Origin of the sequence: Mesorhizobium sp. M1217 (genome assembly GCF_040318275.1) — a bacterium.
Taxonomy (GTDB): domain Bacteria; phylum Pseudomonadota; class Alphaproteobacteria; order Rhizobiales; family Rhizobiaceae; genus Mesorhizobium.
The window spans coordinates 1-111,707 of sequence record NZ_JAMYMA010000013.1 but is presented as its reverse complement, the minus strand read 5'-3'; the positions used below and the strand labels follow the sequence as shown (position 1 = coordinate 111,707).

Sequence of the window (111,707 nt, the reverse complement as noted above, 5' to 3'; positions counted from 1 at the left end):
TTCATCGAGCACGCAGATCGGCGCCGGGTTGGTCAGGAACACGGCGAAGATCAGCGACATCGCCGTCAATGCCTGCTCACCGCCGGACAGCAGCGTCATCGTCTGCGGTTTCTTGCCGGGCGGGCGCGCCAGGATCTCGAGCCCGGCTTCGAGCGGATCGTCGGACTCGATCAGTTGCAGCTCGGCGGTGCCGCCGCCGAACAAATGCGAAAACAGCCGCTGAAAATGGCCGTTGACCACCTCGAAGGCGGCGAGCAGCCGCTCGCGGCCTTCGCGGTTCAGGCTGTGGATCGCCTGCCGCAGCTTGCGGATCGCCTCGATGATGTCGTCGCGCTCGGAGACGATGGTCTCCAGCCGGTCCGATAGTTCCTTCTGCTCTTCCTCGGCGCGCAAATTGACGGCGCCCAACCGTTCGCGCTCAACCTTCAGCCGGTCGAGCTGACGCTCGATCTCGGCCATTTCGGGCATCGGGCTGTCGGGTTCGAGGCCAGTGTGGCGGATCACCAGATGCGGCGGCGTGTTCAGCGTTTCCTGGATGCGCGCCTCGACTTCCAGCCGACGCTCGTCGGCGGCGGTCAGCCGCTCTTCGGCGCGAACACGCGTTTCGCGCGCTTCGGCGAGCGACTGAATGGCAGCGGTCGCAGCCTTGTCCAGCTCGGACTGCCGGTTCTCCGCTTCCTGCAAGCGGTCACCTGCAGCTTTTCGCAGGCTTTCGGCCTCGGCGAGTTGCGACAGCAGGGCGCGCCGTTTGGCGTCGATCTCGTCGGGTGCGTCGGCCAGTTGCTCGCGCTCGGCCTCAGCCTCTGCCTTGCGTTCGCCGAGTGCCGCGATCTGCGTCGAGGCGTTTTCGGCGCGCTCCACCCAATTGCGCCGTTCCGCGCCGATCGCGTCGAGCCGGCGCGTACGTGCCTCGGCTTCTCGCCTCAGGCCCTCGTGAACGGCACGCGCATCGGCAAGGGCGGCGCGGTCGCGGGCGACGTTGGCCGCCGACTGCTCGAGCTGCAGTTGCAGATCGCCGAGATCGGGAGCGTCTTGCAGCAGCATTTCCGCCTCGACGAATGCTGCCGCCGTCTCCTCATGGCTGTCGACGATACGCGCGCGCGCCTCGTCAAGTGCTGCACGCCGGCTCGACAGTTCGCCGCCGGCTTTTTCGGCCTCAGCCAGCGTATTGCGGGCAGCATCCAGCCCATGCTGGGCGTCGCGCCCGGCCTGTCGGGCATTGCGTTCGGCCTCGCTCGCCTGGGCAAGCGCCTGTTCGGCCTGCGCAAGCGCCTGTTCGGCTTCGCGCAGGATGCGCGTGGCATGAACCGCTTCGGCATCGAGTTCGGCCAGCCGGTTTTTCTGCGCCAGCCGCTGCGCGGCGGCGGTCGGCGCATCGGCGCTGGCGGTGAAGCCATCCCAACGCCAGAGCGCGCCTTCGCGGCTGACCAATCGTTGACCGGGAGCAAGCAGCGTCTGCAACTTTCTTCCGTCGGCGGCATCGACAATGCCGATCTGGGCCAGCCGGCGGGCCAGTTGCGCCGGCGCGCGCACCACGCTAGCGAGGCTCTTTATGCGTTCCGGCAAAGCGACATCGCCGGGCTGGATTTCGCTCTGGCCCCAATGCACAGGCGCGCTACGATCAAGCGGCACGTCAAGATCTTCGCCAAGCGCGGCACCCAGCGCCGTCTCGTAGCCACGCTCGACGCTGATCTGCTCCAGCACCGAGGGAAACAAATCGCCGCTCGCGGCGTTCAGGATCTTGGCGAGCGTGCGGGCCTCGGTTTCGATCCGCGCCAGTTCGGCCTTTGCGTCCTGAACCGGTGGGCGGGCGGCACTTTCGCTTGCGCGTGCCTCGGCGACCGCCTGTTCCGTGGCAATCGCGGCTCGTTCGGCCCCTTCGAGCAGCGCCTGCGCCTGTTCGACCAGCAGCCGCTTCTCGGCGGGGTCGGGCAGGCCGGCGACCCTGGAGACGATCTCCGACAGTTCGCGGTCGACATCGGCAAGCTGGCGGGCAAAGCGGTCGCGGCGCTCAGCGGTATCGCGCAGCGTCCGTTCAATCTGGTTGCGCGAGGCGGCCGCCTCCGCCCGTTCGGCGGTCAGCGAGGCCAGCTTGGCCTCGCTCGAAGCAAGCGTCGATGCCGCCTGCTCGAAAGCCGCGCGGGTGCTGGCCTCGCGCTCGGCGGCGCCGGCGTTTTCGACATTGAGCGCGGCTTCTTCGGCGGCGAGGCGTTCGAGGATATCCGCATTGTCGCGGACCATGCGCTCCTCGCGGGCAAGGTCGCCATCGAGCTGTTGCAGTCGGCGGTCGAGCTCAGCCTGGCGGGCGCGGATGCGGCCTGCCTCTTCCTCGATCTGTGCCTTGGCGATCGACAGACGCTGGAAGGCGGCGGCGGCGGCGGCTTCCGCATCGCGCAGGTCCGGCAGCCGGTGGGCGTTGATACCTTGTTCCCTTGCGGCAGCCATCTGGGCGGCAGCACGGTCGCCGACCAGCGCGGTGGCAATCGCCAGCGCCGAACGCGCTTCGCCTTCCTGCGTCTTGGCCAGCGTCCAACGCAGATGCAGCAGCGTCGCTTCGGCCTTGCGGATGTCGGCCGACAGGTTCTTGAAGCGCGAGGCCTGGCGGGCCTGGCGTTTCAGGCTTTCGATCTGGCTTTCCAGCTCGCCGACGACGTCATCCAGCCGTTCGAGGTTCTGTTCGGCCGCCTTCAGCCGCAGCTCGGCTTCGTGGCGCCGTGTGTGCAGGCCGGAAATGCCGGCCGCCTCTTCCAGCAGTGCGCGGCGCGCCTGCGGCTTTGCCTGGATCAGCTCGCCGATGCGGCCCTGGCCAACCATCGAGGGCGAGCGGGCGCCGGTCGACTGGTCGGCGAACAGCAGCTGGACATCCTTGGCACGGGCTTCCTTGCCATTGATGCGGTAGAGCGAGCCGGCCTCGCGCTCGATGCGGCGCGAGACCTGCAACTCATCGGCGTCGTTGAAGGCAGACGGCGCAGTCCGGTCGCTATTGTCGAGGAACAGCGTGACTTCGGCGGTGTTGCGGGCCGGACGCGTTCCCGAGCCGGAAAAGATGACGTCGTCCATGCCGGACGCACGCATGTTCTTGTAAGAGCTTTCGCCCATAACCCAGCGTAGCGCCTCGACCAGGTTCGACTTGCCGCAGCCGTTCGGCCCGACGATGCCGGTCAGGCCGCGTTCGATGACGAACTCGCCGGGTTCGACGAAGGATTTGAAGCCGAGGAGGCGAAGGCGCGAGAACTTCATTCGCGCCGACCCATAGCCAAGTTTCGCAAAACTGTTCCGCGGTTTTGCAAGGAGAACCAGCGGCAAGACAAAGAAGTGCGCACGCCGAAGCGCAGCCGCTTCGGCGCTGCCGAAACGTCAGAGCAGAGGGTCGATGATGGCCGACATTTCCGCAATCGACATCGCCCCTTTGTAGGTCTTTCCGTTGATGAAAAAGGTCGGTGTGGAATCGACCTTGAATTCGTCGGCGCCGCGCTTCTGGACGGATCTCACATCGTCCAGAAGCTTCTGGTCCGTCAAGCAGGCCTCGAAGGACTCCTGTGTAAAACCGGCAAGCTTGGCGATTTGCAGCAGTGCGTCCTTGGTATTGTTCACACCAACCCAGTTCGCCTGCTGCCTGAACAGCACGTCGACCATCGGGAAATAGTTGTCCTTGGAGCAGCGCGCCAGCATGAAACCGGCCTCGGCGCTGGGGTCGAACGGAAATTCGCGCAGGATGTAACGGGCCTTGCCGGTGTCGATATATTTCGTCTTCAGCTCCGGAAAAGTGGTCTCGGCGAAATGCGCGCAATGCGGGCAGGTCATCGATGCATATTCAACGATGGTGACCTTTGCGTCGTCCTTGCCGAGCTGCATGTCGGGCAGCGCGCCGGGCTTCAACAAGGCTGCCATATCCACCGTGCCCTGAGCTTCAGGCGCTTTGGCGGCGGCTGGAGCGGCCGGCTTCGCAGGTTCCGCCGGAGCCGCAGGCTTCACATCCTGCGCCTCGGCTTTCTCGCCGGAATCGCTGCAGGCGGCAAGCAGCGCCACCGCTGGTATGGCGGCGAGCGACGACAAGAGATTTCTGCGGGACAAGGAACGGATCATACGAATCACCTGGCAATAGTTGGATTTTGCAATGCAAAGGCTACAAAAAGCGAGAGTTGGCGCGAATTAAGGCATTGCCACCCCTATTCCAATCGGCAAATTCGAGCATGCCATCACGATAGCGCGAGATTACGGCTTCCTTTGGCCTAGAATGGTGGCGCCAAGCCGCTCCAGCGAGGCGCGCAGCCCGTCGTCCTCGATCAAACCGACAGTGCCCGACAGCTTCGCCTTCTCGGCCACGGTCAGCGGCCGCAAAATGGGTTTCGGCTTTTCCTTGCCAGTCATTACCGGTTTCTGCACGATCCTGATCCGGCCGATCGCATTGAAGCCGAGAAACGCATTGACCCGGTTGATGATCTCGCCGGTCTCGTGCTGCAGATGCAGTGCCGCCACACCCTCGCAGGCAATCACCAGCACCGCCGGCTCGAACGGATCGTCCTCGTGCATGCGGCGTGGCCACTGGATCTTTTCCGGGCGCGAGCGGCCGGCAAGCCGCGGCCCGGCAATCTCTTCCCACGACTGAACCAGCCCGATCGACATGCCGGCCCGCTTGCGCAGCACCGGGTCGAGGATCTCGGTTGCGAGATCGCTCACCGGAACGGGATTGCCGAAGGGCCTTTTCCCTGCCATGTGCGTTCTCCAGTCACCAGCTTCAGCACCAGTGGATTAGGGCCGACCCTCGATCAATGGCACTGCACGACCAGACCCGCAAGGCCGTATCCGGAGACAATGGCGAGATCGCGTTCCGGCTGCTTGGCTGGTACGACGCGCATCACCGCGACCTGCCCTGGCGCGTTCCGCCGCGCCCGCTGGCAGGCGGCGCGCAGCCCGATCCCTATCTGGTCTGGCTTTCCGAGGTGATGCTGCAGCAAACCACGGTCGAGGCGGTAAAATCCTATTTCCGGGCGTTCGTGCAGAAGTGGCCAACTGTCGAGGCACTGGCGGCGGCACCGATCGAAGACGTCATGAAGGCCTGGGCCGGGCTCGGCTATTATTCTCGCGCCCGCAACCTCAAGGCTTGCGCCGATCTCGTCGCGCGGCTAGGCGGCCGCTTTCCGGACAGTGAGACCGGCTTGAAGGAACTGCCCGGTATCGGCGCCTATACGGCAGCGGCGATCGCGGCGATCGCCTTCGACCGACCAGCCGCGGTCGTCGACGGCAATGTCGAACGGGTCGTCTCACGGCTGTTTTCGATCGCCACGCCGCTGGGCGAAGCCAAGAGCGAGATACGCAGCCATGTCGAGCACATGGTTCCCGGGACAAGGCCCGGCGACTTCGCGCAGGCGATGATGGACTTGGGCGCGACGATCTGCACACCGCGCCGGCCCCGCTGCGTGCTTTGCCCCGTCAGGCAGGATTGCAGCGCCACAATCTCGGGCGATCCCGAGCGCTTTCCGGTCCGCCTGCCCAAGGCCGAGAAACCCTTGCGCCGCGGCGCCGCTTTCGTCGCCGTCAGGGGCGACGGCGCCGTGCTTTTGCGCAAGCGCGTCGAAAAAGGCCTGCTGGGCGGCATGACCGAAGTGCCGACGACCGGCTGGACCGCGCGCATCGACGGCGCCACAACGGAAGCGGCAGCCCCGTTCCCCGGCGACTGGCGGCAGGCCGGACGCATCGGCCATGTCTTTACCCATTTTGCGCTCGAACTCGACGTGTTCAAGGCGGAGACCGACAGCGCCGCCCCGCCCGGGCATTTCTGGTCGCTGGCCCATGAAATTTCCGGGGAAGCGCTGCCGAGCGTCATGAAAAAGGTAATCGAAGCGGCGATACCGGGCGCGACGAAGAAGCAGCGGCCGCATTGAAAGAGAGAAGAATGTCCGAAATCCGCCACATCGTTTTCGACATCGGCAAAGTGCTGATCCACTATGATCCGAACCTGCCCTTCAGCCGCTTGATCCCCGATCCAGACGAACGGAAATGGTTCTTCGACAATGTCTGCACGCATGATTGGAACATCGAGCAGGATCGCGGCCGGACCTGGGAAGAGGCAGAGACGCTCCTGATCGCCCAGTACCCGGATCACGAACAGAATATCCGCAATTTCCGCCGCCATTGGCACGAAATGGCACCGCATGCCTATAATGACAGCGTAGCCATCATGGAGCGCCTGATCGACACTGGCCATGACGTGACGCTGCTGACCAACTGGGCTGACGATACGTTCCGCGAAGCGCGCGACCGCTTTCCGTTCCTGGAGCGCCCGCGCGGCATCACCGTGTCAGCCGAGATCGGGCTAATCAAGCCGGATCGCGCCATCTATGATCACCACGTCACCGCGTTCGGCCTCGAACCGTCAGCCACGCTATTCATCGACGACAGCCAGAAAAATGTCGACGGCGCCAAGGCGGCCGGCTGGCAGTCGGTGCTGTTCACCGATGCAAAGACGCTCAGGGCGGACCTTGCGCGTCTTGGGATCAAGGTGTGATTTGAATCGCTTCCAGGGACTGGCTGAGCCTTCGCATTAACTGATCTGTCGCAACTCAGAAACCGTCAGGCCCCTGCCCGTTCCATGCCTAGCCGCGCAATGCGGCGAAGCTCGTCAATCGGGGTCAGGCCTCCGCTGCGCTCATAATGCCAGAAGGTCCATCCGTTGCAGGCGTCCAGCCCCTGTACCTCAGCGCCGATCTTGTGGATCGACCCGGCACTGTCGCCGATCGCCAGCGTGCCGTCGGCACGCACCTTGGCCGCCCAACGCTTCTTGGCGTCGTAGAGCGTAGCGCCGGGTGCCACCAGGCCATTGTCGAGCAGCGTGACGAAGGCAACGCGCGGCTCGGCGCGCTTGCCGGTCAGCACTGTCAAATTGGCGCCGTCCAGCGGCCGGACCGCATCGATGCGTTCCATGGCGGCATCGATATAGGCTTGCTCACGCTCGATGCCGACGAAGTGGCGGCCAAGCCGTTTGGCCACCGCACCGGTGGTTCCTGAACCGAAGAAGGGATCGAGCACGATGTCGCCGGGCCTGGTCGATGCCGTCATGACGCGGGCAAGCAACGCTTCCGGCTTCTGCGTCGGATGCAATTTGTCGCCATTGTCGTTCTTCAGGCGCTCGCCGCCGGTGCAGATCGGAAACAGCCAGTCGGAGCGCATCTGAATGTCGTCGTTCGATGCCTTCAGCGCCTCGTAGTTGAAGGTGTAACCTTTGCCCTTCTGGTCGCGCGATGCCCAGATCATCGTCTCATGCGCGTTCTGGAAGCGACGGCCACGGAAATTGGGCATTGGATTGGTCTTGCGCCAGACGACGTCATTGAGGATCCAGAAGCCCAGGTCCTGCATCTTGGCGCCGACCCTGAAAATATTGTGGTAGGAGCCGATGACCCAGATCGTGCCGTTGGGCTTCAACACGCGGCGCGCCGCCAGCAGCCAGGCGCGGGTGAAGGCGTCGTAGGCCTCAAAACTGTCGAACTGGTCCCAATGGTCGTCGACGGCATCGACCTTGGATTGGTCGGGCCGGTGCAGATCGCCATCGAGCTGCAGATTGTAAGGCGGATCGGCAAAGATCACGTCGATCGATTTTTCCGGCAGCCGTTCCAGCGCGGCGACGCAGTCGCCCTTCAGGATCGTATCCAGCCACTCGGATTGCTGGGGAGCATCGGAAAGCTCGTCGAGAAGACGCACGGCAGACATTATGACACCCAAGGCACGCGTTACTGTTTACTGTCCGTTATGGTTACCGATCAGCGTAAATATTCAGTGAAGCATACTGCCGAATTTGCGAAGCCCGGCCTGTTGGTGTATGCCGCGCCGCCTGAGCCGTTTGGACCAAAGGCCTCTTGGCATTCCCTTCATCCCGCTTTCCGGATCACCATGCCCCAGCCAGACCTTGTCATCTTCGATTGCGACGGCGTGCTCGTCGATTCCGAAATCATCGCCGCACGCATCGATGCCGAGCTTTTGACCTCGGCCGGCTATGAGATATCGGCGGAGGAGATTTCCGAGGTCTATGCCGGGCTGACTTTCAAGGACATCATGATGCGGGTCGAGGAAAAGTCCCGGATCCCGTTCCAGGCCTCCCTGATCGACAAGGAGGAACAGCTGGTCGATCGCCGGCTGCGCAGCGACGTGCGTGCCATCGACGGGGCGCACGAGGCTGTCGCCGCGGTAATGGTGCCGCGCTGCGTCTGTTCGAATTCGCGTTCGGAGCGGATCGAATTCATGCTGGAGAAGGTGCAGCTTTTGCCGTTCTTTGCCGGCCGTATCTTTTCGTCGCTGGAAACGCCGACCGGGAAAACCAAGCCGGCGCCGGACGTGTTCCGGTTCGCCGCGGAAAAGCTCAAGGCCGATCCTGCGAACACCTTCGTCATCGAGGATTCCGTGCATGGCGTCACCGGCGCCAAGACGGCGGGAATGCGCGTCATCGGCTTCACCGGCGCGGCGCACAGCTATCCCGGCCACGCCGATGCGCTGACCGAAGCCGGTGCCGAAACGGTCATCCGCCGCTGGGCGGAACTGAAAAGCGTGATCGCCGCGCTGTCGGAATGGTCGGCGGACGCCTGAGAGGCCGCCTCCAACCGCCGTGGCGCGAATGCACCGGCTCAGTTGGTCGCGGCGGCTTTCTTCTTCTTCGGCTTGTCCGACGCCCCTTTCGGAGCGCCCTCGTCATACCCGGCAAATGCCTGGTAGTCCCGCGCCGTCGGCTCCGGAACGACGACGTTGGAATCGGTGAAGACGAACTGCGTGGCACTCGAGGGATCGGTAACCTGGACCTGATAGGAGTGAAGCTGCGAATAGAGAACTTCGGTGCCGTGCATCACCGCGATACGGATCGGCATGGTGATGGTACCGGGGGCGAACATCGGACCAGGCACGACCTTGCCGGCAACGGCTATCTTCATCGACAAGGAGCCGTTGGCGCGGCTGCAGTCGCGGGTCACATCGGTGATCGAAGCCTGATAGATGATCTTGGCGGAATCGTCCGGCTGATCGACGCCTGCCGCGTCCGCTGCCGGCTGGGCGGCTTGGGCATCCTCGGCGGCAACATCGGTTTTTTTCTTCGGCTTCGGACCGCTCTTGGCGTAGATATTGAAGAAGGCGGTGCCGTCACGCAACGTCACTTTCGGGCAATAGGCCTGCAGCTGGCTGGAAAGCACCTTGGGGTCGGGTGGCGGTGGTGGCGTCGTATCCTTCTTGCCGAAGCCGAGAATGCTATTGTCGCTCGATTGGCAGCCTGCGGCAGCAAGCATAAAGCCGGTGAGCGCCAGACCCGCGACAAAACGACCGTTGAATGAATGAAACGCCATGAACTGCACTTCCCTCTCGCAAAGCCGGTGACGTATATCAACCGCGCGGCAAAAATGCGACTGAGCCAGCGCAGAAATCCACCACCTTACGGCGGGCGAAGATTCCCGCAGCAATGGAAACGTGACGATGCAATATGTGAGTACCCGCGGGGAAGCGCCCGCGCTTGGATTCTCCGACGCGGTGCTGGCCGGGCTGGCCCGCGACGGCGGGCTCTATCTGCCGAGCGCCTGGCCGCATTTTTCCGCAGCAGAGGTCCGCGCCATGCGCGGCCTTGCCTATCCCGATCTTGCAATCCGCGTGCTGTCGCCGTTCCTCGGTGGCGAGATCGCGGCGCCGGTGTTCGAACGGCTGGTGCGCGAAGCCTATGCGACCTTCCGCCATGAGGCCGTCTGCCCGCTGGTGCAGAGCGGGCCGAACAGCTTCGTGCTCGAGTTGTTCCACGGCCCGACGCTCGCGTTCAAGGACGTGGCGATGCAGCTTCTTGCGCGGCTGATGGACCATGTGCTGGCCGAGCGCGACCAGCGCGCCACCATTGTCGGCGCCACTTCCGGCGACACCGGAGGGGCCGCCATCGATGCCTTTGCCGGGCGCAACCGCACCGACATCTTCGTGCTTTTCCCGCACGGCCGCGTCTCGCCGGTGCAGCAGCGGCAGATGACGACGTCGACCGCCGCAAACGTCCAAGCATTGGCGATCGAAGGCAATTTCGACGACTGCCAAGGCCTGGTGAAGGACATGTTCAACGACCACGGTTTTCGCGACCGGGTGTCGCTATCCGGCGTCAATTCGATCAATTGGGCCCGCATCATGGCCCAGATCGTCTATTATTTCTCCTCCGCGCTGTCGCTTGGCGCGCCCGACAGGCCGGTTTCCTTCACGGTGCCGACCGGCAATTTCGGCGACATTTTCGCCGGCTACGCCGCCAAGAAGATGGGATTGCCGATCGAGCGGCTGATCATCGCCACGAACGACAACGATATTCTGGCGCGCACGCTGGCGACCGGCGAATACCGCATGAAAGGGGTCTTTTCGACCACGTCGCCCTCGATGGACATCCAGGTGTCTTCGAACTTCGAACGCTTGCTGTTCGAGGCGTCCGGCCGCGATGCCTCGACCGTGCGGCGCTACATGGACGGGCTCAAGCAGTCCGGCGCCTTCACCATCGAGGCCGGCGAAATCGCCAAGATCCGCTCCGAATTCGACGCCGGCCGCGCCACCATGGGCGAGGTCGCCGCCACAATCCGCACCACACTTGCGGCGAGTGGCTATCTGCTCGACCCGCATACCGCCGCAGCCGTGCATGTGGCCACTGGCAAAGCCGCCGGTGAGGTGCCAATGGTGGTGCTGGGCACTGCGCACCCGGCAAAGTTTCCGGCGGCCGTCGAAGCCGCCAGCGGCGTGTCGCCTGCCCTCCCCGCATGGCTGGGCGGGTTGATGAGCGCCGAGGAAAAATACACGGTACTTCCATCCGACCTGAAAATGGTGGAAGATTATGTCGGCCGCCACACGCGGGCGGCGCGTTAGGGAGTAATTGCCATATGGGTGTTGAGGTAAGCCGTCTGTCGAACGGCCTGACAGTCGCCACCGAAACCCTTCCAAGCCTCGAATCTGTTGCCCTTGGTGCCTGGGTCAAGTCGGGCGCACGCAACGAGCGTGACGAAGAGCACGGAATGGCGCATTTGCTCGAGCACATGGCTTTCAAGGGCACCAGGCGGCGAAGCGCCTTCGAGATCGCCTCGGAGATCGAGGACGTCGGCGGCGAGATCAATGCCGCGACCAGCGTCGAGACGACCTCCTATTATGCAAGGGTTCTGAGCGACGATGTGCCGCTGGCGGTCGATATCCTTTCCGACATCCTGCAGGACTCCGAATTCGATCCGCAGGAGCTGGAGCGCGAACAGCATGTGATTCTGCAGGAGATCGGCGCCGCGCACGATACGCCCGACGATGTCGTTTTCGATCACTTTACCGAGACCGCCTTCCGCCACCAGACCATCGGCCGCTCGATTCTCGGCACGCCGGAAACCGTCAAATCCTTCACTTCGAAGCAACTGCACGACTTCATCGAACGGCAATACGGCGCCGAGAACATGGTGATGGTGGCAGCCGGCGACATCAAGCACGACGATTTCGTGCGCGAGGTCGAAAAGCGTCTCGGCGGCTTCCGCGGCAAGGCCGACGGCACCATCCCGCAATATGCGCAATATGTCGGCGGCGATTTTCGCGAAGACCGCGACCTGATGGACGCCCAGATCGTGCTGGGTTTCGAGGGCCGTGCCTATCACGTCCGCGATTTCTATGCCTCTCAGGTCCTGTCGATGATCCTCGGCGGCGGCATGTCGTCGCGGCTTTTCCAGGAAGTCCGCGAAAAACGCGGCCTGTGCTATTCGGTCTATGCCTTCCATTGGGGTTTTTCCGACACCGGCGTCTTCGGGGTCCATGCGGCAACCGGACAAAGCGATATCGCCGAGCTGGTGCCTGTGATCATCGACGAGCTGCAAAAGGCCGGCGAAAACATCCTGCAGGAGGAGCTCGACCGGGCGCGTGCCCAATACCGCGCCGGGCTGATCATGTCGGCCGAGAGCCCGGCCAGCCGCGCCTCGCAGATCGCCAGGCAGTTGCTTCTGTTCGGCAGGCCGATCGCCAAGGAAGAGCTGATGGAGCGGCTGTCGGCGCTGACGGTCAAGCGGCTGACGGATCTGTCGTCGCGGCTTTTTTCGACGAAGCCGACGCTTACAGCCGTCGGGCCGGTGGGTACGCTCGCGCCCTATGAAGCGATCCTCGATTCGCTTTCGGGCTCGCAGACCACTGCCCGTAAGCTTGCCGTCTAAGCTTATTCGAGCGTCGTGTTCGCGCTCCCTTTCTTTCGCCGCGACCTGCCGGCACTGAAGGGCGACCTTGTCACGCTGCGTGTGCCGCTGACCAACGACTATCGCGAGTGGTCGGTGCTGCGCGGCGAAAGCCGCGCCTTCCTTGAGCCGTGGGAGCCGCGATGGACCCCTGACGAGCTCGACCGCACCGCATGGCGGCATCGTATCGGCCGCTACCGCGAGGACTATGCGCAGGGGACGGCGATCGCCTTCTTCATCTTCGAGAAAAGCAGCGGCAAGCTTGCCGGCGGTATCACCCTCGGCAATATCCGCCACGGGGTCGCCCAAAGCGGCCATATCGGCTACTGGATCGGCGAGCGCTTCAGCGGACGCGGGCTGATGACCGATGCCGTCAAGGTGGTGACGCGTTTCGCCTTCGAAACGCTGCGGTTGCACCGGATCGAAGCTGCCTGTATCCCCGATAACGCCCGGTCGATCCGCGTGCTTGAAAAAGCCGGATTCCGGCGCGAAGGACTGCTACGATCCTATCTCAGGATCAACGGCATCTGGCAGGACCATTACCTATACGCCCGAATCGCGGACGATCCGCCGGGCGTTGGAACAAAGGGCTGATTTTGACGAATTTTCTGCGGAACGGGTCGCTGCTTGCCCTTATGCTGGCGGCAATCGTCACGCTCTGCGCGGCATCCTCGGCGTTTGCGGTCGAACCGATCAAGATTGCCCGCGACGACGTGGCGCTCGACCTTTCGGGTGCCGTTGAAATCTACCGCAACCAGGGCGAGAATTTCCAAGTCTCAACGGCACCCGGCCCGGACGGCATCGTGCGGCGAATCGAGGTCGAGGCCAATGACGCGCGCTCGACCGGCGACTGGGCGGTGTTCGCGCTCGCCAATACCACCGATCAGCAGCTCGACAGGCTGATTGTCGCACCGCATTTCCGGCTGGTGAATTCCGGCCTGTTCTGGCCGGATCTCGGCTCGACCCGTATCGCCGCGATCACGCCCAGCGAAGGCTTTGCGCTCGACCGCCAGACCAGCCCCGACGCCGACGTGTTCCGGGTGACGCTGAACCCCGGAACGGTGATTACCTTCATCGCCGAGCTCGCCTCGCCCAAGCTGCCGCAGGTCTATCTGTGGGACCCCGAATCCTACAAGGACTCGGTCAATTCCTACACGCTGTTTCGTGGCATCGTCATCGGCATCGCCGGCCTGCTGGCGCTGTTCCTGACCATTCTTTTCGTCGTCAAGGGGACCTCGATGTTCCCGGCGACGGCGGCCCTAGCCTGGGCGGTGCTTGCCTATATCTGCGTCGATTTCGGCTTTCTCAACAAGATCATAGAAATATCCCCGGGCAATGAGCAGATGTGGCGCGCCGGAACGGAGGTGGCGCTTGCGGCGACCTTCGTGGTGTTCCTGTTTGCCTATCTCAACCTCAACCGATGGCACGGCCATTTCAGCTACGGCGCACTGGTCTGGATCCTCGGGCTGGTGCTGATCGCCGGCGTTGCCATCGTCGATCCGGCGGTTGCCGCCGGCATTGCCAGGCTGTCCTTCGCAGCCACCGCGCTGACCGGGCTCGGCCTGATCATCTTCCTCGGTATACGCGGTTACGACCGCGCCATCATGCTGGTGCCCAGTTGGGTGATGGTTCTGCTGTGGCTATGCGGATCGTGGATGGCAATCACCGGCATGCTGGACAACGATATCGCCCAGCCGGCGCTGGGCGGTGGGCTGATCCTCATCATCCTGCTGATCGGCTTCACCGTGATGCAGCACGCTTTTGCCGGCGGCGCCCTGCATCAGGGCCTGTTCTCCGACCTCGAGCGGCAGGCGTTGGCGGTTGCCGGATCGGGCGATACCGTGTGGGACTGGGACGTGCTGCGCGACCGTGTCGTCACTCGTCCCGACGTCAGCATTCAGCTCGGCCTTGCGCCCAACAGCCTCGGCGGCCCTGCCCGCAACTGGCTGCCGGTGCTGCATGCCGACGACCGCGACACGTTTCGTACGACACTCGACGTGGTGCTCGAGCACCGGCGCGGCCGGGTGTCGCAAAACTTCCGCCTGCGCGGCGCCGACGGGCACTATCACTGGTTTTCGCTGCGCGCCCGGCCGGTGATCGGCTCGGACGGCGAGGTCATCCGCTGCGTCGGCACCATGGTCGACGTGACGGAGCAGAAAAAGTCCGAGGAACGGCTGCTGCATGACGCCGTACATGACAATCTGACCGGCCTGCCCAACCGCGAGCTGTTCATGAACCGGCTGGAGGCGATCATCTCGATCGCCCGCACCGAAGAGAAGGTGCGCCCGACCGTCTTCGTCATCGACATCGACCGCTTCAAGCAGGTCAATGACGGGCTCGGCATCTCGGCCGGCGACACCATCCTTTTGACCATCGCGCGGCGGCTGCACCGGCTGCTCAAGCCGAAGGATTCGCTGTCGCGATTTGCCGGCGACCAGTTCGCGCTGATGCTTTTGTCGGAGCAGGATCCGGCTCGCATCGCGGCCATTGCCGATGCCATCAAGCACGCCATCAACAACCCGATCACCTTCGCCAAGCGCGAGATCGTGCTGACCGCCTCGATCGGGCTGATCACCTGGACCTCCACGCAGACCTCGGCTGAGGACATGGTCAAGGACGCCGAGCTTGCCATGCATCAAGCCAAGCGCTTCGGCGGCGACAGGATCGAGCCGTTCCGGCCAGCCTTCCGCACCGTCGGCACCGACCGGCTGCAGTTCGAGTCCGATCTGCGCCGGGCTATCGAACGACGCGAATTCACGCTTGCCTACCAGCCAATCGTGCGGCTGGAGGACGGCAGCGTTGCCGGCTTCGAAGCGCTGCTGCGCTGGGACCATCCGCGTCGCGGCATGATTCCGCCGGCGGATTTCATCCCGGTCGCCGAAAACTGCGGCCTGATCGTGCAGCTTGGCCTGTTTGCCATGCAACAGGCTGCCGAAGACCTAGCAGGATGGCAAAAGCAGATCGGCGATGCGCCGCTGTCGGTCTCGGTCAATCTGTCCAGCCGTCAGCTCATCCGCCGCGACCTGGTCAGCGACGTCCGCTCGGTGATCGCGCGGGCCAATCTGAAACCGCGCTGCTTCCGGCTCGAACTCACCGAATCGCTGGTGATGGACAATCCCGAGCAGACCGCCCATGTGCTGACCAAGCTGAAGCAGCTTGGCATCGGCCTGTCGCTGGACGATTTCGGCACCGGCTATTCATCGCTGGCCTATCTGACGCGCTTTCCGTTCGACACCATCAAGATCGACAAGAGCTTCGTCGACGACGCGACGCCGAAACGCGCGGTGCTGCTCAAATCCATGGTCAACATGGCGCATGAACTCGGCCTGTCGGTTGTCGCCGAAGGCATTTCGGACGAGAGCGATGCGCTGGAGTTGCGGCAGATGGGCTGCGAATACGTGCAGAGTTTCATGTTCGGAGCGCCGATGCCGGGCGACCAGGTGCTGAAGACGCTGAAGGAACAGTATCCGCTCACTCAGGCGTGACAAATTTCGGGACGTAATGAGGTTCAGGCGTGACCGGCAGCCAGGCTGAGATGCGCGAGATCGATGCCGATCGAGGCAAGGATCCGGTCGTATTTGCGGTCGATGTCGGCGTCGAACAGAAGCTCGGCACTAGCCGGGCAAGTCAGCCAGCCATTCTCGACGATCTCGTTTTCAAGCTGACCCGCACCCCAGCCGGCATAGCCGAGCGCCATCAGAGCCCGCCGGGGTCCGCGGCCGGAGGAGATGGCGCGCAATATGTCGACGGTCGCAGTCAGGCAGACGTCGTCGGACACGGCGAGCGAGGATTCCACCCGGTAGTCGCCCGAATGCAGGACGAAGCCGCGGCTGCGATCCACCGGTCCGCCATTGCGCACGACGAAGTCGCGCGCCGGCGGCGGCAGGCGAATTGCCTCCAGTTCGTTCATGATCCCGAGTTGCACGAGCAGGTCCGGAAACAGCATCTGCTGCGTCTGGTTGATGATCAACCCCATCGCGCCTTCGTCGCTGTGCGCGCAAATGTAGATGACGGAGCGCGTGAAGCGGTCGTCCTTCATGCCGGGCATGGCAATCAGGAACTGGTCGTCGAGAAAGCCGGGTCCTGCGGCCGTCTTTTTATGACGCAACAAATCCATGACCACAGCGTAACGCGTTTCCAGGGCGCCGAAAAGATGGGCGGCGCCCGATTTGATCAGGCTCATAAGTCAAAGGTCACGCAAATATGATGCCGGCGGCGTCATGAAATCATTGTGCGGCCATCAACAGACGATCAAATCATTGCCATGCAAAGCTTGAAAATCCTGCTGCTTGGCGTGGCCATTGGGTCGGCGACCTGCCTCCCCGCCTCAGCCTCCTCGTCGGCCTGGTACAATAGCGAAGGCGGCCGGGTGCGGCTGGTGACGAGCGGCAAAGCCGACGAGGCCGGGCGTCTCCAAGGTGTCCTCGACATTGCGCTGAAGCCAGGCTGGAAGACCTATTGGCGCGATCCGGGCGATGCGGGCGTGCCGCCACAGATCGACATCTCGGCCAGCACCAACATTGCCGACGCGACGCTTTCGTTTCCGCCGCCGCAGCGCCACGATGACGGCTATGGCAAATGGGCCGGCTACGACCACCCGGTTTCATTGCCGGTGACGTTCACGCTTGCTGCACCCGGCCAGCCGGCCGTCATCGATGCGGACATCTTCCTCGGCATTTGCGAAACCATCTGCATCCCGGTGCAGACAAGGCTGACCATCGATCCCGGCGCCGATCCCGACAACGCCGAGGATGCGGCACTGGTCAAGGCAGGCCTTGCAACTCTGCCCGCCACGGCAACGCCCGATTTCGGAATAAACGTACTGCCGGGCGATCACGAAACCCTGATTGTCGAAGCGAGCTTTCCGGGCACTCCCGAGGCCGCCGACTTCTTCGTTGCCGGCGAACGCGACTACATGTTCGGTGCCCCGACCCGCAGCGAAAAGGATGGCAAGCTGATCTTTACGGTGCCGATCCTCGACAGGCCGTCGACAACGCCAACCGATGGCGGCCTTCACTACACACTGACAAGTGCCGCTGGCGCGGTCGAAGGCCTGCTGCCTTTTCCGTGATGCCAACGTCTGGACGGTTGCCGGGCGCGCCTTAGTTCGCTATCGCAAGGACACTCCCTTTCCATTCTCAAGCGAGGACCATCATGACGATCTCCGTTGGCGACAAACTGCCGGGTGCGACCTTCAAGACAATGACCGCCGACGGTGCAAAGCCGATCACGACGGGCGAGATATTCTCAGGAAAGACGGTCGTGCTGTTTGGCGTTCCAGGCGCTTTCACGCCGACCTGCAGCAATAATCACCTGCCGGGCTACCTGGATAATTACGACGCCATCCTGGCGCGCGGCGTCGACACTATCGCCGTCGTCTCGGTCAACGATGTTCACGTCATGGGAGCCTGGGCTCGCTTCAGCGGCGGTGAAGGCAAAATACTTTATCTTGCCGATGGCAATGGCGATTTCGCCAAATCGGTCGGCCTCGACGCCGACCTCTCCAGCGGCGGCATGGGGCTGCGCTCGAGGCGTTTTTCGATGATCGTCGATGACGGCAAGGTCACCGCACTCAATGTCGAGACAAAGCCCGGCGTCGACGAGTCCGGTGCGGCTCACATTCTCGGACAGCTTTCCGTCTTGGCGACAGCCTAGGCCAGGGATGACAAAGGGCGCCTTCGAGCGCTACGCGTTCAAAGGATGCCGCCTTTTCATCGGCGCATGATCCTTCCGAAAGCCGACCCGGTCTTCAGGGCCATGCGTCGGCGCTTCGGGACTGCTTGCTTTTTGGGACCTCGGTTATGTCTGACATCTTTTGGCGCGCTGTCGCGATCGGTATCGGCGCAACCGCGCTTATGGATATCTGGGCGATTTTCCTGAACAAGGCGTTTGCTCAGCCGCGGCCGAACTGGGGGCTGGTCGGCCGCTGGGTCTGGCATCTCAGGGAAGGCAAGGTCTTCCATGACGACATTGGCGAGGCCTCGCCCTATGCGCATGAATCTGCACTTGGCTGGGCCTTTCATTATGCTGTCGGCATCGTCTACGGCATCATACTGGTCGTGCTGGCCGGAACGGGCTGGCTCACCGCGCCGACCTTCCTGCCGGCCTTTATCCTCGGCATCGTCACCGTCGGCGCCGGTTGGTTTCTGCTGGCGCCCGGCATGGGTGCCGGCTGGGCCGCTTCGAAGCGCCCCAATCCAATGCAGGTCCGCGCCCTCAATCTGGTGTCGCACACGGTGTTCGCGCTCGGACTGTTCGGCACCGCCCTGCTCATCCGATAGCCAAGTCAGCCGTCGCGGCGCTGCGCCGGCCTGTCGATCGGCTGCCATCCATGGATAACGCGACGCGCACCGGTATCGTATGCGAAGTAGTTCCCGCCGCCCGCTGGCTGATCCGCCTCGCGGCTGATTTCCCGACCGCTCAAAGAGAGCAGCAGGAGCGTTCCGACACCTCCGTGACCTATGAATGCGACGTCGACAGCGGCGTCGGTGCCTAGCACAGTGTCTACCTCGCTTAGAATACGACGCTGGGCATCGATAGCTCGCTCCCATCCACGAATGCTGCTGTTTGGATTGGCGAAGAATTGGTCGGCGACCGCTTCGAACTCGGAAGGCGGCAGGAAACCGGTTGCCGATCGGTCATTCTCATGCATCCCTTCCCTCACCTCGATCGCAAGGCGGAGATGCCTTCCGAGTATCTCGGCGGTTTCTATCGCCTTGCGTTCACCAGATGACACGATCCGCCGAATCGACCCAACCCACGGCTGATCGAGCATTGCCGATGTTCTCGCTCGCCCGAGGTCGGATAGTCCCCATTCCGCCACTGGAACGTTGGCATCGACCTGAACCTGGGGATGCGTGATGTAGTATGCGATCGGCATGATAGAGCTCTTCCTGCCAGAGAGCGGACCCGCAGCCGGAATTCAATAGCTTTGGGTCGAGCGCCGCGCCTTTGTGGTCGTCGGCTGCTTTGACTGCGAACCTGGTACTGGTGCCACAGTCTTGACGAGCCCTTTCTTGAATGGCGCCATGCCGAGCCGCGCCAATTCGTCGGCGCGCTCGTTCTCGGGATGGCCGGCATGGCCCTTGACCCAATGCCAGGTGACCTGATGGCGGTTACGCGCTGCATCGAGCTGCTGCCACAGCTCGGCATTCTTCACCGGCTGCCTGGCGGCCGTCTTCCAGCCGTTGCGCTTCCATCCGTCGATCCAGCTGAAAATACCGTCCTTGACATAGTTGCTGTCGGTATAAAGATCGACGGCGCAGGGCTCCTTGAGCGCATTAAGCGCCGAGATGGCCGCCAACAGTTCCATACGGTTGTTGGTGGTGGCAGCCTCGCCGCCCGACAGTTCTTTCGTCACACCGTTGAAGCGCAAGATCGCGCCCCAGCCGCCAGGCCCGGGATTGCCCGAACAGGCACCATCGGTGAAGATTTCAACGCGCTTGGTCATGTTAGTCCATATTCGGAAGGAGAGTTGATCGCCCGATGGAAGCGCATCCGGCGGATATATTCGGTCGGGTCGCGTTTCATCACAAGCCCGCCGTCCGGGACCGTCAGCCAGTCGTAGAGCCGGGTCAGCATGAAGCGCAGCGCCGAACCGCGCGCCAGCATCGGCAGCGCCGCTTTCTCGTCGCTGCTCAGCGGCCGCACGCTTTGGTAGCCGGCAAGCAACGCCGTGCCCTTGGTCAGATTGAAGGAAAAATCCTTCTCGAAGCACCAGGCGTTGAGGCACGTGGCAACATCATAAGCGTAGAGGTCGTTGCAGGCGAAATAGAAGTCGATCAGCCCGGACAGTTTCTCGCCGAGGAAGAATACATTGTCCGGGAAAAGATCGGCATGGATGATGCCCTGCGGCAGACCGTTCGGCCAGTTCCGCTCGAAATCGGCGAAATCGGCATCGACCTCGGCCGCCAATCCCGGCTCGACCTCATCGGCGCGGGCGTGGGCGGCGTTCCACAGCTTGCGCCAGCCATCGATGGCAAGGGCGTTGGGGCGGGTCATCGGGAAATCCGCGCCGGCGAGATGCAGTGCCGCCAGAGCCTTGCCGACCTCGCCGCAATGCCCAGCTGTCGGCCGCCGCAGCGATAGACCCTCAAGGAAGGTGATGATGACCGCCGGCCGGCCGGCAAGCGTTCCGATCACACCGCCATCCTGCGCGGTGACCGGGAGCGGGCACGAAATGCCCTTTCTGGCGAGGTGGGCCATGAGGCCCAGAAAGAACGGCAGGTCAGCCTTGTCGACGCGCTTCTCGTAAAGCGTCAGTATGTAGGAGCCGCTGCTGGTGTGCAGCAGAAAATTCGAATTTTCGGTGCCTTCGGCGATGCCCTTGTAGGACAAGAGATCGCCGACCGGATAGTTCCTGAGGAACGCGCCGAGCTCGCCCTCATTGACGTCGGTGTAGACCGCCATCGTTGCTACGCAGCCCCGTTGACGAAGGCCATGTCGGCTGCCGTCAGTTCGACATCGCGCAACACCCGCATCACCGGAAAATCCTCCGTCTCCGTCGCCGTCACGGCCAACTCGATGGTTACGTCGAAGCGCTGCCGGAAGGCATCGACAATCTCGTCGACGATGATCTCCGGCGCCGAGGCGCCCGCCGACAGGCCGAGTGTCGAGATGCCGGCAATGTCATTCCACGGAATTTCGGAGGCGCGCTGCACGAGAAGCGACATCGAGGCGCCGGCGCGTTCGGCCACTTCGACAAGCCGCCGTGAGTTGGAGGAGTTAGGCGCACCGACGACCAGGAAGAGATCGGCGCCGGCCGCTGTTTCCTTGACCGCCTCCTGGCGATTGGTGGTGGCATAGCAGATCGATTCCGCCGCCGGCGCGTGCAACTCGGGAAAACGTTGCTGCAGGGCGCGGATGATGCCGGCGGTGTCCTCGACCGACAGCGTCGTCTGGGTGACGAAACCGAGCGCTCGCGGGTCTGCGGGCACGAAGCTTGCGGCGTCGGCTTCGGTCTCGATCAGAGTGACCGCGCCATCCGGCAACTGGCCCATTGTGCCGATCACCTCAGGATGCCCGGCATGGCCGATCAAAAGCACGTGGCGGCCAAGCCGCTGATGGCGCATTGCCTGCTTGTGGACTTTCGAGACCAGCGGGCACGTCGCGTCGAGATAGAACAGGTTGCGGGACCGGGCGTCGGCCGGCACCGATTTCGGCACGCCATGCGCCGAAAAGACGACCGGGCTCTGGCGATGCTCGGGCGGGATCTCGGAGAGCTCCTCGATGAACACCGCGCCGAGGCTTTGCAGCCCTTCGACGACGTAGCGGTTGTGCACGATCTCGTGGCGGACATAAACCGGCGCGCCATATTTCTTGAGCGCCAGCACGACGATCTGGATGGCACGGTCAACGCCCGCACAGAAACCGCGCGGCTGGCAGAGCCGGATGGTCAGCGGTGGCTTTGTCTGAAGCATGATTGCATCTTACGCTGATTGTAGGCCGGTTGATCGGACTATGACTTCTGAGCTCAAGGCGCGAAATGAGGTGTGCGGCCCTGCCCTGTCAAGGGTAGTGGCGGCGATCATTGGTCTTTCGCCGGGCGGCGGAGCCAGGAGATCAGGACACCGGCAAGGGCGACGGCAAGGCCGTACCAGGTTATCGCATATTGCAGATGGCTGTTCGGCAGGTCGATGACGGTGACGCCGCCGACCGGCAGCCCGCCGGGGTTGGCGGCGGCGTTCGCATCGATGAAGATCGGCACCAGCGCCGCACCTGCCGGCAGGCCGGCGCTCGAGGCCATCGCGTCACGATCTTTCCAGTAGAAGATGTTCTTCTGCGGATCATTGTCGGGAAGCATCATCGAGGGCTTGGCCGGCAGCGGGTTGCGGGCGAGCCCCGTCACCGTCACTTTGCCCGTCACCTGCCCCTGCGGCCGCTTGGCGGGGTCCTTGAAATCGTAGGGCACGAAGCCGCGGTTGATCAGCACGAAACGGCCATCCTCGAGCTGCAGCGGCGTGAACACATCGAAGCCGGACTGGCCTTCCCAGGTGGCGAGGAAATGCCGTTCGCCTTGATGCAGGAAAGTGCCGGTCACTATCACCGGCGTGTAGTCCACGTCGCCGGTGGCAGCAAACCGCTTTTCGACCTCGGCCAATGGCACAGGCGCCGAATGCGTGCGCTGGTCGATCGTCTGGAGAAGGCCCTCTTTCCAGTGCAGGCGCTGAACCTGCCAGGTGCCGAGTGCCAGCAGGATCAAAAACACGACGATACCCAGGCCGAGCGCCAATGCGCGTTTCGGCCTCGACCGGCCGGCCACCAAACCTGATGCCTCGCTCATTCGCCGCGGTCCAGCCGGCCCTCGGCCGCCTTGTTGCGGTATTGCAGCGTCAGCAGCACGCCCTTGATCAGCCTGAGCGCCGCCAGGCAAAGCACCAGCGTCAGCGGAATCCACAGCAACAGATGCAGCCAGAGCGGCGGATTGAGCGTCACCTCCATCCACAGCGCCAGGCCGACGACGATGAAGCCGATGATCAGAATAACGAACACCGCCGGCCCGTCGCCGGCATCGGCGAAGGAATAATCGAGGCCGCAATTGGTACAGCGATCGCCGACGGTGAGGAACCCGGAGAACAGCTTGCCCTCGCCACAGCGGGGGCAGCGGCCATGCAGGCCGGCCGAGATCGGATCGATTGGTGGCCAGATCGCCTTGTCGTCGCTCATGGGGTCATCCTAGGAGCATTTGCCGCAAAAGATAAGGCGGCCACGTCGCCGCAGCCGCCTTGTCTATTTCCTCGGCCCCATTTTCCTCGGGCCCATTTCCTCGGGCCAATGTCAGTGCGGTTCGATCATTGCGCCGTTCGATGCCCAGACATAGATCGAGGCAAACAGGAATAGCCACACCACGTCGACGAAATGCCAGTACCAGGCGGCGGCCTCGAAGCCGAAATGCTGCTTGGGCGTGAAGTCGCCCTTCATGGCGCGGATCAGGCAGACCAGCAGGAAGATAGTGCCGATGATGACGTGGAAACCATGGAAGCCGGTCGCCATGAAGAAGGTGGCGCCGTAGATCGAATCCCTGAAGCCGAACGGCGCATGCATGTACTCGTAGGCCTGCACCATGGTGAACAGCATGCCGAGGCCGACGGTCAGCACCAAGCCATTGATCAGCCCTTTGCGGTCGCCGTGGATGAGCGAGTGGTGCGCCCAGGTCACCGTGGTGCCCGACAGGAGCAAGATGACGGTGTTGTAAAGCGGCAGATGGAAAGGGTCGAGAACTTCGAGGCCCTTGGGCGGCCAGACGCCGCCGGTGAAGGCGGTACGGGCATACTGATGGACCTCGCCGGGGAACAGGCTGGCGTCGAAGAAGGCCCAGAACCAGGCGACGAAGAACATCACCTCGGAGGCGATGAACATGATCATGCCGTAGCGCAGATGCAGCGACACGACACGAGTGTGGTGTCCCTCATGCGCTTCCTTGATCGTATCAGACCACCAGGCGAACATCGTGTAGATGACGATCAGCAGGCCGATGAAGAACAACCATGGATTGGCGATGTTGAAACCGAAGATGGGGAAATCGCCGCCCTTGAGATATTGCATGTAACAGACGCCGCCGATCGCGGTCACCAGCGCCCCGACGGAGCCCAGGAAAGGCCATGGGCTCGGGTCGACGAGGTGGTAGTCATGTTGTGGTTTTGCGTGTGCGTCTGCCATATCAACCCCCGAGGCTTGCTTCGGTATCTGAACTCTTGTTGCGGCGGCCGTCGGCCGGCACCGATGATGCGACCGGCTTGGTCTTGTCGACCGGGAACATCGTATAGGACAGGGTAATCGTCCTCAAATCCTTCAGTTCCGGCGCGTTGACGATGTCGGGATCGACATAGAACACGACCGGCATGTCCAACGTCTCGCCCGGCTTCAGCGTCGTGTCGGTGAAGCAGAAACACTCGACCTTGTTGAAGTAAGGTCCGGCCAGTTCAGGCTGTACATTGAAGGTGGCGCGTCCGGTGATGGGCCGGCTGAATTTGTTGGTCGCGCTGAAATGCGCCTCGGCTGTTTCGCCGATCTTGATGGTGATCGAGCGGGCGACCGGCTGGAATTGCCAGGGAATGCCGACGGTGTTGGCATCGAAGCGGATGGTGATGTCACGGTCGAGCACCCGATCGGCATATTGCTGGGTCGCCCGTTTAACGGTGCCGCCGTAGCCTGTCGCCTGGCAGAACATCGCGTAGAGCGGCACTGCGGCATAGGCCATGCCGATCATGCCGCCGAAGAACGCGATGCAGACGCCGGCGACGACGCGGTTCGTATTCTTCTTCGTAGGATCGGTGACTGTTTGCCTGGTCATGTTCAGCTCACATCGAACCGGTGACGCTGTGACCAAATTTCACGATGGTCGCGACGTAGAATATGACGACCAGCGCCGCCAGCGCGAAGCCGATTGCGGCCGAGCGATTGCGGCGGGCCTTCTGCTGACGGTCGGTCAGCGTGACCAGTTCAAGCTTCTTTTCGGCCATGCTCATGCTCCACCGATGGTCAGCGCGCGCGCGACGACGCAATCGCCAAGGTAGGCGGCGAAGATGGCGAAGAGATAGAGCAGCGAATAGCCGAACAGGGCCTTGGCCGGCTTCATCGCCCGGTCGTCATCGGCCATTTGCAGCACCTTCCACGCATACCAGACGAAGCCGGCGCCGAGCAGCAATGCAACGACGCCATAGGCTGGCGTGGTGAAGCCGAGAACCCATGGCAGCACGCCAACCGGTGCGAGGACCAGCGCATAGGCAAAGATCTGGCGTCTGGTCGAAGCCTGGCCGGCGACATTCGGCATCATCGGAATGCCTGCCTTGGCATAGTCCTCCGACTTGAAGAGCGCGAGCGCCCAGAAATGCGGCGGCGTCCACAGGAAGATGATCAGGAACAGCACCAAGCTTTCGAGGCTGACCGATCCGGTTACCGCCGCCCAGCCGATGACCGGCGGAATGGCACCGGCAGCACCGCCGATGACAATGTTCTGTGGCGTCCAGCGCTTCAGCCACATCGTGTAGATGACGGCATAGAAAAAGATGGTGAAGGCCAGAAGCGATGCGGCCAACCAGTTGACCAGCACGCCGAGCGTCATCACCGACAGAACCGACAGCACCAGCCCGAAGCTCAATGCCTCGCCAGGCCGTATGCGGCCGGCCGGCACGGGACGGCCGGCGGTGCGCGTCATCACCGCATCGATGTCTGCGTCATACCACATGTTGAGCGCACCGGACGCGCCGGCACCAATGGCAATAGCCAGGATCGCGATCACCGCCAGCAGCGGATTGATGGTCACCGGGGCGGCGACCATGCCGACAAACGCTGTGAACACCACCAGCGACATGACGCGCGGCTTCAGCAGGGCGAAGAAATCGCCCGCCGTCGCTTCCGACATGCGGAAGCCCGGCTCGTCAATCAGTCTGTCTTCGGCAAGGGCCATGCGTACTTAGAGTCCATCATTCCGTTGGCCAAAACCGCCGGACGGCCGGCGGTTCCGTATTAAAGGAGGCAACCGCCTACTTGATCTTCGGCAGCTGTTCCCATTGGTGGAACGGCGGCGGCGAAGGCAGCTGCCATTCCAGCGTGGTCGCACCCTCACCCCAAGGATTGGCGCCGGCGACCCGCTTCTTCTGGAACGCCTCGAAGACGCCGAACAGGAAGATGACGACGCCGACAGCCGAGATGTACGAGCCGTAGGACGACACCATATTCCAGCCGGCGAAGGCATCGGGATAGTCGATATAGCGACGCGGCATTCCGGAGAGACCGAGGAAATGCTGCGGGAAAAAGACCAGGTTGACGCCGACGAAAGTGACCCAGAAGTGGGTGTTGGCGATCACCGGCGAATACATGTAGCCGGTCATCTTCGGGAACCAGTAGTACCAGCCGGCGAAGATGGCGAAGACCGCGCCCAGTGACAGCACGTAGTGGAAGTGCGCAACCACGAAATAGGTGTCGTGCAGCGGGCGGTCGAGGCCGGCATTGGCCAATTGCACGCCGGTGACGCCACCAACTGTGAACAGGAAGATGAAGCCGATCGCCCACAGCATCGGGGTCTTAAGCGAAATCGACCCGCCCCACATAGTGGCGATCCACGAGAAGATCTTCACGCCCGTCGGCACCGCGATGACCATGGTGGCGAAGACGAAATAGCGCTGGGTGTCGAGCGACAGGCCCGTCGTGTACATGTGGTGGGCCCAGACGATGAAGCCCACCGCGCCGATGGCAACCATCGCATAGGCCATGCCGAGATAGCCGAACACCGGCTTCCTTGAAAAGGTCGAGATGATATGGCTGATGATGCCGAAGCCCGGCAGGATCAGGATATAGACTTCTGGATGGCCGAAGAACCAGAACAGGTGCTGGAACAGGATCGGGTCGCCGCCGCCGTCCGGGGCGAAGAAGGTGGTGCCGAAATTGCGGTCGGTCAAAAGCATGGTGATGCCGCCGGCCAGCACCGGCAACGACAGCAGCAGCAGGAAGGCGGTGATCAACACCGACCACGCGAACAGCGGCATCTTGTGCATGGTCATGCCGGGCGCGCGCATGTTGAAGATGGTGGTGATGAAGTTGATGGCGCCAAGAATCGAGGAGGCGCCGGCGATGTGGATTGAAAGGATCGCCAGGTCCATGGCCGGTCCAGGCTGGCCCGATGTCGAGAGCGGCGGATAAAGCGTCCAGCCGCCACCGACGCCATAGGCGCCCGGCGCACTCGGGACGAAGGCCGAGATAATCAGCAGGATGAAAGCCGGCGGCAGCAGCCAGAACGAGACGTTGTTCATGCGCGGGAACGCCATGTCCGGCGCGCCGATCATGATCGGCACCATCCAGTTGGCAAAGCCGCCGATCAGCGCCGGCATCACCATGAAGAAGATCATGATCAGCGCATGCGCGGTGGTGAAGGCATTGTACATGCTCTTGCCGCCGTCGATGGCGGCGTCACCGTTCATGCCGTAGACCATCTGTGCCAGGCCAGTGAATATCTGGATGCCCGGCTCCTGCAATTCCATGCGCATGACGACCGATAAGGCGCCACCGATGCAGCCCGCCATGATCGCGAAGATCAGATAAAGCGTACCGATGTCCTTGTGGTTGGTCGAATACACCCACCGGACCCAGCCATGATACGGCTTGTGGTCGTGGTCGTCGTGAGCTGCAGCGTCTGCCATGGTCGGCTCCGTTCCCTGAATCTTTTCTGGTCGCGGCATCAGTTGCCGGCGGCCGCTACCTTGTTCGTGCCATCGACCTCGGCCATCAGCGCCTTGTTGGCGCCGGGAAGATCGGTCTTGGCTGCCGCCAGCCAGGTCTTGTATTGCGCATCGGAGACGACGCGAATGGCGATCGGCATGAAGGCGTGGTCCTTGCCGCAGAGTTCCGAGCACTGGCCGTAATAGAGGCCTTCCTTGTCGGCCTTGAACCACACCTCGTTGATGCGGCCCGGCACCGCGTCGGTCTTGATGCCGAAGGACGGCATGGCAAAGGCGTGAATCACGTCGGTCGCCGTCACCAGCACGCGGGTCATGGTGTTGACAGGCACCACCATCTCATTGTCGACGGCGAGCAGGCGCGGATAGGCGGCGCGATCTTCCTTGCCGGCAGCAGCCCTGTCGGCATCCTGAAGGATCGCGGAATTGAAGGAAAGCGTGTTGTCGACCTGGTATTCGTAATCCCAGTTCCACTGATTGCCCGTCGCCTTGACGGTCAGCTTGGCTTCTTCCGGCGGCGTGTATTGCGCGGTCAGCAGCTGGAACGAAGGAATGGCGAGACAGAGCAGGATGACGACGGGACCGACAGTCCAGATGACCTCGATCAGCGTGTTGTGGCTGGTGCGCGACGGGGTCGGGTTGACGCTCGCCCGGAATTTCAAAATGCAGTAGGCGATCAGAAAAAGCACCAAGGCGGTGATCACAATGATGAACGCGAACGAATAGTTTCCGAACCACTCGATCTGCCTCATAATATCGGTCGCCGGAGGCTGAAAACTGGTTTCCCAGGGTTGAGGCTGGGCTGCATGAGCGGATGCAGCGGCAAACAACGTGGCGGCGGCACTAGCTACGATTTTGGCGGTTGCCAGGAATTTTCTCATCGCCCTCGTCATCTCCCAGTTCCTCGCGATCGGACCGCAAGAATGCCGAATAATGCCGGGACGGGAATCCCGGACAATTCAAGGCTGGTTCAAACCATACTCTATTTGCCTCCGCAAGAAAGGAGCGGCGGAACCCGTGCGGCATTTTTGCGCGCAAGCGCGGCTGTAGCTTCGTGCGGTGACCGCTCGTCGCGAATCACCGGAGCGGCATCCCGGCAGAATGAGCCGCGCGGCGCGCGAAACCGTCGCAATTAGGGCGAAATTGGCACGGAAAAGCGCATTGTCGCCTATGTCGGGGCAGACCGCGGGGGTCTCGTCCTTTACTTGGGTTTAGTGCGGCTTAAAGTGCCGTGATTCGCAATGGAGCCGTCATGAACGCGTGGCTTTCGAGAACCTTGGCGGAGGTCATCCTTGTTGCCGCCGCAATAGCCTTGTCAGGCGGCGGCCTGGCCAATGCCGCGCAGCCAAGCGGCACGGTGAAGTCGACGCATGGGGCGTGGTCGATCATCTGCGATACGCCGGCCGGTGCTACGTCCGAACAATGCGTGATGATGCAGAACGTCGTCGCCGAGGACCGCCCGGAAATGGGTCTTTCCGTTGTCGTGCTGCGTACAGCCGACAACAAGGCCGAAATCCTTCGTGTGCTGGCGCCGCTCGGCGTGCTGTTGCCCAACGGCCTCGGCCTCAATGTCGACGGCAAGGATATCGGCCGCGCCTATTTCGTGCGCTGTTTCCAGGACGGCTGCTATGCCGAGGTCATCCTGGAAAAGCCGCTGCTCGACACGCTGAAGACCGGTACGTCGGCGACCTTTATCGTCTTCCAGACGCCCGAAGAAGGCATCGGCATTCCCGTCGACCTCAAGGGTTTTGCCGACGGCTTCGCCGCCCTGCCTTGAACGCGGTCTTGTAGCACGATCCAGTGATTGTTGACCGGCCGCGGTCACGGCAAATCTCATTTCAGATTGTCTGTGCAGGCCTTCGCGCCTACATCGTGGGAAACAATCCTCCTGCGAATGGACCTGCCATGAACAGCCTGATCGGCCAATTCGACATTTCCGACGATCGCATCAAGCAGATCGTCGCCGAGACCATCAACGGCGCCGACGACGGCGAACTGTTTCTCGAATACAGCGAAAGCGAAGCGCTGATGTTCGACAATGGCAAGCTGAAGACCGCGAATTTCAACACCGACCAGGGTTTCGGCCTGCGCGCCGTCGCTGGCGAGGCCAGCGGCTACGCCCATTCCAGTGATCTCTCCGAAGCCTCGCTGCGGCGCGCCGCCGATGCCGTTTCGACGGTGAAGAGCGGCTATTCCGGCACGCTTGCCGCAGCGCCCGTCCGCACCAACCGCCATCTCTACGGCGACGGAAACCCGATCCCCTCGCCTTCCTTCGAGACCAAGGCCAAGTTGCTTCAGGAAATCGATGCATGGCTGCGGGCCGAAGATCCGCGCGTCAGGCAGGTGACGGCGTCGCTCGCCGCCTCCTGGCAGCATGTCGAGATCGTGCGCGCCGATGGCCAGATGGTCCGCGACATCCGCCCGCTGGTCAGGATCAACGTATCGGTGGTGGTCGGCGACGGCGACCGCCAGGAGAGCGGCTCCTACGGCATGGGAGGCCGCAAGGATTTTGGCGAATTCCTGGTCGAGGACAGCTGGCGGCACGCGGCCAAGGAGGCACTGCGGCAGGCGCTCGTCAATCTCGAAGCGGTTCCAGCACCTGCCGGCACTTTCGACATCGTGCTGTCGAGCGGCTGGCCCGGCGTCATGTTGCACGAGGCCGTCGGCCACGGGCTGGAAGGCGATTTCAACCGCAAAAAGACGTCGGCCTTTGCCGGCCTGCTTGGCCAGCAGGTGGCGGCGAAAGGCGTCACCGTCGTTGACGACGGCACCATGCCCGAGCGGCGAGGTTCGCTGACCGTCGACGACGAAGGCACGCCTTCGGCCCATAACGTGCTGATCGATGATGGCAAGCTGGTCGGCTACATGCAGGACCGCCAGAATGCACGGCTGATGGGCATGAAGGCCACCGGCAACGGGCGGCGCCAAGGTTACGCGCATGAGCCGATGCCGCGCATGACCAACACCTACATGACGGCAGGCGACATGGAGCCGGAGGAAATCATAGCCTCGGTCAAGAACGGCATCTATGCCGCGTCGTTCGGTGGCGGCCAGGTCGACATCACTTCGGGCAAGTTCGTGTTCGGCTGCACCGAGGCCTACATGATCGAGAACGGCAAGGTGACGCAACCGATCAAGGGCGCCATGCTGATCGGCAATGGGCCGGATGCCATGCATCGGGTTTCGATGGTCGGCAACGACATGAAGCTCGACACCGGCATCGGCATGTGCGGCAAGGCCGGACAGGGCGTGCCGGTCGGCGTCGGCCAGCCGCATCTCAGGATGAACCAGATGACGGTCGGCGGCACCAGGGTTTGATGCGGCTGCCGCCTTCCGGTAACATCGCCTTCCAAATGATGTTTCCGGATGCCGGTGTCTTCGACCATGTCCAAAGCCAAAATCGTCATCCTGACAGGCGCCGGCATTTCGGCGGAATCGGGCGTCGCCACGTTCCGGGATCCCGACGGGGTCTGGGCGAAATACGACCTGCAGGACGTGGCCACGCCGCAAGGTTTTGCGCGCGACCCCGTAAAGGTGCAGGATTTCTACAATATGCGCCGGCGGCAGATGGGCAGCGTCGAGCCGAATGCGGCGCACGCCGCGCTGGCCAAGCTCGAGCAGAAATTCCCAGGCGACGTCCTCGTCGTCACGCAGAATATCGACGACCTGCATGAGCGCGCCGGTTCGCGCAAACTGATCCATATGCATGGAGAACTGGGCCATGCCCTTTGCCTGAGCTGCGGGCAAAGCAGCACCTGGGCCGACGACATCGCTGCCCATTCGGCCTGTCCAGCGTGTGGCGCAAAAGGTCAATTGAGGCCTGACGTGGTCTGGTTCGGCGAAATGCCTTACCGCATGGAGGAGGTCGGCGAGGCGCTGACGCGCTGCGACCTATTCGTGGCCATCGGCACCAGCGGGAGTGTCTACCCGGCAGCAGGTTTCGTGGAGGAGGCACGCGCGGCCGGAGCCGTAACAGCCGAACTCAATCTGAAATGCGCCGGCTGGGCCTCCCGTTTCGACGAGCAGATGGAAGGGCCGGCGACACAAGTGGTGCCCGCCTTCGTCGAGCGCGTCCTTTCAGGCGCAGGCTAGCACCGTCTGGCTATGCAGCCTTGAATTCAGCGCGCGATCAGCATCTTTGTTATGTCGGGAGAGGAAACTGTGATCGCTGCCGGAGAAAAGCTAGAAGTCACCAGTCGACCGACGATCAAGTCGCACTGCCTGTTCCAGTCTTGCCTTTAACACGGCCATAGGACGTATTTGGATCCCTGCCCCACATAGGCAAGCCGAAGACGTTGGAAGAGATGGAGGCGGGTGTGCCCGCCGCAGCTCGAACTGCCCTAAAGCCATGATGCCGCTGTTTTCGGCAGGCGATGGTCGGGATCGATGATTTCAAGATCCGGAGCATCGTTTTCGTTCCAGCGCCACAGCGCGACGCATGTGCCGCCAGGCGACATGAAGGACGGGTAGATCACGCCGTGCAGCCCGTCGCCAAGCAAGCGGTCTCTCAGTTGGTGCGTCTCGGGCACAAAGCCTCCATCCACGATGTCACGCCATTCGCACCGGTGAATGTCGGCCGTTACACCGAGCTTCGACAGCGTATCAGCCTCTGTCAGGTCGGCCAGCCGGGCGCCTGACAGTTTCAATTGTGCAATCAGCGCCGGGTGCTGGACAAAACCCTGATTGTACTCGGCCCAAGCCGTGGACAGTTCCCGGGCGGCGTAGATCGCCGGCGTGCCAATCGGATTCCAGCGGCCGCCGAAGCGGGCCGCGCCCTCACCGGAAAGCGGCAGATGGGCCCAGCGCGGCACAAAAGCGCGCCATAGAGTCAGCCTGGGTTCAGGCATAGATGCCGGAGCGGACTGCCTCCAGATAGGCAAGCACCTTGTCAGTCTTGCCTTCGCGAACGAGATCGTAGGCGGTCTTTCCCGCCCAGCCGGGGATCGGCTGATGTTTGAACCAGATCGCGGCACGCTGTTCATCACCGGCCATCTCGCCGGCCATCGCCAGGATGCGGACGATGGGACTCAATGCGGCGTCGACCTTGCGCGCACCGGACTTGGCGGCAAGCGTGTTGCGCGCGAGACCGGTCAGGCCGGCCAGTTCAGTCATATTGACCCCTAGCAGTGCGGCTACCCGCCTCGGCGAGAGAAACGGCGCCCGCTCCTCGCCGAAGCGCGATGCCGAATTTTCAAAGGCTGCGGTGCTCATGGCAATTTCCTAGCCCAGTTTGAACGACGTACACTCAAAATGTGCTTTTTTGGTGCGCATTTCAAGCCCTAGCTGCTAGCGCCTTCGTCTCGGCTTCTCCAACAGCGCGACGGCCTCGACATGCGGCGACCACAGGAACTGGTCGATCGGGATTACGCTCTTCAAGGCGTAACCGCCATCGAGGAGGATGCGAAGATCCCGCGCCAGCGTCACCGGATTGCAGGACACCGCGGCGACGAGCGGCACGTCGGAGCGCGCGATCTGCTTCGACTGGTCCTCGGCGCCGGCGCGGGGCGGGTCGAAGACTACGCCGTCAAAGGCATTCAACTCCTTGAATGTGAGCGGCCGCCGGAACAGGTCGCGACGTTCGCCGGTCACCCGCTTCAGGCCGCTGGCGAAACGGAAGGCCCGGTCAAGCGCCGAGAGTGCTGCCGCATCGCCTTCCACCGCATGAACCTCCGATCTTGAGGCCAGACGCAGTGCGAAGCTTCCGCAGCCGGCGAAGAGATCGGCGACCTTTTTGGCGCGCGCGAGATGCTGGCCGACAATGTCGGCCATCGCTTCTTCGGCGGCCTCGGTCGCCTGCAGGAAAGCGCCCGGCGGCACTGCGACAGCGACGCCACCAAACAGGACGACCGGTTTCTTTGGTTCGATAATGATCTCGCCGTCGACCGACAGCCTGGCTAGCCTCTCGGCAATGACAAAGTTCGAGGCGACGCGGCGCTGGTTCTCGCCGAGCTTACCGGAATCGTGAACCGCGACATCGAGGCCGGAACCGGTCACCGTCACCGCCATGTGGAACGATTTGGTCGTGGTGCAGATCAGTCCGGCAAGCATCCTCAAACGGTCGAGCGCAGCGACGATCTGCGGCAGCGAGATCGGGCATTCCTCGATGGAGATGATTTCGGACGACAGCGCGCGAACGAAGCCGAACTGCATTCCCGCCTCGCTCCGCCGGGCAGTGAAGACGACGCGGCGGCGCGTGTGCGGCGCGCACGGCACCAGCGGGCCGACATCGCAGGCGATGCCCTTGCTCTTCAGCGCATGCACGACCCTTTCGCGCTTCCATTGGTGATAGGCTTCAGTCTCGAGATGCTGGACGGCGCAGCCGCCGCATTCGCCGAAATGGCGGCACGGCGGATCGACTCGCAGCGGCGAGGCCTCAAGCACCGACATCAAGGTAGCGCGATCTTTCTCCCGCCCGGCGGTGACGACCTCTCCCGGCAGCGTAAACGGAATGAAAACCTCGCCGGTCTCGGTCTCGGCGATGCCGTCGCCCTGCGAGCCCAATTTTGCGATTGTGAAACGCGTGGTCATCGCTTCTCAATCCCGGCCCGCCCGATCTTGGCAGGCTTGGTCGCGACGGCCTTGATGCCGCCGAGCAGGAACTCGCGGTTGCCGTCGCCGCCCTCTATCGGCGACAGATGAAGTCCCAACGAGCGCCAGCCGGGAATGGCATCGAGCCAGTCCTGCATCAGGCCGGCAATGCGCGCCGCATCATAGGGGTCCTTCAGCAGGCCGCCCTTGCCGATCGCCTCGCGGCCGGCCTCGAATTGCGGCTTGACCAGAAACACGGCTTTTGCGCCGTTCCTGGCCAAGGCAAGCGCCGGCGGCAGCGCCAGTTTCAGCGATATGAAGCTGACATCCGAGACGATGAAATCCGGCACACGGCCGCCGAGATCGGCGGCCGACAGTTCGCGCGCATTCAGGCCTTCAATCACCGTCACGCGCGGATCGCCGGCAATGTCGGAGTGGATCTGGCCGTGCCCGACATCGATCGCCGTGACATGCGCCGCGCCGCGTTCGAGAAGTACCTGCGTGAAGCCGCCGGTCGAGGCGCCGACATCGAGCGCTTCGCTACCGGTGGGGTTGAGGCCGAAATGGTCGAGACCAGCCTTCAGCTTCAGTGCGGCGCGCGAGACGTAACCTTGCGCCGGATCGTCAACGACGATGTTGCACTCAGGCAGAACGGCCTGGCCCGGCTTGTGGGCGACGATGCCGTCGACCGTCACGGTGCCGCGCGCCACCGCATCGCGAGCACGCGAGCGGCTGGCAAACAGGCCGCGCTGGACGAGTAATTCGTCGAGCCGCTGGCGAATGCTGGCTGGCGGAAGGGAAGTCATCGGCCTTCATGGCGAATGCCAACGATGATGGCAAGGATATTGGCGATGAGACAAGGCATAGTTGGAAAAGCGGGTGAACTCATCAGCCGCTCCGCTGTTTGTCGAACCTCGCACGACACCCGACGCAATGCTAAGAAGAGATGCCGTTTAGCCGTCGAAACGTGGAGGAGGAACATGCTGACGGGAACCTGCCACTGCGGCGCAGCCCACTGGACCCTGGAGGGCGATCCCGGTTCGATCACTGCCTGCAACTGTACGCTTTGCCGTCGTTACGGCACGCTCTGGGCGTATGACTATGTCGACGAACGCATCCGCCTTGCGGGGCCCGTGAGTGCCTATACGCGCGTTGGAAGGGCTCACCCTTCGCTTGAGATTCTCTTCTGTCCAACGTGCGCTTGCGTCCTGGCCTGGCGCGGATTGCGTGCCGATACCGCCGGTCGCCACCGCATCGCCGTCAATATGAGGCTTGCGCCGCCGGAGGCTGTCGCCGACCTCCCGATCGATCATTTCGACGGTCTCGACACATTCGAGGATTTGCCGAGGGATGGTCGCTGTGTGCGGGATATGTGGTTCTAGTTTCTAGAATATGGTCCGCGAAACCCGCCGTTCAACGGCCGGCGTCAGACCGTCGCTGCTGTCGCCGGACACCTGCGGGCGCGGCCGGTCAACGGAAATGGACGCCTTCGGCAAGGTATCTGGCACGACGACGAATTGCGGCGCCTCCTTGTAGGAGAAGCCGCCACGGATTTGGCCGATCTTGCCGGCGACGATGCCCATCACCGCCTCTTCGAGTTTGCGGTCGTAGCGCGTTTCGGCCACGGCCGACGCGGCGAAGATGGCCGTTAGCGCGATGCCGCCCAAAAGCGATCTCATTGGTCTTCTTTCCCCTGCCGGTCGCTTTCTAGCAGGGCGGCGTTGAAAAACGGCCAAAGGACACGGTAAGCAAATCGCCAAATGGCAGCGTAAACAGTATCTTACGACTGTTCGCCGGTAATTTGATTCAAGCAGTTGAGATTTTGATTCAGACTGGCATTTGCAGCCAAGCAGAATCTTTTGGCGTTGCAGAAACGCGGAAACAACTAGGCGCGCTGGGCCTGCGCGGTATGCCCCAACGCCACGAACACTGTGCGCACGATGCCGGCGCTGTCCAGCCCGGCATCGGCATACATCTTTTCCGGCTTGGCATGGTCGACGAAAGTGTCGGGCAGCACCAGCGGGCGCACCTTCAGGCCGCTCTCCAGCAGCCCTTCGTGGGCCAGGAACTGCAGCACATGGCTGGCGAAGCCGCCGACCGCGCCCTCTTCCACCGTCACCAGTATCTCGTGCGAACGGGCCAGCCGCCGGATCAGATCCTCGTCGAGCGGCTTGGCAAAACGGGCATCGGCGACCGTGGTCGAAAGCCCCGCCGCGCCAAGCTCCTCGGCCGCGGCCAGGCAATCCTGCAGCCTGGTGCCGAAGGAAAGCAGCGCAACCTTGGTGCCTTCCCTGACGATCCGGCCCTTGCCGATCTCCAATACCGAGCCGCGCTGCGGCATCTCGACGCCAACGCCGTTGCCGCGCGGATAGCGGAAGGCGATCGGGCCGTCATCGTAGCTTGCAGCGGTGCGTACCATGTGGCGCAGCTCGGCCTCATCGGCCGCCGCCATGACGACGAAACCGGGCAGCGTCGCCAGGAAGGTGGTGTCGAAAGCGCCGCAATGGGTGGCACCATCGGCGCCGACGAAGCCGGCGCGGTCGATCGGAAAGCGCACCGGCAATTTCTGGATCGCCACGTCGTGGACGACCTGGTCGTAGGCGCGCTGCAGGAAGGTCGAGTAGATCGCCGCAAAAGGCTTGAAGCCTTCCGTGGCAAGGCCGGCGGCGAAGGTCACCGCATGCTGCTCGGCAATGCCGACGTCGAAGGTCCTCGCCGGAAACGCTTCGCCGAAGAGGTCAAGCCCGGTGCCGTTCGGCATGGCGGCGGTGATGGCGACGATGCGGTCGTCCTCTCGGGCCTCCTGGATCAGACTGTCGGCAAACACCTTGGTGTAGCTCGGCGCGTTGGCGGGCGCCTTGGCCTGGGCGCCGGTAATGACGTCGAATTTGTTGACGCCGTGATATTTGTCGGCGGCCGCCTCGGCCGGGGCGTAGCCCTTGCCCTTCTGGGTCACGACGTGGATCAGCACCGGGCCGTCGGCATTGTCGCGGACGTTCTTCAGCACCGGGATCAGGTGCTCGAGGTTGTGGCCGTCGATTGGGCCGATGTGGTAGAAACCCATTTCCTCGAACAGCGTGCCGCCGGTGACGTAGCCGCGCGCGTGCTCGACCGCCCGCTTGATGGCGCGATCGGCGCGCTCGCCGAGATAGGACGTCAGCTTCTTGCCGAAATCGCGCAACCCCAGATAGGTCTTGCCAGACGCCAGACGGGCCAGATAGGCGCTCATTGCGCCGGTCGGTGGAGCGATCGACATATCGTTGTCGTTCAAGATGACGATTAGCCGGGCATCGAGTGCGCCGGCATTGTTCATCGCCTCATAAGCCATGCCGGCCGACATGGCGCCGTCGCCGATGACGGCAATGACATTGTTGCGGCCATCGGACAGATCGCGCGCCATCGCCATGCCGAGGCCGGCTGAAATCGAGGTCGAGGAGTGGGCTGCGCCGAACGGATCGTATTCGCTCTCGACGCGACGGGTGAAACCGGACAGCCCCCCCTCCTGCCGCAGCGTGCGGATGCGGTCGCGGCGGCCGGTCAGGATCTTGTGCGGATAGGCCTGGTGGCCGACGTCCCAGATCAGCCGATCGTCCGGCGTGTTGAAGACGTAGTGCAGCGCGACGGTCAACTCGACCACGCCAAGGCCGGCGCCGAGATGCCCGCCGGTGTGGGAGACGACGTCGATCAGTTCGGCGCGAAGCTCGGAAGCCAGCTGCGGCAGGTCGCCTTCGGCAAGCGTGCGCAAATCGGCTGGGACGCGGACCTTGTCGAGAAGCGGCGTATCGGGCTTTGCGTTCACTGTTTGCGAGCCTGGTCAGATTTTCTGTTCATCGTGAAATATGCCGCTGGCCGGCGAATGTAAATGTGGCGGTAACGCGCATCAGCTTTCGGGCAGCGGGATGAACTCTTGCTCGTCTCCGGGAATGATATCGAAGCGGCCCGTCTTCCATTCTTCTTTCGCCTGTTCGATGCGTTCCTTTGAGGACGATACGAAATTCCACCAGATATAACGTTTCGAACCGAGCGAAGCGCCGCCAAACAGCATGAAATGGGCGCCGCTCTCCGATAAAACAACGATCTCATCGCCGGGCCGGAAAACCAGCAGCCGCTCGGCCGGGAAGCGGTCACCGGATATCGAAACCTCGCCTTCCAGCGTATAGATGGCGCGCTCCTCGGCATCGGCCGGGATCTTCACGCTGGCACCCGGCGCCAGCCTGAGATCGGCGTACAGTGTGTCCGAAGCGGTCGCGACCGGGGAGCGCATTCCGGAAAACGCACCGATGACGATATGGCCGCTGACCCCCTCGGCATCGATTTCGGGCAGGCGCAGCGCCGCGGTGTTTTCGAAGATCGGCGCGACCTCCTCCTTGCCGTCCGGCAGCGCCAACCATGTCTGCAGGCCGGAAACCGACATCGGCGCGCCGCGCAGTTCTTCTGGCGTGCGCTCCGAATGGACGATGCCGCGGCCGGCGGTCATCAGATTCACGTCGCCGGGCTGGATCACCATCTCGGTGCCGAGCGAATCACGGTGCCTGATCTTGCCGTCGAACAGGTAAGTCACCGTCGACAGTCCGATATGCGGATGCGGACGGACGTCGAGCGCCTGGCCGGCCCGAAGAACTGCCGGACCCATACGATCGAAGAAGATGAAAGGTCCGACCAGCCGGCGCCTGGCCGTCGGCAAGGCGCGGCGAACCTGAAATCCGCCAATATCCTTGGCGTTCGGAATGACCATCAGCTCGATCTGATCGCTGGCGAAGGCATCGCCCATCTGCGGATCGTTTCCGGGAAAGAAGCTCACGCGGTCCCCTCAGGCGAAGCGAAGTGCAGATTTGGCCTTCGCCTTGGCCGCCACCTCTTCGCGATTGCGCGGATGCTGCGTCGTCTCGAGGCTGTCGAGCAATTCGCGCGCCGAGGCGGCAATGGCCTCGACGGCATGGTCGAACGCATGCTGGTTCTGTTTTGACGGTCGCGTCGTTCCGCTCAGCTTGCGGACAAACTGAAGTGCGGCATCGCGGACCTCGTCATTGGTTGCCGGCGGATCGAAATTGAACAGGGTTTTGATGTTTCTGCACATCGTTCGCAATCTCCTCTCGTCCTGGAGCCGTTTCAAACGGGATGAGTTTTATCCTCAATCATGGTGATGTCCAAAGCCGGCAAGCACAATCGTCGTTCGAGGCCGCCTCAATCCGCGTCCAACGGCTCTGTCCCCACCGGCTTGCCGTCACGCGACAGCCTGATTTTCTCGACCTTGTCCTCGGCCGCCTTCAACAGCCGGTCGCAATGCGCCTTCAGCGCCTCGCCGCGCTCGTAGATGCGGATCGACTGGTCGAGCGGCACGTCGCCGCGCTCCAGATCGTCGACGATCCTCTCTAGCGCGTCGAGCGCCTGCTCGAAGCTCATCGCCTTGACGTCCTCGTTGATCTCACCAGCCATCGTCTATCCCTTCATCAGTCGCCCGACATGGGCGGCGACTGAAAATGCCAATCCCTGCAGATCGTAGCCGCCCTCGAGCAGGCTGACGACCCGATTGCCGCTAAGGCGCCCGGCGCGTTCGAGCAACTGACCGGTCGCCCAGTCGAAATCATCCTCGGTCAGGTTGATCTCGGCCAGCGGATCGCGGTGGTGGGCGTCGAAACCGGCGGAGATGATGATAAGATCGGGCGCAAAATTGTCGAGCGCCGGCAGGATGCGCGACAGAAAGGCGTCGCGGAAAACATCGCTGCCGCTCTGCGGCGCCAGCGGCGCGTTGACGATGTTGCCGGCGCCGGTTTCGCTCACGGCCCCGGTGCCGGGGTAAAGCGGCATCTGGTGCGTCGAGCAATAGAGCACCGACGGATCGTCCCAGAAGATGTCCTGCGTGCCGTTGCCATGATGCACATCCCAGTCGACGACGGCAACGCGGTCGGCGCCATGGTTCTTCTGCGCGTAGCGTGCGGCGATCGCCGCGGTGTTGAACAGGCAAAAACCCATGGAGGTGGTCTTTTCGGCATGATGGCCAGGCGGCCGTGCGGCGACGAAGACATTGTCGGCACGGCCGGTGAAGACGTCGTCAACAGCAGCGTTGGCAGCCCCGATCGCAGTCACGGCCGCCTGCCAGCTCTTTGGGCTGGCGGTGGTATCGGCGTCGATACGGGCGATGCCGGTGTCCGGTATCGCTGTGCGGACACGTTCGACGAATTCGGGCGGATGCGCGTAAAGGATGGTTGCCTCGTCGCCTTCCGGCGCCTGGACGCGATCGAGCGCCGCGAAGGCCTCGTCGTCAAGCACACGCTCTATGGCGCGCAAACGGTCCGGCCGCTCCGGGTGACCGGGCGGGGTTATGTGTTCGAGGAAAATCGGATGGGTGTAAAGTCTCGTGACCATGCCCCGATATAGGCGCGCCTCGACGCTTTGGCCATGTTTTAGCGTCTCGCTGGTGTGATGTTCAACAGGGTTTAAGCGGGCGGGGCCGGCTGGTTCCAGCGCGAGCCGCCAGATTGCTGGAAAGAACAACCTCAGGCCGGTGACTGGTCAATCTCGGGGTGCATCGACGATAGTCGATCAGGCTGGTGCAGCCTGCCGGTGAGATTGAGCAGCCCTTCCAGAAGAACCTTGAACGCCTTCACTGCCTTCTTCGACGTCGCTTCGGGATCGTTCGAATTTGCGATCCACTGCGCCGCATGCAACGAGGCGCCGCTGACCAGCCTTGCCGCGGCTTCGGGATCGACGGCAAGAATGGTCCCCTCGTCGCTCAGTCTTTGCAGGCTCTCCGTCATCGAGCGGATGCATGTGCTCTGGCTTGGCCATTGCGATGGATCGCCGAGCACCGCCGGGCCGTCGCGAAGCACAATACGCTGGATCTCCGGCTCCAGCGCCATCTCAATATAGGCGGTGCATTCGTCGACAAAGCCCTGCCAGAGATTGTCCGGCTTGGCCGAAACGACCTTCAGCCGGGCCGACATTTCGGCGTCGATCTCGGCGATGACCGCCTGGAGAAGGCCCTTCTTGTCGCCGAAGTGATGATAGAGCGCACCGCGCGTCAGCCCGGCCGATGCCGTGAAATCATCCATCGAGGCTTCGGCATAGCCGAGCGTCCCGAAGGCCTGGCGTGCCGCGGCAATCAGCTTGGCGCGGGTCTCGGCAATCATCTCCTTGCGTGGTCTGTGCATGCTCTGGCCCTATTAACATACGCTTCGTACGCCAATTGACATACGCGGCGTATGATCTATTTAAACTCATACGTTACGTATGTAATCGTCGAACCGTTCGTTGTCGAGGAGCCAGACCATGCAAAATCCCTATACCCAGATCTTTCGCGCGCCTGGCGCCATAGGCTTCGCCGCAGCCGGGTTCGTTGCCCGGCTGCCGATGGCCATGGCTCCGATCGGGATCGTTGCGATGCTGTCACAGACTGATGGCGAATACTGGCTGGCCGGCGCTGTCTCCGCGACATATGCGCTTGCCAACGCTTTCGTCGCGCCACAGGTATCGCGACTGGTGGATCGCCTCGGCCAGACGCGGATTGTGGTGCCGACCACCGTGATTTCCACGCTCGCTTTCGCGATCCTGATTGCGGCGGCCAATCAGCATTGGCCGATATGGACGCTGTTCGTGTCGTCGCTGCTGGCTGCTGTCATGCCCAGCATCCCGGCAATGGTGCGCGCGCGCTGGACTGAGATCTTCCGCAACCGTCCCGAGCTGAACACCGCGTTCGCCTTTGAATCGGCGGCGGACGAACTGGTCTACATCGCCGGGGCATCGCTGTCGGTGGGGCTGAGCGTCGCGCTTTTCCCGGAAGCGGGAGTGCTCGCGAGCACATTGTTCCTCGCCCTCGGTTCGACGGCTTTCATCCTGCAGCGTTCGACCGAACCGCGAGCCAGACCGGTGGAACATGGTTCGGGCGGTTCGGCAATCCGCCTGCGGCCTGTCCAGATCCTCACCTTGGCCCTGATCTTCATTGGCGCGACCTTTGCAACCACTGAGGTGAGCACGGTGGCGATCACCAAGGAGCTTGGCCAGCCGGGCGCCGCCAGCTTCGTTATCGGCGTCTACGCGCTCGGATCGTTCGTCGTCGGCATCATTATCGGCGCCCTGAACCTGAAAGTGCCGCTGCAAATTCAACTTGCCATCGCAATCGCCATCATTGCGCTTACCACGCTGCCGCTGCTCGTCGCCGACACCGTGCCGCTGCTGGCACTGGCCGTCTTCGTCAGCGGCGTGGCGATCTCGCCGACCTTCATCACGGCATTCGGTCTGATCGAGCGGCGCGTGCCCGAGGCGGTGCTGACCGAAGGCGTGACCTGGGTGATGACCGGCATTGGCATCGGCATGGCGCTCGGCTCATTCGCCGCCGGCTGGGTGGTGGACGCTTTCGGCGCGCAGAACGGATTCTGGGTATCGGTGGCGTCGGGCACAATCGCATTGGTCATCGTGCTTGCCGGCCAGCGCAGCCTTGCCGCGCCAGATTGCGACATTGCAGCCTGCGACGCTGCTGCGGTCGCTGCGGAATAGCTTCCGGTGCGTCCGGCCCGAGGCGGGGGCCGGACGCATACCAGCATCGTGAGAACGGTCTAAAGAATCTCGGTCTTGGCGATGTGGATGCCAAAACCTTCGAGGCCGACATAATGGCGCTCGCGCGAGGCGATCAGATTGATCGAGGAAATGCCGAGATCCTTGAGGATTTGCGCGCCGAGGCCGATCTCGCGCCATTCGTTCTCGCGCCGGCGCGCCTCTTCATGGTCCTCGCGGTCGCCGGCAGCCGGCCGCTTGCGCTCCTGATGGGCGACGCCGACCGACCCTTCGCGCAGATAGACGATGACGCCGCGCTTGCGCTCACCCATCGCCTTCATGATGGCGTCCAGCCTGTGGCTGGTGCCGAAGACGTCACTCACCACGTCCTCGGAATGAAGGCGCACCGGCACCTCGACGCCGTCGCGGATATCGCCGAAGACGACCGCCACGTGATGCATGGAATCCCAGGGCAGCGTATAGGTAAAGACCTGCGCCTTGCCGCCGGGCGTCTCGATGTCGGAACAGGCGACGCGTTCGACCAGCGTTTCCTTGCGTTGCCGGTAGGCGATGAGGTCGGCAACCGAGATCTGCTTCAACCCGTGCTTTTCGGCGAAGGCCTGCACCTGCGGGCCGCGCATCACGGTGCCGTCATCGTTGACCAGCTCGGAAATGACGCCGACCGGCGGCAGGCCGGCGAGCTTGCAAAGGTCGACAGCGGCTTCGGTATGGCCCGAACGCATCAGTACGCCGCCCTCGCGCGCGATCAGCGGAAAGATGTGGCCGGGGCGCACGAAATCGGACGCGCCGACATTGCCATTGGCGAGATTGCGCACCGTCAGCGTGCGGTCGTCCGCCGAAATGCCAGTCGTGGTGCCGTGCTTGAAGTCGACGCTGACGGTAAAGGCAGTGGTGTGGGCAGAATCATTGTCGGCCACCATCGGCGACAGGTTGAGCCGCTTGGCTTCCTCGCGCGGCATCGGCGTGCAGACGATGCCTGACGTGTTGCGGACGATGAACGCCATCTTTTCCGGCGTGCAATGGACGGCGGCGACGATCAGGTCGCCCTCGTTCTCGCGCCCGTCATCGTCCATGACGACGACGATCTCGCCGCGCTCGAAGGCGCGCAGGGCTTCAACGATCTTCTTCTGGTCGTAAGGCATAAGCGCTCGTTTCACTCGCAGGGGAGTAGGGCAGTACGGCAGTAGGGAAAAGGAAAAAATTGGCTGCTTGGCGTGCACCAACATACTCCCCTACTCCCCTACTCCCCTCCCTGTCTGTCCCCGATGCCGCAGATAATGATCGGCAATGGCGCAGGCAACCATCGCCTCGCCGATCGGCACGGCGCGGATGCCGACGCATGGATCGTGCCGGCCCTTGGTCATGATCTCGACGTCGTTGCCGTCCTTGTCGATCGACTTTCGCGGCGTCAGGATCGACGAGGTCGGCTTGACGGCGAAACGCGCGACGATCGCCTGGCCGGTCGAGATGCCACCGAGGATGCCACCGGCATTGTTGGACAGGAAGACCGGTTTGCCGTCATTGCCCATGCGCATCTCGTCGGCATTCTCCTCGCCGGTGATGCGGGCGGCCTCGAAACCGTTGCCGATCTCGACGCCCTTGACGGCGTTGATAGACATCAGGCCGGAGGCGATGTCCTGGTCGAGCTTGGCATAGATCGGCGCGCCAAGCCCCGCCGGCACGCCGTCGGCGACGATCTCGATGACCGCACCGACCGAGGAGCCCGCCTTGCGGATACCGTCCAGATATTTGGTGAAGACGGCGACCGACGCCGGATCGGGAGTGAAGAACGGGTTTTCGGCGTCACCGACGAAATTCCAGTTCCAGTTGGCGCGATCGATCGATCTTTCGCCCATCGACACTAGCGCGCCGCGCACCACCATGCCTGGCACGATTTTGCGGGCAAGCGCCCCGGCCGCCACTCGCGCCGCAGTCTCACGCGCCGAGGAGCGACCGCCGCCGCGGTAATCGCGCAGGCCGTATTTGACCTCGTAAGTGTAGTCGGCATGGCCCGGCCGGAACTGGCGGGCGATGTCGCCATAGTCCTTGGAGCGCTGGTCGACATTCTCGATCAGCATCGACACCGGCGTGCCGGTGGTGATCATCGTCTCCCCGTCCTCATCGACAATAAAGCCGGACAGGACCTTGACCTCGTCAGGTTCGCGACGCTGGGTCACAAAACGTGACTGGCCGGGGCGACGCTTGTCAAGTTCGGCCTGGATCTCGTCGCGAGTGAAGCGGATGCCGGGCGGACAGCCATCGACGACACAGCCCAGCGCCGGCCCGTGGCTTTCGCCCCAGGTGGTGACGCGGAAGAGATGGCCGAACGTGTTGTGCGACATGGAACCAGCCCTGCCGGCGTCGGAGCCGGCCTAGCGCATGACCTCGAAAATCGGCGCGATTTTCGGAAAGGATCATGCGCAAAAAAATCAAAAGTGCTACAGCGTTCGTTGCGCGCCCAGGAGGACGCGGCGCTGCAGCTTGCCTTTTATTGGCGTTTTCCACAGTGGTCAAACTGTGATCCGGCGGATTTAGTTTTGACACATTCGATTGGTTTCTGCTCAGTTCCGTTCCGTTGGACCGAGCCGCTGTACCGGCAATGATTAAAGAGGACGATGATGCGTATCCTGATTGGCGCTGTTGCCGCCACGCTGTTGATTTCCACCGCCGCCTTCGCCGGCCAGACCGAAGGCCTGATCAAGAAGGTCGACAAGGACGCGCTGACGCTGACGCTGGACGACGGCAAGTCCTACAAGCTGAACGCCGAAACCGATCTCGATGCGCTGAAACCGGGCATGGACATCGTCCTCGCGTATGACGTGACGAATGGCGAGAACGTCGTCACCGACATGGAACTGCCGGACACCGGATCGACCGAGTAGAGTCTTTTGCGAAGCTTCTTACGCGATGCGTGGGGAGCCGCACAGATATCCAACGGGATTCATTCCGCGTGATAGCAGATGGTTTTCTAGCAGTGGGGCAGACCAATCGAGGCTGCTTGCGCATCGTTGCTCATGTCTTCCTTCTTCGGATCGTTTCCCGGCCAGTACACTCCTTTTATATATTTTCCCGCCAGGTACTTCCGCATTACAAATTCCCGATGCGGTAGAAAGACGAACTTCAAAGCATCCGATATTTCGTACTCACCATCCGTTGATTCGGTGGTGACGTGTTTGTTCTCGAAGGAAATTTGCCAACAGACCTCGCGTTTGAAGTCGTCGGTGAAGCCGCCGTTGCCCGTTCTGGAAAACTGATGGCAACCCGCGCAGGAGAGGGACTGAATCCGCTTTCGGATTTGTTCCGCTGTCAGAGTTCTCGTAGCACCACCTTCGATCTCACCAATGAGGTCGGGATGTCCTTCAGCGTCGAGTATTTTCGCGTAGTCGCCGAGTGAACGATCTTCAGCGTTCATTTCCGCCGCGAGCAGGTGCTCGGGCAGGCTTGGCAACAAATGGAAGCTGTTAATGTTGGAATCAAGCAGAGGACCAGGCGCAGAACCATCGGTGCGAATAGACTTTGCCACTAGCTCAACGAGCTTGTTCGTTGCTTCGGGGTCCGGGGAATTTTTGGAAAAAAGAGTGGGCTCAGGGGAACCTGTTGTACGCGTGGGAAGCAGGCGCATCGAAGGCTTGTCGAAACGGTACTCACGGAGCCCCCATTGTCCCCCATGTAGCTTCGAGTTCGTCCGGATCTGACCGGTGCTTGATTCCGACGCGCCGAGATGGTCGACATGCATGGCCGGAGGCAGCTGAAACGTCGTCGGACCGACCGCATCGCCGTCAACAACGCTGCCGTCCTCCGCGAGCGTTATTCCCTCCAGGAAAAACCTGCGCAGCCAAATCGCGACTTCCTCGTCCGAGAACCGCTTTTCCGAAAGGGATAGCCAGAACTTCTGGATTGCCATGCAGCGCTCCGGCTTCCCCCCATTGGGCATGACTGCCTCGAAGGCGATCAGCATCTCGCCGTGGATTCGATCGGGAGCAGCCGGATTTTCCCAATCCGGATGCTTTCCCGCTATGATGCGAAACTCGCCGCAATCGCCGCCAAGCGAATCACGCAGCAGATCGACCCGATTCACGGCGGCAATGATGATGAATGGAGTTTTGCCAACGCCGAACTCCTTGTAGGGATCCTTGTCCTTGAGCATCCCTTCGGCTCGCGAACAGTCGTAGGAAAACGGCGGGCCACCATTCGGCTGCTTCGGCCGCAGTTCTTCGCATTCGTCGCCAGCAGCCGTTTTCCACCAGTTCCGGAACAGCTCGTTTCGGTCGGCGATCTTGCCCCCGCTCGACGCCACGAGTTGGTCCATCACGGCGGTGAAGGAAATTTTGTTCAGAAGGGCCGCCTTTCGCACGAAAAGCGACCGTCCCCACTCGATGGTGGGAGCGGCGCCAGCGTCGCGCCCAGGTGTCGCTTCAGTATTCGTCGAGCTTTTTCCCGCCAACTTGACACCCAAGCCACGCCGCTCCGGATGGTCTTGAAGCGGCGCCTTACCTTCGCCGGCATCGGGCGCACCTGCGGAAGACAACAACACCGCAAGCCCGACCAGCACTCCACGAACCGGCGCGAGCCGGACTGACCACAGTTGGCGAGAAAGTCGTCTCCAAGCAAAACCCAGACGACCAATATCGTTCATGCCGACCATCCCCTCAAAAAGCTTAATACCGTCTTGAGCCCCGATTAGCGGAAAGGAGATATGTTAAAACGTGAAGCCGATTTTGTCTTCTGGCGGTGTCACGTGAAATTTTCACGAAGCTTTCACGCTGACGATGTGAGTTAATCGCCCTTGCGGGTATTTGACGTTAGCGGTCTACTGCCCGTGCGTGAAGACGCTACCAAAGGAGGGAAGCATGCCGGGACCAGATATCGGTTCACCAGATCGAAAATACCCGCCGATTCAGTTCGGTAGACATGGCGACGAGACAGGTGCCATCTTCAAGGATTACGAGGCTGTCGGGAAGAAGTTGGTCGAATGGGCGCAGCAAGACAGAGACTCTTGGCCCACAACCATCGATGAGTTGCGGGAGGCGTTTAAGGACCTCCTGACGATACCGGACGTCTTCAAGACGCTCACGGTGGTACGGGGCGACGACCATATCGAAGGTAACTACGAGTTTCTCCTGCGGTTGCCACCGAAGGGCCAGGTAACGGAGTCGGAGCAGATCGTCAAAGCTAATGTTGAAGACGACGTCTATCCGCTTCCGGCGCTTTACAAGGATTTCGAGCCGGGCGGACGCGACGAGGACAAGCGCGTGATCACTCAGTTGCGCTTTTTCTATGCGCGGGTTGCCGACTATACGATGCGTGGCTGCCGGTGAGCGAAAAACGGTGGGTGGAACGCTAACCAGCCAGGTCGAGCAACCCGGTCGCCAGAATTCCTGAATGTAGCCTCTCCCGGTCCGCCATCAGGCGGATCGGGAGGCATTGCCAGAACCATTCGAGCGTGGCTTTCGGCGAAGCAGGACCGTCGCCATGCCAGTTGTCCGCGGTACGGCGGAAGAACGCTGCCGCCTCTTCAAGAGCCGCCTCTTTCAAGCCAAGCTCGGCCAGCGCCGCCGCTTTCAAGCCGCCGACAAAGAAGGTCGCATCCTCGGCAAGATCGGCTGCTTCCACCGCGCCCTCGCTGTTGCCGAAGAGAAAGCGAATACAGGCGTGGTAGGCCCAATGAACGGGTTCGGCGCCATATCCTACCCGCAGCGCCCTTTGTGCGATCTCGTCTGCGAGCGCCTTCTCGCCGCAATAGGCAAGGCCCTGCGCACATGAGATCAGCGTCCAAGGATCGTTGTCGTTCATTTTGAGCGTCAGCCCATAGCAATAGATCGCTTGCTCGTACTTTTCGTTCATAAGATAGGACCAGGCCAGAGTGAGCTTGGTCCGGCTATCCATCGGCGCGAGCTTGGAAGCCATGTTTGCAAGTTTGAGGGCCTCCTGTTCCCGCTTTCTATCCCGCATGAGGCCGGGGAAGATGAGATGTCTGCTGTTGAGGATCTGCGCCAGACTGGCATGAGCGGGCGCGAAATCGGGAGCATTCCGTATGATCGACCGGAATATCCCCTCGGACCGGCTCTCGTCGGCCGGACGCCACCGCGAAAGAAGCTCATTACCACGTAGCCAGCGGTCGTAGATGTCGAGATCCATATCGGCGAGGCCCGCCGTCGTGCTCAAACGCTCTGCCGAGATCTGAACATCGAGCGCTGCGGCCAGGTGCCGGACGATCTGCAGTCTGGCGCGATGCCAGTTGCCGATCTCGATCTCCGAGTTCTCGCTCCACATGTAGTGGCCGTCAGACCTGCGACGCAGCAGCACGGCGATGTGCAATTCACCGTCCTCGCCGGTTGCAGTGGCAAGCAAGTCATAGACCTTGCGGCCGCTTGGCGGGAGAGCATCGTCGGAGGCCGAATGCTCCCTCACCGACCAGTCCCGGAACCGTGTCATGGCTGCGATCAATTCGTGGCGGAAGCCATTGATACGGATGGCATGAACCGCCTCGTGCAAGAATGGATGAACCAGGATCAGTGGGGGTTCAGCGCGCGCCTGAGCGGCGATTCCTACACCGTCGAACAGCTGCGCTGCTGCCGGAACAGCGGGGGCGAGTTGCGGGACGTGGCTGGGAGGCGCGGGAAGAGGTTCCGCCGTCTTTATCTCCGCAACCAGCGCCTGGGTTTGCGGTGACGGCTCCATGTCATAGTCGGTGCCGAGCAATTCCCACAGGTCGTTGTAGATGCGAAGCGCTCCCGCCGTGTCGCCACGTGAGGCACGGCACTGCATGAGGATACGGCAGGCTTCCTCATGCGTCGGGTCCAGATTGTGGATGGCGGTGGCGAACCTCTCCCGCTTGGCATCGTTCTGCTCGCGCCGGGCCTGGTCCTGGAGGAGCTTAACGGCCCTGTCGTGGAGATATTCGCGCTGGACCGAGAGCCACATATCGAAGCTGGGATCAATGTCCCTCAAATTGACGAGAAAGCCCCCGAACAGCCGCTTCTGCGTGATCATCACTTCGGGCACGATATTCTGTTCGAGATCGGCGATGTGGGTCGCCGCGTCGCTTGATACATGGATCGGCTGCAACCAAACATTGTTCCGATCGCAGTCGAATATCTGTATTGGAAACTGCTTCGTGTCCTTCTTTATCCCACTGATTAGCTGACGCAGGGAGGTGCGCGCGGCTTCCTCACTGTTTTCGCCCCACAAAAGGCCGGCGAGGCGCTCCCGGCTTTCAATCATGTTCTTGCAAAATGCGAGGTAGGCAAAGAGCGCCTGTGCCTTACGGCTCTTGAAGGTGCAATTCACGGCGCCATGATACATACGGAAGATGCCAAGCGTCTCAATACGGAAGCTTGGCGTTTCACTGCTCCGCGATGCTGCCCGGCTATATTGGTCCATGGGACTCTGATTACAGCAAACGCCTTACAGTACCGGAATGTTGAAGTTGATGCACCTACCCACGGAGTCGAATTGCAACACGTCGCCTGGGGGAATCTGCTGCAGGCCTGTGGCAAGAGCGCGGGCGACCGGAATGCCAATGCGATCGCGCGTCAGGTCCACGATAAAGGCCGTACAGTCAGCACGGAGGAGTGCCTGGCGCGTATAGTCGAGGAGGAGTAATTCGTCGCTGCCTTCTAAGGACGAACTCTTCGAGCCGACGGGAGCAGCTTTAAGCTTTGGATGATCGGGGGTGACCCGCTGGCTTCGCGCAATATAGGCGAGGTCATCCTGATTGAGCTTCTCGAAACCGTGCACCTGTTGCTTGGCTCGTACCAGATGATGTCCGATTTCCATCTGCACCATCTCTTTCGTTGCGGCGTGGACAGCATCGGCCATGTTTGGCCGTGCTGCGAAACCGCAAGCGAAATCGCTCCCGTCACGAGAAAACGAAAAGGCAGCGATGACCGGAATGTCAACAGCTGCGCGGATATCGACCCAGCCACACGTCCGGGTCGTCTTTCCCGACCGGTATCGGGAGAGCAGGTCCGGGAGTCCGCTATCCCGCAATACATCTTCGCCAATCGCATGCGCCACCTGGTCGCCGTGCCACCATCTCGCGACGGCATCGCGCTCGACTAGTTCCCATATTGCACGGTTTGCCGCCTCTATAAGGGTTCTTCCCGCCGCGACGCCGTTACCGAGCCTGTACGGCAAAACACCATTGCCGCTTGCGCGGCGGACGCAAAGTTCGCCCGGCAAAGCCACCGGTTCCGATGAGCCGACCTGATGCCCGGCTAGCCACAGGCGCTCGCCTCCGGTTTCGGTGACGCCGGCAAGATAGTGATCGAAGGCATCAATGCGCCGACCGGCCGTTTCGGCCCCAGGATTTCGGTCCTCCGGGTACTCGAGCTGGGAAAGATATTCGGCTGCTTCGCCGATGCAGGCTTCGAATGCCCGCTCGGAACGCCAATCGCAGCCCGCGACTCCGACAGGCTGAAAGTCGCGGAACTCCTCGCCGTGTTCATGGGGATGCGCTTGCGCCACATATATCGCGGCACCAGGTGCGTCCGGATGAGGCAGTCGAGTAATAAGACGAAGCTTCGTCGCCAACCGCGCGATCGCTATCCGATTTTCTCGTGATATCGGATCGAGCTCGTGTGGAGTTTCAAGCGAACCCGAAGCAACCGTGGCCACGTGCCCTCCATCGCTGAGCGCCCCAGCAGAATGCCCGTTGCAGGCTTGCCAACCATATCGGCCAACCGGGCGCCGGATAACCGGCTGCTTGCCTCGACAGACGATGTGGCATCTTCGCGCGTGCAGGTCTAATGCGCAACACGGGCGATCGGTGGGCGGTGCGGCCCGATTAGTCGTCCACAGGCAGCAAATCCCAGCCCGCGCAGCAGGTGGCGACATCGTGCAGGGCGGGCAGCAATTCCATCGGCACCCCAGCGGGGGTACGCAGAGCTGGGTAGGTGTCGCCGGCACCGTCGAGCACGAGATCGCGGAACCGTTTCCACGGAAAGTGGGCACCTGGATCGCTGCATCGATCAGGGTCCAGCAAGGCATGCGATGCGATGTGTTTCAAATTTGGGTACTTCGCCCAACAGTAGCGCACGATTTCAGCGGCAATCTCCACCTGCCAGTCCGAGAATGGCTCCACGACATCGCGGCTCCGCGAATTGACTATCTGGATTGCGAGGCTCCAGTCATCGACTTTGGCCTGGCCAGCGTTCACCGCAGGATACGACCGATGGTCTCGCACGTGGAGGGCGGCGCTTGCCTCCGGCACACAGGCCCATGCGAACTTGCCATGCGGCTCTTCGTCCGTGCCAGGAATCAGCCAATGCCAACTGGCCCTGTGCGCTTTCATGACGGACATGGCGCCCGCCGAACTTAGCCCTGCCGCCGCGTGGATGACCAGCGCCCTGATTCCTTCGATCGGATCGACCGCTCGACGGGACGTCGCATTATACCAGTGATCCCGTACGCCGGGATAATATTCCTCCGGAATTCTGAATGGTGCAGGTCGTCCCGACCTTGGCAAATCAAAGAGAAAAAATCTCGGATCGTTCATCGTCCGTTATCCCAGGGTCGAGACCACCTTTGTCTGCGCCACGCGTGAAGGCAGCGTGATTCCCCCGCTCGCAGCCGTCTGCCGCGCGTCGACTGCCAATCACGTGCTGCTCACGAGCAACTTACGACGACCCGGTTCAAATCGGTGCATATCCCGATCTGGAGGCGAACCCGATGTTCTCCCGATCCCTTGGTGAGGAGCGATGCCGTGGATGAACTCGTAAACATCATCGTGTTGTGGCCAACCGTCACTTTTGGCTACCGGAACCGCCGCAACACCCGAGGATCCGGCATGTCTCGCCGACCCAGACGATCGTGCTGCGTCCGGATTGGAACGCTCGCGAATCCGGCACGCCAGTGGGGAGATAGCAGATGAATGCTCAGTTCGAGTTTTGCCGGTCCATGACCCGCAACCACCAGCTGGCTGCGTCCCTGCGGCGTCCGGCAAGCTTGTCTTGGCCGATCAAGGTGTATGTTCTCGGCGGGTTCCGGCTTGAACGTGACGGTTCGGCACTGGACCTTGGCGCCAAGCCACCGACGCGGGCCCTCGACATTCTTCGTGCCTTGGCCATCTCCCAGGGCCAAGTCTGCCCGCTCGAAGGCCTGCAGGACTGGCTCTGGCCCGACCTTGACGGCGACCAGGCGAAGGCTGCCTGCGATCAGGCGCTCCACCGTCTGCGCAAATTGCTCGGCCAGACGGACCTGGTGATTCAGAGGGAGGGCAAGCTGCGCCTCGCCGCAGACAGGGTTTGGGTGGATTTGGCCGATTGGGAGGCGCGCCTCAAACGGGCTCTGGCCTCGAATGCCGTGACTGAACCGGAGCTGGAGCGGCTCTTCCTCCTGTTCCCGGGGCCTCTCTTTCTGCACGAGCGTATTGCCGCCTGGTGCTTGCCGGCCGCTGAACGCGTGCGCCGCGACGTGATCGAACTCGCGATCCGCATCGGCAAGCACTGCGAGGCTCGCAACGATCCTGGGAAAGCCCGGACTATCTATTTGCGGGCGCTCGATTTTTACCCCGACTCTGTGAGAATCTACAAGGCGCTCATTCAGGGCGACATCGCCCAAGACGATGTTGCTGGCGCGATCGAGGATTACTCCTGCTACGAGCGGACACTTCGCGCATCATGCGGTAGCACACCTTCGCCTGAGCTGCGTGCCCTCATCCAGTTGCTCTTCGCGCGCCTTGCGCGTGAGACCGGACCTGTTGGGCAATATGTCAGGGCCGGTCGAGAACGGTTTGTCCCGGTTCTCAGGCCAGCGACGATCCCGGCGTGATCAACTTCGCCTACGCGCCTCTGTCGCCGATTCAGCGCGAGATCGCATTCTGCTTCAATCTCTCGAAAGCTCACGACTAAAGCCACTCCAGGCGCCAGCCGTCCAGCCTGAGCAGGCGGTCCTGCGGCACTTCCATGCTGACCGCATCTTGTTCGGACATCCCCAGCACGAAGCGGAACAGCGCGCGCATGACGCCACCATGGGTCACGCAGACCGTCTGGCGATCGAGCGCGTCGAACCACGGCTTCACCCGTTCGAGCAGCATCTGATAGCTTTCGGCGCCCTCGCCGGGCGGCTGGAAATTCCATTTATCGAGGCGGCGGTGCCTGGTCGAACCGGGATCGTTCGCCTCGAGTTCGGCAAAGGTGAAACCCTGCCAGTCGCCAAAGCTCAATTCTACGAGTAGCGGCTCGGTACGATAGGCGTGCGGATCGAGCTTCATCGCCGCGCGCAGGCGCTCCATCGTCTCGCGCGTGCGCCGCATCGGGCTGGCGACAAAGTCGAAATCTTCGGGCTTGTCGATGAGTTCGGCCAGCCTACGCCCGTTGCGGCTAGCCTGCTCGCGGCCAAGCTCGTTGAGGTCGGTATCGGCCTGCCCCTGCAGCCGGGCCTCGGCGTTCCACGCCGTCTGGCCGTGGCGCACGATATAGACGAGCGGGTACATCAGGTCTTCCGGAAGAGGTCAGGCGGCGGCGTCAGTCCTTGACGGTAGAAATATCCGGCGCGTCGACCGCCTTCATGCCGACGACATGATAGCCGGAATCGACATGATGGATCTCGCCGGTGACACCGCGCGAAAGGTCGGACAGGAAATAGACGCCGGAATCGCCAACCTCCTCCTGCGTCACCGTCTGCTTCAACGGGGAATTGTATTCGTTCCACTTCAGGATGTAGCGGAAATCGCCGATGCCGGATGCGGCAAGCGTCTTGATCGGGCCGGCGGAGATCGCGTTGACACGGATCTTCTTGGCGCCGAGATCGACGGCCAGATAGCGCACGCTGGCTTCGAGTGCCGCCTTGGCGACACCCATGACGTTGTAGTGCGGCATCACCTTTTCCGCGCCGTAATAGGTCAGCGTCAGCAGCGAGCCGCCGTCGGTCATCAGCGCCTCGGCACGTTTGGCGATGGTGGTGAAGGAATAGACCGAAATATCCATGGTGCGCAGGAAATTGTCGCGCGTCGTCTCGACATAGCGGCCGGTCAGCTCGTCCTTGTCGGAAAAGGCGATGGCGTGGACGAGGAAATCGAGCTTGCCCCAATGGCTGTCGATATCGGCGAACACCGCATCAAGGCTGGCCGGGTCGGTCACGTCGCAATGGCCGGCGACATGCGCGCCCAGTTCCGCGGCAAGCGGCTCGACGCGTTTCTTGAACGCCTCGCCCTGATAGGTCAGCGCGATCTCGGCGCCATGGTCGACACAGGCCTTGGCGATGCCGTAAGCGATCGAGCGATTGTTGGCGATGCCAAGGATAAGGCCGCGCTTGCCGGCCATAAGGCCCCGTCCACCCGCCATGTCAGCGCTCTCCGCAAGGTTCTCTACTTTGTGGAGTGCCTATCGCACAGCCACAGTGCCCCTTCAAGCGTTCAAAGCGGACAGTTCGGGGGACAAAGCGGTTGCTCAGCAGTGCCGCGCGTCCTTTGGACGTGCAAAGGACGCTGTAGCGCTTTGACCTTGCGGTCGTGGGCCAGTGAAAAAATACGACACTTGGTGTCCGTGTGGCACGGCGGAAGATGACCCTTTGGCGGAAGTTTCGTTGGCCAGCGGCCGAAGTCACGCTCATGACCCCAAGCCGACTTCATGATTTGAGCTGTGGACGACCGGTTTGCGCCTAATCTAAGACATTCCGGAGACGCGGCCCTATCCCGGAAGCGGACGTTGCCAGTGAGCGCGCTGGAGACGTGATTGCGCCAAACGTGGACCGCACGCGCGCTCCTCCAGCCGACACTCCTGTTAGGCTAGAGGCACCCCATTCCTGTCGTTGCAGCGAACTGAAAGCCCGCGTTGATGATCACGACTGGATTGCGAACGGATAGCAGACGGGTGGGCTAGGAACCCATTATGCCGTTGCCAATGGGACTATTCTAAGCCTTAGTGCTCACGATGGAGCTTCGATAACATCCGAGAAAGCCGCGTGGCTCTCTCAGCGTGTTGCAGGACGTCCGATGACCACCAGGGAACGAGTTCAGACCGGGTCGCTTGCAGGGGAGCGCAGGCATGTGACCGCGCTGTACTATGACATTGTTGGTTCGACCACTCTGCTAAATCAGCTGGACCCCGAAGAATTCGGCGCTATGCAACGTTCGCTCCACAATGGAGCGGCTGCATTGATCAGCGACTACAATGGCTACCTCGAGCGGGTTCATGGCGACGGCGGCTGCGCCTATTTCGGCTTTCCCGAGTCCAGGGAAGATGCCGCCGAATGTGCGGTCGCGTCGGCAATCGAAATTGTCGAGTGGTGCGAGAAACTGGCGAGACAGTCCGAATCCAGCCTCAAGGTAAGGGTCGGCATCACCACAGGTGTGGTCGTCATCGCTGACGCTTCGAAAACGAACCTTCCGGGCGCCACCGAGATTATTGGCGTCGCGCCGGCACTGGCTGCGCGCATCCAGTCCGAAGCAGCGCCGAACAGTGTTGCTGTCGCAGAAGCCACCTATCGGCTTACCATGGGCGCGTTCGAATTCGAGGAGATCGGTCCAAGGCACCTGAAAGGATTTGGCGAACCGGTACTTTTGTGGCGGCCATTAACTCGCCGGCAGCAGTTCGACCGCTTCACAGCGTATCGGCGCGTTTCCGCGCCGCTAATCGGTCGCGAAGACGAGCTTGAATTGTGTGGCCGGCGTTGGGTTAGAGCCGCAAACGGCAATGGCCAGTTCATTCTTCTCCATGGCGACCCCGGGATCGGAAAATCCCGGCTGATCGCCGAGTTCCGCCGTGATCTTGCCGCTAAGGGTGTGCGGACCCTGGTGTTTCAATGTCAGCCGCGCGGCAATTCGGAACCGCTGCACCCGTTTCTAGAACCTCTCAGAAAGGCAATCGCAGACGCGACCGGCAACGCCGACCCGGATCGGGATGCGGTCACGCGCTACCTGCGGTCACATGGCTCGGAACTTGGCGCGTTGAATGCCGAGATCATCACATTCCTTGTCGCGGGCGAGACGGAGGGGGGCGCTGGCCAAGCCTGGCAGGTCGATCTCTCGAACGAGGAGATCAGGGCGCGTGTTGTCGAGGCCATGCTGTCACTTCTGACGTCGCCGTCCGTTCTTGGACCGCTCCTCCTGATAATCGAGGACGTTCACTGGGCAGACACGCTCACCAAAGCACTTGTCGCCAAGCTGAGCCGGTGGATCGAAACACGGCCGATTCTTGCCGCAGTAACGTCGCGCGAGGCTATCGCGCCGGACGGTTTCGGCGATCCAAACGTGCTTGCCGTCGCCTTGTCTGGCCTGACTGCTCAAGCTACCGCGGAGCTGCTCAGCACGATCTGGGAGGATTATTCGCCACCAGATGAACTGGTCGCCTTTATCTACGAGAAGAGCGATGGCGTGCCCCTGTTTGCCGAACAGCTGGCGCTTTGGATCCGTGAACGAGCGAAGGCTGGCTTGCCAGATCGGGCCGGATTGGAGGCGTTGCTTCGTGCGGATAGCATTCTGGATCTCCGGGATCTTCTCGCAGCCCGCCTCGCCAGCTTGGGGCCATTGAGACGTGTCGCCCAAATCGCAAGCGTCCTAGGGCGACAGTTCCGACGGAAACTGCTGGCTTGTGTGCTTGAACTTGGGCCTCTTGCCATACCTCTGGACGAAGCAATCGAAGGTCTTGTCCAAGCCGGGATTGTCCGTCGGAAGTCTGGCGGTATGGAAATTCGCTTCCGCCACGTGCTGATCCAGGAAGCGGCCTACGAAAGCCTCCTGAAATCCGAGCGGCAGGAAATCCACACAAGCGTTGTAAATCTCATTCAATCAGGTGTTGTTCCGCCGCTCTCCGACGAGACGATGGCATGGCATTTCGGGCAGGCCGGACAGCCTGTGCAGGCGGCGCGCCACGCTATTCAGGCGGCAGAGGCTTGCGATGTTCGGTCAGCAATGCAGGAGGCAGAAAACCTGCTGGATTTCGCTGAGAAACAACTCGCTCAGGCCGGCAGGAATGCCGAGTCGAATGAGCAGCTGCTTCGCCTCCTCACAGTTCGCGGGCCGGTCGTTGCAGCGCTTTTCGGTAGAGGCAGCAAGCAAGCGCGTGCGATCTATGAGCGCGGCGTATCGCTGTGCGCCACGGTTAAGGATCGGGATCGTGCAGAATGGTTCCCGCTTTACTGGGGTTGGTGGTTCACTGCGCCCGACTACCAGACACAGCGCGCAAGATCCGACATCCTCGTGCAGGACCTTGAAGGCTCTGCAGATCCTGAGGTCCGGCTTCAGTCGCTGCATTGCGCATGGGCGACCAACATTGATGCCGGGCTGCATTCGCACTGCCTAAAATGCGTCGAGCAGGGTCTCGTTCTTTACGACGAGGATCGCGCATGTTTCAACCGCGGCCGTTACGGAGGTCATGACGCCAAGGTCTGCGGCCTGGGCGAACGTGCGTTCTCCCTGTGGTTCGTAGGCGACGACAATGGGGCTTCCGAAAGTATAATCGCTGCCAAACGATGGGCCGAGCACATCAATCATCCGAACAGCATGTTGCATGCACTGGAGTTCGAGATCGAGCTGAAACGATATCGAAACGACCATCCCGGTGTGATTGCGGTCTCCGAAAGGATCGGAGAACTCGGGCGGGCAACGCCGGGTGTACTCGCCAAGGCGGCGCTGTTCCGTGCCTGGGCGCAGGGTATGAGCGGGGACGCGGCAGCTGGCGTAGTGGCATTCGAAACCGAGTTGACACGCTGGCGCGAGATCGCGACCTACGAGGGTGCCCCCGTTTTTGAGGGCATGCGTTCGGAGTTGTTAGAACGCGCTGGACGCAACGACGAGGCCTTGTCGATACTGGATAGCATCATCGCGGCTTCGACCAGCAGTGGGCAAGTGTTCTGGCTTGCTGAGTTGCTACGGCAGCGCGGTGTGCTCCGTCATACCCTTGGCGAATCGCAGGAGGCGGTGATGGCCGACCTTCGTCGAGCGCTCGAAGTCAGCACCGAACAGCGGGCCGCACCCCTGGCGTCACGCGTGCGGCTGGACCTCGATCGGCTCCGGCTGTGAAGTCCGACACCGGCTTTGCGCAGGCGCTTGCCATTCCTGCGAATGAGATCGGTCTTAGGCTCGACCGCGAACTCTCCGCCCTTGGCGATGCCCAGTGCACAGACTCCGCAGCCACCGAGAAGCTCGCCCGCGGGCTTTTCTCCGTCCGGAGACGTTTTGGCATAACGCGGATCGGATCGTTGACCCGCCTTGATCGCGCCGGCGTGGCGGTTGCTCAAGCCGTGCGGCCATTGTCGCTCTCCAACGCTGTCTCCCAGGGCAAGGGTGAAACCCTCATAGAGGCAGCGGCCGGGGCACTGATGGAAGCGCTCGAAGGATGGGCAGCGGAGCAGGTCTCGCATGAGCGCATCAGGATCGCAAGCGCGCGCGTTCTGGGAGAAGAGATTCGGGCCCTCTATGCCGGCTGCCGAGTCCATGACTTCGACGCCGGCTGGGATCAACTGCAACTCCAGTGGACCGACGGTTATGATATTTTCACCGGCCGGGTGCTGCCAGTTCCTCTCCCCCTGGTCGATACCATCTACACGCTTCCGTCCCCGCATCCCGTGGCGTTTCCCCGATCCACGCGCGGACTCGCCGCCGGGCAAACGCTAGTTTCCGCGATCACCCATGCAGCGCTAGAAATCATCGAGCGCGCGAGCATCGCAGGAGCCAAGCGGTATCCACGTTCCTTTCCGGAAATTCGTATCGACCCCGCCCGTATTGGCGGTCCGCGTTCGTCGCGAATTCTGGCAAGCCTCGCAGCCGCGGATCTCGTTGCCGGAATATGGCTCGTCCCAGGCGATCATGATTTGCCGGTCTTTCGCTGCGCCGTAATGGAATCGGAAGCGCATCAGGAGATTGCGCCGCTGCCGGGCGAGGGGTTTGCGTGCGACTTTACCCATGATGGCGCCTTGGCCAAGGCACTGATGGAGGCGGCACAGGCCCGGGTAACCGCGCTCGCCGGTGCCCGTGAAGATATTACACGTGCCGCTTATCCCGAGTGGTACGACCGAGTGGACCTGGACACGCGTCGACGCTCGTTCCGGGTGCCAGGGAACGCCACCACGCTTCCCGCCGATAGCGTCGGACCGACCTCAGGCGCCAGCAAGCTCGACGCCGTTCTCAAATCGCTAAGGCGCGCCGGAGCGCAGGCGGCCCTTGTCGTGCCGCTCCATAGCAGCACGGATCCCGATATCGAGATTGTCCGTCTCGTCGCCCCTCCGCTCAAAGACCTCATCAGAGGATAGGGATGGCGGACAAGCCGGTCATTTTCCTCGGACCGACACTGCCGCGTGCCCAAGCGGCAGCCATCCTCGACGCCGTTTATCTACCGCCCGCCGAACAGGGTTCGATCGTCCGCGCAATGAGAGCCTATCAACCGAAAGCGATAATCCTCATCGACGGTTCGTTCGGGAAGGTACCGGCAGTTCGTCACAAGGAAATCCTGTGGGCGTTGGGAAACGGAATTCCGGTGTTCGGGGCGGCAAGCATGGGCGCGCTCCGCGCCGCTGAACTGGCGGCGTTCGGCATGCAGGGCCATGGCTTCATCTACCGATGGTACGCGTTGACGCCGCTCGCCGACGACGATGAAGTCGCGGTAGCGATGTGTCCTACTGAACTCGGCGCGGCGGCCCTGAGCGAAGCGCTTATCAACATACGCCTTACGCTAAAGCGGGCATTGCGAGCAGGCATCATCAACGCCGTGGAAAGGCGATCTCTGGAAGTGCTGGCGCGGGACACGCACTTCGTCGATCGCAGCTATCCGAGGCTGCTCGCGGAGGCGCGATCTTCTCTGCCCAGCAAATCCGCAACGGCCCTGGATCGGCTTGCTGACTGGCTCCCCCGATCGGCGATCGACCGCAAACGCGAAGACGCAACCGGCTTGCTGGCGAAACTTGCATGCTGCCCTGAACTTCTGGCGCATGCGCCGATGACCCCGCCTTTCACCCTGACCGAAGCTTGGGCCTATGACCTCGGCGCGGCCGGGCTGTGGGACGACGACATTGGGTCTGTTCTTGCGGAACGGGATGGATTTTGATCTAACAGGAATACTTCAGACTGTCCTTTCAGGAGAGGGGTGGGACTGCCTGCATGGGCGCCAGTGCAAGATGGCAGTCGGGTATTGGATCCGCGGCTTCGCGCCTTGGAACACGCTTTCTTGTTTTTCCCCAACCTCCTTTCATTCAGGGTTACGAACGGCCCGAGATGATTTGGGTCTCCACGCCGCCTGACGCGATCGGCCCCGGGCCAGCCGACCGACGGATGTATGTGATCGACCCGTTGCTTGAAAAGCAGCCATACCAGTTTCCTTACCTGCCTCCTTACGCCGGTGCCCTCAGGCCGCCTGCGGTAGCCGGCCCAGACGGGCACTTCGACAACATTCCGCTGGGCACACCGGAGTTCGAGGCGGCGCATGCCTACGCTTGCGTGCGGCGGGTGCTCGACATCTGCGAGAGCTATGTGGGGCGCGAGATTCCCTGGTTCTTCGAACCGACCTATCCGCGTCTCGAGATTGTGCCGCGGCTGAACTGGGACAACGCCCAGTCGGGTTACGGCTTTCTGGAGATGGGGATCGATGAGGCCCGCGGAACCACGCAGCCCTTCGCGCTCAACTTCGATGCTGTTGCACACGAGATCGGGCATCTGGTGATTTTCGGCGTCATGGGAGTTCCCCGTTTCGATCCGCCGCATGAATACTTCGCCTACCACGAGGCAGTGGCCGATTTCATCGCGCTGATCTCGCTCCTGCACTTCGATACTGCGCTGGATTTGCTTTTGCGGCGCACGCGCGGCAACCTCCTGATCAACAACGAACTGGACCGCTTCGGCGAGCTCTCCGACGAAAAGCAGGTCCGACGGTTCAGCCACTCGCTGCGGATGAGCGACGTCAGCACGGAAGTGCATGACCTTTCCAAGCCCTTCGCGGGCGCACTCTTCGACATCCTTATCGAGATCTACCAGGTGCTGCTGTTCGAACGCGGGCTGTCCGATCTGGATCCGCGTGACTTTCGTGATCTCAGGAGTGAGCTTTCCGAAGAAGAGGTCGAAGACCTGCTTTCGGTTTCACTCGCCGCCAATGACGGCCGCCTCTTCGCATTGAAATCGGCATTGGAAGAAGCCCGCGACCTAGTGGGCGAGATCCTGGTGCGGTCGTGGGAAGAGCTTGATCCGCATGCACTGGACTATCGCGAAGCAGCCGAGGCGATGGTTGTTGCCTGCGAAAGCGGGCGTGCGCGCCGCTTCGCTGACAGCCTTGTCGACAACTTCGCCTGGCGCGAGATTTTTTGAAGGAGAAAGGGATGCCAAAGTCACCAACGCCGACAGGCAACCCACTTAAACCGTCTGGCCCGGGCGGTGGGCCAGGTCGATCGCCAAACAATACTGGAGGGAGAAGCATTATGTCGTCCGATATTCCTGCGCCACCCAGCGCGCAAAACTATTCGCCGGATCAGATTACGCTCTATGGCGTCAGGTTGAATTTCGATAATGTGGGCAAAGTTAGTCACAGAACAGCGACTTTGCCGTTGAATGAAAACTTACTTCGCATGTCCATTGTCAAGAAACGCGATGACCTCGAGCCTATAATTCCAACCAAGGAGGTGATTGCTGTCGTCTATGGATATGCCTTTGAAGGTCAATGCTACCGCAATGACAAACCAAAACTACTCATTTTTCATCCAACGTCACGAGAAACCGCCGCGACAGGATGCGGATTTGATGACCTGGGATACGTCATGTGGGGAGTTACAAAGAAAACCCCGATCATGGAACTTGCCACAAGTACTGACTTCGCCGAAGAAATCATCTTGAATGCAAACCTTCCCGGCAACCGCAGCCCAAACACTTACGGGAACAGCTTCATGCTGGCACATCGCGGCGGCCGGCTAAGCCGCGGAGGGGGGAGCCAAAGTTAGTTCTTGGTATCTTCCTTGGCGGCTTCTTGCTTCGACTTCGAGGGTGGCGGTGGCGGGAAAGCTTTGTCATCAATATTGTATGTGCTGTCAGCCTCGACCTCCATATTCTCTTCGTGTACAAGCCAATCTTTCTCGTTCTTGCTCACATAGACATCGACACTGCCGACGTTATTGCCTTGGGTCGTAACGGCCACCTCACGTTTGGCATCACGGACTTTCAGGAAAAACTCCGTCGGCGGCGGCTCGGGAAATGGTAGTTTGTCTGTTATTCTCAAAAATTTATCACTAACCGTCACGGTGAAATATATCGATTCCACGCCTGCCATTGATCCCTCCTGCAGAAGGCCGTGCTCAAATTCGGTGCGAAGCAGTACAGTGCAACCAGTTCGGCTCGTTGTAAAGGCAGTGACTACGGCCTTACCTTTCGGGCACAGAACCCACACGGACAAACTCGACCCCGGTGATCGCCATCGCAGGTCGCCTCTCCACGATTGCCAGGATGGAGCGGATAGTTGTGCTCGATCAGGGACGCATCGTGGAAGAAGGCGGGCCGGACGAACTGGTGGGACAGGATGGCCCTGTTTGCCCGTCTGTGGAAACACCAAACCGGTGGCTTTATTCCTTACGAGATAAGCTAACCTACCCCTGTTGCAGGAGCCGACAAAGCTCCAGAGATTTGCGACGGAAATTGGGATTCCCGTTCTGCAGTCGCGAGCGCTCCGATCTACGCTCACGGCGCTTCGTGGCTTGAACGTCGCTCTCATCTATGAAGCTCCATAAGCTGCCCTTCCGCTCGCGGCTCCAAACGCGACGTCTGAGCAGTAGTTCGGCGACAACGCTCCTGGCCCAATCAAGACGTTCGGTGTATAGCAGAAGCGTCCGCAAGTCCGCTTTTCCACACGGCATCAAGCGCCGGCCTTTTCGATCGTCAGCCCTTTCGCCGGCGCATCAGCGCCTCGAGCTCGGCGTCGCCGCCTTCCGGCAGCATCAGCCGCACGTGCGCGTAGAGGTCGCCGTGACCGCCGGCCTTTTCCGGCAGGCCCCTGCCCTTCAGCCGCAGAACCTTGTCCGAGCTCGACCAAGGGGGGACGTTGACCGCAATCCTGCCGGTCGGGGTTTCGACCGCCACCTTGGCGCCGTGCACCGCATCGGCCAGTTCCACCGGCAGGTCGACATGCAGGTCGCGCCCCTCGACGCGGTAGCGCGGGTGCCGGCGGAAACGGATTTTAACCAGCGCATCGCCCGGCTGGCCCGGTCCTTGCTCACCCTGGCCTTTCAGGCGGATGGTCTGGCCGTCCTCGACATAGGCCGGCAACTTGACCGCCATCTTGCGGCCGTCGGGGAACATCGCCGTCACTTTCTCGGCGGTTGCGGCCTCCTCGATGGTGACGTCCAGCGTCACGTTGAGGTCGGCTGCGGTCGGCATCCGGCGGCCGGCGCCCATGCCGGCACCGCGCTGCTGGCTGAAAGCATCGCCGAAGATCTGGCTGAAGATGTCGCTGTTGCCGTCGAACGGGTCACCGCCGGGACGGCCCGTGCGGAATTCGAAATGCGCGCCGCCCGGCCCTTGCTGCCGGCGGAAACCGGCGAAAGGATCGGCGCCGCCGGCCGCACTCTCGAAACCCTGGAACCGCGGTTTGCCTTCGGCGTCGATCTCACCGCGATCGAAAGCCGCGCGGTTCTTCTCGTCGCCGACGATCTCGTAAGCCTGGTTGGCGGCGGCAAAACGCTCCTTTGCCTTGGGATCCGGATTCTGGTCCGGATGATACTTCTTGGCGAGCTTCCGGTACGCCGATTTTATGTCCTTGGCCGATGCGTTCTTGGCAACGCCCAGCACCTCATAGGGGTCGCGCATGCTTACTGCCCTGGAGAAGGAGTGGTTCCATGATCGCCTCCTATATGCGCTTGCATAGGAAGAAATTCCAGTGGCTTACCACTATATCGCCGGCGGAAAATCAGAGCGCCTTGAAGTCCTGCATTCGCCAGGCGCTGCCGCCGGCCAGGCATACTTCGCCTTTGAACAGCGCGACGCCGTCGAAGCTCTCGCGCGACGCGGTGAAGCGACGGCATGTCTCACCGTTAGCCCTGAATTCCGCGAGCTCGGTGATGGAGCCGCGCGAGCCGGTGTCGGCATTCGCCCAGGGAACGGCCTGCCCAGCCAGTTGCTCGACGTCGGCGGAGGACACGGCGTTGCGGATCGTGGCCTGATCGGAGGCGCGGTCCTGATCGAGCGGCGTGACTGAGGCCGGCGTGCTCGAGGTCAGCACCGAGCGGTCGACCTCCGCCTGCTCCAGGCTGAAGCCGCCGCCGCCACAGGCGGTAAGCGGCAGGACGATTATCACGATCATGGCTTTGGCGCTGGCCGAAGCGATAACGCTCCATTGCCCACTGTCAAAAGCTTGCGCGATACGCGACAATCGGCAATCTCCCCAGCCGGCGACAAATTTGGGAAAACTATGAGCGAAACCGGGTTAACAAGCGGTGACTTTACCGAGGCGGCGGAGCCGTTCCGGCTCTTTGCGGCGTGGCTCGACGACGCGACGAAGAGCGAGATCAACGACCCCAACAGCGTGGCGCTGGCGACCGTTGATGCCGAAGGCATGCCGAATGTGCGTATGGTGCTGCTCAAGGGGTTCGATGAGGGCGGATTTGTCTTCTACACGAATTTCGAGAGCGCCAAGGGCCGTGAGATCCTTGGCAGCATGAAAGCGGCGATGTGCTTCCACTGGAAATCGCTGCGCCGGCAGGTGCGAGCGCGCGGCCCGGTGGAGATCGTCACCGACGCCGAAGCCGACGCCTATTACGCGACGCGTCCGCGCGGCAGCCGCATCGGCGCCTGGGCCTCCAAACAGTCGCGGCCGCTGGAGAGCCGCTTCGCGCTGGAAAAGGCGGTCGCCGAATACACGGCGCGCCATGCGATCGGCGAGATCCCGCGGCCAAAACACTGGTCAGGCTTTCGCATCGTGCCGCAGAGCATCGAGTTCTGGCACGACCGTCCGTTCCGGCTGCACGACCGTGTCGTCTTTTCGCGCAACGCCGAGGGCGGCTGGGACAAGGTGAGGCTTTATCCGTAGGGGACGATGCCGCGCTGTTTCAATCGCAGGAGTGACTCCTATGTGGCTGCGCAGGCCATCGAGGATTTTGTAGCCCGTGAGGAATGGCAACTCGCCGAAATAGAGGCAGGATTGGCTGAAGCCTCGCGCGGCGATTTTGCCAGTGCCGGCGAGGTAGAGGCTGTTGTCGGGAAATACGTCAAGTCGACCCGCCAGGCATAAGCCACAGTCAATCCGCTAAACCGAGCGGGCGCTGCGGCGGCTTGATGAAATCGGCGCGCATGGCGAGAAAGACAATCCCGAGGCCGCCGCGAGAGTCATTGCGCGCATCGTAACGGCGGCGGGACATCTCGCCGAACAACCGCGATGGGGCGTGTCGGGCGCATCAACGGGACACGGGAACTCGTCTTGGTCGAAGCCGTATATCATCCCTCATCGCGTCGACGGCGAGACTGTCGAAATCCTCACCGTCATGCACGCCGCCCAGCGGTGGCTTAGGCCTTGTAAGTCGCTCGGCACCCAGGTCAGGCCATACCGCCTGCGCCGAACCACCCGGAACTCCCGGGCTCCAGAGACCTGGCGCTTCCGATCTCACTTCACGCTCTCGTGTGCGTGAAACGTTCCAGCTTGCGGGGACGAACCAGGGAAGGGCTCAACGCGCCGCTGGCGCAAATTCAGGAGGACGCAATGCATTCACTCAGGTTGGTCACGATAGCCGGTCTTGCCGGCCTTTTCGCTTCGCAAGCCTTTGCGGAGGACGCGATGGGGACAATGACGGTGATGAAGGGTGGCGAGGTCATGGCGATCATGCCCGATGGGCATATGGGCACCATGATGCCCGACGCGAAGATGAGCGCCGAAATGATGAAAATGGCGAAACCGATCAAGCATTGCATGATGTTGATGACCGACGCCAAAGGCAAGACATTCATGATCGACACGTCTTCGGCAAAGGCCCAGGCCGAATGTAAAAAAATGGCGATGTGACAAAGAGAGCATGGCGAGAAAACCCGCCGGTTGCTGCCGGCGGGTCCACGATGCGAGACAAGGCCAGAAGGTCTAGGCCTTTTTCCTGGTCAAGAAGGCGGTCAAGGCGGCGCGGGCTTCATCGGATTTGAGCCGCTCGCGGAAATGCTGGCTTTCCTGGCCGATGCGCTCGACAAGGTCTTCGCGCGAGCCGCGCATCAGGTCTCGCGCGATCCTCAGCGCTTGCGGCGGCTTGGCCGCGATCTGGCCCGCCGCCGCCAATACCGATGCTTCGAGTGCGTCTTCCTCGACCACCTCGTAGATCAGCCCGGCGGCCTTCGCCCGCTCGGCCGAAAAGCCCTCGCCAAGGCCAAGCAGCGCGAAAGCGCCCTGCCGGCCGAGGATCTGCGGTGCGAGCAGGCTCGAACCGGCCTCCGGCACAAGGCCGAGATCGACGAAGGGCGTCCGGAATATTGTGCGCGGCGTGGCGAACGTCAGGTCGCAATGCAGGTTGAGCGTGGTGCCGATGCCGACCGCAATCCCGTCGACGCCGGAAACCATGGGCTTTTCCACTTTGGCCAACGCCATCAGGAAATCCCAGACTTCGGTACCGGCTTCGCCGCCCGAGGCGATGACCATGAAATCGGCAAGGTCGTTGCCGGACGAGAAGGCACCGGGCACGCCGAGAAAGACATGGACACGGATCGCCGGATCGGCGTCGCCGCCGGTAAGAGCCGCCGACATTGTCGCATACATGGCGCGGGTCAGGGCGTTCTTCTTGTCCGGACGGTTGATGCGGATGATCTGGATGGCGCCCTGGCGTTCGACGAGGATGTGGTCTGTCACGGATTGTCCTTTGTGAATTTCGGGCGTTTGCGAACGTCAGGCGGAAATCAGCGACTTGCCGGCAACGCCAAGGCTGTCGGCGCCGCCGATGACGCGCTCCTTCAGCGCGCCCACCTCGCCCAGCAGGTTCTCGGCGAAGAACCGGCAAAGCGCGATGCGGTTTTGGTCGGCAAGCGCACCGCGCGCCAGATAGGCGCTGCCAGCGGCAAGCGAGATCAGCCTGAGATAAGGCGTGGCGCCGGCCAGCGCCTCGTCGGAACGGCCTTCGGCCTGCAGGTCTTGCAGGAAACAGGTCACCTGTGTGAGGTCGTCGAGCGCCTGGTCGAGGCGATCGGCGGTGCTGCCGAAGCCTTCAAGGTTCGACGCTCGCACCGCATCGGCGACGGCCTTGAGCTCGGCGATGTAGCCATGCACATGCCGACCGCCGCCGAGCGGCAGTTTGCGCGTCACCAGATCGATTGCCTGGATGCCATTGGTGCCTTCGTAAATGGGCGCAATGCGTGCGTCGCGATAAAGCGCTGCAGCCCCCGTCTCCTCGATGAACCCCATGCCGCCATGCACCTGAAGCCCAAGCGAGGCGACTTCGACGCCGACATCGGTGGAAAACGCCTTGGCCAGCGGCGTCAAAAGATTGGCGCGTTCCTGCCAGTGCTTTGCATCCTCGCTCGCGGACGCGAGATCGATGGCGTAGGCGCAGGAATAGCAGATGGCGCGGGCAATCTGGGTCAGCGCCTTCATGGTCAAAAGACTGCGCTGGATGTCGGGGTGATGCACGATCGGCGCCATGCCGGTACCGCGATAGCTTGCCGCCTTGCCTTGCCGGCGCTCGTTGGCGTAGGCCAGCGCCTTCTGCGTCGCCGCCTCGGCGACCGCGACGCCCTGCATGCCGACGGCAAGGCGCGCATTGTTCATCATGGTGAACATGCAGGCGAGGCCTTTGTTCTCCTCGCCGACCAGCCAGCCAATCGCGCCGGGCGTGCTGCCCTCGAAGCCATCGCCATAGATCATGGTGCAGGTCGGCGAAGCGTGGATGCCCAATTTGTGCTCCAGCGCGGAGCAGAAGACGTCATTGCGCCCGCCCAGCGCGCCATCGTCGCCAACCAGGAATTTCGGCACCAGGAACAGCGAAAGGCCACGCGTGCCGGCCGGCGCGTCCGGCAGCCGCGCCAGCACCAGATGGATGATGTTGTCGGTGAAATCGTGCTCGCCATAGGTAATGAAGATCTTTTGCCCGAAGATGCGGTAGGTGCCGTCGCCGGCCGGCTCGGCACGGGTTCGCAAGGCATTCAGGTCCGAGCCGGCCTGCGGCTCGGTCAGGTTCATAGTGCCCATCCATTCGCCAGAGACCAGCTTTTCCAGATATTTGGCCTTGAGCGCTTGCGAGCCGTGCTTGTCGAGTGCTTCGACCGCACCCATGGTCAGCGTCGGAGCGATGCCGAACGCCATTGAGGCGGAGTTCCACATTTCGAGCGCGGCGGCGCCGAGCATGGCCGGCAGCGCCTGGCCGCCATACGCTTCCGGCGCGGACAGCGCGTTCCAGCCGCTATCTATCCAGCGGCGATAAAGTTCCTTCCAGCCGGTTGGCGTGGTGACGGCAGCGCCGTTGAGCACCGCGCCTTGCCGGTCGCCGATCTCATAGAGCGGCGCCACCTCCTCACTGGCGAAACGGCCGGCCTCGGCCAGAATGGCGTCGACGAGGTCTTCGCCGAGTTCGCCAAAGGTGCCGGCATCGAGCGCCGCCTTCAAGCCGGCGACATGCTTCAGGGTGAAGGCGATTTCCTCGACCGGTGCCCGATACATGGCGCTCGCTTCTCCTCAGCCTGGCTCTCCTCAGTCCGGCAGGCCAAGTTAAGACCCGTGCCGGCGCAAAATCATCAGCTTTCGGAGTTCCCTGTCCATCTTCTTTTTACGTAAACGTCAAACTTTGTCACGTGGATTTTGCAATTGCCACGACGCAGGCTAAATTCGCCAAGATAGAGCAGAATACCGAAATAGGATTGCCTCGTGCTCGCAGACCTGACGCCCATCGCTGCATCGAATGCGCCTGCTTTGGCGGGCGGCCGGTTTTTGCTATCATGAAGGTAAGGTCGAGAACGGCGCAGCCTATTGGTCGGATCGCGGCACATTGTGCTCACCACCATGCTCGCTGACCCCTCATCGCAAACGCGAGGCCGAGGGAACGCTGTCGCAAGTGCCGGCGCTAAATCCGTTTCATATCCCCTCTCGCCAGTGACAACCATCAAGACCATCGACGGAGAAGCTGTCCGAGCCGTGGCATCCGCGGGCCGCGATCGAAAGCATTTCCTTAACCATGGCGGTTCAGGATCTGGCTTTGGCCAGCAAGGACCTGCTGTTTGAAAACGCCGGCGCACCCCCTTGTCCGCTCAGCGCTTCTCCTTGTCGCGGCCGCGATAACCCTGGCGCTGACGCCGGCAAGGGCCTCGGATTTCTCCGAACCGTGGAAGGATGCGGACCGGGCGCTGGTCGTCGACGCCTACGAATACAATTCCATTGACTGGACCCGGCTAGCTGCCGACAAGCGTCTTGTCGGCTTCATCAACAAGGCATCCGACGGAATGCCGCCACCCTATTTCTGTTTCGGCGACGAGACCGCGTCTGTGCAAGACGCTTTGGAAGCGCCATGCGATGGCACAGGAACTGTTCCAGACGCGCAAGGTGGTGGCCAAGGCGCTGGGCCTGAAATGGGGTGCCTATCATCTCGCCCGCCCTGGCAACCCCGTGGGACAGGCCAATAATTTCATCAATTTCGTGAAACCCGGGCCGGATGACCTGCTTGCCCTCGACATCGAGGACGATGATCCCACCCAATGGATGTCGCTCGAGGATGCCGAGGAATTCGTGCGCCATGTGCATCGTCGGGTTGGCCGCTTTCCGGTGCTCTACACCAACGGCACGACCGCCAGGCATATCGCCGACAATAAGTATAAATACCCGCTCCTGTCCCGGTTGCCGCTGTGGTACGCGCGTTATAAGCCAGACATCGATGTGCATTTTCCGATGGGCAACTGGCAGGGCTATGCGCTCTGGCAGTTTTCGGCGCGAGCAAATTGCGGCCGGTTCCGCTGTCCCTACAGGGTTGCGGGCACGCCCAACGATATCGATGTCAGCGTCGCGCCGATGAACGCGACGGAATTGCGCGCACAGTGGCCGTTCGGCGGCCTGATCGACGTGCAGCCGGATTATCTCGCCTCGATACCGGTGCCGCTCTCACGCGAGGCGGGGCTCGCCGGCACTGCCATGACCTATGCCACAGTGGCAGCACCCGCGAGCCTCGAGCAACTGGTCGCGGTATTTAGGACGCGCTTGGCCAGGTTCAGCAGCGGCTTTCAAATGCCTGCGGCGAAGGCGGCGCCGAGCCTTCCGCGCGGGATTGCCGAATATGTTGCCTGGACGCGAAACGAAGAGCGCCTGGCATCGGTGTCTGGAATTGCCCCCACCGCCGATGCGGTCAGCAGCGTCTCGTCCGTATTCGGCCGCGGCCTGCGCTGAGGCTGAGGGCCGCCTGAAGCGTCAGTTCGCCTGCTCGCGCGCCACCGCCAGCCAGCCAATGTCGCGGCGGCAAAAGCCTTGCGGCCAGTCGATCCGGTCGAGCGCGGCGTAAGCCTTCTTCTGCGCCTCGCCGACGGTGCGGCCGGTCGCCGTGACGTTGAGCACGCGACCGCCATTGGCGACGAGTGCGCCGCCGTTGATTGCGGTGCCGGCGTGAAAAATCTCGACGCCCTCACCTGCCGCCGCCTCGACGCCGCGAATGACCGAGCCCTTTTCCGGCGTGCCGGGATAACCCCTGGCTGCCATCACCACGGTGAGCGCCGCCTCGTCGCGCCAGCGCACCGAGGTGTGCGCCAGCTGGCCGTCGGCGGCGGCGTTGAGCAGGACCAGGAGATCGTCCTTCAGCCGCATCATCAGCACCTGGCATTCCGGGTCGCCGAAACGGTTGTTGTATTCGATCAGCTTCGGCCCGCTGTCTGATATCATCAGCCCGGCGAACAGCACGCCGGAAAACGGCGCGCCTGTTTCAGCCATGCCGCGCATGGTCGGCTCGACGATCTCGCGCATGGTTCGGTCGATCATCTCCGGCGTCATCACCGGCGCCGGCGAATAGGCGCCCATGCCGCCGGTGTTGGGGCCGGTGTCGCCGTCACTGAGGCGCTTATGATCCTGCGCGGTGCCGAAGGGCAGCGCGGTGATGCCGTCGCAAAGGCAGAAGAAGCTTGCCTCTTCGCCGCTGAGAAACTCCTCGACCACCACTTCGGCGCCGGCCTGGCCGAAGGAGCCGTCGAAACAGGCGTCGAGCGCGGCCAGCGCCTCGTCAAGCGTCATGGCGACGGTGACGCCCTTGCCGGCAGCGAGGCCGTCGGCCTTGATGACGATCGGCGCACCCATTCTCTCGACATAGGCCTTGGCCGAAGCCAGATCGCCGAAGCGGCCATAGGCGGCGGTCGGGATGCCGTATTTGGCGCAGAGGTCCTTGGTGAACCCCTTCGAGCCTTCCAGCCGTGCCGCTGCCTTTGACGGGCCGAAGACGCGGATGCCCTCGGCGCGAAGGTCGTCGGCAATGCCGGCGACCAGCGGCCCTTCCGGGCCGACCACGACGAGGTCTATTTCTTTCTCGCGGCAAAACCGGACCACCGCTGCATGATCCGAAACATCGAGCCTCACCAGTTCGGCTTCGCCGCCGATGCCCGGATTGCCGGGCGCCGCGTAGAGTTTGGTCAGCAGCGGCGACGCCGCCATCTTCCAGGCCAACGCATGTTCTCGTCCGCCGGAGCCGATCAGCAAAACACGCATGCCTGGATTCCTTGCCCGTTCCGATCAGGACTGCGCTATTGCGCCCCGGGCGGCGGGTCAAGACATTTGGCTGTCCGCGGCGGCGATTCCGCGCCGCGAGCGGATCCGGCCTGCTTGACGCTTGACGGCATTCGCCTCTGCTGCCACTCCAGCAAAATGGAAACCGTCCAGTCGAAAGCGGCCCAGGGCCGCGTCGCCGATGCGCCGAGCGGCCACTGGGTCTATCGCGCGCTGCCGCGGGGGTTGTGGCCCTATGCGCAGCTTGCCCGATGGGACCGGCCGATCGGCTGGCAATTGCTGCTGTGGCCATGCTGGTGGTCGGCTGCACTTGCCGCGAGCGCCTATCCGCGTCCGACGGACCCGCTGCTCTCGCTGCTGCCGTCGCCGTGGTATCTGCTGCTGTTTTTTCTTGGCGCGTTCGCCATGCGTGGCGCCGGCTGCACCTACAACGACCTAGTCGACGAGGACATCGACAACCAGGTGGAACGCACACGCTCGCGACCGCTGCCGGCCGGCAAGGTTACGCGCCGGCAGGCCTGGATGTTTGTTGTCTTGCAGGCACTGGTCGGCCTCGCCGTGCTTTTGCAGTTCAACAGCTTGGCCATCTTGCTCGGCATCGGCTCGCTGGTCATCGTCGCCATCTACCCGTTCATGAAGCGGTACACCAATTGGCCGCAACTGGTTCTCGGTCTTGCCTTTTCCTGGGGGGCGCTGATGGGATGGGCGGTCGAGTTCGGCGATCTCGATGGGCCGGCAATCATGCTCTATATCGGCTCGATCCTGTGGGTGATCGGCTATGACACGATCTATGCGCATCAGGACAAGGAGGACGACGCCATCGTCGGCGTGCGCTCGACGGCGCGCCTGTTCGGCGACAACACCAAGGGCTGGCTTGCCGGACTTTATGGCGGAGCGCTGGTCTGCTTCGCCATTGCTTTCGCCTCGGCGCAGGCACCGGTGCCGGCGCTCGCCGGGCTGATTGCCGCCGGCGCCCATCTGGCGCGGCAGATCGGCGTGCTCGACATCGACGATCCGGACCAGTGCCTGAGGCTGTTCAGATCGAACAACCAGGTCGGCTGGCTGATCTTCCTCGGCCTGATCGGCGGCGCGGTGTGGGTGGCGCTGAAGCCGCTGGTTTAGGAGCCTTTTCCCTTCTCCCCCTGTGGGAGAAGGTGGATTGGCGCGTAGCGCCAAGACGGTTGAGGGGTGTTGGAAGAAATGAGGCGTTGGCGGTCCCTGGAACACCCCTCATCCGACCGAGCTCCGCTCGGCCACCTTCTCCCACAGGGGGAGAAGGAAGAGGCGCTCAGGCCTATTCCCGCGAAATAAGCTCCTCGCCGCCGATGACCAGCCTGAGGCCGAGGTCGCCGGCGCGGCGGCGGGCGAGGAAGCGCGGGCGGCGCATGGTCGAGACGCGACCTTTGCGACGGTCCTGCGCCGGGAGCGCCTTGATGGCGGCGCCGAGCGATTCTTCCAGCGTGCGGGCAATGCCGTCGGCCTCGATCAGAAGCATCGGCAGGCGGTAGGCGTCGGCCCAGGCGCGCCAGTCGGCGGCGACGTCGTCGAGATCGTCGGCGACCAGCAGCGGCACCGACAGCATCGGGTCGTTGTGCAGAAGCTCAAGCGTCACTGTGACATTGCCATCCGGATCCTCCATGGCGCGGGCGGCGACGCCGCGAAACGCGTTGGCGGGCAGAGCGATGATCGCCGGCACGCCACTCATCTCCAGCGTGCGGCGGATAACCGCGCCGCGCTGATCGATGGTGAAGGTAACGTCGCCATAGTCGTCGCGCGTGGCGTAGCTCACCACCTGCGGCAGGCGGAATGGGTCGAGGCGCATATTGCGCCCGGCCCAGACTGGCTTCAGTCCAGTGTTCATATCGTGCCTTTCCTGTTTCTCCTGAGAGCCGGTGTTTCCGGATCTCCGGGCCGGTTTTCCCAGCCTCGTTGTGGAGAAACATTAGCGCGAGCTTCTTATCCTCGCGCTTAAGAAAGTCGGTTAAATTTTGCTGATCCGAGGCGGATGGTTATCGGAATACGAACCGGCGCGGGCCGGCGAAAGGATCAGATAACCTTACCGGGATTCATGATGCCGGCGGGATCGAAAGCGGCCTTCACCCTGCGCATCAGCTCGATCGCCATCGGCGGCGCCGTCGCGATCAATTCGTCCCGCTTCAACTGACCGATGCCGTGCTCGGCCGAGATCGAGCCATGAAACGAGCGCACGACGTCGTGCACGGCCTTGTTCATGACGTGGTAAAGGCCGAGAAACGCCTCGTCGTCACCGTCGACCGGCCGGGAAATGTTGTAGTGCAGATTGCCGTCGCCCATGTGGCCGAAGCAGACGACGCGTGCGCCGGGACTGACCGATTGCACGGCGCCGGCGGCCTTTTCGATGAAGGGCGGGATCGACGCCACCGGCACCGAGATGTCGTGCTTGATCGAGGCACCTTCGGGTCTCTGCGCCTCGGGCAGCACTTCGCGGAAATTCCAGAACGCATCGCCCTGGGCGATGCTTGACGCGATCACCGCATCGCCGACGATCCCTTGCTCGAGGCCTGCCTCCAGCACCTCTTCGATCAGCGCCCGTGCATCCTCGGCCGAGCGGCCCGACGAGATCTGCATCAGCACATACCACGGCCAATCGCCGGCCAGCGGCCGCACTACGCCTTGTGCGTGGGCAAGCGTGAAGTCGTAAGGCCTCTGGCCGATCAGCTCGAAGGCGGTGAGCGCTGCCCCTGCACGGTCCATCGCGAGGCTGAACAGCGACAGTGCCGCCTCCGGCGATGACAGGCCGGCAAACGCCACCTCGCGCCCCTTGGGCTTGGGGAAAAGCTTGAGCACGGCGGCGGTGATGATGCCGAGCGTACCCTCGGCGCCGACGAACAGGTCCTTCAGATCATAACCGGTATTGTCCTTCTTCAGCTTGCGCAGATCGTCGAACACTTCGCCGGTCGGCAGCACCACTTCGACGCCGAGGCAGAGTTCGCGCGCATTGCCGTAGGCAAGCACGCCGGTGCCACCGGCGTTGGAAGAGAGATTGCCGCCGATCTGGCAGGAGCCTTGCGCGGCAAGCGACAGCGGAAACAGCCGGTCGGCGGCATCGGCCGCTTCCTGCAGCGTTTGCAGGATGACGCCGGTTTCGACCGTCACCGTGTTGGACAGGGTATCGATCTCACGGATGCGGTTTAGCCGCGACAGCGACAGCACGATCTCGCGGCCGGACGCGTCCGGCACCTGGGCGCCGACCAGCCCGGTGTTGCCGCTTTGCGGTACAATCGGCATGCCCGTTTCGGTCGCCAGCCGCATGATGCGGCTGATCTCCTCGACGCTGCCCGGCCTCAGCACCAGCGCCGTCCTGCCGTGCCAAAGTCCGCGCCGCTCGGTGAGGTAAGGCGCGATGTCCTGCTGGTCGCGCAGCGCATATTTGTCGCCGACGATTGTCACAAAGCGCGCGATGACGGCAGGATCGAGGTCGGGGGAAATGTCGTTCATGGGTGGAAACTATGGTGCTCAATCCATCTTGTCACGAGGGGCGATCTTGTCACGCGGGGCGGCGGCGCGCGAAAGCCTGTCGTTGATCGCCTCGCCCAGCCCTTCGAACGGGATCGGCTCGACGGCGATGGTTTTGGCGCCGCTGCCATCGAGATCCTGCAGATGAGCGAAGAGATTGCTTGCTGCCTCGCGCAGGTCGCCGGTCTCCGACAAATTGCGCAGTGCGGCTGCATCGCGCCAGCCCTCGGCACGGCGGCGGCCGAAGGCCAGCAAGGCTTCGCCTGTGGCGACCTTGCCGGCATTGAGCCGCACCGCCGCACCCGGAGCGTAATGCGAGGCGAGCATGCCGGGCGCCTCGATGCCCGAAGCGCCGCGCAGCAACTTTGTCCCGGCCACTGCTTCGATCTCTTCGGCGGCAATGCCGCCCGGTCGCAGCAGCCGCAGCTTTCCGGCTTCGACCTTGAGGATGGTCGATTCCAGCCCGACCGGCGTCGCGCCGCCATCGACCACAAGCTTGATCCTGGGACCGAGGTCGGCCGCCACTGCTTCCGCCGTCGTGGCGCTGATCCTGCCCGAGGAATTGGCGCTGGGCGCCGCAAGCGCGCGACCGAACCTGGCAATCAGCTCGCCGCCAAAGCCTTTCGGCATGCGCAGCGCGATGGTGTCCAGACCGGCGGTGACCAGCGGATGAATGCCGTTGCTGGGCCGTTGCGGCAGCACCATCGTCAGCGGCCCCGGCCAGAATACCTGCGCCAATCTTTCCGACAGCGGATCGAACAGCGCGATGCGCTCGGCCATCGCCGGATCGGCTATATGGGCGATCAGCGGGTTGAAGCGAGGTCGGCCCTTGGCTTCGAAGATACGAGCCACGGCAACGCCGTTGGTCGCGTCGCCGGCCAGGCCATAGACGGTCTCGGTCGGTATGGCGACGACGTCGCCGCTTTCGAGCAGCGCCAACGCCCTTTCCATCGCCTCGCCGACGGCACGAATTTCAGCCACTGTCGTCACCTCACGGATGCGGGTGCCTAATACGGCGACGCCGGGCGAGCAAGCCCAGGCATTGGCGAATCGCAAATCGCTAAAATGCTATGTTTCCCCGCAAGCCGGCATCAACTGCCCTCGGCTACGGTGCCGTCTTGTTGGGCAAGGGGAATTATCATGCTTTCGATGCGTATCCTTGGAGCGCTTGGTCTGGCGGTTATGGCCAGCACGGCACAGGCCTCATCGCTGGTTTTTCTCGGGCAAACGACGGCGACGCCTTCGGTTGTAAGTGCCAGCGCGCTCGAACGGGCGAAAACACGGTCGATCGTCGCGCTCGGCGAGAAGTTGCCTGACGTCAATGAAAACGTCACCGATGAAAAGGTCGCGGCAATCCCGAGCCAGCCGAGTCGTGGCTTCGACGGAAGTCCGATGATCATTCGCGGCGGTATCGTCGGCGATGCCTTTGCAACGCCTGCGCCCAAAGCCGCGCCGGCCACCGCTGCCGCGCCCGCCGCGAACAGCAAGGCCGATCCAAAGGTCGCCAGCAAAACCCCTGAGCCGGCAGCGCCGCAGCCTGCGCCGCTAGCAGCTCCCGACCAGCCCAAATAGCGCCACAAGCGATGATTTTTTCCCAGACGTCAGCCGGCTATCTTGGAGAAATCCGCGACCCGGTCGGTCGCCGCGCGGATGCGGGCGAGCAATGCCAGGCGATTGGCGCGCACCGCCTGGTCCTCGTCGTTTACCAGGACTTTCTCAAAGAATGAATCAACCGGCTCGCGCAACACGCTAAGCGCCAGCATGGCGGCGGAAAAGTCTTCGTTTTGAATTCCTTCGCCGGCTTGCCTCTCGGCCTGATTCACCGCCGCGAACAGGGTTTTTTCGGCGCCCTCCCGGAACAGAGCCGGCTCAACGCTGCTTGCGATCGCTGTCGCCTTCTTCTCTTCGGCAGCCACGATGTTGGCCGCGCGCTTGGTGCCGGCAAGCAGGTTCTTGCCGTCCTCGGTGTCGAGGAACGAGCCAAGGGCTTCGACCCGGCGGACGATTTGCAGAAGGTCGTCGTTTTGCGAAGCCCCCTCATCCGGCCGCTTCGCGGCCACCTTCTCCCCGAGGGGAGAAGAGGTCGCCAACGCCGGTGCCAGCCTCTTCTCCCCAGCGGGGAGAAGGTGGCCCGAAGGGCCGGATGAGGGGGCAGCGCCACTCGCCAGCACCGCGTCGATCAGGTCGTGCCGCGCACCCTGATCGCGGAGATAGACTTTGAGGCGATCGTGGAAGAAGGAGAGGAGATTGTTGATCTCTTGCTGCTGCCTTTCTCCGGAACGCTCAAAGGTGTTGTTTGAGATTGCGGAATCGCGTTCGATGACGAGATCGGTAAGCGAATCTCCTCCGAGTTGCTGGTCTAGCTCCGCAGCAATTTCGAACTGTCGGTCGAGTTTGGGATCGCGTATGTGACCTGCAATATCTTCGGACGCGATATTGGCCACAGATTTCAGGGACAACCTAATCCCGTTCTCAATCAGTATCCTCGTTACCCCCAGCGCCGCTCTCCGCAGCGCATAGGGGTCCTTCGATCCGGTCGGTTTTTCGTCGATCGCCCAGAACCCGACCAGCGTATCGAGCTTGTCGGCGAGCGCCACGGCGATCGATACCGGATCAGTCGGCACGCGATCTGACGGCCCCTGCGGCTTGTAGTGCTCCTCGATCGCAGCGGCGACCGACGGATGCTCGCGTTGCAGCAGGGCGTATTTGCGACCCATGGCGCCCTGCAGTTCCGGGAATTCGCCAACCACCTCGGTGGTGAGATCGGCCTTGGCGAGGACGGCAGCGCGACGCGCCAGCGCGGTAATCTCCCCCCTTGAGGGGGAGATGTCGCCGAAGGCGACAGAGGGGATCGGTGCGTCCTGACGCGACTCTCTCTTGTGGACCGAGGATGCCGGCGCTTCACGCGAAGCGACCCCCTCTGGCCTGCCGGCCATCTCCCCCTCAAGGGGGGAGATTGCGCGCACCACGATTGGTGCCAGTTCTTCGGCCAAGCGCGCAATCCGCTCCACCCGCTCGCCCTGCGTGCCGAGCTTGGCATGAAACGTCACATTGAGATGGTCGAGGCGGGCCATGCGCTGGTCGAGCGGCTTGTTGAGGTCAAGCCCGAACTTTTCCGCCGATGCCTGCAACTGGTCGAGATCCGGCAGGTCGCCCTGGTCGGTCTTCCAGAAATAGAGCGCGTCGGACAGGCGGGCGCGCACCACCTTGCCGTTGCCATGGGCGATCTCCTTGCCGCCATCCTTGGCCTCGACATTGGCGGTCAGGATGAAGCGGTTGGAGAGCTCTTCGCCCGCGCCATGCGGCCGCGTCACAAAACACTTCTGGTTGGCGCGGATGGTGAGCCGGATCACCTCGGCCGGAATGGCCAGAAAATCCTGCTCGAATTCGCCCATCAGCACGACGGGCCATTCGACCAGGCCCGACACTTCCTCCAGCAGCCCCTCGTCCTCGACGAGGTCGAGCCCGCTGGCGAAGGCGAGGTTCCTGGCATCGGCAAGAATGATCTCCTTGCGTCGGTCGGCATCGAGCACGACCTTGGCCGCTTCAAGCTTGGCGACGTAATCGTCAAAGCGGCGCACCGTGATGGCGCCCGGCGCATGAAAACGGTGGCCGTAGGTGACGTTGCCTGAGCGGATACCGTCGATCTCGAAATCGACCACCACCGGCTCCTCGGTTTCCGGGCCGAAGGTGCACAGGATCGATTGCAGCGGCCGCACCCAGCGCAGCGACCCGGGCTTGGCCGACGCCGGTCCCCAGCGCATCGATTTCGGCCAGGGGAAGTTGCGGATGATGCCCGGCACCAGCTCGGCGATGATCTGCTCCGCCGACCTGCCCGGCCTGGAAATATGGGCGACATAGAAGTCGCCCTTCTTCGGATCGGAATGGACATGCGCCTCGGCAATCGAGGCAAGGCCGGCCTTGCGCAGAAAACCTTGCACCGCCTGCTCGGGCGCCTTGGTCGAGGGGCCCTTGATCTCCTCGCTGATGTCCTTCGAGCGGGCGGTCAGGCCGCGGATGTCGAGCGCCAACCGACGCGGCGTCCAATGTTCGCGCGCCGCCTCATAGGTCAGCCCGGCTTCGACCAGACCGTCGGTCAAAAGCTTCCTGAGATCGCCGGCCGCCTTGCGCTGCATGCGAGCGGGGATTTCTTCGGAACGAAGTTCTAGAAGCAGGTCAGGCATTGAAAGAGCTCACGCGACAAAAAACAGCCGCCGCTTCGCGGCGTCCTCCCCCATCGAGGCGGAGGTAAGCGGGGCATAGCAACTCGGTCGGCTGCTGTCACCCTTCCCAGCAAGATCGGGCCAGCACGATCAAGGCGTCCAGCGGCGATTTCCGAAAAAATTCAGCCTCCTGTCGGACACGCGCCGGTCCGCCCGTCCTTGGATCAAAGATTTCCATGAACCGAACGCAGCGCTGAAGCGACCAACGCTCAGGCAGAGAGCTATTGGCTGAACGACCATGAAAACGGCATCGACATTCCTGCAGATCCTCGCGCTCAGCGCCTGTTTTACAGCGCAGGTGCACGGTGCCTTCTCGATGCCCGGCGTCCGGCAGGCGCTGCGGACAATAGCCGGTGCAAGCGGCCAAGGCACGTTGCCAATCAGCGCCCCTGTCGAAATCGCCTGGAGCTAAGCCGCCATTCCACCCGCCTGCGTCAGCAGAAACGCCTCGCCGCAGGCTTTGGCCAGATTGCGCACCCGCAAGATGTAGCTCTGGCGCTCGGTGACGGAAATGACGCCGCGTGCGTCGAGCAGGTTGAAGACATGGCTGGCCTTGATGCACTGGTCGTAGGCGGGGAATACCATCCTGTGCATCGCCAGATTGTCGTTCGACGCCGGCGCGCCGGCTTGTAGCAGCGCCTTGCACTCGGCCTCGGCGTCTTCGAAATGCCTGAGCAGCATCACCGTGTTGGCGAATTCGAAATTGTGGCGCGAATATTCCTGCTCGGCCTGCAGGAAGACGTCGCCATAGGTCACCTTGTCGGCGCCTTCGCGGCCGTTGAAGTTGAGGTCGTAGACATTGTCGACGCCCTGCACATACATGGCCAGCCGTTCCAGCCCGTAAGTGAGCTCACCCGCCACCGGCGCGCATTCGATGCCGCAGACCTGCTGGAAATAGGTGAACTGCGACACCTCCATGCCGTCGCACCAGCACTCCCAGCCCAGTCCCCAGGCGCCCAGTGTCGGGCTTTCCCAGTCGTCCTCGACGAAGCGGATGTCGTGCAGCAGCGGATCGATGCCGATCGCGGCCAGCGAGCCGAGGTAAAGCTCCTGCAAATTGGGCGGATTGGGCTTCAGGATCACCTGGTATTGGTAATAATGCTGCAGCCGGTTCGGATTTTCGCCATAGCGGCCGTCCTTGGGGCGGCGCGAGGGCTGGACATAGGCCGCGTTCCAGCGTTTTGGGCCGAGCGCGCGCAATGTCGTTGCCGGATGAAAGGTACCGGCGCCGACTTCCATGTCGTAAGGCTGGAGGACGACGCAGCCATAGTCCGCCCAATAATTATGCAAGGTCAGGATCAGCCCCTGGAACGAGCGGCTGGGATGCGTGTGGGCAGGGATGTCAACGGTCACGGCGGCCTCCGGCGGGATGCGGCACCTCGTAGAGTGCCGCTCCGCGACCGTCAAGGCGATGGGGTCACCCCTTCGGGGCGGGCGCCGGCTCGGGCTTTACGTTCGGGGTTTCCTGCGCCGTGTTGGATTCGATCGGCGGCAGGCCCTTCATCAGCTTTTGCTGCAAGGCGGCAAGCACGTCCGGGTCCGGCTTCAGGTCGCGGGCCTGGTTCCACTGGAAGGTGGCTTCCAGCTTGCGGCCAACGCGCCAGTAGGCGTCGCCGAGGTGATCGTTGAGCACCGGATCCTCCGGCTTCAACGAAACGGCGCGTTCCATTTCGCGCACAGCGTCGTCGAACTGGCCAAGGCGATAATAGGCCCAGCCCAGCGAATCGACGATGTAGCCGTCGCTCGGCCTCAGGTCGACGGCCTTCTGGATCATCGCGAGGCCTTCCTTGAGGTTCATGTCCTTGTCGACCCAGGAATAGCCGAGATAGTTCAAAACCTGCGGCTGGTCGGGGTAGAGCTCCAGCGCCTTGCGGAAATTCGGCTCGGCCTTCGGCCATTCCTTCAGCCGCTCATAGGCGATGCCGCGCTGGTAGAAGATGTTCCAGTTGACGGCGGTCGGCGTCTTCAGCACCTCGACCGCCTTGTCATAAAGATTGGCGGCGGAGCGGAAATCCTCCTTCGAGGAATAGACCCCGCCGAGCGCCAGATAGGCGCGCATGTCGTCGGGATGCGCATCGACGATGGCCTTGAGGTGGGTGATCGCCTCGTCGTTGCGGTCGAGATCGGCAAGGTTGAGGCCGAGCTGCAGGTCCGAAAGCTCCTTCAGCGGCGAACCGGCGGGAATGCGGCGATAGAGCGCGATGGCGCCCTCGCCGTCCTTCAACTGCTCGGCAACGGCGGCAAGCTGAACGAGCGCCGCGTCATTGTCGGGCCGCAGCGCCAGCGCATATTGCAGATAAAGCCGCACGAACGGCTCGCCGCCGCCGCGGTTGAGCGCGGTGGCGAGATCGAGCAGGATTTCCGAGGCGCCGTCCGACGGGCCGGCAGCGAAGGGTTGGATCCTTTCGCCCTTGTTGATCTTGTCGCGAAGGGCTGCAATCTCGACCTTGCCGGGCGCAAATGTCTCGGCCTGGTCGAGCACCGACAGCGCCTTGGCCTTGTCGCCCTTACGGGCGAGGAAAGAGGCGTAGGCCTGCGCGTTGCGCATCCATGTTTCGGGGGCGGCACCGCCGGCGGCCGTGTCCTGCAGGGTGGCGGTGTAGAGCGCATCCGCCCTGTCGGGCAGGCCGGAGGCGTCGGCAATCAAGGCACGGTGGAAGGACTTGAACAGGCCGAACCAGTCGGGGCCCTGCAGCTTGTCGATGGAAGCCATGGCCTCGCCGGCGTCACCCGCACCCTGCTTGGCCCAGCCGGTCATGACGCCGGAAATCAGCCGGTCGAGATCGGATTCGAGCGACAGCTTGAGCCAGTATTCGGCCTTGGAGAAATCCTTCTTGTGGAAGGAATCGATGGCCAGCGCCAGGCGCGAGAAGCGCTCGACATCGGGAACCGCCTTGAGCTTGTCGGCGTAGACCAGGGACTCATCGAAGCGCCCCTGTGCGATCAGCGACAGCATCAGGCTCTGCTGCAGTCCCGTATCGTTCGGATCGAAGGCAAGCGCCTGCTTGTAGTAGGAGACGGCGCTGTCGAGGTCGTTGTCGCCTTCGGCAATCCGGGCGGCGAGATAGGCCCCCGAGAAGGATGTGATCCTGACCGGCTCTGCGGTCTGTTTGGCATGGACCGGCAGAGCCGAGATCGCCATGCCCGTCGCGATTGCCAGCCCCGTCAGCCAGCGCGCATATCCTTGCCGCATCATATCCCTTTCAGCCAAACGCCATCTCCGCGTCAGCGGGATCGCCGTAGACTCGATCTTTACAGGTAAAGCATGGCCTTTTTGGGGTCGTGCTTCAACCCGGCCCGAATTCACAATCGGGTCAAGCAATTAATAAACCATGCCGAAAGGGCCTGAACTGCGACCCTTGACCGCGTGGCGTCCGCTTTGGCGCTGCCTGCGCGTCGCTATTTGCCCGATGCCGTAAGCGATCCATAAGCGCCATCGGTTGAAAGCTTCCGCCATGCAACTTTGCGTGGCAGGATGAGATTTCAATTCTTGCTTCGCCAGCCATGGGGGCGCCGATGCTGGAAGTGCCGCGCGACGAAGAAGCCTTCGCCATCGTCGATCGTATCTACGAAGCAGCGTTCGCCGCCGCCGACGCCGGAGGTCAATCCCAGAAGGGCCGCCGAACAAGCCGGTAAGTGAGGCGTCACGGCCCGGAACTCAGGACGTTTGCGAAAGCCTTGCGTCGAGCGCCTGCATGGCGACGGTGACAAGATCGTGCAGCCGTTTTTTCGGAATGCCGTCGCGTGCCTGCACCGAAAGGCCGTGCATCAGCGTGGCATAATAATCGCCCAACGCCGCGGCGTCGGTGGCCGGCTTCAATTCGCCATCGCGCACGGCCTTTTTCAATCGCTCGACGATCGATGCGGTACGTGCCAGCCGGTGCTCCGCCAGCCATTGCAGCACGGCGTCATTTTCGACGGCGCAATTGGTCGCGGCCGTCACCACCATGCAGCCCTGCGGCCGCCCCGGCCGCGTATAGATTTCGACGGCGTCGCGAAGCATGCGCTCGATGACGCGCCGGACGTTTGGTTCTTCCTGCAGCGCGCGCGTGGCGAAGCCGCCCTCATTGGCTTCGTAAAGCGCCACCGCTTCGCGAAACAGGTCCTCCTTCGAGCCGAAGGCGGCATAGATGCGCGCCGATGCGAGGCCAAGCGCCGATACGAGATCGGCCATCGAGGTGCCCTCGTAGCCGCGTCTCCAAAAGGCGTCGCGGGCTTTCTCAAGCGCCTGGTCGCGGTCGAATTCCCTTGGCCTGCCTGCCATGGCGGTCTCCAATTTTTGTCGATCAACAAATAATCCGCTTGACTTCGGATTGCAAATCTCAATTCTTTGTCGATCATTAAATAATTGTCGACAAGGAGACCGGCATGAGTTCACTCGATCAAGGCGCGCCGCTCGGGGCGATGGCAGCGCAAGGAACAACCAGCGCGAAGCGCGGCGCAACGCTGGCGCTGCTCGCCTTCGCGCAGCTCATCATCGCGCTCGACCTCAACATCGTCTTCGTGGCGTTGCCGGAGATCGGCGCCGGCCTCGGATTTTCAGGCCAGACCCTGCAATGGGTGGTCAGCGCCTATACCGTGTTCACCGGCGGCTTCCTACTGTTCGGCGGCCGGGCCGCCGACCTGATCGGCCAGCGCCGCGTCTTCATCTTCGCGCTCTGGCTCTACGCGCTCTCGTCCCTGGTCGGCGGCCTCGCATGGTCGCCGCAAATCATCATTGCGGCCCGCGCCGTGCAAGGCATCGGCGGCGCCTTCCTGTTTCCGGCGACGCTGTCGCTGATCAACCGTCTGTTCGCCGAAGGACCGGAACGCAACCGGGCGCTCGCCGTCTGGGGTGGCGCAGGCGCCAGCGGCCTGACGCTCGGTTCGCTTGCCGGCGGGTTTCTGACCAGCGCCTTCGGCTGGCCGTCGGTCTTCTACGTCAACGTGCTTTTGGCCGGGATCGCCATCATCGCGGCTTTCGCCATCATTCCGCGCGATCCGAAGCCGCACGAGCACCGCAGCTTCGATCTGCCGGGCGCGCTGACCGTCACCGCCGGCGCGACCTTGCTTGTCTTCACACTGGTTCAGGGGCCCGAATATGGCTGGGGATCGACCGCAATCATCGTCAGTGCAGCACTGGCGGCATTCTTCCTGATCGCTTTCACGATGATCGAGGCGAAGAGCGCCGATCCGCTGATGCCGCTGCGCCTGTTCCACAACCGCAGCCTCGTCGCCGGCATGACGATCACCTTCCTCTACATGGCCACTTTCGGAGCGCTGCCCTACTTCCTCACCGTGCTGTTGCAGAACGTGCACGGCTTCACCGCCTTGCAGACGGGCCTCGCCTTTCTCGTGCCGTCGGTCGCCATCGCCACCGGCACGCAAGCCGGCGAGCGTCTGGCGACGCGCTTTTCGACGCGCAGCACGCTGGTCGGCGGCATGATCGTCGGCGCGGTAGGCACAGCATTGATGGTATCAGGCGCGACCGCGGAGAGCAGCTATCTGTCCCTCGTACCCGGCCTGATCGTCTCCGGCGTTGGACAAGGCATCGTCTGGACAGCAATGTGGATTGCCGCCGCTTCCGGCGTTGCGCATGATCAGCAAGGCGTCGCCTCGGGGATGGCTTCGACGACACTCAATGTCGGCAATGCCGTCGGCATGGCCGTGCTGATTGCGATTGCGAACAGCCAAATCGGCGAATTGTCCGGCAATGCCTTGAAAATTGCCGTCGCCGACGGCATCCAGGTCGCCTTCTGGCTCGCGGCGGCGGGCATCGTCGTCAGCCTGCTCGCAGCAATGGTTCTTCCGGCAAAGGCGCGATGAGAACAGGCGCGGGCGCCGACGCCTGTCAATTCACCCGGCTGATGCAGAAATCGATGACGTCGATCAGCGCCGATTTCTGCGGCGTCGCCTCGAGCGGCGCCAGCGCGTCACGGGCGATCTCGCCGAAGTGGCGGGCGCGTCCGATGGTGTCGGCAATTGCGCCGTGGCGGAGCATCAGGCCGACGGCCTTCTCCAGTCCGGCATCGTCGGCGGCATTGTCCTCGATGGCGCGTTTCCAGAAGCTGCGCTCGGCCTTTGTGCCGCGCCGATAGGCGAGGATCACCGGCAGCGTCACCTTGCCCTCGCGGAAATCGTCGCCGACATTCTTGCCGAGGTCCTTGCTGGTGCCGCCGTAATCCAGCGCATCATCGATCAGTTGGAAGGCAAGGCCGAGATTCATGCCGTAGGAGCGGAGTGCTGCGCGATCATTGCGCGTCGCCTGGGCGATGACCGGGCCGACCTCGGCGGCGGCCGAAAACAGCGCCGCGGTCTTGGCCTTGATCACGGCGAAATGCTCATCCTCGGTGGTCTCGAGGTTTTTGGCGGCGGCGAGCTGCATCACCTCGCCTTCGGCGATGACCGAAGCCGCACTCGACAGGATGTCGAGCGCTTCCAGCGAGCCGACATCGACCATCATGCGAAAGGCCTGGCCGAGCAGGAAATCGCCGACCAAAACACTGGCCTGGTTACCCCAGATCATGCGCGCCGTCTTCTTGCCGCGCCGCATGCCGCTTTCGTCGACAACGTCGTCGTGGAGAAGTGTCGCGGTGTGCATGAATTCGACCGAGGTGGCGAGCTTGACGTGGCCGTCACCGGAATAGCCGAACATCTGGGCGGCGGCGAGCGTCAGCATCGGCCGCAGCCGTTTGCCGCCGGACGAGATCAAGTGGTTGGCAATCTCCGGGATCATCTCGACGTCGGAGCCGGCCTTCGACAGGATCAGTTCATTGACGCGCCCCATGTCGGCGGCGGTCAGGTCGATAAGGTCCTTGATCGAGGCGGCTTCCCGCTTCCCGTTTTCAATGTTGAGAACGACACCCACGGCAAAACTCCCAACCTCGATATGCACGACGGCAACATGGTCCCTGGACAGACTCTAGGGCGGCAGCCACCGGTGCGGCAAGAGGCGAATTGGCGCGGCGGCTCTGGTACATAATCACGTCCACGTTTACATCAACGCCGCAAACTGCGAGTTTCATCCGATGATAGAGCTCATCCGCACCAACGACGCCGTCATCATTTCCTTTGTCGAATCGCTAATGCGCGATGCCGGCATCGGCTTTTTCGTCGCCGACCAGAACATGAGCGTGCTCGACGGCTCGATCGGCATTCTGCCCCGCCGTGTCATGGTGGACGCCGACAAGGCCGATGCGGCGCGGCGCATCCTGACGGATGCCGGCATCGCCAACGAGATCCGCCAAAAATAATGTCCGCGTCGCCCGCTGCCCTTGTCCCGGACATGCCGGCTCATACGGTCGATGCCTTCCATCGCGGTCGCTTCTGGCTGGTGCAGCCGAGAAAGGCAGGTCACCGCGCCGGCATGGATGCGATGATGCTGGCGGCTGCCGTGCCGTCCTCGTTCGCCGGGCGGCTTGCAGACTTTGGCGCGGGTGCCGGTGCCGCCGGCCTGGCGGTACTGTCGCGCTGCCCCGGTGCCGAGGCAGTGCTCGTCGAGCGTTCTCCGGAAATGGCGGCCTTCGCCACAACCACGCTTGCCCATCCCGGCAACGCGCATCTCAGCGACCGCGCCTCGGTGCTCGTCGCCGATGTCGCGCTGTCGGGCCGGGCGCGAATGGCCGCCGGCCTCGAGGATAACAGCTTCGATTTCGTCATCATGAACCCGCCGTTCAATGCCGCCGAGGATCGCGCGACGCCCGATCCGCTGAGAAAGGCCGCGCATGTCGCGGAGGACGGGCTGTTCGACAGCTGGATCCGCAGCGCGGCGGCGGTGGTCAGGCCGGGCGGCGGGCTGGCCGTCATTGCCCGGCCGGAACAGCTCGGCGCCATCCTCGATGCCATTGCCGGCCGCTTCGGCGATGCCGAGATGCTGGCCGTCCATCCTCGCCCCGAAGCGGCAGCGATCCGCATCGTCGTCCGGGCAGCACTCGGCGCACGCGGCAAGCTGTCGATCCGGCCGCCGCTGATGCTGCATGCCTATTCAGGCAATGGCCCCTCGGAACGGGCAGAGCTGATCAATAACGGGTTGGCGTCGCTGTTCGGAGACTGATCCATTTTGATTGCCGGGGTGACGGCATTGCCGTTGGCCGGCGAATTCCTACATGCCTCAAGCAAATCGACCGGAGACAGCCCCCTCGTGAAACGTCTTTTCAATCGCCTGCTGCCGAAATCCTGGCGCTCGAACGTCGTCACCATTCCGGTCATCCGGCTGCACGGCACCATCATGCCCGGCGGCGGCCAGTTCCGGCCGAGCCTGTCGCTGGCGTCGACTGCCGGCCTTCTCGAAAAGCTGTTTTCCTTCGACGCGCCGGCGGTCGCCATCTCGATCAATTCGCCAGGCGGCTCGCCGGTGCAGTCGCGGCTGATTTTCAGGCGCATCCGCGACCTGGCAACGGAGAAAAACAAGAAGGTCCTGGTCTTCGTCGAGGACGTGGCGGCATCGGGCGGCTACATGATCGCGGTCGCCGGCGACGAGATCTTTGCCGACCCGTCCTCCATCGTCGGCTCGATCGGCGTGGTGTCGGCCTCGTTCGGCTTTCCGGAGCTGTTGAAGAAGATCGGCGTCGAGCGCCGCGTCCACACCGCCGGCCAGAACAAGGCGGTGCTCGACCCGTTCAAACCGGAAAAGAAGGAAGACGTCGAGCGCCTGAAGGCGCTGCAGCTCGAGGTCCACGAGACCTTCATCGATCTCGTCAAGGATAGGCGCGGCAGCAAGCTCAAGGACGATCCCGACCTGTTCACCGGCCTGTTCTGGACGGCCAAGAAGGGGCTCGAGCTCGGGCTGGTCGATGCCCTCGGCGACATGCGCAGCGTGCTGAAAAGCCGTTTCGGGCCGAAGACCCAGCTCAAGCTGATCACCGCGCCGCGCGGCCTGTTCGGCCGCTTCGGCCTGTTCGGCTCGAGTTTTTCGGCGCCCGATATTGCCGCCGCCGCGGCAAGCGGCGTCATCGATGCGGCGGAAGAGCGCGCGCTGTGGGCGCGCTTCGGGCTTTGAAAAGCCGGTGAAAGCGTCTAGCATAAATCATCAACCGACCCGACCGGCCGTCTTGCCGGCCTTGCGAGGGAGAGTTTGACATGCCGCAGATCATCTTCTTCGCCGTCGTCGGCATTGCCGCCTATTTCGGCTACCGCTCCTTCGTCAGGGAAGCCGAGCGGGTGACCGCCAAGGTGCGGCGTACCGAAAAGCAAGCCGCCAACGGTACGATGGGAACGCTGGTCAAGGATCCGAAGACCGGCGAATACCGTCTGGCCAAGGATTGACCGTCGTCTCCCTCGCGGCCGAGCCAGTGGATTCCGAGACCAGCATCCGGGCATCGCATGCGCACGCCAAGATAAATCTCGCGCTGCACGTCACCGGCCGGCGCGCCGACGGTTATCACACGATCGAAAGCCTGGCTGTGTTCACGCGCTTCGGCGACCGCATCGAGACGGAACTTGCCGACAGCGACGGGTTTTCCGTGTCCGGCAAATACGCCTCCGCGGTACCGGCCGACGACAATAATCTGGTGGCGAAAGCGCGCGACGCGCTGCGTCGCGAGGCCGGTCCCCAGCATGCGCCGGCTGTCGCCATCAGGCTCGAAAAGAACCTGCCGGTCGCGTCCGGCGTCGGCGGCGGGTCAAGCGACGCGGCGGCTGTGCTGCGTGCTCTGGTCCAGGCCTGGAGGCTCGACATCGGCGATGCCGAACTGGCGCGGATCGGCCTGTCGCTTGGCGCCGACGTGCCGATGTGCCTCGCAGCCAAGCCGCTGATAGCCCGCGGCATCGGCGACGAGCTGACGCTCGTGCGGAGTTTCCCGGCCCTGGGTCTGGTGCTCGTCAATCCAGGAACTGCCGTCTCGACGGCCGAAGTGTTCGAGGCGCTTGGCCGCCGCGACAATGCGGGGCTGCCGCCGCTGCCGCACAGCCTCGACTTCCACAGCATCCGCAACTGGCTGGAGATCACCCGCAACGATCTCGAGCCTGCGGCGCGTGCAATCCAGCCCGCCATCGGCAAGGCGCTTTCTGTGCTCAACAAGGCTGGAGCCGGTTTTGCCAGAATGTCTGGTTCCGGCGCCACCTGTTTCGGGCTGTTCGAGACCGGCAATGTGGCCAAGCGCGCGGCCGTCGATATCCGCAGCCGCCATCCCGACTGGTTTGTCGCCGCGACGCGAAGCATGACATCGGAGGCTGAGGCGCATGGCCAGGATTGACGAGAGCCGCCCGTTCGTTCCCGTACGCATCGCGGTACTGACCGTTTCAGATACGCGCAGCCTCGCCGACGACAAATCCGGGCAGACCCTGGCCGACCGCATCACCGAGGCCGGCCACATCCTCGCCGCTCGTGACATCGTCACCGACGACCGCGACAAGATCCGCGACAAGGTTTTGGGCTGGTCGAAGGACGATGCGATCGATGTCGTCATCACCACCGGCGGCACCGGCTTCACCGGCCGCGACGTGACGCCGGAGGCGCTGGAGCCGATCTTCGAAAAGCGCATGGACGGCTTTTCCGAAGTGTTCCACCGCATCTCCTACGACAAGATCGGCACTTCGACGATCCAGAGCCGGGCAACCGGCGGCGTCGTCAACGCCACCTTCGTCTTCGTGTTGCCGGGCTCGCCCGGCGCCTGCAAGGACGCCTGGGACGGCATTTTGAAGCCGCAGCTCGACTATCGGCACATGCCCTGCAACTTCGTCGAGATCATGCCGCGCCTGGACGAGCATTTGCGGCGCGGCTGAGACGGAGCGAGGTATCAGCCGGGCGATCCCGCCTCAGCGAATGACCGGCTCGCCGTGAAACCGCCGGCGCGACGGCGGCGAGACGCCGAAGCCGACTTCCATCATCAGTCGTGGCGTGCGCGTCGGCACGGTACCCATATGGAAGCCGAACGGATCCTCGACAAAGCCGAGACCGGCCTGCCCCGTCAGCGTGACCGGGCTCTGCTCGCCATAGACGCCCAGCACCTCTTCCGCCGAATGGCCGACCAGAAGCGTCAGCTGATGCTTCAGGATGCGGCGGTTGTGGGAGCCGCGGACATAGACATGCGGCCCGGTGTCGTTGTCGACCGGCACCAGGTAGAAAAAGAACTTCAGCATGCGCCAGTCGTCGAGGTCGAAATGGTATTTGCCGAGCGAAGCCATGTTCTTGTCGGCGTCCGAGACGCCACCGGTCGGAAAGCTCCACCAGACGCGGGTGGTGATCAGCTTGGCCTGGCTGCCGAGATAGTGCGCTGCGATGTCGAGGAGTAGCGGATCGCGCTGCACGGCGACCGCAGCGTTGCAGTCGAGGACCCGCTCGAAATAGTGGCCGCTGAGCAGCGGGCGGCCGAAATGCTTTTCTGCATCGGCGTGTTTTTCGGGCAGGAATTCCAGCCGGCGGTCGAAATTGCCGAAGCATGGCGTGTGCTCGGCGAAGCGGGCGATCTCCTCATGGATGGCGGCTGGCAGCGTCAGGCCCGAATAGAGCCCCTCCGTCCGCAGCGCGCCGACGACGGCATCGCGATCGACGCCGGCGAACATCGTTTCACTGACATTGCGCGCCGGCCGAACCGGCTTCGCACCGCGCCAGTGCAGCCGCCGCGCCGGCATGGTGCGCGCCAGCATGAACATCGGCAGCCATGCCGGATTCTCGCGAAGGTCGGAAAGATAGGTCGGAATGCGGGCGGCGATGCGGCGCAGCGTACCGCCGTTGCGTGCGATCGCCTCGAGGCTTGCAGCGCCGGACTTGTCAGGGCTTGAAAGGGTCATCGGGGTCCTCAAATGTCGAGGGAACAGCATCGACGATAGTCGTCGTCGCCGCTCCGGCACACCCCAAACCCATTCGCCCGTATCGCTGGGAATGGTAACCCCCGGCCAGATTTTGTGCAATGCACAATAAACGACAACCCGCCAGAAAATTTGCTTGGGCGGCGTTCCCTAGGCCGGGATGGTAAGCCGTCACTTCCGCGGCGCCACCCAGATCTCGGCGTGGAGCCTTCTTGTCGCCAGGCCGCGGGCGATGGCTTCGGCGCTGCGGGCGCCCTTCGACAGCGCAGCGGCGTGACGCTTGCTGATCACCAAGCCTTCGGCGAGGGCGCGATTTCCGGCAAAGACCCGCGACAGGAACGGCGCGCGGCTGCCGCGTGCCCGCGAAAATCGCGCCGCCATGGTTTGCCTAGCAGTATGGGCGACGACCTCGTCGATCCAGCCCTCCCCCAGCCGCGCGCCCGGTTCCAGCAAGAGCAGCCAGTCGCCCTTGGCCTGCCTGATGCCGGCGGCGATGCCGCCGCTGACATAGTGGCAGCCGGCATGTTCGGCGACGCGGTGCGTCTGATCGGTCGAGCCGGTGTCGCAGACGAGAACGTCGCGCACCACGCCTTCGACCGCACCGCCGATCAGCGAGGCGAGCGTGCGGGCGAGGCCCTCCTCGTCGTTCAGGGTTTCGATCAGGACGCTGAGCATGTTTAGCCGAATAGCGGAAAGCGGTGGGCAGCGCCAGTTTTTGCGGCGCGCCATCAGAAAGTTCTTGCTTTGTTCCACTCAATGCGATAGGAATACATTCATGAGCAGAGCGATTCGACAGCGGGCGGACAGTCCCTGGGAAAGGGCCAAAATGGAACAGATCGTGCGTGCCGACATTGCCGCCTTCGGCGCTGGCAGGGCCGAGATGGCGAATGCGATGATCGAGCAGAGCGGCATGCGCGTCCGTCCGGACCGCAATCGCGGCAGGTCGGCGGGCATCAATCCGTCCGGCCGTTTCGAGCCGGTCAGCCGGCATGTGTTCGACGACGGCTGGAACTCGCTGGAGGAGCTGCCACCGTTCAAGACCGAGGTACAGGTCGAGAAGCCGCGCACCATCATCACCCGCAACGAATCGCCCGACATCTCCTTCGACCGCTCGATCAATCCCTATCGCGGCTGCGAACATGGCTGCGTCTATTGCTTCGCGCGGCCGACGCACAGCTTCATGGGCCTGTCGCCGGGGCTGGATTTCGAATCGAAGCTGTTTGCCAAGCCGGATGCGGCGCGGCTGCTCGACAAGGAATTGTCCAGGGATAATTACCAGCCGCGCACCATCGCCATCGGCACCAACACCGATCCCTACCAGCCGATCGAGAAGCAATACCGGATCATGCGCGAGATCCTCGAAGTGCTGGAGGCGCGCGGGCATCCGGTCGGCATCGTCACCAAGTCAGCGCTGGTGACACGCGACATCGACATTCTGTCACGCATGGCCGAACGCGGGCTGGCCAAGGTGGCACTGTCGGTGACGACATTGGACAGGATGCTGGCCAGAACGATGGAGCCGCGCGCGTCGACGCCGACCAAGCGGCTGGAGGCGATCAGGCAGCTTTCGGACGCCGGCATTCCGGCCTCGGTGATGGTCGCGCCGATCATCCCCGGACTGACCGACTCGGAAATGGAGCGCATCCTCGATTCGGCGCAGGCAGCGGGCGCGCGTGAAGCGGGCTATGTGCTGCTGCGCCTGCCGCTGGAGGTCGCGCCGATCTTCAAGGACTGGCTGCTGCGCCACTATCCCGACCGCTATCGCCACGTCATGTCGCTGATCCGTTCGATGCGCGACGGCAAGGACTACGATTCGGAATGGGGCAAGCGCATGAAAGGCTCCGGCCCTTATGCCTGGCAGATCGGCCGCCGTTTCGAGATCGCCGCCAAACGGCTCGGCCTCAATGCCGAGCGGCGCTCGCTGAGGACCGACCGGTTCGTCCCCGCCGCCAAGGCAACCGAGCAGCTGATGCTGCTGTGACAAAGCGTCTCGCGCCAGCCGCTTGAAGCGGCCGCAGCAGGCGAAAAATCCCGTCCGGCCTGTCCTGTCCCCGGGCTTGCAGACGGTAGCCCCTCCTGGTCCGGTGCCCCGCCCGACCCGGAGGGGACTTGCGGAGAATCGGAGCCGATGCGAACCTCGCCGCACCATGGCTCGCCCGCGTTCCGATTCTCCGCTTCTCTTCGAAATCGTCGAGAAACCCGACTTCTCGTTCGAGACGAAGGCGATGGCCGAAGGCCTGTGGCCGGTGGCGGGGATGGACGAGGCCGGCCGCGGCCCGCTCGCCGGGCCGGTGGTGGCTGCAGCGGTGGTGCTCGATCCCGCCAACATCCCCGACGGCCTCGATGATTCCAAGCGGCTGACGCATTTGCAGCGCGAGGCGCTGTTCCTGAAAATCCTCGGCTCCGCACTCGCCGTATCGATGGCCTCGGTCAGCGCCGAAGGCATCGATGCCTCCAACATCCTCAAGGCCAGCCTGGAGGCGATGCGCCGTGCAGTGGCCGGCCTGTCAATCCGGCCGAAGCTGGCGCTGGCCGACGGCCGCGACGTGCCGCCCGGCCTGCCCTGCGAGGGCAAAGCGCTGATCAAGGGCGACCAGCGCTCGCAGTCGATCGCTGCAGCCTCGATCGTCGCCAAGGTGTTGCGCGACCGCATGATGTGCGGCTGCGGCAGCCATCATGCGCGTTACGGCTTCGAGCTGCATATGGGCTACGCCACTGTGCGCCATCGCACGGCGATCGATCTGCACGGGCCAGTGGCACGGCTGCACCGCGCCTCCTTCGCGCCGTTCCGGTTCGGCGGCACCGAGGTGCTGGAGGAAGAGGGCCTTTCGGGCCTGGATTGAGCGAAAGCGGCTAGGCGTAATCTCCCCCTCGAGGGGGAGATGGCCAGGCCAGAGGGGGTCGCCTCGCGTGAAGCGCCAACCTTCTCTTTCGTCCCACATGGCGTCGCGCCAGGACGTACTGACCCCCTCTGTCGCCTTCGGCGACATCTCCCCCTCGAGGGGCCTTACAGGGGGAGATTTGCGCTCAGCCGCTTTCGCTAACAAAAAAGCCGCCAGGTTTCCCAGGCGGCCTTGGATGAATTTCTCGACGACGTCGCTTAATTCAGCTTCGACTTCAAATCCTGCAGCGAGGCGTTGAAAAGGTCGGCGCCGGCCTTGGCGTCGATCTTGCCGGCCAGCAGCGCGCGCGCGGCTTCGACCGCGATGTCGACGGCGCTGGCGCGCACTTCGCCGATCGCCTCGCGCTCGGCCTGGCCGATCTTCTGCTCTGCCAAGGCGGTACGCCGGGCGACATAATCCTCGGTCTTCTTGTGCGCCTCGGCGGCGAGCATGTCGGCTTCGCGCTTGGCGGCGGCGACGATGGCCGCGGCCTCCTGCTCGGCTTCCTTGCGCTTGCGCTGATATTGGCCGAGCAACTGCTGGGCCTCTTCGCGCAACCGGCGCGCTTCCTCGAGTTCGCTGCTGATCTTGTCGGCACGGGCATCGAGCGCCTTGGCGATCATGCCCGGCACCTTGATGTAGATGGCAATGCCGAGGAAGATTATGAGGGCAACGGTTGCCCAAAGCGTCGCGAGAGATGTGGCGTCCATGATGCGCTCCTCACCCGGCCACGGATTTGACCGCGGCCGCGATCTCGGCCTTGCTGGCCTTGCCGCCGACCAGCGCCTCGACGATGGCCGAAGCGGTGTCCTCGGCGATCGTGCCGACTTCCTTCATGGCATTGGCCTTGATGGAAGATATGCGCGCCTCGGCCTCGCCAAGCTTCTGGTCAAGCGCTGCCTCGATCGTCTTGCGGGCAGCCTCGGCTTCCGCCTTGGCCGCATCGTTGGCCTGCTGGCCGATCGCATTGGCCTTGCCCTTGGCTTCCGCCAATTCCTGCTCATAGGCGGCAACGGCGGCATCGGCCTCGCCTTTCAGCCGGGCAGCATGATCGAGATCCTGCGTGATGCGGTCGTTGCGCACGTCGATGATGCCGCCGACGCGCGGCATCACTACCCGCTTCAAGAAGAGGTAGAACAGCCCGAAAGTGATTGCCAGCCACAGCAGCTGTGACGGGTACGTCGCCGGATTGAATGGCGGGAACGTGCCGTGCGCCTCGGCAGGCACGCCGGTGGCGGCGTGCGTTTCGCCTTCCGTTGCGGCGGGCGCGGACTCTTGCGCAAAGGCAGATGTCACGAACATGGACTATCCCCGAAATTCAGACCCGCCGCAGGATCGCGGCCGGCCTGTTCAATTCTTCCCAATGTTCAGCCGAACAAGTATTCAGCCGAACAGGGCGAGAAGCGCGATGAGAAGCGAGAAAATACCCAGCGCTTCGGTCACGGCGAAGCCGAAAATCAGGCGGCCGAACTGGCCGTCGGCGGCCGACGGGTTGCGCAGCGCGCCCGCCAGATAGCTGCCGAATATGTTGCCGAGGCCAATGCCCGCGCCGCCCATGCCGAGGCATGCGATGCCGGCGCCGATGTACTTTGCTGCTTCTGCGTCCATTTGTTCAACTCCTTGGGATCTAAAATTCCGTTGCAAATTCGATCCGGCGGCAATGCCGGAAACCTTGTTAGTGCCCGGGATGCAGGGCGTCGTTGAGATACATGCAAGTCAGCACGGCAAAGACGTAGGCCTGCAGGAACGCGACCAGCAGCTCCAGCGCCGTCAGCGCCACGGCCATCGCCAGCGGCAGAACCGAGCCCGCCACGCCGACCGCGCCGAGCGCGCTCAGGCTGACGACAAAGCCCGAGAACACTTTCAGCGTGATGTGACCGGCAAGCATGTTGGCGAACAGACGAACCGAGAGGCTGACCGGACGCGAGACGAAGGAAATCACCTCGATCAGCACCACCAGCGGCAGCAGGTAGACCGGCACGCCATGCGGGACGAACAGCTTCAGGAAGCCAAAGCCGTGCTTGGTGAAGCCGTAGACGACGACCGTTCCGATCACCAGCGCAGCGAGGCCGAAGGTGACGATGATGTGGCTGGTGATGGTGAAGAAATATGGGAACAGGCCAAGCAGGTTGGCGACAAGCACGAACATGAACAGCGAGAACACGAAGGGGAAGAACTTCATGCCTTGCGTGCCCGCGGCGTCCCTCAGCATATTGCCGACAAATTCATAGGCCATTTCCGAGACCGACTGAAGGCGGCCGGGAACGAGGCTGCGGCTCGACGTGCTGAGGTAGAGAAACGCCGATGCAACAGCAACCGTCGCAAGCATAAACAGAGCCGAATTGGTGAAAGACAGGTCGTAGCCGCCGATGTGAATCGGAATGATCGGCTGAATCTGGAACTGGTGGATCGGATCGACCTTGTCAGCAGCCACTTTAAATCCCCATCGAAGCCGCAGACGGCTTGAGTATCCTGTTCAATGCGCCGGCATGCGGCGCCTCAATTCATTCTTTCGGATCGCGCGGTTTGTCGCCCGTTCCGAATTCCGACACAAGCCCGGCTGAACGCAGGACATTGAGCACGCCGGCGCCAAAACCCAGCAACAGCCCGACTATCAGACCCCATGGCGATGTCCCCGCCACGCGATCGATAAACCAGCCGAGAGCCGCGCCGACCACTATCCCGGCGATGAACTCGCTGGACAGCTTGAGCGCCTGGCCGTACCCGGCCACACTGCCCGCTTTCGCGTCGTCTTTCCCCTCGAGCCGGTCCGGCCGCCTTGTCGCAAGCGATGCTTCAAGGTCGCGCCGACGGCGCTCAAGATCGTCGTCGCGGATGTCGGCTTCATGCTGCTTGCCGCGGCCGGTTTTTCCGGTTCCGTCTGGCCCATTCTTGTCGGCCACGCAACCCCCCTGCCCGGTCAGACCGTCACCGTCCGTCCGCTTCTTAAAGTCGCCGGCAACATAGTTAGAGGGTCCGCGCCCGTCAAGCCACGAGCGGACGTTCAAGCTCAAGTATTTTTTCGTTATAAATCAGCTACTTGCTTGGGTGCGACATCGTGCCCGACGCGGTCTCTGGCGGGCTGCGGCCGAATCCCCACGACGACGGGTCTTCGATCGGCCGCTCTCCCGCGAAAGATGCAAGGGCTGCCCGAGCACTCAGCTCCAGCCGCCGCCATAGGTGCGGTAGAAGATATGCAGGCCGATCCTGGTCATTTTCTTCATCGTCCTCGCCCAGCCCGGATGGACGTAGTTGGCGTAATAATGGGTCGACGAGCCGACTTCCGGAATGAATATCTTGCCGGCTGTGACGGCCATGGCGACATCCTGGGCGGTCTTGTAGGCGGCGGGATTGTCGATGCGCTTCTTCCTGCCGTCGCAGGCGAAGGAAAACTGGCAGCGGTTGAACCAGTTGTCGTTCTGGTAGACGACGCCGCAGATCGAGTTCGGATAGGCCGGGTTGCGGACGCGGTTGAGGATAACCTGGGCGACGGCGGCCTGGCCGCGCACGGATTCGCCGCGCGCCTCGAAATAGATGCCGTTGGCGAGACAGGCCTGCTCCGGTTTGGAAAAGACGCTCGCCGGCAGCGGCGTCTGCATCCAAGAATGATCGCCCTTGCTCAGCGGTGGAATGAAGCGGCCATCGTTCGGGTCCTCGTCCTGCAGCAAGGCCTCGAAAGGCGATGCCTTGGCATAGTCGGGAGCCGACGAGGCATAGGCGGTTGCCAGCACGTCGGGATGATCGTTGTTGACCAGCGCGGCAAGCATCGCCGGCACGCCGGGATCCGGCTTCTTGTCGACGCGCGTGTGGAAGGCGGCGGCGATCTGGATTTCCTTGCCTTTGATCTCGGGCTTGGCGAAAGCCATCCTCAGGCCGCTGTCCATGCTTGGGCGGAGCAGTGAGGAGGTGCGCTCGAAGATCGAGCCGGCGTTGAAGTTCTTCGGCGGCGAGACGGGCGAGACCTGGATGATGCGGCCCTTCTTGTCGGCACGCGTGATACGGTTCTCGTCCGGCGTCGTGCCGGCGATGCCGCCCTTGCCGCGAAACGAGACGGAGCCGATGCCGGGCAGTTGGACGCCGGAGCCGGAGAGCGAGCCGGTGCTGCTGGAATCGAGGAAGGGCATTTCGGCGGCGTGAACGGAGCCGGCGACGGACTTCTCGACATAGGCGTTCCAGCGGACGCTCGGCGCCTCAAGGCCGGAGACCAGGCTTGTCATGTCCTGATAGGCAGCGACCGTCGGAAAGCCGATCCAGATGCCAAGGCCAATAATAAACGGAGACAGGAAGGAACGTTTTTTGTCACCGGCGGCGGCGACAAGCCGCGTCAAAACACGTCGATGCACGGAACTCTCCAGAAACGCAACGGACCCCACTGGAGAGCTACAATGATGCATTAACCTTGATGGGGCGTTAACAGCTTAGAACGTTGTTTTCCCATCTCATGTCGAAGTCAGGCGCTTTTGCGGCCATCGCTTGACGGAAGAAAGATCGGCCAGGCGATCAGTGCGCAAATAGCCGCACCCAGCCAGACGCCTGCCCACGAGCAGAGCACGAGAAGTCCGGGAATGGCGATCGGCACCAGGAAGAAGGCAATAAAGACCAGGCTGTTGGCGAGGCCGAGCGCCGTTCCGGCCTGGCTCGCGCCGGCCAGCGTCGCAAGCTCGGTGTAGGCGACGCCATGCCAGGAGGAGACGCAAATGCCGGCCACGACCAGCATCGCGACGATCGCCGGCGACAGCATCGGCACTTGGCCTGACAAGAATTGGGCCGCCAACAAGACGAGCGCCGCAAGCACGGTGAAGGCGATCAGGCTCAACAGGCTGCACAGACGCAGAAACGACCGGCGGTTGCCGTGACGGTCGGTGTAGCGGCCGCTCCAGACGCGCATGACCATGGCGCCGACCTGCACGGTGGCGAGGCTGGCGCTGATCACGGCTGTTCCCATGCCGGCGAAATCATGCAGGAAGACGGAAGCAAAGGTGAGCACCGCCACCTGCGGAAAGCACAGCAGGCCGATGGCTGTTGCGATGCGCCAGACGGCCGGGTTGCGCAGCGGCGCCGGGCCGGCCGGCAATGCCGTGCTGCTCGAATTGGCATCGTCATGCACCGGTGGCTGATGCAGCCAGCGCCAGGCGAGAGAGGTCGAGACGGCGGACGCAGCCGCCAGAAGTCCGAAGACCGCCGTGAAGCCATGGGCCGAAGCGAGCGACGGCAGCACGAGCGCGCCAAGCCCGCCGCCAAGCGGCACCGCCGTCTGCCTGATGCTCATGGCAAAGCCGCGCTCGCCTTCGCCGAACCAGGCCATGATGGCACGGCCGCTGGAGCCGTTGACGCTGCCGCCGAGCAATCCGGTGACCAGCAGGGCAGCGGCGAGAAGCGCGATGCCGGGAATGTGGGCCGGTGACGGCACGATCAGCGCGGCCATGACAAGCAGCCAAACCGCGGTTGCGCCGAGCCCGGTCAGCAGCACGCGGCGGTCGCCCCAGCGATCGGTCAGCAGTCCCCACGGCAATTCGCTCAGCGCTACGCCCAGGCCGAGAAGACCAAGCGCCATGCCGAGTTCGCCATTGGAGAGATGATAGCCCGAGCGCAGGAACACCGCCGTCGCCGGAATGCCGGAGAAGGTCGCGGAAAAGCAGGCATTGGCGGCGACGCCGATGCCCAGCACCTTCCAGCGATGATTGGCTCGAAGTGCCGCCGCTTCCGACGGGGCGGCAACGGCGCCTGGGCGAAGCGGTTTGCAATCTGGTCCTGTGGCGACAGCAGACATGGTTCAGCTCCTGCATGGGCTGGTTGCGTTCGGTCTTGACGCGCTGTCTCTATCGCCATAGCTTCGTCCTGAATATCAGGAAGTTTTTGACGTAATGTCCCAAATATCAGGATTATTGCCATGCGACGCGTGACATTCGATCTCGACGTCCTGCGCAGCTTCGTCACCGGTATGGAGTTGGGCAGCTTCGCCAAGGCCGCCGACCGGCTCGGCCGCTCGACCTCGGCAATCAGCGCACAATTGAAGAAACTGGAGGAGCAGGCGGCGACGCCGATCTTCCGCAAGTCGGGGCGCAGCCTGGCGCTGACCGAGGCAGGCGAGACCATGCTGGGCTATGCGCGCAGGCTGATCGAGCTCAACGACGAGGCCGCGTCCGCCATCCACGACGTCGAGCTGGAGGGCTGGGTGCGGCTTGGATTGCAGGAGGATTTCGGCGAGGCGGTCCTGCCGGAGGTGCTCGGGCGCTTCGCCCGCGCCCATCCCAAGGTCAAGATCGAAGCCAGGATCGCACGCAGCCACGAGCTTGCCGAACGGATCATTTCGGGCAGCCTCGATATCGCGCTTGCCTGGCACAATGGCGCGACGCTGCCCTACAGCCGGCATGTCGCCGACGTCCAGATGCGCTGGATCGGCCCGGCAAAACAGATCGAGACCAGCCTGCGCGATGGCGAGCCTTTGCCGCTGGTGGCGCTCGAAGCGCCGTGCCTGCTCCGCAGCGTGGCGACCGAAACCCTGGACCGCGCTGGTCTGGCATGGCGGATGGCCTTCTCCAGCCCGAGCCTTGGCGGTATCTGGGCAGCCGTCGCCGCCGGGCTCGGACTGACGATCCGCACCGATATCGGCCTGCCGGCCACCGTCAGGGCGATGACGCCGGGGATCGCCGGGCTGCCCGCTTTGCCCAAGATGGCGCTGTTCCTGCATCGCAAGGAGGCCGAGCCCGACCCGGTGGCGGCGCGGCTTGGCGACATCCTGCTGCAGGCGGCGCTGGAAGCGTTGCCGCAGACGCAAACAGCGCCTGTCCTGCGCAACGTGGCGTAGAGGAGAAGTGGCGCTCAGCGGCGCTTCTTTGCCTTGCTGGCGAATGGGTTGTCCGAGGTGCGCAAGGCGATGCGGATCGGCACGCCGGGCATGTCGAAAGCCTCGCGCAGGCTGTTCGAGAGATAGCGGACATAGGATTGCGGCATCGCGTCGGGCCGTGAGCAGGAGACGACGAAGCCCGGCGGCCGCGTCTTGGCCTGCGTGACATATTTGATCTTCAGCCGGCGTCCGGCGACGGCGGGCGGCGGGTGATGCGCCAGGATGCCTTCCAGCCAGCGGTTGAGCTTGCCGGTCGACACGCGGCTGTTCCAAACGCGATGCGTCCTGATGACAGCATCCATCAGCTTGTCGAGGCCACGCCCGGTCTCGGCCGAGACCGGCACCGCCTGCATGCCGCGCGCCTGCGGCAACAGCCGCTCGGTTTTTTCGCGCAGCTCGGCCAGCAACTCCTGGGGATGGTCGATAAGGTCCCATTTGTTGAAGGCGATCACCGGGGCACGGCCCTCGCGGATGATCAGGTCGGCGATCTGCAGATCCTGCTTCTCGAAGGGAATAGTCGCGTCGAGCACGATGATGACGATCTCGGCAAAGCGGATGGCGCGCAAGCCGTCCTGCACCGACATCACTTCGAGCTTTTCGTGGATCCTGGCCTTGCGGCGCATGCCGGCGGTGTCGAACAGTTTTAAGCGGCGGCCATGCCAGTCCCAGTCGACCGAGATGGAATCGCGGGTGATGCCGGCCTCGGGGCCGGTCAACAGCCGTTCCTCGCCGATCAGCGCGTTGATCAGCGTCGACTTGCCGGCGTTGGGACGGCCGACGACGGCGATGCGCATCGGCTTGGTGTCGTCATAGCTCGGCTCTGCGTCCGGGTCGGTGATGTCTTCGCCGATCAGCACCTCGCTGGCGGCGACCTCCTCCTCACCGGCCTCTTCGTCCTCACCGAAGGCGCGCGCCTCGCCCAGTGCCGCGATCACCGCATCGCGCAGATCGGGCAGGCCCTGGCCGTGTTCGGCCGAGACCGGGATCGGCTCGCCAAGGCCGAGCTCCCAGGCCTCCAGCATGCCGCCCTGGGCGCCGCGCGCCTCGGCCTTGTTGGCGACGACGACAACCGGCTTGCCGGATTTGCGCACGATCTCGGCGAAGGTCTTGTCGTCGGGCATCAGCCCGGACTTGGCATCGATCGTGAAAAAGATCAGGTCGGCCTCGCGGATGGCGATCTCGGTCTGCGCGCGCATGCGGCCGGGCAGCGTCGAGGCGGCCGCATCCTCGAAGCCGGCGGTATCGATGACGTCGAAATGCAGATCGTAGAGTTTTGCGGCATGGACGCGTCGATCGCGGGTGACGCCCGGCGTATCGTCGACAAGCGCCAGCTTCCTTCCCACCAGCCGGTTGAAAAGGGTCGATTTGCCGACGTTAGGCCGGCCGATGATGGCGACTTTGAAAGTCATCCGTTGTTACGATACACCGCCCGAGCCGCGGATCAGCTCCGACATCAACGTCGCCCGCTCGCGCGTGTTGCGCGGGGCGCCGTCATCGGCGGCGATCTGGTCGAACAGCTTCAATGCATCCGCCGCCTTGCCTTCCTTCCAGGCGGCAAGGCCAAGTGCTTCGCGCGCCGTATGGCGCAGCGTGTTGGTGTCGGCGGTAAGCGCCTCGACGCGGCTGGAGACATCGGCGAAAGAGCCATGGTCGACCAGAAGCAGCGCTGCCCTGAGGCGCGCCATGTCGCGAATGCCGGAGGGAATCTTGGTGTCGGCGGCGACCTCGTCGAAATCCTTGACGGCGGCATCGACGTCGCCCTTGTCCGCCTTGACGGTTGCCGCACGCATGCGGGCGAGCAGCGGATAGGCGCCGTAGCCGTCCTTCTCCAGCCCCTCCAGCGCGGCAAGCGCCTCGTCGTTCTTGCCGTCATTGGCGAGCTTGAGCGCCTGCGAAAAAGCATCGCCCGAGCGGTTGGCGCGGGTCTCGTCCCAATAGCGGTAGCCGACGACGGCAGCAGTGCCGAGCACCACCAGCACGGCCAGCACGAGCAAGGCGGGACCGAAACGGTCCCACAGCGCATGCGCCTGATCGCGACGAATCTCTTCGTTGACTTCGCGGATAAAACTGTCGTCCGACATGATCAAAACCATTCATGCCCCGGGCGGGGCGGTTGATGAGCCCGCGTTTTAGCGAAATTTTGCCGGCATGGAAGGGGTTCGGCAGGAAAATCGCCTATTCACGAGGCAGTCGCCGCCAACGGCGGCCGACAGGTCGATCGTACCCGTGCCATATTTCACCGGTAGGCGTCGCTTCTACATTCCTTGACCCGGTCAGATGCCTTTGCCCCGTTTGTCCCGCGTTGTTGCGTTTTCCGCATTTGCTGCCAGCGCGGCTTTTGCCGACCCGCCGGCGCCGCCGGCAAAACCGAAGCAGATCGTCATCATCTCATTCGACAGCGCCCGCGACATTTCGCAGTGGCAGCGCAGCCGGGCGCTGGCCGCGCGCACGGGTGCGCATTTCACCTATTTTGTCTCCTGCGTGTTCCTGCTGTCGCCCGAGACACGCAAGGAATACACCGCACCCGGCAAGACAGAAGGCAAATCGAATATCGGCTTTGCCGCCTCCAAACAGGAAGTTGCCGAGCGGCTCGAGCAGATCAACCTTGCGGCCTCGGAAGGCCACGACATCGGCAGCCATGGCTGCGGCCATTTCGACGGCAAGGACTGGAGCAAGGCCGACTGGCTGAGCGAATTTGGCGCCTTCAGGCATGTTCTCGAAAACGCCTATTCGATCAACGGCATTGCTGCTGAACCGAAGGGCTGGCGCGATTTCGCCCGCAAATCGGTGGTCGGGTTTCGCGCGCCTTATCTGTCGGCAAACAAGGCGCTTTACGAGGCGCTGCCCGCGGCCGGTTTCCTGCTCGACGCAAGCGGCGTTTCGCGCGGGCCGGTCGAGCCGCCGACCGTCAACGGCATCACGCGCTTTTCGCTGCCGCAGATCCCGGAAGGGCCGAGCTCAAGGCGGGTGATCGCCATGGACTACAATCTCTATGTCAGACATTCCGGCGGCTTCGAGCGGCCGAGCATGGCAGAAGAGTTCGCTGACCGGACCTATCACGCGTTCCGCGCCGCCTTCGATGCGCAATACCAGGGCAAGCGCATTCCGCTTGAGCTCGGCTTCCATTTCACGCTGATGAATGACGGCGCCTACTGGAACGCGCTGGAAGGCTTTGCCGGCGAGGTCTGCGTCAAAGCGGACGTCGAGTGCATCAGCTTTCGCGATTATGTTTCGCGGCGAGGCGAAAGGCAGGCGGCGGTGGGCGGCTGAGCCGCAAGTGATCGCCGCCCGATACTTTTTAGCTTACCGGCTGATCCTCAGGGCGCAAGCCGGCTTGCTCACGTTCGAGATAACGCTGGTCGATTTCGGGCAGTGGCTCGCCCTCGAGCGTCGCCTCGAAGGCGCGCAGGCGCTTGTAGATCGAGATCAGTTCCACGACCGTCGGCCAGGCATTGACCAGATACTGAAATGAAGATCGGACCTGCTCAAAGGAGTTGAGAATCTGGTTCAGAGCGCCGAGCTTGATCTTTCCCGCGACCATCGTAGGAACAAGAACAATATATGGAAATATATTGTCGATCTGTAGATAGAATATTCTAGCGACGTTAAAATATAAGTAGTGGAAATATTTACGAAAATAGATGCTTCTTACGCTTCTAAAAAGGTCAGCGACAGTTGGCGGTTGGGCGCGATCTGCATCGTCCTCACCATAGACCAATTCTTTGCGGTAGGCTGCCTCGACACGTTGGGTGCGGAATTCGAGACCCGGCAGTTTGATTCCTACCGCAGCTAAGAAAGTAGTTCCGAAGGCCGACCAAAGGATTGCTACAACGACCAGGGAGTAAGGCACCGTGCCGACAATCGGCAGTTCCGTGACGTTTTCAGAGAGATGCAGCAGCACGGGAAGGAACGCTATCAGTGTCATGATGGACCCGACTAAGCTTACGCCCAGATCCTCCATCGTGCTGGAGAAGCGCATCGTGTCTTCTTGAACACGCTGGGACGCACCTTCGATGCGCCTCAATCTTTCCCAGTTGGTCATGTAGTATTCGTTCATTGCGGTGCGCCAACGAAATATCCAATGACTTACAAAAAACCGGTTGAGGGCGCCAACGGTCACAGCCAGAAGCGCAATCCACATGATTGTCAGCAGTTGGATATAGAAGTCCCACGGCGTCGTAGAGTACGGTGTGCCTAAAGCCTTCTGAATAAGATCGTAGAAAGGGCCATACCAGTCATTGAAGGCGACATTTACCTGCACCTGGTAATAGATCACAAAGAGAATCAGTGAGGTGCCAAGGATCGACCAATTCCGCCATGGATGAGGTCGGTACCAGGCCCAAAAGCCGTAGAAGATGAGGACGACAGCCGCAAAATATATATAGAACCAGAGAAATGGCTTCGACCAAAAGAGCGACACGCCAATGATCTTGTCGACGCCGGCGGCCATCGGGGGCAGTCCAAACACTGCTCCAAGTTGCTCTCCTCCAAAAAACCAAAACAGAACGGCCGCGAGGCTCCAGACGGCGACCGAACTGAAGAACAGCTTCGGCTGCGGAAAAAACGATACGAACACTGTGGCGAAATCCTCGGTCGATGCGCAAATCAGCGGGGTTCAGCGGGCATAAAGTCACACATTAGTGGGAAAGAAAATGCCCGTGCCCGATGCCCGCAACCGAGCAAGACCATAATCATGGCGATTTTGGCGCAGCCGACCAGGCGATCGTACCGGAAGCGAGCAGGACGGCGGCGGCCACGATCGAGGCAAGGAAAAAGTTACCGGAGGCCTGCGCAAGCAGCCCGGCGACGATCGGGCCGATGATCTGGCCAAGGCCGAAGGCGGCCGTCATTACCGCCAGCATCCGGCGTGGTGCTTGCGGAGCAAGCTGCCTGCCGGCCTGCAGGCCAAGCGCGGTGATGGCGATGAAGGTGCCGCCGACAAGAAGGCCGCCGAGCAGCGGCCCGGTGCGCCCGCCCATGGCGACGCTGGCGCTGACGCCGACCACCTCGACCAGGCACCCCAGCGCGTATGTGGCATAGAGCCCGATCCTGGCCGTAAGCTTCTGCCACAGCCAGACCGAGGGGAAACCGGCAAGGCCGGTGACCATCCAGACCACCGCCTCGAAGACGCGGCCGCCGCCGCCCTGGCGGACGATGGCGACCAGGAACGTTGCCGTGACGATGTAGCCGAAGCCGAACAGGCCGTAGGCGACGATGATCTTCACCAGCGACCGGTCTTTCGGCAGTGCCGGCTCGCTCCCGGTGGTGCTGTTCGCGGCCGAGGTGCCGCCGGCCAGCAAGGCGACGGCGGCAAAGCCGCAGGCTGAAATCACCGCCGACCACAGCCAGCCCGCAGCCCAGCCGGCATGTTCGGTGACGAGGACTGCCAACAGCGCCGAAGACGCCGCGATGCCGAGGCCGACTCCGCCGAAATACAGCGCCTGCAGGTCGTTTCGCCCGGCTGCGGCGAGATGACCAAAAACGATGCTGGTCATGAAGACCAATACGAAGGCGCTGGCGAGGCCGGCAAGAAAGCGGATGAGGAGAAAGACGGGCATCGTGCCGGTCAGGCCCATCAGGCCGGCGAGGATCGCAGTGGCGGCGAGGCCGGCCAGCATCAGCTGGCGCTCGCGGCCTTGCGCCCAGCCGCCGGTGGCGGCAAGCGCGCCGACGAGGTAGCCGAGATAATTGGCCGATGCGATCCAGCCGGCATCGGCCGGCGACAGGCCGAGCTCTTCCATCATTCCGGGCAGGATCGGCGTATAGACGAAGCGGCCGATGCCCATGGCGACGGCCAGGGCGATCATGCCGGCGATTGCCAGACGCAAGGGCGAAGCGATGTTCATCGCGGTGCACCATAGGTGCGCCTGCCAGTGAGACAATCCGCCTTTTATTGGGCCAGAAGTGTTCGCGGCCGCGTCGGCGGCTGGCTCGCCTGAAGTGCCAGCAAGTCCTTGTTTAGCCGCAGCAGGTCCTTGGCGGGGCCGTCTCAAAGTGAGTACGACCCGCAGTCAGCCTGAACGGCATGTCGGCGAGTTCGCGCTCCGACATGGTGTCGAGCACCGGATGCGACAGCGGATCGGTCACCCAGTTGGTGGCCTCGCTGTCATGCCGGTGTGGCTGCATTCCGATTGGGGAAAAGGCGCCGAGCCATGATAAAATCTTCATCGGATTTGCCTCCTCACTCTGAGTAACCCACCTAAAATCCGGCATTCGGCAGCGCCTGGCAATTGAGATTTAAGCCGTACGAGTTTAGAAAAACTGTATGGCTATGCTGAACCGTGTCCATCTCAACGGCTTGCGCGCCGTCGAAGCCGTCGCCCGCCTGGGCTCGCTCGCGGCGGCGGCCGGCGAGCTCAACGTCTCGGTCAGCGCCGTCAGCCAGCAGATCAACCGGACCGAAAAGCAGCTCGGCCGGGCGCTGTTCGAACGAACGCCAGCTGGCCTGGTGGCGACGGAATTCGGCACCGTCTTTACCGCGCGGCTCAGCGCAGGCTTCCGCGAGCTCGCACAGGCGGTAGCGCTTGCCGATGAAAGCTCGGAGTGCACGCTGGTGGTTTCGGTGGCGCCGGCTTTCGCCTCGAAATGGCTGCTGCCGCGGCTGTCGCGGCATTTCGCCCGCCATCCGAACGTGCTCCTGCGCATCGATGCCTCGGTGCGGCTTGCCGATCTCGATCGCTCGGACATCGACGTCGCCATCCGGCTCGGCGACGGCAAATGGCCGGGCGGGCGGGCAGAATTGCTGCTGGCGCAGGAGGTGTTTCCGGTCTGTGCACCGGTGATCGCCAGCAAGCTGAAATCGATCGAGGACCTTGCTTTGACCTGTGCGATCACCGACGAAAGATCGATGATCAGCTGGGGGAGCTGGTTCGAAGCGGCGGGGGTGGAGCCGGTCACCTTCATGAAGGGCGCGCGCTTCACCGATCCGATGCTGTGCCTGGAATCGGCGATTGCCGGTCACGGCGTCATGCTCGGCTGGCAGTTGCTGGCCGCCGACGCACTGGCCGACGGCCGGCTCGTCGCGCCGTTCGGCGTACGCGCGCAGAGCGGCCTCGGCTATTGGCTGGTGACTTCGGCCAGCAAGGGCGAAAGCCGCAAGGTCAGGGATTTCAAGACCTGGATGCGCGAAGAGATCGAGGCGACGATGGCGCAGTTCAGATCGCTCGAGAGGGCCAGCTAGGACGTAGACTCATTACCGCGTAGCCAGATGCGGATTGCGACGAGTTTGAGCGCGGTAAGATAGTTCTCAGCCAGCTTGTCGTAGCGGGTTGCGATGCGGCGGAATTGCTTCGCTTTGTTGAAGAAGCGCTCAACTAAGTTGCGGGCCTTATACAAGAAGGGGCTGAAGCAGATCGGGTCCTTGCGGTTGGCCTTGGGCGGGATGTTGGCCCATGCTTTTCGCTCGCTGACCGCATTGCGCAAGGCGTCGGCATCATAGCCCTTGTCGGCGAGTAGCATGGCACCCTCCGGCAAATCCGTGATCAGGTCCGCGGCCGAGGTAATGTCACTCATCTGACCTGCCGTGAGCATCAGTTTGATCGGCATGCCTTTGGCGTCGACAAGAGCATGGATTTTGGTTGTCAGCCCGCCTCGGGAACGACCGAGACAATGATCTCGATCCCCCTTTTTTGCCGTCGCGCCCTGCTGATGGACGCGAACAATAGAGGTGTCGATCATCTGCACCTTGCCGTCATGGACTTTGGTGATAGCACGCGCCGATCATCGACACGCGGCACACCTCGTGGCCTTTTTGGGCAAAAGTGGCTTGATCACGTGCCATTCGAAGTCGGTCAGGTCATATCGGCTCATGCAGAGTCTGGAATCAGATTCCCCTGCAATAGGAAAGCCGCCAGTCGACAATCGACCTCTTAGCGGACGTATTTGATCAATTCACAGGTGGTCTTGGGAGTGCCGCAGCCACGAAGTCTTGACCTCGGAATTGCAGTGCCAATGGTGTTCAGCCACCAGCACGGCAAGTCCGGACGTTCCGCAGGGGTCGTTAGTTGCGGCCGTTGTCGTCGATGGCGAGGGAACTCGACAGCTCGCGATAGGTATCGATCTGCTGCTGCAGAATGGCAATCTTCTGCTCTGCCGTGGCAATGGCATCGGCACCGGCAAGGAAACGGTGGGGCAGCACGTCCCCAGCCGCGAGCGTGATCAGGGCGCGCGCAAGCTTGGCGGGGGCACCCCCTTGCTTGCCGTTTTGAGAACGCCAGAAAGCGATCTGCGCCGTCCGCCGCTCATGGTAGTCCTCGACGGAAGGCGCGGCATAGTTGGTCGACTCTTCCGTGAGAAGCTCGGTGCGGAAGAAGCCGGGGTTCACGATCATCGTCTCGATGCCGAACGGCACGACTTCGGTCTGCAGCGCCTCCATCCAGCCGTCGAGGCCGAACTTCGAGGCTGAATAGGCCGAGCAGAACTCGAAACCCATCAGCCCGGCCGTCGAGGAGATCGAAATGACCCTGCCGGACCGCTGGTTGCGCATCGCTGGCAGAAAGGCCCGCGTCACCTTCATGGGACCGACGAGGCTGGTGCTGAGCTGCAGTTGCATCTGTTCGGCGGTCAACTCTTCGAAGTACCCGGCAAAGAAACTCGCCGCATTGTTGACCAGCACGTCGATGCGGCCAAACCGGTCAAGCGTTGCCTGGGCAGCGGCTTCGGCGTCGGCCGCGCTCGTCACGTCCAGCTTGACGATAAGGAGGTTCTCGGACTTTCCGACGGCCCTTGCGACCTTTTCCGTGTTGCGGCCGGTTGCCACCACCTTGTGGCCCGCCGCCAACGCGGCCTTGGCGATATCCAGACCGAGGCCCCGGCCTGCGCCGGTGATGAACCAAACACTCATATTGGGCTCCTGTTGTCTAGGCCGCAGCTCGGCCTCGAATTCGGACGGATGGCCAGCATGGGCTGACGTCCCATGCTGGTACCCATCCGCTAGCGGACTGCATCACTGCGGAAGGCCGGCGCCTTCGGTGATGATGCGAAATCCTTCGGTCGACTTGGTAAAAAACTGCCGGGCCGCCGTGTATCCCGGCGAGTTGTAGTAGCGCTTGGCGTCAGCAAGGCTCGGGAACTCGGCGATGGCGATCACCGATCTCGAGCTTCCTTCGATGGCAGTGACATTAGGATTGTAGACGATCACGCGGCCGCCATACTGGGTGACGAGCGGCGAGGCGGCTTCGATGTACTGCTGAAACACCGCCTGATCCTTGATGTCATAGCTGCCGATCATGTAGGCGCGGGGGACGGCGCCCGTCGCTTCCTGAGCAAAGGCGGCCGGGCTCACGATCATGGTGAGAGCGGTGAGCGCGCCCACGATTACCTTCTTCATTTTGTTCTCCTTCAGTGGGCCAGTTGGACGGTAGGCATTGCGCGGAGAGTTGCTCCGGTTGACCGTCTGGCCTTGATGTCAGGAAGTTAGCTCCTTTAGCGGCATGCAATTAGATGGTATAATTTGCATGAGCTTAGAAGGGGGATTGATGAATGCGTCGCGACAGCCTGGATGACTTCCTGACCTTCATCGCCGTCGCCCGCGAGCGCAGCTTCACCAAGGCGGCCGCCATGCTCGGCGTGTCGCAGTCGGCTCTGAGCTATTCGATCCGGACGATGGAAGAGCGCCTCGGCGTTAGGCTGCTGACCCGCACGACCCGCAGCGTCTCGCTAACCGAAGCGGGGGATCGCCTGTTTCGAAGCATCGCTCCCAAGTTAGATGAGATCGCAAGCGAGATTGCCGCCCTCAGCGCCCTGCGCGACAAGCCGGCCGGCACAGTCCGGATCACCACCGTGGAGCATGCCGGCGAGACCATCATCTGGCCCGCCATGGTCGGGCTCATGCGCGACTATCCCGACATCAGGGTCGAGATTATCCACGACTACGGCTTGGCAGACATTGCGGCCGATCGCTTCGATGCGGGTGTACGGCTTGGCGAACAGGTGGACAAGGACATGATCTCGGCGCGCGTTGGGCCAGACTTCCGCATGGCGGTTGTGGTAGCGCCTTCATACTTCGCAAGCCGCTCCCGTCCGGTCACGCCTGAAGACCTTGCCGATCATGCGTGCATACCCCTGCGACTGCCCACAGGCGGCTGTGCACCGTGGGAGTTTCGCAAGGAGGGGCGGGAGTTGAAGGTGCGCGTTCAAGGAGACGCCGCGTTCAACACCCTCGCGATGATCTGTCAGGCCAGCCTTGAAGGATTCGGGCTCGCCTATCTGCCCGAGGATCTGGTGACCTACCCACTCGAACAGGGTCGCCTGGTGCGTGTTCTTGAGGACTGGTGCCCCCTTCGGCCGGGATATCACCTGTATTATCCAAGCCGGCGCCAACACTCGCCGGCTTTCGCACTCGTGCTGGAAACGCTGCGCTACCGCGACTGAGTGCGGTTGAAATAAGGGTCGTCAGACCTCGACGACCATGGCACCTATCCAAGCCGCCCAGTACAGGAAGTCCGGAGCGTCCGTTTCCCACCGATCCCAGTCTTCCCCAATTTATGAGTTCACGGCCTAGCACTACTTTGGCAGATTTTTAGCGGAGATGGTTCTGCGGCAGTGGGGACAACGGATTGGGGGCGGCTGCGCGAGCGCGGTGAGGATGGCTTGCCTGAC

General features: G+C 62.8%; 110 protein-coding genes and 2 pseudogenes (1 of these 112 running past the window's edge). 44 read left to right on the top strand and 68 right to left on the bottom strand.

Annotated features, from left to right (window positions below; translation table 11 throughout):
- The 3 genes from smc to NKH37_RS22065 form a co-directional block, all read right to left on the bottom strand.
- Positions 1-3,240: the 5' portion of a chromosome segregation protein SMC gene (gene smc / locus NKH37_RS22075; protein ID WP_023716946.1), read on the bottom strand. 219 nt of this gene lie to the left of the window's left edge; 3,240 of the gene's 3,459 nt are visible here — the first part of the coding sequence; its start codon is at positions 3,238-3,240; its stop codon lies beyond the left edge, outside the window.
- Between the two features lie 117 nt (positions 3,241-3,357).
- Positions 3,358-4,086: a DsbA family protein gene (locus tag NKH37_RS22070; RefSeq protein ID WP_023716945.1), complete on the bottom strand. Its 729-nt coding sequence runs from the start codon at positions 4,084-4,086 to the stop codon at positions 3,358-3,360.
- Positions 4,087-4,215: 129 nt separating this feature from the next.
- On the bottom strand, positions 4,216-4,716 hold the full coding sequence (locus NKH37_RS22065; protein ID WP_023716944.1) for a DUF721 domain-containing protein: 501 nt from the start codon (positions 4,714-4,716) through the stop codon (positions 4,216-4,218).
- A gap of 56 nt (positions 4,717-4,772) precedes the next feature.
- On the opposite strand from NKH37_RS22065, the gene mutY reads away from it, so the two are divergent.
- A complete protein-coding gene (gene mutY / locus NKH37_RS22060; protein WP_023716943.1) occupies positions 4,773-5,885 on the top strand; it encodes an A/G-specific adenine glycosylase in 1,113 nt (370 codons plus the stop codon).
- Between the two features lie 11 nt (positions 5,886-5,896).
- Positions 5,897-6,508, top strand: coding sequence for an HAD family hydrolase (locus NKH37_RS22055; RefSeq protein ID WP_023716942.1), 612 nt, complete (start codon positions 5,897-5,899; stop codon positions 6,506-6,508).
- Positions 6,509-6,573: 65 nt separating this feature from the next.
- Here NKH37_RS22055 and NKH37_RS22050 read toward each other — a convergent pair whose 3' ends face one another.
- Positions 6,574-7,707 carry a site-specific DNA-methyltransferase gene (locus NKH37_RS22050; protein WP_023716941.1) on the bottom strand — a complete coding sequence of 378 codons (1,134 nt, stop codon included), beginning with the start codon at positions 7,705-7,707 and terminating at the stop codon, positions 6,574-6,576.
- A 180-nt stretch (positions 7,708-7,887) separates the two neighbouring features.
- On the opposite strand from NKH37_RS22050, the gene NKH37_RS22045 reads away from it, so the two are divergent.
- Positions 7,888-8,577 carry an HAD family hydrolase gene (locus tag NKH37_RS22045; RefSeq protein ID WP_023716940.1) on the top strand — a complete coding sequence of 230 codons (690 nt, stop codon included), beginning with the start codon at positions 7,888-7,890 and terminating at the stop codon, positions 8,575-8,577.
- Positions 8,578-8,615: 38 nt separating this feature from the next.
- On the opposite strand, the gene NKH37_RS22040 is transcribed toward NKH37_RS22045, so the two are convergent.
- A complete protein-coding gene (locus NKH37_RS22040) occupies positions 8,616-9,320 on the bottom strand; it encodes a hypothetical protein (RefSeq protein WP_352483704.1) in 705 nt (234 codons plus the stop codon).
- A gap of 127 nt (positions 9,321-9,447) precedes the next feature.
- Here NKH37_RS22040 and thrC point away from each other — a divergent pair, with 127 nt between their 5' ends.
- Genes thrC through NKH37_RS22020 form a run of 4 tightly spaced genes read left to right on the top strand, consistent with a single transcriptional unit; the run spans position 9,448 to position 15,655 of the window.
- Positions 9,448-10,845, top strand: a complete 1,398-nt coding sequence (thrC, locus tag NKH37_RS22035; protein ID WP_352483705.1) for a threonine synthase — start codon at positions 9,448-9,450, stop codon at positions 10,843-10,845.
- 14 nt (positions 10,846-10,859) lie between these two features.
- The gene (locus tag NKH37_RS22030; protein ID WP_023716937.1) at positions 10,860-12,152 is read left to right on the top strand and encodes a M16 family metallopeptidase; all 1,293 of its coding nucleotides are present in this window, start codon (positions 10,860-10,862) and stop codon (positions 12,150-12,152) included.
- A 15-nt stretch (positions 12,153-12,167) separates the two neighbouring features.
- Positions 12,168-12,764 (top strand): GNAT family N-acetyltransferase, encoded by a 597-nt coding sequence (locus NKH37_RS22025; RefSeq protein ID WP_023716936.1) that lies wholly within the window; start codon positions 12,168-12,170, stop codon positions 12,762-12,764.
- Between the two features lie 2 nt (positions 12,765-12,766).
- Positions 12,767-15,655 carry an EAL domain-containing protein gene (locus NKH37_RS22020; RefSeq protein WP_023716935.1) on the top strand — a complete coding sequence of 963 codons (2,889 nt, stop codon included), beginning with the start codon at positions 12,767-12,769 and terminating at the stop codon, positions 15,653-15,655.
- Positions 15,656-15,678: 23 nt separating this feature from the next.
- Here the strand turns inward: NKH37_RS22020 and NKH37_RS22015 are convergent, their stop codons facing one another.
- On the bottom strand, positions 15,679-16,287 hold the full coding sequence (locus tag NKH37_RS22015) for a YqgE/AlgH family protein (RefSeq protein WP_023716934.1): 609 nt from the start codon (positions 16,285-16,287) through the stop codon (positions 15,679-15,681).
- Between the two features lie 147 nt (positions 16,288-16,434).
- On the opposite strand from NKH37_RS22015, the gene NKH37_RS22010 reads away from it, so the two are divergent.
- The 3 genes from NKH37_RS22010 (at position 16,435) to NKH37_RS22000 (ending at position 18,451) form a co-directional block, all read left to right on the top strand.
- Positions 16,435-17,241, top strand: coding sequence for a protein-disulfide reductase DsbD domain-containing protein (locus NKH37_RS22010; RefSeq protein WP_023716933.1), 807 nt, complete (start codon positions 16,435-16,437; stop codon positions 17,239-17,241).
- An 83-nt stretch (positions 17,242-17,324) separates the two neighbouring features.
- A complete protein-coding gene (locus NKH37_RS22005; RefSeq protein WP_023716932.1) occupies positions 17,325-17,825 on the top strand; it encodes a peroxiredoxin in 501 nt (166 codons plus the stop codon).
- 146 nt (positions 17,826-17,971) lie between these two features.
- Positions 17,972-18,451 carry a DUF2938 domain-containing protein gene (locus NKH37_RS22000; protein ID WP_023716931.1) on the top strand — a complete coding sequence of 160 codons (480 nt, stop codon included), beginning with the start codon at positions 17,972-17,974 and terminating at the stop codon, positions 18,449-18,451.
- A gap of 5 nt (positions 18,452-18,456) precedes the next feature.
- On the opposite strand, the gene NKH37_RS21995 is transcribed toward NKH37_RS22000, so the two are convergent.
- The 12 genes from NKH37_RS21995 to coxB all read right to left on the bottom strand — a co-directional run bounded on the left by NKH37_RS21995 (position 18,457) and on the right by coxB (position 28,224).
- On the bottom strand, positions 18,457-19,050 hold the full coding sequence (locus NKH37_RS21995) for a histidine phosphatase family protein (protein ID WP_023716930.1): 594 nt from the start codon (positions 19,048-19,050) through the stop codon (positions 18,457-18,459).
- Between the two features lie 42 nt (positions 19,051-19,092).
- The gene (rnhA, locus tag NKH37_RS21990) at positions 19,093-19,620 is read right to left on the bottom strand and encodes a ribonuclease HI (RefSeq protein WP_023716929.1); all 528 of its coding nucleotides are present in this window, start codon (positions 19,618-19,620) and stop codon (positions 19,093-19,095) included.
- A complete protein-coding gene (locus NKH37_RS21985) occupies positions 19,617-20,579 on the bottom strand; it encodes a homoserine kinase (protein WP_023716928.1) in 963 nt (320 codons plus the stop codon). Before NKH37_RS21985 ends, rnhA begins: the two co-directional genes overlap by 4 nt.
- Positions 20,580-20,584: 5 nt before the next feature.
- Positions 20,585-21,589, bottom strand: coding sequence for a 4-hydroxy-3-methylbut-2-enyl diphosphate reductase (gene ispH / locus NKH37_RS21980; RefSeq protein ID WP_023716927.1), 1,005 nt, complete (start codon positions 21,587-21,589; stop codon positions 20,585-20,587).
- A 107-nt stretch (positions 21,590-21,696) separates the two neighbouring features.
- On the bottom strand, positions 21,697-22,452 hold the full coding sequence (locus NKH37_RS21975; protein ID WP_023716926.1) for an SURF1 family protein: 756 nt from the start codon (positions 22,450-22,452) through the stop codon (positions 21,697-21,699).
- A complete protein-coding gene (locus NKH37_RS21970) occupies positions 22,449-22,835 on the bottom strand; it encodes a DUF983 domain-containing protein (protein WP_023716925.1) in 387 nt (128 codons plus the stop codon). Before NKH37_RS21970 ends, NKH37_RS21975 begins: the two co-directional genes overlap by 4 nt.
- A 111-nt stretch (positions 22,836-22,946) precedes the next feature.
- Positions 22,947-23,828, bottom strand: a complete 882-nt coding sequence (locus tag NKH37_RS21965) for a cytochrome c oxidase subunit 3 (protein WP_023716924.1) — start codon at positions 23,826-23,828, stop codon at positions 22,947-22,949.
- Position 23,829: 1 nt separating this feature from the next.
- A complete protein-coding gene (locus NKH37_RS21960) occupies positions 23,830-24,462 on the bottom strand; it encodes a cytochrome c oxidase assembly protein (protein ID WP_023716923.1) in 633 nt (210 codons plus the stop codon).
- A gap of 7 nt (positions 24,463-24,469) precedes the next feature.
- Positions 24,470-24,637: a cytochrome c oxidase system small membrane protein gene (locus NKH37_RS21955; protein WP_023716922.1), complete on the bottom strand. Its 168-nt coding sequence runs from the start codon at positions 24,635-24,637 to the stop codon at positions 24,470-24,472.
- Positions 24,634-25,578: a heme o synthase gene (locus NKH37_RS21950; protein WP_352483710.1), complete on the bottom strand. Its 945-nt coding sequence runs from the start codon at positions 25,576-25,578 to the stop codon at positions 24,634-24,636. The genes NKH37_RS21955 and NKH37_RS21950 overlap by 4 nt, the downstream gene beginning before the upstream one ends.
- A gap of 76 nt (positions 25,579-25,654) precedes the next feature.
- A complete protein-coding gene (gene ctaD / locus NKH37_RS21945; RefSeq protein WP_023716920.1) occupies positions 25,655-27,307 on the bottom strand; it encodes a cytochrome c oxidase subunit I in 1,653 nt (550 codons plus the stop codon).
- Positions 27,308-27,345: 38 nt separating this feature from the next.
- Positions 27,346-28,224: a cytochrome c oxidase subunit II gene (coxB, locus tag NKH37_RS21940; RefSeq protein WP_023716919.1), complete on the bottom strand. Its 879-nt coding sequence runs from the start codon at positions 28,222-28,224 to the stop codon at positions 27,346-27,348.
- A 371-nt stretch (positions 28,225-28,595) separates the two neighbouring features.
- On the opposite strand from coxB, the gene NKH37_RS21935 reads away from it, so the two are divergent.
- The 3 genes from NKH37_RS21935 (at position 28,596) to NKH37_RS21925 (ending at position 31,435) form a co-directional block, all read left to right on the top strand.
- Positions 28,596-29,120 (top strand): invasion associated locus B family protein, encoded by a 525-nt coding sequence (locus tag NKH37_RS21935; RefSeq protein ID WP_023716918.1) that lies wholly within the window; start codon positions 28,596-28,598, stop codon positions 29,118-29,120.
- A gap of 128 nt (positions 29,121-29,248) precedes the next feature.
- Positions 29,249-30,661, top strand: a complete 1,413-nt coding sequence (gene tldD, locus NKH37_RS21930) for a metalloprotease TldD (RefSeq protein ID WP_353041340.1) — start codon at positions 29,249-29,251, stop codon at positions 30,659-30,661.
- A gap of 66 nt (positions 30,662-30,727) precedes the next feature.
- Complete coding sequence (locus NKH37_RS21925) at positions 30,728-31,435, top strand: NAD-dependent deacylase (RefSeq protein WP_023716916.1); 708 nt, start codon at positions 30,728-30,730, stop codon at positions 31,433-31,435.
- Positions 31,436-31,683: 248 nt separating this feature from the next.
- On the opposite strand, the gene NKH37_RS21920 is transcribed toward NKH37_RS21925, so the two are convergent.
- The 4 genes from NKH37_RS21920 to NKH37_RS21905 all read right to left on the bottom strand — a co-directional run bounded on the left by NKH37_RS21920 (position 31,684) and on the right by NKH37_RS21905 (position 34,677).
- The gene (locus NKH37_RS21920; RefSeq protein ID WP_502895932.1) at positions 31,684-32,217 is read right to left on the bottom strand and encodes an RES family NAD+ phosphorylase; all 534 of its coding nucleotides are present in this window, start codon (positions 32,215-32,217) and stop codon (positions 31,684-31,686) included.
- Positions 32,183-32,554, bottom strand: a complete 372-nt coding sequence (locus NKH37_RS21915) for an antitoxin Xre/MbcA/ParS toxin-binding domain-containing protein (protein ID WP_023716914.1) — start codon at positions 32,552-32,554, stop codon at positions 32,183-32,185. Before NKH37_RS21915 ends, NKH37_RS21920 begins: the two co-directional genes overlap by 35 nt.
- A 75-nt stretch (positions 32,555-32,629) precedes the next feature.
- A complete protein-coding gene (locus NKH37_RS21910) occupies positions 32,630-33,871 on the bottom strand; it encodes a class I SAM-dependent RNA methyltransferase (protein ID WP_023716913.1) in 1,242 nt (413 codons plus the stop codon).
- Positions 33,868-34,677, bottom strand: coding sequence for a TlyA family RNA methyltransferase (locus NKH37_RS21905; protein WP_023716912.1), 810 nt, complete (start codon positions 34,675-34,677; stop codon positions 33,868-33,870). The genes NKH37_RS21910 and NKH37_RS21905 overlap by 4 nt, the downstream gene beginning before the upstream one ends.
- 174 nt (positions 34,678-34,851) lie before the next feature.
- On the opposite strand from NKH37_RS21905, the gene NKH37_RS21900 reads away from it, so the two are divergent.
- Positions 34,852-35,253 (top strand): GFA family protein, encoded by a 402-nt coding sequence (locus NKH37_RS21900; protein WP_352494381.1) that lies wholly within the window; start codon positions 34,852-34,854, stop codon positions 35,251-35,253.
- A gap of 3 nt (positions 35,254-35,256) precedes the next feature.
- Here the strand turns inward: NKH37_RS21900 and NKH37_RS21895 are convergent, their stop codons facing one another.
- The 7 genes from NKH37_RS21895 to NKH37_RS21865 all read right to left on the bottom strand — a co-directional run bounded on the left by NKH37_RS21895 (position 35,257) and on the right by NKH37_RS21865 (position 41,022).
- Entirely contained in the window at positions 35,257-35,550 is a 294-nt protein-coding gene (locus tag NKH37_RS21895) for a hypothetical protein (protein WP_023716911.1), read from the bottom strand.
- A gap of 206 nt (positions 35,551-35,756) precedes the next feature.
- Positions 35,757-37,670 (bottom strand): 1-deoxy-D-xylulose-5-phosphate synthase, encoded by a 1,914-nt coding sequence (dxs, locus tag NKH37_RS21890; RefSeq protein WP_023716910.1) that lies wholly within the window; start codon positions 37,668-37,670, stop codon positions 35,757-35,759.
- Between the two features lie 81 nt (positions 37,671-37,751).
- Positions 37,752-38,672 carry a pirin family protein gene (locus tag NKH37_RS21885; protein WP_023716909.1) on the bottom strand — a complete coding sequence of 307 codons (921 nt, stop codon included), beginning with the start codon at positions 38,670-38,672 and terminating at the stop codon, positions 37,752-37,754.
- Between the two features lie 9 nt (positions 38,673-38,681).
- A complete protein-coding gene (locus NKH37_RS21880; protein ID WP_023716908.1) occupies positions 38,682-38,948 on the bottom strand; it encodes a DUF2277 domain-containing protein in 267 nt (88 codons plus the stop codon).
- Between the two features lie 107 nt (positions 38,949-39,055).
- Complete coding sequence (locus NKH37_RS21875; RefSeq protein ID WP_023716907.1) at positions 39,056-39,307, bottom strand: exodeoxyribonuclease VII small subunit; 252 nt, start codon at positions 39,305-39,307, stop codon at positions 39,056-39,058.
- Between the two features lie 3 nt (positions 39,308-39,310).
- Complete coding sequence (locus tag NKH37_RS21870; protein ID WP_023716906.1) at positions 39,311-40,237, bottom strand: histone deacetylase family protein; 927 nt, start codon at positions 40,235-40,237, stop codon at positions 39,311-39,313.
- Positions 40,238-40,368: 131 nt separating this feature from the next.
- Entirely contained in the window at positions 40,369-41,022 is a 654-nt protein-coding gene (locus NKH37_RS21865; protein WP_023716905.1) for a TetR/AcrR family transcriptional regulator, read from the bottom strand.
- 118 nt (positions 41,023-41,140) lie between these two features.
- Between NKH37_RS21865 and NKH37_RS21860 the strand changes: the two genes are divergently transcribed.
- Positions 41,141-42,364 carry an MFS transporter gene (locus NKH37_RS21860; protein ID WP_352483719.1) on the top strand — a complete coding sequence of 408 codons (1,224 nt, stop codon included), beginning with the start codon at positions 41,141-41,143 and terminating at the stop codon, positions 42,362-42,364.
- A 59-nt stretch (positions 42,365-42,423) separates the two neighbouring features.
- On the opposite strand, the gene ribB is transcribed toward NKH37_RS21860, so the two are convergent.
- Positions 42,424-43,524, bottom strand: coding sequence for a 3,4-dihydroxy-2-butanone-4-phosphate synthase (gene ribB, locus NKH37_RS21855; RefSeq protein WP_023716904.1), 1,101 nt, complete (start codon positions 43,522-43,524; stop codon positions 42,424-42,426).
- 90 nt (positions 43,525-43,614) lie between these two features.
- Positions 43,615-44,724 carry a chorismate synthase gene (aroC, locus tag NKH37_RS21850; protein ID WP_352483721.1) on the bottom strand — a complete coding sequence of 370 codons (1,110 nt, stop codon included), beginning with the start codon at positions 44,722-44,724 and terminating at the stop codon, positions 43,615-43,617.
- 276 nt (positions 44,725-45,000) lie between these two features.
- On the opposite strand from aroC, the gene NKH37_RS21845 reads away from it, so the two are divergent.
- A complete protein-coding gene (locus NKH37_RS21845) occupies positions 45,001-45,264 on the top strand; it encodes a DUF1344 domain-containing protein (protein WP_023716902.1) in 264 nt (87 codons plus the stop codon).
- Positions 45,265-45,350: 86 nt separating this feature from the next.
- Here NKH37_RS21845 and NKH37_RS21840 read toward each other — a convergent pair whose 3' ends face one another.
- Positions 45,351-47,018: a hypothetical protein gene (locus tag NKH37_RS21840; protein ID WP_156948000.1), complete on the bottom strand. Its 1,668-nt coding sequence runs from the start codon at positions 47,016-47,018 to the stop codon at positions 45,351-45,353.
- Positions 47,019-47,232: 214 nt separating this feature from the next.
- Between NKH37_RS21840 and NKH37_RS21835 the strand changes: the two genes are divergently transcribed.
- On the top strand, positions 47,233-47,700 hold the full coding sequence (locus NKH37_RS21835; protein WP_031193363.1) for a hypothetical protein: 468 nt from the start codon (positions 47,233-47,235) through the stop codon (positions 47,698-47,700).
- Positions 47,701-47,722: 22 nt separating this feature from the next.
- Here the strand turns inward: NKH37_RS21835 and NKH37_RS21830 are convergent, their stop codons facing one another.
- The 3 genes from NKH37_RS21830 to NKH37_RS21820 form a co-directional block, all read right to left on the bottom strand.
- Complete coding sequence (locus NKH37_RS21830) at positions 47,723-49,765, bottom strand: AfsR/SARP family transcriptional regulator (protein ID WP_353041338.1); 2,043 nt, start codon at positions 49,763-49,765, stop codon at positions 47,723-47,725.
- Between the two features lie 24 nt (positions 49,766-49,789).
- Positions 49,790-51,001 (bottom strand): YcaO-like family protein, encoded by a 1,212-nt coding sequence (locus NKH37_RS21825; protein ID WP_198030448.1) that lies wholly within the window; start codon positions 50,999-51,001, stop codon positions 49,790-49,792.
- A gap of 169 nt (positions 51,002-51,170) precedes the next feature.
- Complete coding sequence (locus tag NKH37_RS21820; RefSeq protein ID WP_023716896.1) at positions 51,171-51,881, bottom strand: N-acetylmuramoyl-L-alanine amidase; 711 nt, start codon at positions 51,879-51,881, stop codon at positions 51,171-51,173.
- Between the two features lie 371 nt (positions 51,882-52,252).
- On the opposite strand from NKH37_RS21820, the gene NKH37_RS21815 reads away from it, so the two are divergent.
- The gene (locus NKH37_RS21815; RefSeq protein ID WP_023716895.1) at positions 52,253-53,155 is read left to right on the top strand and encodes an AfsR/SARP family transcriptional regulator; all 903 of its coding nucleotides are present in this window, start codon (positions 52,253-52,255) and stop codon (positions 53,153-53,155) included.
- A 76-nt stretch (positions 53,156-53,231) separates the two neighbouring features.
- On the opposite strand, the gene NKH37_RS21810 is transcribed toward NKH37_RS21815, so the two are convergent.
- Both NKH37_RS21810 and fabI read right to left on the bottom strand, forming a co-directional pair.
- Positions 53,232-53,819 carry a histidine phosphatase family protein gene (locus tag NKH37_RS21810; RefSeq protein ID WP_023716894.1) on the bottom strand — a complete coding sequence of 196 codons (588 nt, stop codon included), beginning with the start codon at positions 53,817-53,819 and terminating at the stop codon, positions 53,232-53,234.
- Positions 53,820-53,850: 31 nt separating this feature from the next.
- Entirely contained in the window at positions 53,851-54,669 is an 819-nt protein-coding gene (gene fabI / locus NKH37_RS21805; protein WP_023716893.1) for an enoyl-ACP reductase FabI, read from the bottom strand.
- Between the two features lie 650 nt (positions 54,670-55,319).
- On the opposite strand from fabI, the gene NKH37_RS21800 reads away from it, so the two are divergent.
- The 5 genes from NKH37_RS21800 (at position 55,320) to NKH37_RS21780 (ending at position 62,242) form a co-directional block, all read left to right on the top strand.
- Positions 55,320-58,346: an ATP-binding protein gene (locus tag NKH37_RS21800; RefSeq protein ID WP_031193359.1), complete on the top strand. Its 3,027-nt coding sequence runs from the start codon at positions 55,320-55,322 to the stop codon at positions 58,344-58,346.
- Complete coding sequence (locus NKH37_RS21795; RefSeq protein WP_023716891.1) at positions 58,343-59,575, top strand: YcaO-like family protein; 1,233 nt, start codon at positions 58,343-58,345, stop codon at positions 59,573-59,575. The genes NKH37_RS21800 and NKH37_RS21795 overlap by 4 nt, the downstream gene beginning before the upstream one ends.
- A gap of 2 nt (positions 59,576-59,577) precedes the next feature.
- Positions 59,578-60,366, top strand: coding sequence for a TfuA-like protein (locus NKH37_RS21790; RefSeq protein ID WP_023716890.1), 789 nt, complete (start codon positions 59,578-59,580; stop codon positions 60,364-60,366).
- A gap of 53 nt (positions 60,367-60,419) precedes the next feature.
- Positions 60,420-61,616 (top strand): gluzincin family metallopeptidase, encoded by a 1,197-nt coding sequence (locus tag NKH37_RS21785; protein WP_023716889.1) that lies wholly within the window; start codon positions 60,420-60,422, stop codon positions 61,614-61,616.
- Positions 61,617-61,726: 110 nt separating this feature from the next.
- Entirely contained in the window at positions 61,727-62,242 is a 516-nt protein-coding gene (locus NKH37_RS21780; RefSeq protein WP_051409559.1) for a hypothetical protein, read from the top strand.
- Here NKH37_RS21780 and NKH37_RS21775 read toward each other — a convergent pair.
- The 3 genes from NKH37_RS21775 to NKH37_RS21765 all read right to left on the bottom strand — a co-directional run bounded on the left by NKH37_RS21775 (position 62,239) and on the right by NKH37_RS21765 (position 64,659).
- Positions 62,239-62,568, bottom strand: coding sequence for a hypothetical protein (locus tag NKH37_RS21775; protein WP_023716887.1), 330 nt, complete (start codon positions 62,566-62,568; stop codon positions 62,239-62,241). The genes NKH37_RS21780 and NKH37_RS21775 overlap by 4 nt on opposite strands.
- A 602-nt stretch (positions 62,569-63,170) precedes the next feature.
- Positions 63,171-64,097, bottom strand: a complete 927-nt coding sequence (locus tag NKH37_RS21770) for a DnaJ C-terminal domain-containing protein (protein WP_023716886.1) — start codon at positions 64,095-64,097, stop codon at positions 63,171-63,173.
- A gap of 100 nt (positions 64,098-64,197) precedes the next feature.
- Positions 64,198-64,659, bottom strand: coding sequence for an RT0821/Lpp0805 family surface protein (locus tag NKH37_RS21765; protein ID WP_023716885.1), 462 nt, complete (start codon positions 64,657-64,659; stop codon positions 64,198-64,200).
- Between the two features lie 39 nt (positions 64,660-64,698).
- On the opposite strand from NKH37_RS21765, the gene pdxH reads away from it, so the two are divergent.
- From pdxH to NKH37_RS21745, 4 genes and pseudogenes are all read left to right on the top strand, one after another.
- Positions 64,699-65,316, top strand: coding sequence for a pyridoxamine 5'-phosphate oxidase (gene pdxH, locus NKH37_RS21760; RefSeq protein WP_023716884.1), 618 nt, complete (start codon positions 64,699-64,701; stop codon positions 65,314-65,316).
- 27 nt (positions 65,317-65,343) lie between these two features.
- A pseudogene (locus NKH37_RS21755) lies at positions 65,344-65,517 on the top strand (CopG family ribbon-helix-helix protein); the annotation flags it as partial.
- A 31-nt stretch (positions 65,518-65,548) separates the two neighbouring features.
- Entirely contained in the window at positions 65,549-65,911 is a 363-nt protein-coding gene (locus tag NKH37_RS21750) for a type II toxin-antitoxin system RelE/ParE family toxin (protein ID WP_353041375.1), read from the top strand.
- A gap of 71 nt (positions 65,912-65,982) precedes the next feature.
- Complete coding sequence (locus NKH37_RS21745) at positions 65,983-66,282, top strand: hypothetical protein (RefSeq protein ID WP_023716881.1); 300 nt, start codon at positions 65,983-65,985, stop codon at positions 66,280-66,282.
- 72 nt (positions 66,283-66,354) lie between these two features.
- Here NKH37_RS21745 and NKH37_RS21740 read toward each other — a convergent pair whose 3' ends face one another.
- Together NKH37_RS21740 and NKH37_RS21735 are read right to left on the bottom strand one after the other, a co-directional pair.
- The gene (locus tag NKH37_RS21740; RefSeq protein WP_023716880.1) at positions 66,355-67,107 is read right to left on the bottom strand and encodes a crotonase/enoyl-CoA hydratase family protein; all 753 of its coding nucleotides are present in this window, start codon (positions 67,105-67,107) and stop codon (positions 66,355-66,357) included.
- A 36-nt stretch (positions 67,108-67,143) separates the two neighbouring features.
- Entirely contained in the window at positions 67,144-68,907 is a 1,764-nt protein-coding gene (locus NKH37_RS21735) for an acyl-CoA dehydrogenase family protein (RefSeq protein ID WP_353041335.1), read from the bottom strand.
- A gap of 846 nt (positions 68,908-69,753) precedes the next feature.
- Between NKH37_RS21735 and NKH37_RS21725 the strand changes: the two genes are divergently transcribed.
- Complete coding sequence (locus tag NKH37_RS21725) at positions 69,754-70,617, top strand: glycoside hydrolase family 25 protein (protein ID WP_502905996.1); 864 nt, start codon at positions 69,754-69,756, stop codon at positions 70,615-70,617.
- 21 nt (positions 70,618-70,638) lie between these two features.
- Here NKH37_RS21725 and purD read toward each other — a convergent pair whose 3' ends face one another.
- Positions 70,639-71,916: a phosphoribosylamine--glycine ligase gene (purD, locus tag NKH37_RS21720; protein ID WP_352483726.1), complete on the bottom strand. Its 1,278-nt coding sequence runs from the start codon at positions 71,914-71,916 to the stop codon at positions 70,639-70,641.
- Between the two features lie 156 nt (positions 71,917-72,072).
- Here purD and ubiA point away from each other — a divergent pair, with 156 nt between their 5' ends.
- On the top strand, positions 72,073-73,056 hold the full coding sequence (gene ubiA, locus NKH37_RS21715) for a 4-hydroxybenzoate octaprenyltransferase (protein WP_023716876.1): 984 nt from the start codon (positions 72,073-72,075) through the stop codon (positions 73,054-73,056).
- Positions 73,057-73,228: 172 nt separating this feature from the next.
- On the opposite strand, the gene NKH37_RS21710 is transcribed toward ubiA, so the two are convergent.
- From NKH37_RS21710 to NKH37_RS21700, 3 genes are all read right to left on the bottom strand, one after another.
- Complete coding sequence (locus tag NKH37_RS21710; protein WP_023674094.1) at positions 73,229-73,795, bottom strand: DUF6101 family protein; 567 nt, start codon at positions 73,793-73,795, stop codon at positions 73,229-73,231.
- Between the two features lie 185 nt (positions 73,796-73,980).
- On the bottom strand, positions 73,981-75,411 hold the full coding sequence (locus NKH37_RS21705; protein ID WP_023716875.1) for an FAD-binding oxidoreductase: 1,431 nt from the start codon (positions 75,409-75,411) through the stop codon (positions 73,981-73,983).
- An 18-nt stretch (positions 75,412-75,429) separates the two neighbouring features.
- Positions 75,430-76,410 carry an L-threonylcarbamoyladenylate synthase gene (locus NKH37_RS21700; RefSeq protein WP_023716874.1) on the bottom strand — a complete coding sequence of 327 codons (981 nt, stop codon included), beginning with the start codon at positions 76,408-76,410 and terminating at the stop codon, positions 75,430-75,432.
- Between the two features lie 159 nt (positions 76,411-76,569).
- Here NKH37_RS21700 and NKH37_RS21695 point away from each other — a divergent pair, with 159 nt between their 5' ends.
- The gene (locus NKH37_RS21695) at positions 76,570-77,001 is read left to right on the top strand and encodes a hypothetical protein (RefSeq protein WP_023716873.1); all 432 of its coding nucleotides are present in this window, start codon (positions 76,570-76,572) and stop codon (positions 76,999-77,001) included.
- 29 nt (positions 77,002-77,030) lie between these two features.
- Here NKH37_RS21695 and glyS read toward each other — a convergent pair whose 3' ends face one another.
- The gene (gene glyS / locus NKH37_RS21690) at positions 77,031-79,613 is read right to left on the bottom strand and encodes a glycine--tRNA ligase subunit beta (protein ID WP_023716872.1); all 2,583 of its coding nucleotides are present in this window, start codon (positions 79,611-79,613) and stop codon (positions 77,031-77,033) included.
- Between the two features lie 277 nt (positions 79,614-79,890).
- On the opposite strand from glyS, the gene NKH37_RS21685 reads away from it, so the two are divergent.
- On the top strand, positions 79,891-80,064 hold the full coding sequence (locus NKH37_RS21685) for a hypothetical protein (RefSeq protein WP_023716871.1): 174 nt from the start codon (positions 79,891-79,893) through the stop codon (positions 80,062-80,064).
- Here the strand turns inward: NKH37_RS21685 and NKH37_RS21680 are convergent.
- The 3 genes from NKH37_RS21680 to NKH37_RS21670 form a co-directional block, all read right to left on the bottom strand.
- The gene (locus NKH37_RS21680; RefSeq protein WP_023716870.1) at positions 80,061-81,005 is read right to left on the bottom strand and encodes a glycine--tRNA ligase subunit alpha; all 945 of its coding nucleotides are present in this window, start codon (positions 81,003-81,005) and stop codon (positions 80,061-80,063) included. The two genes, NKH37_RS21685 and NKH37_RS21680, sit on opposite strands and share 4 nt — an antisense overlap.
- 64 nt (positions 81,006-81,069) lie before the next feature.
- On the bottom strand, positions 81,070-82,845 hold the full coding sequence (locus tag NKH37_RS21675) for a tetratricopeptide repeat protein (RefSeq protein WP_023716869.1): 1,776 nt from the start codon (positions 82,843-82,845) through the stop codon (positions 81,070-81,072).
- A 465-nt stretch (positions 82,846-83,310) separates the two neighbouring features.
- Positions 83,311-83,916 carry a TetR/AcrR family transcriptional regulator gene (locus tag NKH37_RS21670; protein WP_023716867.1) on the bottom strand — a complete coding sequence of 202 codons (606 nt, stop codon included), beginning with the start codon at positions 83,914-83,916 and terminating at the stop codon, positions 83,311-83,313.
- A 104-nt stretch (positions 83,917-84,020) separates the two neighbouring features.
- Between NKH37_RS21670 and NKH37_RS21665 the strand changes: the two genes are divergently transcribed.
- Complete coding sequence (locus tag NKH37_RS21665) at positions 84,021-85,457, top strand: MFS transporter (protein ID WP_198030447.1); 1,437 nt, start codon at positions 84,021-84,023, stop codon at positions 85,455-85,457.
- A gap of 25 nt (positions 85,458-85,482) precedes the next feature.
- On the opposite strand, the gene NKH37_RS21660 is transcribed toward NKH37_RS21665, so the two are convergent.
- The gene (locus NKH37_RS21660; protein ID WP_023716865.1) at positions 85,483-86,499 is read right to left on the bottom strand and encodes a polyprenyl synthetase family protein; all 1,017 of its coding nucleotides are present in this window, start codon (positions 86,497-86,499) and stop codon (positions 85,483-85,485) included.
- A gap of 160 nt (positions 86,500-86,659) precedes the next feature.
- On the opposite strand from NKH37_RS21660, the gene NKH37_RS21655 reads away from it, so the two are divergent.
- From NKH37_RS21655 to moaB, 6 genes are all read left to right on the top strand, one after another.
- Positions 86,660-86,884 (top strand): putative signal transducing protein, encoded by a 225-nt coding sequence (locus NKH37_RS21655; protein ID WP_023716864.1) that lies wholly within the window; start codon positions 86,660-86,662, stop codon positions 86,882-86,884.
- Positions 86,884-87,684 (top strand): tRNA1(Val) (adenine(37)-N6)-methyltransferase, encoded by an 801-nt coding sequence (locus NKH37_RS21650; RefSeq protein WP_352483733.1) that lies wholly within the window; start codon positions 86,884-86,886, stop codon positions 87,682-87,684. The genes NKH37_RS21655 and NKH37_RS21650 overlap by 1 nt, the downstream gene beginning before the upstream one ends.
- A gap of 87 nt (positions 87,685-87,771) precedes the next feature.
- Positions 87,772-88,629 (top strand): S49 family peptidase, encoded by an 858-nt coding sequence (locus NKH37_RS21645; RefSeq protein ID WP_023716862.1) that lies wholly within the window; start codon positions 87,772-87,774, stop codon positions 88,627-88,629.
- 80 nt (positions 88,630-88,709) lie between these two features.
- Complete coding sequence (locus tag NKH37_RS21640; RefSeq protein ID WP_023674078.1) at positions 88,710-88,895, top strand: membrane protein; 186 nt, start codon at positions 88,710-88,712, stop codon at positions 88,893-88,895.
- A 26-nt stretch (positions 88,896-88,921) separates the two neighbouring features.
- Complete coding sequence (locus tag NKH37_RS21635; RefSeq protein WP_023716861.1) at positions 88,922-89,824, top strand: 4-(cytidine 5'-diphospho)-2-C-methyl-D-erythritol kinase; 903 nt, start codon at positions 88,922-88,924, stop codon at positions 89,822-89,824.
- Positions 89,811-90,353, top strand: a complete 543-nt coding sequence (gene moaB, locus NKH37_RS21630) for a molybdenum cofactor biosynthesis protein B (RefSeq protein ID WP_023716860.1) — start codon at positions 89,811-89,813, stop codon at positions 90,351-90,353. The genes NKH37_RS21635 and moaB overlap by 14 nt, the downstream gene beginning before the upstream one ends.
- A gap of 33 nt (positions 90,354-90,386) precedes the next feature.
- On the opposite strand, the gene NKH37_RS21625 is transcribed toward moaB, so the two are convergent.
- Positions 90,387-91,361 carry a phytanoyl-CoA dioxygenase family protein gene (locus NKH37_RS21625; RefSeq protein ID WP_023716859.1) on the bottom strand — a complete coding sequence of 325 codons (975 nt, stop codon included), beginning with the start codon at positions 91,359-91,361 and terminating at the stop codon, positions 90,387-90,389.
- A gap of 189 nt (positions 91,362-91,550) precedes the next feature.
- A complete protein-coding gene (locus tag NKH37_RS21620) occupies positions 91,551-92,054 on the bottom strand; it encodes a glycosyltransferase (protein WP_352548747.1) in 504 nt (167 codons plus the stop codon).
- Between the two features lie 151 nt (positions 92,055-92,205).
- On the opposite strand from NKH37_RS21620, the gene NKH37_RS21615 reads away from it, so the two are divergent.
- Both NKH37_RS21615 and rnhB read left to right on the top strand, forming a co-directional pair.
- Positions 92,206-93,360, top strand: a complete 1,155-nt coding sequence (locus NKH37_RS21615) for a PA0069 family radical SAM protein (RefSeq protein ID WP_352483734.1) — start codon at positions 92,206-92,208, stop codon at positions 93,358-93,360.
- A 166-nt stretch (positions 93,361-93,526) separates the two neighbouring features.
- The gene (rnhB, locus tag NKH37_RS21610; RefSeq protein ID WP_352483735.1) at positions 93,527-94,222 is read left to right on the top strand and encodes a ribonuclease HII; all 696 of its coding nucleotides are present in this window, start codon (positions 93,527-93,529) and stop codon (positions 94,220-94,222) included.
- Positions 94,223-94,479: 257 nt separating this feature from the next.
- Here rnhB and NKH37_RS21605 read toward each other — a convergent pair whose 3' ends face one another.
- The 7 genes from NKH37_RS21605 to NKH37_RS21575 form a co-directional block, all read right to left on the bottom strand.
- Positions 94,480-94,971 (bottom strand): F0F1 ATP synthase subunit B, encoded by a 492-nt coding sequence (locus NKH37_RS21605; RefSeq protein ID WP_023716855.1) that lies wholly within the window; start codon positions 94,969-94,971, stop codon positions 94,480-94,482.
- Positions 94,972-94,981: 10 nt separating this feature from the next.
- Positions 94,982-95,563: a F0F1 ATP synthase subunit B gene (locus tag NKH37_RS21600; RefSeq protein ID WP_023716854.1), complete on the bottom strand. Its 582-nt coding sequence runs from the start codon at positions 95,561-95,563 to the stop codon at positions 94,982-94,984.
- 81 nt (positions 95,564-95,644) lie between these two features.
- Entirely contained in the window at positions 95,645-95,869 is a 225-nt protein-coding gene (locus tag NKH37_RS21595; RefSeq protein ID WP_006206606.1) for a F0F1 ATP synthase subunit C, read from the bottom strand.
- A gap of 67 nt (positions 95,870-95,936) precedes the next feature.
- Entirely contained in the window at positions 95,937-96,695 is a 759-nt protein-coding gene (locus NKH37_RS21590) for a F0F1 ATP synthase subunit A (RefSeq protein ID WP_023716853.1), read from the bottom strand.
- Between the two features lie 70 nt (positions 96,696-96,765).
- Positions 96,766-97,164: an AtpZ/AtpI family protein gene (locus NKH37_RS21585; RefSeq protein ID WP_023716852.1), complete on the bottom strand. Its 399-nt coding sequence runs from the start codon at positions 97,162-97,164 to the stop codon at positions 96,766-96,768.
- 255 nt (positions 97,165-97,419) lie between these two features.
- Positions 97,420-98,604 carry a cell wall hydrolase gene (locus tag NKH37_RS21580; protein ID WP_023716851.1) on the bottom strand — a complete coding sequence of 395 codons (1,185 nt, stop codon included), beginning with the start codon at positions 98,602-98,604 and terminating at the stop codon, positions 97,420-97,422.
- Positions 98,605-98,711: 107 nt separating this feature from the next.
- Positions 98,712-100,031 (bottom strand): MFS transporter, encoded by a 1,320-nt coding sequence (locus tag NKH37_RS21575; protein ID WP_352857733.1) that lies wholly within the window; start codon positions 100,029-100,031, stop codon positions 98,712-98,714.
- 120 nt (positions 100,032-100,151) lie between these two features.
- On the opposite strand from NKH37_RS21575, the gene NKH37_RS21570 reads away from it, so the two are divergent.
- Positions 100,152-101,069, top strand: coding sequence for a LysR substrate-binding domain-containing protein (locus NKH37_RS21570; protein ID WP_352515631.1), 918 nt, complete (start codon positions 100,152-100,154; stop codon positions 101,067-101,069).
- Positions 101,070-101,083: 14 nt separating this feature from the next.
- Here the strand turns inward: NKH37_RS21570 and der are convergent, their stop codons facing one another.
- Together der and NKH37_RS21560 are read right to left on the bottom strand one after the other, a co-directional pair.
- Positions 101,084-102,517, bottom strand: a complete 1,434-nt coding sequence (der, locus tag NKH37_RS21565) for a ribosome biogenesis GTPase Der (protein ID WP_352496677.1) — start codon at positions 102,515-102,517, stop codon at positions 101,084-101,086.
- Positions 102,518-102,523: 6 nt separating this feature from the next.
- Complete coding sequence (locus NKH37_RS21560; protein ID WP_352484127.1) at positions 102,524-103,189, bottom strand: tetratricopeptide repeat protein; 666 nt, start codon at positions 103,187-103,189, stop codon at positions 102,524-102,526.
- A gap of 202 nt (positions 103,190-103,391) precedes the next feature.
- On the opposite strand from NKH37_RS21560, the gene NKH37_RS21555 reads away from it, so the two are divergent.
- Entirely contained in the window at positions 103,392-104,378 is a 987-nt protein-coding gene (locus NKH37_RS21555) for a polysaccharide deacetylase family protein (RefSeq protein WP_352496680.1), read from the top strand.
- A gap of 28 nt (positions 104,379-104,406) precedes the next feature.
- Here NKH37_RS21555 and sbmA read toward each other — a convergent pair whose 3' ends face one another.
- From sbmA to NKH37_RS21540, 3 genes are all read right to left on the bottom strand, one after another.
- Positions 104,407-105,684, bottom strand: coding sequence for a peptide antibiotic transporter SbmA (gene sbmA / locus NKH37_RS21550; protein WP_352496676.1), 1,278 nt, complete (start codon positions 105,682-105,684; stop codon positions 104,407-104,409).
- A gap of 115 nt (positions 105,685-105,799) precedes the next feature.
- Positions 105,800-106,954, bottom strand: a complete 1,155-nt coding sequence (locus NKH37_RS21545) for a YbfB/YjiJ family MFS transporter (protein ID WP_352496675.1) — start codon at positions 106,952-106,954, stop codon at positions 105,800-105,802.
- Between the two features lie 112 nt (positions 106,955-107,066).
- Entirely contained in the window at positions 107,067-107,276 is a 210-nt protein-coding gene (locus NKH37_RS21540) for a hypothetical protein (protein ID WP_352496674.1), read from the bottom strand.
- Positions 107,277-107,373: 97 nt separating this feature from the next.
- Between NKH37_RS21540 and NKH37_RS21535 the strand changes: the two genes are divergently transcribed.
- Positions 107,374-108,288, top strand: coding sequence for a LysR substrate-binding domain-containing protein (locus tag NKH37_RS21535; protein WP_352496673.1), 915 nt, complete (start codon positions 107,374-107,376; stop codon positions 108,286-108,288).
- On the opposite strand, the pseudogene NKH37_RS21530 reads toward NKH37_RS21535, so the two are convergent.
- From NKH37_RS21530 to NKH37_RS21520, 3 genes and pseudogenes are all read right to left on the bottom strand, one after another.
- A pseudogene (locus tag NKH37_RS21530) lies at positions 108,285-108,917 on the bottom strand (IS5 family transposase). The gene NKH37_RS21535 and the pseudogene NKH37_RS21530 sit on opposite strands and share 4 nt — an antisense overlap.
- A 190-nt stretch (positions 108,918-109,107) precedes the next feature.
- The gene (locus tag NKH37_RS21525; RefSeq protein ID WP_353041332.1) at positions 109,108-109,950 is read right to left on the bottom strand and encodes an SDR family oxidoreductase; all 843 of its coding nucleotides are present in this window, start codon (positions 109,948-109,950) and stop codon (positions 109,108-109,110) included.
- Positions 109,951-110,052: 102 nt separating this feature from the next.
- Complete coding sequence (locus NKH37_RS21520) at positions 110,053-110,436, bottom strand: DUF1330 domain-containing protein (protein WP_352484075.1); 384 nt, start codon at positions 110,434-110,436, stop codon at positions 110,053-110,055.
- Positions 110,437-110,588: 152 nt separating this feature from the next.
- Between NKH37_RS21520 and NKH37_RS21515 the strand changes: the two genes are divergently transcribed.
- Entirely contained in the window at positions 110,589-111,479 is an 891-nt protein-coding gene (locus NKH37_RS21515) for a LysR family transcriptional regulator (protein ID WP_353041330.1), read from the top strand.
- Positions 111,480-111,707 lie beyond the last annotated feature (228 nt).

What these genes read in the sequence shown, in the direction of transcription:
- NKH37_RS22070 (WP_023716945.1), bottom strand. Translation starts at nt 4,086, where the DNA reads ATGATCCGTTCCTTGTCCCGCAGAAATCTCTTGTCGTCGCTCGCCGCC.
- NKH37_RS22065 (WP_023716944.1), bottom strand. Translation starts at nt 4,716, where the DNA reads ATGGCAGGGAAAAGGCCCTTCGGCAATCCCGTTCCGGTGAGCGATCTC.
- mutY (WP_023716943.1), top strand. Translation starts at nt 4,773, where the DNA reads ATGGCACTGCACGACCAGACCCGCAAGGCCGTATCCGGAGACAATGGC.
- NKH37_RS22055 (WP_023716942.1), top strand. Translation starts at nt 5,897, where the DNA reads ATGTCCGAAATCCGCCACATCGTTTTCGACATCGGCAAAGTGCTGATC.
- NKH37_RS22050 (WP_023716941.1), bottom strand. Translation starts at nt 7,707, where the DNA reads ATGTCTGCCGTGCGTCTTCTCGACGAGCTTTCCGATGCTCCCCAGCAA.
- NKH37_RS22045 (WP_023716940.1), top strand. Translation starts at nt 7,888, where the DNA reads ATGCCCCAGCCAGACCTTGTCATCTTCGATTGCGACGGCGTGCTCGTC.
- NKH37_RS22040 (WP_352483704.1), bottom strand. Translation starts at nt 9,320, where the DNA reads ATGGCGTTTCATTCATTCAACGGTCGTTTTGTCGCGGGTCTGGCGCTC.
- thrC (WP_352483705.1), top strand. Translation starts at nt 9,448, where the DNA reads ATGCAATATGTGAGTACCCGCGGGGAAGCGCCCGCGCTTGGATTCTCC.
- NKH37_RS22030 (WP_023716937.1), top strand. Translation starts at nt 10,860, where the DNA reads ATGGGTGTTGAGGTAAGCCGTCTGTCGAACGGCCTGACAGTCGCCACC.
- NKH37_RS22015 (WP_023716934.1), bottom strand. Translation starts at nt 16,287, where the DNA reads ATGGATTTGTTGCGTCATAAAAAGACGGCCGCAGGACCCGGCTTTCTC.
- NKH37_RS22010 (WP_023716933.1), top strand. Translation starts at nt 16,435, where the DNA reads ATGCAAAGCTTGAAAATCCTGCTGCTTGGCGTGGCCATTGGGTCGGCG.
- NKH37_RS22005 (WP_023716932.1), top strand. Translation starts at nt 17,325, where the DNA reads ATGACGATCTCCGTTGGCGACAAACTGCCGGGTGCGACCTTCAAGACA.
- NKH37_RS22000 (WP_023716931.1), top strand. Translation starts at nt 17,972, where the DNA reads ATGTCTGACATCTTTTGGCGCGCTGTCGCGATCGGTATCGGCGCAACC.
- NKH37_RS21995 (WP_023716930.1), bottom strand. Translation starts at nt 19,050, where the DNA reads ATGCCGATCGCATACTACATCACGCATCCCCAGGTTCAGGTCGATGCC.
- rnhA (WP_023716929.1), bottom strand. Translation starts at nt 19,620, where the DNA reads ATGACCAAGCGCGTTGAAATCTTCACCGATGGTGCCTGTTCGGGCAAT.
- NKH37_RS21985 (WP_023716928.1), bottom strand. Translation starts at nt 20,579, where the DNA reads ATGGCGGTCTACACCGACGTCAATGAGGGCGAGCTCGGCGCGTTCCTC.
- ispH (WP_023716927.1), bottom strand. Translation starts at nt 21,589, where the DNA reads ATGCTTCAGACAAAGCCACCGCTGACCATCCGGCTCTGCCAGCCGCGC.
- NKH37_RS21975 (WP_023716926.1), bottom strand. Translation starts at nt 22,452, where the DNA reads ATGAGCGAGGCATCAGGTTTGGTGGCCGGCCGGTCGAGGCCGAAACGC.
- NKH37_RS21970 (WP_023716925.1), bottom strand. Translation starts at nt 22,835, where the DNA reads ATGAGCGACGACAAGGCGATCTGGCCACCAATCGATCCGATCTCGGCC.
- NKH37_RS21965 (WP_023716924.1), bottom strand. Translation starts at nt 23,828, where the DNA reads ATGGCAGACGCACACGCAAAACCACAACATGACTACCACCTCGTCGAC.
- NKH37_RS21960 (WP_023716923.1), bottom strand. Translation starts at nt 24,462, where the DNA reads ATGACCAGGCAAACAGTCACCGATCCTACGAAGAAGAATACGAACCGC.
- NKH37_RS21955 (WP_023716922.1), bottom strand. Translation starts at nt 24,637, where the DNA reads ATGAGCATGGCCGAAAAGAAGCTTGAACTGGTCACGCTGACCGACCGT.
- NKH37_RS21950 (WP_352483710.1), bottom strand. Translation starts at nt 25,578, where the DNA reads ATGGCCCTTGCCGAAGACAGACTGATTGACGAGCCGGGCTTCCGCATG.
- ctaD (WP_023716920.1), bottom strand. Translation starts at nt 27,307, where the DNA reads ATGGCAGACGCTGCAGCTCACGACGACCACGACCACAAGCCGTATCAT.
- coxB (WP_023716919.1), bottom strand. Translation starts at nt 28,224, where the DNA reads ATGAGAAAATTCCTGGCAACCGCCAAAATCGTAGCTAGTGCCGCCGCC.
- NKH37_RS21935 (WP_023716918.1), top strand. Translation starts at nt 28,596, where the DNA reads ATGAACGCGTGGCTTTCGAGAACCTTGGCGGAGGTCATCCTTGTTGCC.
- tldD (WP_353041340.1), top strand. Translation starts at nt 29,249, where the DNA reads ATGAACAGCCTGATCGGCCAATTCGACATTTCCGACGATCGCATCAAG.
- NKH37_RS21925 (WP_023716916.1), top strand. Translation starts at nt 30,728, where the DNA reads ATGTCCAAAGCCAAAATCGTCATCCTGACAGGCGCCGGCATTTCGGCG.
- NKH37_RS21915 (WP_023716914.1), bottom strand. Translation starts at nt 32,554, where the DNA reads ATGAGCACCGCAGCCTTTGAAAATTCGGCATCGCGCTTCGGCGAGGAG.
- NKH37_RS21910 (WP_023716913.1), bottom strand. Translation starts at nt 33,871, where the DNA reads ATGACCACGCGTTTCACAATCGCAAAATTGGGCTCGCAGGGCGACGGC.
- NKH37_RS21905 (WP_023716912.1), bottom strand. Translation starts at nt 34,677, where the DNA reads ATGACTTCCCTTCCGCCAGCCAGCATTCGCCAGCGGCTCGACGAATTA.
- NKH37_RS21900 (WP_352494381.1), top strand. Translation starts at nt 34,852, where the DNA reads ATGCTGACGGGAACCTGCCACTGCGGCGCAGCCCACTGGACCCTGGAG.
- NKH37_RS21895 (WP_023716911.1), bottom strand. Translation starts at nt 35,550, where the DNA reads ATGAGATCGCTTTTGGGCGGCATCGCGCTAACGGCCATCTTCGCCGCG.
- NKH37_RS21880 (WP_023716908.1), bottom strand. Translation starts at nt 38,948, where the DNA reads ATGTGCAGAAACATCAAAACCCTGTTCAATTTCGATCCGCCGGCAACC.
- NKH37_RS21875 (WP_023716907.1), bottom strand. Translation starts at nt 39,307, where the DNA reads ATGGCTGGTGAGATCAACGAGGACGTCAAGGCGATGAGCTTCGAGCAG.
- NKH37_RS21870 (WP_023716906.1), bottom strand. Translation starts at nt 40,237, where the DNA reads ATGGTCACGAGACTTTACACCCATCCGATTTTCCTCGAACACATAACC.
- NKH37_RS21865 (WP_023716905.1), bottom strand. Translation starts at nt 41,022, where the DNA reads ATGCACAGACCACGCAAGGAGATGATTGCCGAGACCCGCGCCAAGCTG.
- NKH37_RS21860 (WP_352483719.1), top strand. Translation starts at nt 41,141, where the DNA reads ATGCAAAATCCCTATACCCAGATCTTTCGCGCGCCTGGCGCCATAGGC.
- ribB (WP_023716904.1), bottom strand. Translation starts at nt 43,524, where the DNA reads ATGCCTTACGACCAGAAGAAGATCGTTGAAGCCCTGCGCGCCTTCGAG.
- aroC (WP_352483721.1), bottom strand. Translation starts at nt 44,724, where the DNA reads ATGTCGCACAACACGTTCGGCCATCTCTTCCGCGTCACCACCTGGGGC.
- NKH37_RS21845 (WP_023716902.1), top strand. Translation starts at nt 45,001, where the DNA reads ATGCGTATCCTGATTGGCGCTGTTGCCGCCACGCTGTTGATTTCCACC.
- NKH37_RS21840 (WP_156948000.1), bottom strand. Translation starts at nt 47,018, where the DNA reads ATGAACGATATTGGTCGTCTGGGTTTTGCTTGGAGACGACTTTCTCGC.
- NKH37_RS21835 (WP_031193363.1), top strand. Translation starts at nt 47,233, where the DNA reads ATGCCGGGACCAGATATCGGTTCACCAGATCGAAAATACCCGCCGATT.
- NKH37_RS21830 (WP_353041338.1), bottom strand. Translation starts at nt 49,765, where the DNA reads ATGGACCAATATAGCCGGGCAGCATCGCGGAGCAGTGAAACGCCAAGC.
- NKH37_RS21820 (WP_023716896.1), bottom strand. Translation starts at nt 51,881, where the DNA reads ATGAACGATCCGAGATTTTTTCTCTTTGATTTGCCAAGGTCGGGACGA.
- NKH37_RS21815 (WP_023716895.1), top strand. Translation starts at nt 52,253, where the DNA reads ATGAATGCTCAGTTCGAGTTTTGCCGGTCCATGACCCGCAACCACCAG.
- NKH37_RS21810 (WP_023716894.1), bottom strand. Translation starts at nt 53,819, where the DNA reads ATGTACCCGCTCGTCTATATCGTGCGCCACGGCCAGACGGCGTGGAAC.
- fabI (WP_023716893.1), bottom strand. Translation starts at nt 54,669, where the DNA reads ATGGCGGGTGGACGGGGCCTTATGGCCGGCAAGCGCGGCCTTATCCTT.
- NKH37_RS21800 (WP_031193359.1), top strand. Translation starts at nt 55,320, where the DNA reads ATGACCACCAGGGAACGAGTTCAGACCGGGTCGCTTGCAGGGGAGCGC.
- NKH37_RS21790 (WP_023716890.1), top strand. Translation starts at nt 59,578, where the DNA reads ATGGCGGACAAGCCGGTCATTTTCCTCGGACCGACACTGCCGCGTGCC.
- NKH37_RS21785 (WP_023716889.1), top strand. Translation starts at nt 60,420, where the DNA reads ATGGGCGCCAGTGCAAGATGGCAGTCGGGTATTGGATCCGCGGCTTCG.
- NKH37_RS21780 (WP_051409559.1), top strand. Translation starts at nt 61,727, where the DNA reads ATGTCGTCCGATATTCCTGCGCCACCCAGCGCGCAAAACTATTCGCCG.
- NKH37_RS21775 (WP_023716887.1), bottom strand. Translation starts at nt 62,568, where the DNA reads ATGGCAGGCGTGGAATCGATATATTTCACCGTGACGGTTAGTGATAAA.
- NKH37_RS21770 (WP_023716886.1), bottom strand. Translation starts at nt 64,097, where the DNA reads ATGCGCGACCCCTATGAGGTGCTGGGCGTTGCCAAGAACGCATCGGCC.
- pdxH (WP_023716884.1), top strand. Translation starts at nt 64,699, where the DNA reads ATGAGCGAAACCGGGTTAACAAGCGGTGACTTTACCGAGGCGGCGGAG.
- NKH37_RS21745 (WP_023716881.1), top strand. Translation starts at nt 65,983, where the DNA reads ATGCATTCACTCAGGTTGGTCACGATAGCCGGTCTTGCCGGCCTTTTC.
- NKH37_RS21735 (WP_353041335.1), bottom strand. Translation starts at nt 68,907, where the DNA reads ATGTATCGGGCACCGGTCGAGGAAATCGCCTTCACCCTGAAGCATGTC.
- NKH37_RS21725 (WP_502905996.1), top strand. Translation starts at nt 69,754, where the DNA reads ATGGCACAGGAACTGTTCCAGACGCGCAAGGTGGTGGCCAAGGCGCTG.
- purD (WP_352483726.1), bottom strand. Translation starts at nt 71,916, where the DNA reads ATGCGTGTTTTGCTGATCGGCTCCGGCGGACGAGAACATGCGTTGGCC.
- ubiA (WP_023716876.1), top strand. Translation starts at nt 72,073, where the DNA reads ATGGAAACCGTCCAGTCGAAAGCGGCCCAGGGCCGCGTCGCCGATGCG.
- NKH37_RS21710 (WP_023674094.1), bottom strand. Translation starts at nt 73,795, where the DNA reads ATGAACACTGGACTGAAGCCAGTCTGGGCCGGGCGCAATATGCGCCTC.
- NKH37_RS21705 (WP_023716875.1), bottom strand. Translation starts at nt 75,411, where the DNA reads ATGAACGACATTTCCCCCGACCTCGATCCTGCCGTCATCGCGCGCTTT.
- NKH37_RS21695 (WP_023716873.1), top strand. Translation starts at nt 76,570, where the DNA reads ATGCTTTCGATGCGTATCCTTGGAGCGCTTGGTCTGGCGGTTATGGCC.
- glyS (WP_023716872.1), bottom strand. Translation starts at nt 79,613, where the DNA reads ATGCCTGACCTGCTTCTAGAACTTCGTTCCGAAGAAATCCCCGCTCGC.
- NKH37_RS21685 (WP_023716871.1), top strand. Translation starts at nt 79,891, where the DNA reads ATGAAAACGGCATCGACATTCCTGCAGATCCTCGCGCTCAGCGCCTGT.
- NKH37_RS21675 (WP_023716869.1), bottom strand. Translation starts at nt 82,845, where the DNA reads ATGCGGCAAGGATATGCGCGCTGGCTGACGGGGCTGGCAATCGCGACG.
- NKH37_RS21670 (WP_023716867.1), bottom strand. Translation starts at nt 83,916, where the DNA reads ATGGCAGGCAGGCCAAGGGAATTCGACCGCGACCAGGCGCTTGAGAAA.
- NKH37_RS21665 (WP_198030447.1), top strand. Translation starts at nt 84,021, where the DNA reads ATGAGTTCACTCGATCAAGGCGCGCCGCTCGGGGCGATGGCAGCGCAA.
- NKH37_RS21655 (WP_023716864.1), top strand. Translation starts at nt 86,660, where the DNA reads ATGATAGAGCTCATCCGCACCAACGACGCCGTCATCATTTCCTTTGTC.
- NKH37_RS21650 (WP_352483733.1), top strand. Translation starts at nt 86,884, where the DNA reads ATGTCCGCGTCGCCCGCTGCCCTTGTCCCGGACATGCCGGCTCATACG.
- NKH37_RS21640 (WP_023674078.1), top strand. Translation starts at nt 88,710, where the DNA reads ATGCCGCAGATCATCTTCTTCGCCGTCGTCGGCATTGCCGCCTATTTC.
- moaB (WP_023716860.1), top strand. Translation starts at nt 89,811, where the DNA reads ATGGCCAGGATTGACGAGAGCCGCCCGTTCGTTCCCGTACGCATCGCG.
- NKH37_RS21625 (WP_023716859.1), bottom strand. Translation starts at nt 91,361, where the DNA reads ATGACCCTTTCAAGCCCTGACAAGTCCGGCGCTGCAAGCCTCGAGGCG.
- NKH37_RS21620 (WP_352548747.1), bottom strand. Translation starts at nt 92,054, where the DNA reads ATGCTCAGCGTCCTGATCGAAACCCTGAACGACGAGGAGGGCCTCGCC.
- NKH37_RS21615 (WP_352483734.1), top strand. Translation starts at nt 92,206, where the DNA reads ATGGAACAGATCGTGCGTGCCGACATTGCCGCCTTCGGCGCTGGCAGG.
- rnhB (WP_352483735.1), top strand. Translation starts at nt 93,527, where the DNA reads ATGGCTCGCCCGCGTTCCGATTCTCCGCTTCTCTTCGAAATCGTCGAG.
- NKH37_RS21605 (WP_023716855.1), bottom strand. Translation starts at nt 94,971, where the DNA reads ATGGACGCCACATCTCTCGCGACGCTTTGGGCAACCGTTGCCCTCATA.
- NKH37_RS21600 (WP_023716854.1), bottom strand. Translation starts at nt 95,563, where the DNA reads ATGTTCGTGACATCTGCCTTTGCGCAAGAGTCCGCGCCCGCCGCAACG.
- NKH37_RS21595 (WP_006206606.1), bottom strand. Translation starts at nt 95,869, where the DNA reads ATGGACGCAGAAGCAGCAAAGTACATCGGCGCCGGCATCGCATGCCTC.
- NKH37_RS21575 (WP_352857733.1), bottom strand. Translation starts at nt 100,031, where the DNA reads ATGTCTGCTGTCGCCACAGGACCAGATTGCAAACCGCTTCGCCCAGGC.
- NKH37_RS21570 (WP_352515631.1), top strand. Translation starts at nt 100,152, where the DNA reads ATGCGACGCGTGACATTCGATCTCGACGTCCTGCGCAGCTTCGTCACC.
- der (WP_352496677.1), bottom strand. Translation starts at nt 102,517, where the DNA reads ATGACTTTCAAAGTCGCCATCATCGGCCGGCCTAACGTCGGCAAATCG.
- NKH37_RS21560 (WP_352484127.1), bottom strand. Translation starts at nt 103,189, where the DNA reads ATGTCGGACGACAGTTTTATCCGCGAAGTCAACGAAGAGATTCGTCGC.
- NKH37_RS21545 (WP_352496675.1), bottom strand. Translation starts at nt 106,954, where the DNA reads ATGAACATCGCTTCGCCCTTGCGTCTGGCAATCGCCGGCATGATCGCC.
- NKH37_RS21540 (WP_352496674.1), bottom strand. Translation starts at nt 107,276, where the DNA reads ATGAAGATTTTATCATGGCTCGGCGCCTTTTCCCCAATCGGAATGCAG.
- NKH37_RS21535 (WP_352496673.1), top strand. Translation starts at nt 107,374, where the DNA reads ATGGCTATGCTGAACCGTGTCCATCTCAACGGCTTGCGCGCCGTCGAA.
- NKH37_RS21525 (WP_353041332.1), bottom strand. Translation starts at nt 109,950, where the DNA reads ATGAGTGTTTGGTTCATCACCGGCGCAGGCCGGGGCCTCGGTCTGGAT.
- NKH37_RS21520 (WP_352484075.1), bottom strand. Translation starts at nt 110,436, where the DNA reads ATGAAGAAGGTAATCGTGGGCGCGCTCACCGCTCTCACCATGATCGTG.
- NKH37_RS21515 (WP_353041330.1), top strand. Translation starts at nt 110,589, where the DNA reads ATGCGTCGCGACAGCCTGGATGACTTCCTGACCTTCATCGCCGTCGCC.